The sequence below is a fragment of the Rhodoferax sp. EU05-FHT12H12 genome (assembly GCF_058791215.1).
This window is the reverse complement of sequence record NZ_JBYTDI010000004.1, coordinates 338,484-451,800: the sequence shown is the minus strand read 5'-3', so window position 1 is coordinate 451,800 and position 113,317 is coordinate 338,484. Positions and strand designations below refer to the sequence as shown.

Sequence of the window (113,317 nt, the reverse complement as noted above, 5' to 3'; positions counted from 1 at the left end):
CATCGCGGTGCCGGTGTTCATTGCCACGGGCGGCGTGGCAGCCTGCCTGTTTGCCGACAGCTTTCTCAAGCTGCGCCGCTTCTCGCGCCCGGCGCACTGGGGCGTACTGGGGCTCGCGGGCATCAGTGCCTTGTTATTCGTGGGGGCCTTTGTGCTGCCCTACCCCCTCATCATTCGCGTGACGTCCGCCATGATTCTGGTCGTGTCGGTGGTGGCGCTGGTGTGTGGTTACTGGCGCTGGTGGACCGGCGCGCGTTTTGCACGGTTTTATTGCCTGTCCTGGACCTCGGTCTTCGTCGGAGTGAGCGTATTGACGATCGGCAAGTTCGGCCTACTGCCCGCCAACTTCTGGACCGACAACGCCTCGCAAATCGGCATGTTGCTGCTGGTGCTGCTGCTGTCCTTCACGCTGGCCGACCGCATCAACACCGACCGCAGCCTGCGCATCAACGCCCAGGCCGTGGCACTGGCCCACGCGCACAAGGCCCGCGCCTCACAAAAAGCCTTGATCGATTCCACCGCCCAGGCCAACCGCGAGCTGGAAAGCCGCGTGCTGGAGCGCACCAACGAATTGCACGATGCGCTGGAGAAGCTGCAGACCGTGAATGCACAGTTGCAGCGCCTCTCCAACACCGACGCCCTGACCCAGGTGGGCAACCGCGCCTACTTTGACGAAGCGCTGAAGACCGAGCACAAACGCGCCAGCCGCCAAAAGCAACCTCTGGCCCTGCTGCTATTTGACATCGACCACTTCAAGTCCACCAACGACACCTGGGGCCACCCCGCGGGTGACGCCTGCCTGCGCTACCTGGCCGACTTTCTGCGCAGCAAGGTGTTGCGGGCTGGCGATGTGCTGGCTCGCTACGGTGGCGAGGAGTTTGTGGTGCTGCTGATCAACAGCACCCTGGGCGACGCGCTGGACGTGGCCGAAGAGTTGCGCGCCGAGATCGCAACCCTGGAGATCCCCATCGAGGGCCGCAACCTGCGCATCACCGCCAGCTTTGGCGTGGCCAGCGCCATCCCCGCCAGCCAGACCTCGGCCGCCACGCTGGTGGCCGATGCCGACAAAGCCCTGTACGAGGCCAAACACCACGGCCGCAACTGCGTGCGCGCCGCCGCGCCCCGCATCAGCGCCCCACAGAGCAGTTAAATGCTATTGTTTTAGGAGCTGCTTGCGCAATATCCACGGGGACTAGAGGCCTAAAAGGCGTAAAAATCAGCGCGGCTGCCGCAGATACACCAAAGCGCCCTGCCCGGCCGCCACACCGCTGGCAAAACAGGCCTGCAGCAGGTAGCCGCCCGTGGGGGCCTCCCAATCCAGCATTTCACCCGCGCAAAACACGCCGGGCAACTGCTCCAGCATGAGCTGGGGCGTGAGCACCTCAAACAACACTCCACCGGCAGTGCTGATGGCTTCATCGATCGGGCGCGCGGCCTGCAGGGTGATGGGCAAGGCCTTGATGGCCGCAGCCAGTTGCACCGGGTCATTCATCGCCTCTTTGCTGAGCCGCTCGTGCAAGATGGCGGACTTGATGCCTTCCAGGTGCAGACGGCTCTTCAGGTGGCTGGACAGCGACCGGCTGCCGCGCGGGTGCCGCACTTCGGCCAACACCTTCTCCAGCGGCATGTCGGGCAGCAGGTCCAGCGTGAAGCTGGCGCTGCCACAGCGGATGATCTCGTCGCGCAACAGGCTGGATGCGGCATAGACCAGGCTGCCCTCCACCCCCGTGGCCGTGGCCACGAACTCGCCTTTGCGCTGAAAACTCTGGCCCTGGGCCGTACTGATGCCAATGGCCACGGACTTGAAAGGCTGGCCAGCAAACTTGTCGGCAAAAAACGGGCTCCAGCCGCCCAACACATCAAAGCCACAGTTGGCCGGCAGCAGCGGCGCCACTGCCACGCCACGCTGGGCCAGCAGCGGCACCCAGGCGCCGTTGGAACCCAGGCGCGCCCAGCTCCCCCCCCCCAATGCCAGCACAACCGCGCGGGCCTGCACCTGCTGCAGGCCGGCGGGGGTGTCAAAACACAGCACCGTGCCGTTCGCGCCAGCAGCCACTTCGCCCCAACCGGTCCAGCGGTGGCGCATGTGAAACTGCACGCCCACACCGGGCGCGGCGGGATTGCGCAGGCGCTGCAGCCAGGCGCGCAGCAGCGGCGCGGCCTTCATGTCCTTGGGAAACACCCGGCCCGACGAGCCCACAAAAGTCTCAATCCCCAGCCCCTGGGCCCAGGCGCGCAAGGCCGTGGCATCCAGCCCTTGCAGCAGCGCCTCGATGGCACCCCGGCGCGTGCCATAACGCTCGGCAAAGCGGTCTGCGCTTTCCGAGTGCGTGAGGTTGAGCCCGCCTTTGCCCGCCAGCAGAAATTTGCGGCCAATGCTGGGCATGGCGTCAAACAGGTGTGCGGCCACACCGGCCTCGGCCAGTTGCTGGGCCGCCATCAGTCCGGCCGGGCCGCCGCCCACGATGGCCACGTCCACGGTGCGGACCTCACCGGGGGAAGGCACAGAAGCGGTGGACGGGGAAAGTTCAGAACTCATTCGGGGTCAATTCAATCAGTTGGCCTTGCGGCGTTAAAAAAGCGGCACGTACGGCCTGCCCGGGGTTGGCCAGCGCAACCGCATCGCGGTAGCCGAGCAGCTGGGCACACAAGGCCGCATCCTGCTGCGGCTGTGCGCTCGATTTGTAGTCCAGCACCCACCAAGCGCCGCTGCCTTGCTGCACCAGGCGGTCCATGCGCAGCAGCCGGCCGCGCTGGGTGATGGGCACTTCGTTGGCATGCCAGGCCAGTTGGGCACTGTCCCAAATCCAGGCGCCCTCGCCTTGCAAGACAGCTTGCGCCTTGTCTACGGCGGCCTGGGCCTGCGCGGCATCCAGCACAAACTCCTTGCCGACCCGGGCCAAGGCTGCGGGGGGCCAAGTGTAGGGCCTGTTGGCGTAGCCACCGGGCGCGGGCTGCACCCACTCCAAAAGACGGTGCAAGGCCTGGCCCAGGCGGGACTCCAGGCTCTCGGTCGGTTCGCTGATGTCCTTGGTTGGTAGTCCCGCTATCTTTTCAGGAGCTACTTGCGCAGTATCTACGGGGGCCAGAGCCACTTTTGACACTATTTTCAGGGCATAGGGCGCCAAGGCCTCTTCCACACCCCCGTTGCCCACAGCGTCAGTCGGCGCTGCGGCCGGAGCCTCGGGCGCGTCCTGCGCCTGCCCCTCCAAGCGGCGCCACCAGCTGCCGGCGTTTTCCCGATGCGGGGCCAGGCTGGAGATCACCAGGGTGCGCTGCGTGCGCGTGAGGGCCACGTAGAGTGCATTGAGTTCTTCGCGGCTGCGCTCAGCCTGTTCGTGTGCCAGCGCGGCCACCACGCAGGCGGGTGGGCGGGACTCGCTGGCCAGAAACACAAAGCGCCGGGGGTGCGGGTCTTCGCCGGGCCAATCCACCAGCACACCCATGGTTTCGGTCTTGCCGGCCTCGCCATCGGTGTCCAGCATCAGCACCAACGGCGCCTCCAGCCCCTTGGCACCGTGGATGGTGAGCAGGCGCACCGCCTGGGCGTTGGCGCGCACTGGCGCGGGGTTGCCGCCGGCCCGCAGCGCACGCACCAGGCCATAGGCCGTGGTGTAGCGCCCGCCGTCCACCTGCAGCGCGGCATTCAACAAAGCCCGCACATTGGCCAGCACCCGCTCGCGCTGTGCGGGCGGGCTGGCCGCGGCGTAGCGGGCCAGCACATCGCCGTCGTCATAGATAGCGCTTAGCGCATCGTGTGGAGGCAGTTGCGCCACCCACTGTTGCCAACGCAGCAGCGTGGGGCTCACGTTAGCCAAGGCGGGGGGCAGTTCCTGGCCCGTACTGGCCTGCAGGGTCTGCCACCAGCTCACCACCTCGCCCTTGCCAGCATCGTCTTCGCTTGCCGCCTGCAGCACGCGCTGGCGCAGCACCAGGGCCACCAGGTCGTCGTCCGACGCACCAAACACCGGCGACTTGAGCACCCGGGCCAGCGCCAGGTCATGCCGCGGCGACACCAGCACATCGAGCAGGGCCACCAGGTCCTGCACCTCGGCAAACTCGCCCAGCTCGGCTTTCTCGGGCTGCTGGGCGGGAATGCCCAGCGCGGAGAGCTCCTGCTCCATCAGCGTAAGCCGCTCGCGCTTGCGGGCCAGCACCATGACATCTTTCGCTTGGTAGTGCCCCAACGCCATCTGCGCGGCCAGCCACTGTGCGGCCTGGCGGCATTCCAGCGTCTTGCGGGTGTCTTCGGCCTCATGGCGGGGCATGCTCAGCGAGTCGCGCCACACGGCTTCGGGCGGCAGCGCGTCCTTGTCGGCCTTGGCTTCGCGCTCGATGCGCGGCAGCTTGAACACTTGGCCCGTCTTGTCCGACGCGGTGCTGTGTGCCCGGAAGTCCTGGTAGGCGCCCTCCTCCTGCGCCTGGCCCATGGTCTGGTTCACCAGCGCAATGATTTCGGGCGCATTGCGGCGCGTGTGGTCGCAGCTCAGCTGGTCGCCGCCCAGCCCCTGCGCCACAAAGGCCTTGGCCGCGCGGAACACCTGCGGCTCGGCCCGGCGGAAGCGGTAAATGCTTTGCTTGGGGTCACCCACAATAAACACGCTGGGCGCGTTGCCAGCCCCGGCGTAGGACGACAACCAGCTGTGCAGCGCCTGCCACTGCAGCGGATTGGTGTCCTGGAACTCATCAATCAGCAGGTGCCGCACGCGCGCATCCAGCCGCTCCTGCACCCAGCCACTGAGCTCGGGGTCCGACAGCAAAACCAGCGCGGTGCGCTCCAGATCGCCCATGTCCAGCCAGCCGCGCTCGCGCTTGAGGGCGGCGTAGTCTTGCAACAGGCCACGCGCCAGCCGGGCCATGCGCTGCTGGTGCTGCCAGGCCTGGTCTTGCAGCTGGGCTTGCTGCACCTCTTGCAGCAGCGCCTGGGCGGTTTGCACACTGCCCAGATCCACCAGCTTGTCCGTGAGTTTGCGCGGGCCGCCGGTCTTGGTGAACAGCGCGTCCACCACACCGGGCCAGTGCGCATCGGTCAGCGCCCGCTCCAGTGCACTGGCGGCGGTCAGGCAGGTCTTGCCGCTGCACTGGCCCAGCGCACGCGCGCTGTCCCACAGCAGGGTTTGCACGCTGGCCTGCGCCAGGCGCTCCTGCGGCGCTTGCAGGCCGACAAAGGCCGGAAACTGTGCGGTGAAGTGCTGCACCGAGGCCTCCACCACGCCCTGCGCGTCTGCCAGGTCAAACTCGGTGCGCTTGTTGAGTGCGGCCTCCAGCGCCTTGTGCGTCTGGTGGCGGCCATACAGGCGCACGGCGTCCTGGTAGTCGGCCAACGCCACTGCATCCCCCGCCACGCGGGTCTGAAAGCGCCGCCACACCTGGGCCACGGCCACCGCATCGTTCTCCAGCAGTTCGTACTGCGTGGGCAGGCCCAGCTGGTGCAGCACGCCCAGCGGCGCACTGCCCAGCAGCGCGGCAAACCAGCTGTGGAAGGTGCGGATCTGCACCGGCCGGCCACCGGCCAGCAGCTGCGCATGCAGGCCGCGCAGCGTCTGCAGCTGCGCCGCATCCGCCACCTGCCGCACGCCGCGCATCTGCAGCTCCTGCTGCAAACGGCCATCGTCCAGCTGGGCAAACTCGCGCAGCCACTCCTGCAGGCGCTGGCGCATTTCGCCCGCGGCCTTTTTGGTGAAGGTGATGGCCAGAATCTCGTGCGGCTGCGTGCCCTCCAGCAGCGCGCGCAGCATGCGCGACACCAGCATCCAGGTCTTGCCCGCGCCCGCGCAGGCCTCTACCGCCACGCTACGGCGCGGATCGCAGGCAATCTCGTAAAAACGCTGGGCCTCGACCAGGCGGCCGTTGTGCTCGTAGGCGGCGTGCAAGGTGGGGCTCATGCAGCCGCCCAAAAGTCTTTGCGGCACAGGCCCCGCACCTGGCAGAAGTCACACACCGTGCCCTCCCCCAGCGCCGGCAGTGCGGCGCCCTGGGCAATGCGGGCCATGTCGGTCTGCACCCCGTCAATCAAGGCATCGCGTGCCATCACCACCTCTTGTTGTTCATAGGCCGCGGTACCGTCGCGCTCCCCCACATTCACATAGGCGGCGCGCAGCGTGTCGTGCGGCAGGAGCGCGGCGTAGAAGGCCATCTGTGTGTCTTCCAGCGGGTCCTGGATGCGCGTGCGGGTCTTGCCCACGGGTTCGGTTTTGTAGTCCAGCAGCATGACCGAGCCATCGGGCAAGGTGTCGGTCCGGTCGGTACGACCGATCAGGGTGACGGGGCCGATGCGCTGGCGCTGCGGCATCTCGCCGCTGGCAAACACGGCGCCTTGCGCCTCGTGCTGGGTCAGCCAGGCCAGATACCCATCTCGCACCGCAGGCCATGCGGCCGCAAACGGCAAAAATTCGCCTTCGGGCAAGGCCATGGCGGCGGTGGCCTCGGTGCTGCACCGGTCCAACAAGGCCGTGCGTGCGGCCAACTCCGCCACCGGCTGCTCTGCCAAGGCCGCATGGAAGGCCTGCAGCACCGCGTGCAGCCAGAGGCCAAAGTCGCGTTTGTCCACCTCGGCATCCAGCTCGTCCACGGCGCGCAGGCCCAGCATGCGCTGGGCAAAAAACCGGTAGGGGCAATGGCGCAAGTCTTCGTAGGCACTGGCCGACAGCGTGTGCACCGCCAGCGCGGGGCCAGTGGGCTGGGGCGGTACGCAGGGCTGGGGCGTGATCCAGCGGGTGCCGCGCGGATCAGCCCCTTCTGTCAAACCAGTGTCGGCCAGGCGCAGTTGCTGCACCAGCGCGCTGGGCTGCAGCGCTTCGCCCGTGTCGTCGCTGCTGCGCCAGAGCACATCGCAGGCTGGGCTGGCCAACGCATGGCGCCAGACCTGGCGCAGCTGGCTTTCCAGCGCCTCGCGCGAGGGCAACCCCAGGGCCGCACGCTGTGCCGGCGTCCAGCCGCCTGCGGGTTCGGGCGACGGGTTGAGCCGCACCTCGTCACACCCCGCCATCACCACCGCCGCAAAGGGGCGTCCCAGCATCTGGCTCAGCGGCAGGATCACCACCTGCTCCTGGTCCGGGTAGTCGGGCTGAAAGCTAGCCCCCTCCAGCGCCTGGTTAACCCAGCGTGTGAATTCCATCAGGTCCAGCCGCTGCCCGGCCCACAGCGCCTGGTCCAGCAGTTGGCTCCATTGCGCCGCGTCGGCAGGCGTGAGCCGCAGCACCGCCAGCAGCTTGCCGCCTGCGCCGTCTTCCTGCAGGCGCAGCCACTGGCCCGTACGCTGCAAGGCTTGTTGCAAGGCTGCGAGCCAGCCTGCCAGCGGCTTGCGTCCGGCCAGCAGGCCGCGCAACTGCTCCACCTCGGCACAACTGGCCAGCAACGTGGGGCTTTTCGCCACGGCGGGGCTGCTTGCCACCTGGCGCCAGTCGCGCACCTGGTCACGGCGTACGGCAGCCTCCAGTGCATCAAGCGTATCCAGATAAGCCGGGGCCTGCTTCAAGGCGGCCAGTACCGCATCACTGCTGGCGTTCCACTGCGCCGCACGCAACAGCGCCATCACGCTGGCACCGGCCTGGCTGGTGGAGAGTTTCCAGCCGTTTTCGTCCCGCACCGCCACACCGGCCATGTCCAACAAGGCCCGCACCCGGCGCGTCAGTGCGCGGTCGGCACTCACCAAAGCCACCGGGTAACGCTCTGCCGCAATGTGCTGCATCAGACAAGCCGCCGTGCGCTGGGCTTCGTCTTCGGCATCCTCGCAGGCATGCAAGGCCAGCGCTTCGCTGAGAGAAGGCTGTTCATCTACAAGCGATTCGGCCAGAGGAAGGCTTACCAGCTTGTCACCCCAGATTGGGGCCAGACCGGCCGACAAGGCATCCTGATTCGCGCCCTGCACCAGCACCAGGCAATCCAGCGCCGCGGGCCATTGGGGATCAAACAGGGCGTCACTGGTGTAGGACGACACCGCCGCCCACTCCACCGCGACGCGCGCCACACGCGCCTCCCAGGCCAGTGCCTGGCTGTCCATACCCAGGCCCGCGTGCAGGCGTGCGGTCTGGGCCCAGCCCGCACGCTGTGTGGGCCCGGCCGCCGCGGCCAGGGGTGCCAGCTGGTAGGCGGCTTGCACCAGCAGCGGCGCCAAGGCGTCCTGCCCCTGGGCCCCGCTGCCGGCCAGCAGCGCCTGCGCGGTCAGGGTGTCCACGGCAGGGTCCATGCTGATGTCCTGCGCGTCCAACGCCCGACCGCCGGTAGCAGCCACCCAGTTTTGGGTGGTCTCAAAGCGCGGTGCAAAGCCGTCCGGATAGCGCCGCGCCCAGAGTCGACTGGCCAGCGGCAGCAGTTGGGCGTAGGGCAGCAGCACCAAGGTGCGCGCCGGGTGGGCCTGGCGGGCCTGCAACTGGGCCTGGATACGCGGCAAGAGGCCCGTGGCATCCGCCAACCAGAGGGCCATGGCGGGGTGCGCTGCCCCATAACTGAAGGCCCTGAGACCCGTGGTGCTATCGCTTTTGGCTATGCTCGCCATAGGCGTAGCGGCATGGGGGATGGGCTTGGTTTCTGTCACAATGCCGCAACTTTAGCTCTTATAGCAATCTCCCAAAGGAAACACCATGGCCAGCGAGCTCATCAAACATGTCACCGATGCCACCTTCGAAGCCGATGTACTGGGTGCGGCACAACCCATTCTGGTGGACTACTGGGCTGAGTGGTGCGGTCCCTGCAAGATGATCGCCCCCATCCTGGACGAAGTGTCGGCCACCTACGCCGGCAAACTGCAGATCGCCAAGATGAATGTGGACGAAAACCGCGACATTCCTGCCAAGTTCGGCATCCGCGGTATCCCCACCCTGATGTTGTTCAAGGACGGCCAATTGGCGGCCACCAAAGTCGGCGCCCTGAGCAAGGCCCAATTGACCGCCTTCATTGACCAGCAACTGGCCTGATGGAGTTCCCATCGCCTTGGCAACAAGGCGATGTTTCGCGGGGCCGGTCCAAGTTTTGAACCCCTTGGCGGCCCACCGCGGCACACGCAGCAGCCAGCGTGCATGCAAAAAACAGCACGGCTGCGTTTTCCTGTCATAATAAATCCCGTTCACCCGCCCACCCCAAGGCAGGCGCCGATTCCCGGCACAGAACGCAGAGGCACTTACCCAGTTTTGCCTCTCCCCCATTCCCCCAGATTTTTGTAATTCGCCGAACATCGGTCAACGCCCTCACCGGGACCCACTCCATGCACTTAAACGAACTCAAGGCACTGCACGTGTCTGAAGTCCTCAAGCAAGCCGAAGAACTTGAGATTGAAAACACCGGCCGCATGCGCAAGCAGGAGCTGATGTTCGCCATCATCAAGAAACGGGCCCGCACTGGCGAGCAAATCATTGCCGACGGTGTGCTGGAAATCCTGCCCGACGGCTTTGGTTTTCTGCGCAGCCCCGACACCAGCTACACGGCCAGCACCGACGACATTTACATCAGTCCCAGCCAGGTGCGCCGCTTCAACCTGCACACCGGCGACATGATCGAAGGTGAAGTGCGCACCCCCAAAGATGGCGAGCGCTACTTTGCCCTGAACAAGCTCGACAAGGTCAACGGCGGACCGCCCGAAGGCAACAAACACAAGGTCATGTTCGAAAACTTGACCCCGCTGTTCCCCAAGGAGCAGATGAAGCTGGAGCAGGACATCAAGGGCGAAGAGAACATCACCGGCCGCGTGATCGACATCATTGCCCCCATCGGCAAGGGCCAGCGCGCCCTGATCGTGGCCCAGCCCAAGAGCGGCAAGACGGTGATGATGCAGCACATTGCGCATGCGATCTCTGCCAACTACCCCGACAGCTATTTGATGGTGCTGCTGATCGACGAGCGCCCTGAAGAAGTGACCGAAATGCAGCGCACCGTCAAGGGCGAGGTGATTGCCTCCACCTTCGATGAACCCGCCGCCCGCCACGTGCACGTGGCCGAGATGGTGATCGAACGCGCCAAGCGTTTGGTTGAATTAAAAAAAGACGTGGTCATCCTGCTGGACTCCATCACCCGCCTGGCCCGTGCCTATAACAACGTGGTGCCATCGTCGGGCAAGGTGCTGACCGGTGGTGTGGATGCCAATGCCTTGCAGCGTCCCAAACGTTTCCTCGGTGCAGCCCGCAATGTGGAAGAAGGCGGCAGCCTGACCATCATCGCCACAGCTCTGGTCGATACCGGCAGCCGCATGGACGAAGTGATCTTTGAGGAATTCAAAGGCACCGGCAACTCCGAAATCCACCTGGACCGCCGCCTGTACGAGAAGCGTGTGTTCCCATCCATCCAGCTCAACCGCAGCGGCACCCGCCGCGAAGAACTGCTGCTGCAGCCCGAAATCCTGCAAAAAACCCGCATCCTGCGCCAATTCCTCTACAACATGGACGAAATCGAGTCCATGGAAATGGTGCTCAAACAAATGCGTGCCACGAAGAACAACAGCGAGTTCTTTGACATGATGCGCCGTGGCGGCTAAACGCACCGATACGCTATAATCGATGGTTTCGCGAAAAGTACGCCGGATAGGCTGGCGCGGCTGACGCAACTGATGGAGAAGATATGAAAGAAGGCATTCACCCCAATTACCGCGAAGTTTGCTTCCAGGATATGTCCAATGGATTCAAATTCGTGACACGTTCTTGCGCCAACACCAAGGAAATGATCGACATGGAAGACGGCCGCAAGCTGCCCCTCTTCAAGCTCGACACCACCAGCGAATCGCACCCCTTCTACACTGGCACCCAGAAGTCCGTGGACAACATGGGTGGTCGCGTGGAGCGCTTCCGCAACCGCTTCGGCAAAACTGCCGCCAAGTAATGTGGAATCAGGCTTGCGCCTGAGTTCTATGCAAAAAGGCAGCCCGGCCCACCGAGCTGCTTTTTTTTTGATCTGATTTTTTGCCTTTGAAACACCCTAATCCCGCCATCGTTGCACAGTCGGCCGTACGTCGCCTGCCTCGCTGGGCATTGCTGCTGCTGTGCCTGAGTTATGTGTGTGCGGGCTTTTTGGGCCGTGACGCTTGGCGCAGCGCCGACATCACGGCACTCGGGTTCATGGGTGCATTGGCACAGGGTGCATCGTCCTGGTGGTCGCCCTCCCTCTTGGGTTGGTCACCAGAAAACCCTGCAGTTTTGCCCTACTGGCTGGGGGCTTGGGCCCTGCAACTGGCACCTGCCGCATGGGCCGCAGATTTTGTCGTGCGCATCCCGTTCGGCTTGTTGCTGGGCCTGGCACTGCTGGCCACGTGGTACGGCACCTATTACCTCGCCCGCAACCCCGCTGCCCAGCCTGTGGCATTTGCCTTTGGCGGTGAGGCCCAGCCCACTGACTATGCGCGGGCCATGGCCGATGGCGGTGTCTTGGCCTTTATCGCGTGCCTGGGCCTGGCACAACTTTCCCACGAAACAACGCCGACGCTTGCACAGCTGGGGTTTGGCGCCCTGCTTTTCTATGGCATCGCCGCCTTTCCCTACCGCATCTGGGCACCGCACCTGGCCACCTTCGTGGGTCTGCTGGGCCTGAGCCTGTCCGGTGCGCCCGCTATGGCCCTGCTCTACTTGCTGGGCGGTACTCTGGTGCATTGGCTGGACCGTCAACCAAGCGAGGCCGGGCAAACCGCCCCCTCCGCACGACGCCTAGACCTTTATGCACTGCTAGCCTACGGCACTGTAGCCTGCGCCTGTACCTACTATTTGGATCTGTGGCGCTGGAAGCTGGAGACGCCTGCGCTGTCTTGGCGCACAGTAGATGGCTTTGCGCAACTTCTCATCTGGTTCACCTGGCCCGCTTGGCCGCTGGCCTTATGGACCCTCTGGCGTTGGCGCTGGCAGCTGTGGAGCAAGCGGGTACATCGGCACCTGGCCTGGCCACTGTGGTTTGCGGTGGTCACCGTCATCGCCACGCCGTTTGGCGCCGACTCGGACCGTACCTTGCTACTGGCCCTGCCTGCACTGGCCACCCTGGCTGCGTTTGCCTTGCCCACACTCAAACGCCAGGTGGCCGCCCTGATCGACTGGTTCACGCTGCTGTTTTTCTCGGGCTGCGGGTTCACGATTTGGGTGGTCTGGATTGCCATGCAAACCGGGGTACCCAGTCAACCGGCGGCCAATGTGGCACGCCTGGCCCCAGGGTTCCAAGCCAGCTTCTCCGTGCTCGCCTTCAGCATGGCCATCGTCGCCACACTGGCCTGGGCCTGGCTCGTTAAATGGCGGGTCGGTCGACACCGCGCAGCAATCTGGAAAAGCCTGGTATTGCCCGCCGGGGGCGCTGCATTGTGTTGGCTCTTGTTGATGACGTTGTGGATGCCCCTGCTCAACTACGCGCAAAGCTACCGCAGCCTGGTGCAGCAGGCCACGCCACTGGTAGGGCCCGAAGGCTGTGCAGAAACAGGAAGCCTGCGCGCGGTACACCTGTCCGCCTTCCAGTGGTACAGCACTGTGCGGCTGGTGGCTGCTGATGGCGAGAGCACGTGCGAGTGGCAGCTCAGCGAGCCGGGTGAGAACCTGGAAATCCTCCCTTCGGTCGACACCACCCGCTGGACACCGCACACCCTCTTGCGGCACCCGGTGGACCGGGCCGAGGCGGTCTGGTTGCTGCGCAGGCGCTAAATACTCAGACGGTAACTGGCGTCTGCGCGGTCATGGTCCGCACCCGGCTGGCCGGGAATACCAAGGAGAACACCGAGCCCTTGCCGGGTGCACTGTCAATGCGCAGTTCTGCCCCATGACGCTGGGCAACATGTTTGACAATCGCCAACCCCAGGCCAGTGCCGCCGGTATCGCGTGACCGGCTGCGGTCCACACGGTAAAAACGCTCGGTCAGCCGTGGCACATGCTCTGGGGCAATACCGGGGCCGGTGTCTTCCACCGACAACAGGCAAGCACCATTGCCCAGCGACTGCCAGCGCACATGGATGCTTTTGTCTGCGGGGGTGTAGCGCACGGCATTGCCCACCAGGTTAAACACCGCACTGTAGAGTTCCGGTTGCGATCCGGCCAGTTCGCAAGAGGGCCCTGGCTCAAACACGATATCCTGCGCGCGGCCCCACAACAGGCGTGACAACTCCACAGATTCCGTCTCGCAAGCCCGTAGCACGGCGGGGACAGACACCCAATCGTGCACCGATGGCAGGGGACTGCCCTCCAGCCTTGACAAGGTCAGCAAGTCATTCACCAGGCTTTGCATGCGTTGTGCCTGCTGCGCCATGAGGCCCAGGTAGCGTTGGCGCTCTTCTTCGTCCAAAGGCAAGGCCTGCAAGGTCTCGACAAAGCCGGCCAGCACCGTGAGCGGCGTACGAATCTCATGGGACACATTGGCCACAAAGTCCCGGCGCATGGCTTCCGCCTGCTCCACCGCGGTAATGTCCCGCGACAGCAACAGGCTGCGCCCTTCGCCATAAGGGTGGAGTTGCACCGACAGGCGCACCGGTTTGGCGCTGGTGCTGTCGCGCCCCGGCATCACCACGTCGCGGCTGAAATCGCGGTCAGAAAAATACGCGGCAAATTCGGGATCGCGCACCAGATTGCCAAAGTGCTGCAGCAGGTCACGGCGCACATCAAAACCGAAATGCGCGCCAGCAATCTGGTTGAACCATTCAATGCGTCCCTGGGCATCCAGCAAAACCACCCCATTGGGAGAGGCCTGTAAAGCCGCCAGGAAATCCTGCAGCTTGCCTTCACCCTCGACCACCTGGCGTTCCCGCGCCCGCAGCAGGCGACGCATGCGGTCTGCGGCCTCGCCCCACAGGCCCTGGCCCAAGGCCACCTCGGTGGATTCCCCACGCCGCAGCCAGTTCAGCAAGCGCAAGCCGCGCACCGCATCCAACAATAGCCACAGGTACCCAGCTCCAATCGCTGCCACCAAGGTTGTCCACACACGCGTCCCAGGTGCGACCAGCGCCCACGCCAATGCAGCAGCCGCAGCTTGCAGCCCCACAAAGGACAACAAGCGCCACACCATGCCCGATCCGCCTTGGTTCACGCGCTGGCTTTGTCGGTAGACACCGCAACCGCAGGCTTGGCCGTCAGGCGGTAGCCTGCACCACGCACGGTTTCCACCATCGGGCCGGCCAGCGTCAGCGCCTCGCGCAAACGCTTCACATGCACATCGACCGTTCGCTCTTCAATGTAGACGTGGTCGCCCCAGACTTTGTCGAGCAGTTGGGCCCGGCTGTGCACACGCTCGGCGTGGCCCATGAGGTAGTTCAACAGCTTGAATTCGGTAGGCCCGAGTTTCAGCGCCTGCCCTTCGAAGGTCACCCGGTGGGTGGAAGGGTCCAGGCAGAGGCCCGCAATGGTGATGACCTCACCCGCCTCTTCGGGCGCGCGGCGGCGCAGCACCGCCCGCACACGGGCCAAAAGCTCTTTGGTAGAGAACGGCTTGGCAATGTAGTCATCGGCCCCCGCATCCAGCCCGGCCACCCGGTCGGCTTCGTCGCCGCGTGCCGTGAGCATGATGATGGGGGTGTCCTTGGTGCGAGGGTCGGTGCGCCAACGTTTGGCCAGCGTCAGACCGCTCTCGCCAGGCAACATCCAGTCCAGCAGAATCAGATCAGGCACAGCAGCATCAATCTCGCGCTGGGCGGACTCGCTGTCCATGGCCCAGCGGGGACGAAAACCGTTGTGCCGCAGGTTGACCGCAATCAGCTCTGCAATGGCTGACTCGTCCTCAACCACCAGGACGGCGGGCATGTTTCTCATTTGACGATCGACTCGATTTTTTCCATGGTGGTGTGGCGAACATCTTCGCCTTTGACCACGTAGATGATGAACTCGGCAATGTTCTTGGCATGGTCCCCGATGCGCTCAATCGCTTTGGCCAGGAACAGCAGGTCCAGGCTGGGGGAAATCATGCGCGGGTCTTCCATCATGTAGGTGACCAGCTTGCGCACAAAACCGTCGAACTCGGCGTCAATCAGGTCATCCTCTTTCAAAATGGCCACGGCAGCATTCACGTCCAGGCGGGCAAAAGCGTCCAGTGCCTTGTTCAACAAACCGGAAGCCAGGTCAGCTGCCACACGCAACTCCAACGAAGGCAGGGAACGCGGTGCACCGCTTTGGATGATGGAGCGCACCATGCGGGCGATCTTTTCGGCCTCGTCACCCACACGTTCGAGGTTGGCGGTGGTTTTGGAAATTGCAATCAAGAGGCGCAGGTCGCGCGCGGTCGGCTGGCGGCGCGCAATGATGGAAGACAAGTCGCGATCGATTTCGATTTCCATGGCATTAACGCGAGCCTCACGCGAAGTGACTTCATTCGCCACATCAACGCTGAACTGGGACAGTGCGTAAACCGCCTGGCGAATTTGTGACTCAACCAGCCCGCCCAGCTCCATGACCTGGGTGGAGACCGATGTGAGTTCACTGTCGAATTGGGTAGATAGGTGTTTATCAGACATGGGAGCCTCTGTGTCGATCAGCCGAAACGGCCGGTGATGTAGTCTTCGGTTTCTTTGCGCGTGGGTTTGAAGAACATTTGCTCGGTAGGACCAAACTCCACCAAGTCACCCAGGTACATATAGGCGGTGTAGTCGCTGCAACGCGCAGCCTGCTGCATGTTGTGCGTGACGATCACCACGGTGTAGTCGTTCTTGAGTTCCACGATCAACTCTTCCACCTTGGCGGTGGAAATCGGGTCCAGCGCCGAGCACGGCTCATCAAGCAACAGCACTTCGGGTTTGATGGCAATGCCACGTGCAATGCACAGGCGCTGCTGCTGGCCGCCCGACAGGCTGGAGCCGCTCTGGTGCAGCTTGTCTTTCACTTCCGACCACAGGGCCGATTTGCGCAGCGCCCACTCCACGCGCTCTTCCATGTCGGTGGCGTTGAGGTTTTCAAACAACTTCACGCCGAAGGCGATGTTGTCGTAAATCGACATCGGGAACGGCGTGGGCTTCTGGAACACCATGCCGACCTTGGCGCGCAGCAGCGCCACGTCCTCTTTGCTGGTCAGCAGGTTCTCGCCGTCCAGCAAAATCTGGCCTTCGGCCCGCTGCTCAGGATAGAGCTCGAACATGCGGTTAAAAATGCGCAGCAAGGTGGACTTGCCGCAACCCGAGGGACCGATAAAGGCCGTCACGCGCTTCTCGGGGATTTCGAGGTTGATGCCCTTGAGGGCGTGGAACTTGCCGTAGTAAAAGTTCAGGTCTTTGACCGAAATCTTGGATTTGGTCGGGACGCTAGGGGTGTTCAACATAACGAGGTTTCCGTTCTATGCGGGCCCTGGGGCCTCAGGATTTGTTGCGGGTCAGCACCCGGGCAAGAATATTCAGACCCAACACCGCGATGGTGATCAGGAAGACACCCGCCCAAGCCAGCTGTTGCCAGTTTTCGTAAGGGCTCATGGCGAACTTGAAGATCGTGACCGGCAGGCTGGCCATGGGTTCACCCAGCGACGAGGTCCAGAACTGGTTGCTCAGTGCAGTGAACAACAGTGGTGCGGTTTCACCGGCAATACGGGCCACCGCCAGCAACACACCGGTGATGACACCCGCACGGGCGGCTTTCAACGTGATGCTCAGAATGACTTTCCACTTCGGCGCACCCAATGCATAGGCGGCTTCACGCAAACCAGCGGGCACCAGTTGCAGCATGTTTTCGGTAGTGCGAATGACCACCGGAATCACGATCAAGGACAAGGCCAGAATGCCGGCGTACCCCGAGAAGGACTTGAAGCGCGACACCACCACGGCATACACAAACAGGCCAATCACGATGGACGGTGCAGACAGCAAAATGTCATTCACAAAACGGGTGAGCGAGGCCAACCAGCTCTTGGAGTCGAACTCCGCCAGGTAGATACCGGCCATCACGCCGATGGGGGTGCCCACACACGTGGCCAGGAACACCATCAGAAAAGAACCATAAATGGCGTTGGCCAAGCCACCTTCTTCGTTGGGCGGTGGCGTCATCTGGGTCAAGGTGACCCAGTTCATGCCACCAATGCCCAGGCGGAAGGTTTCCACCAGGATCCAGAACAACCAGAACAGGCCAAACGCCATGGCCGCCAGGGCTAAGCCCGTGGCGATGTAATTGACGCGCTTGCGCTGGGCAAAGCGGGCTGCGCGGACTTGTGACAAGGTGGCGCTCATGTTTTGGTTCCTTCAGCTTTGCGCAAGCGCGACAGCAAGAGCTTGGACAACGAGAGAATCACGAATGTGATGAAGAACAGTACCAAGCCCAGGTACATCAGGGCGGCCTGGTGCAGACCTTCGCCAGCCTCGGCAAACTCATTGGCCAATGCGGAGGTAATGCTATTGGCTGCCTGGAAGAGGCTCAGGGAATCGAGCTGGTTGAAGTTGCCAATCACAAAGGTCACCGCCATGGTCTCGCCAATGGCACGGCCCAGGCCCAGCATGATGCCGCCGATGACGCCGGTCTTGGTGTAGGGCAACACCACCTTGGACACCACTTCCCAGGTGGTGGCGCCCAGGCCGTAGGCCGACTCTTTGAGCAGGGGCGGGGTCACCTCAAACACATCACGCATCACAGACGCGATGAACGGGATGATCATGATGGCCAGGATGATGCCGGCCGACAAGATGCCAATGCCCACGGGAGGACCGGAGAAAAAGGCACCCAGGTAAGGAATGCCGTGGGTCAGGCTTTGCAGCGGTTGCTGCACATAGGTGGCCAGCACCGGGCCGAACACCAGCAGACCCCACATGCCGTACACGATGGACGGCACCGCCGCCAACAGTTCGATGGCCGTGCCCAGCGGACGTTTGAGCCAGGCGGGCGACAGCTCGGTAAGGAACAAGGCGATGCCAAAGCTCACCGGCACCGCAATCAGCAGCGCAATCAACGAGGTAGCCAAAGTGCCATAAATCATGACCAGACCGCCGTACTCGTTTTGCACCGGATCCCAGACAGTACTGGTCAAAAACGAGAGTCCGTATTTGCTAATCGCCGGCCAGGCGCTGATGGTCAGCGAGGTCAGGATGGCCAGCAACAAAGCCAGGGTCAGCAGGGCAGAACCCTTGGCGAGCCAGCCGAAAATACGATCAGCAAGGGGGCCAGAGCGGGCACGCTTGACAGGAGGAGGTTGGGTCATGGCACGGGAAGGCTTGATGGCAGACAAACTGGACGGGGAATCCCCATGCACGAGTGTAGAGGACATGGGGTTGTTCTCCGTCAGTTCAGTGGCAGCTGTCGATTACTTGAAGGCCACGGGCTTGCCAGCACCGTCCTTGATCTCACCCCAGGATTTCTGGATGACGGCGATCACGGAAGGAGGCATGGGCACGTAGTCCAGATCGGCTGCTGCCTTGCCACCGTTGGCATAAGCCCAGTTGAAGAACTTCAAGGTTTCAGTCGCGTTGGCGGGCTTGTCCTGCTTCAGGTGCATCAGGATGAAGGTCGCGCCGCTGATGGGCCATGCATCCTTGCCAGGCTGGTTGGTCAGGATCTGGTAGAAGGACTTGTTCCAATCGGCACCGGCGGCGGCGGCCTTGAACGCTTCGTCATCGGGCTTCACAAAGTTGCCAGCCGAGTTTTGCATCACAGCGTAGTTCAGCTTGTTTTGCTTGACGTAGGAATACTCCACATACCCCATGGAATTCGGCAGGCGGCCCACAAAAGCGGCCACACCTTCGTTGCCCTTGCCACCAGCGCCCACTGGCCAGTTCACGGCTGTGCCCTCGCCCACTTTGGACTTCCACTCTGCGTTCACCTTGCTCAGGTAGTTGGTGAAGATGAAGGTGGTGCCGGAACCGTCAGCACGGCGCACTTGGGCGATGGCGGCATCAGGCAGTGCCAGCGTGGGGTTCAGCGCTTTGATGGCGGGGTCGTTCCACTTGGAAATTTTGCCCAGGTAAATATCGCCCAGCACTTGGCCGGTCAGCTTCAATTGGCCAGGCTCAATACCCTTGACGTTGATCACGGGCACCACACCACCGAGTACCGTGGGGAACTGCATCTGGCCTTTGGACTTCAACACTTCGTCGGTCAAAGGTGCGTCGGACGCACCGAAGTCCACCGTTTTGGAGTCAATTTGTTTGATACCACCACCGGAACCGATGGACTGGTAGTTCACCTTCACGCCGGTAGCCTTGTTGTAGTCAGACGCCCACTTGGAGTAGATGGGAGCGGGAAAGGACGCGCCTGCACCGGTAATTTCTTGGGCGCCAGCAGCACCGGCAAAGCCCACTGCGGCGGTCATTGCAGAGACCAGCAGTGCGCGTTGGAAGGAAATAATCATGAGAAAACCTCAGTCGGTTGGTTGAGAAAACAGCGAACGATGTGAATTTAAGAACCTTTTGTGACAACGGTATGACATCAGGCGGTTTTTCGAAGGCCCCGGACGGCTCGGCGTACGTCATGCGATTTTCAAGCGTCTGTCACATTCCTGTCACGCAGTCTTTCTACGCTTCGCGCTTTCAACCCGGAGCACACCATGACATTCAGCACCCATCTCACCCTTGGCCGCCGTACCTTGTTGGCAGCTGCCCTGCTCGCCGGCATGGTGGGCTGCGCCACCCGCCCCGCTCCGGTCGACCTGGCCCAGACGCTGGCCAACACCCCCTCCTTGAGCACCCTCAACGCCCTGGTGGCCCAAGCCGGCTTGACCGCGACCCTGAAAACCGGCGGCCCCTTCACGGTGTTTGCGCCCAGCGACGACGCCTTCAAGGCGGTGCCCGCCAAAACCATGGACGAACTGGCCAAGAACCCCGAAAAACTCAAAGCCCTGCTGGCCTACCACGTGGTACCCGCCAAGCTGATGGCCGCTGACGTGAAAAACAGCAATGTGAAGTCGGTGCAAGGCAGCATGCTGGCACTGGCCAAGGCAGGCGACTTTGTGACGGTGGAAACCGCAGCCGTCACCCAGGCCGACATCAGCGCCACCAACGGCGTGCTGCACATCGTGGACACCGTGCTGCCCGCCCCCACAGGCAAGTAAAGCACTACCCACCGTGCCAATGGCCCGATCACGGGCCATTTTTCATTCAAATAGGCACCTAGCCCTTATGGAATATGCGCTAGCAGCTCCTATTTTAATAGCAAACTTTTCCGTTGGAACACCCCCCATGGTTGACACCCTTTCCCACCCCCTTCCGCGACGCAGGTTTCTTGGCGCGCTGGCCTGCAGTGCAGGCCTGTTCGGCACTGCGACCAGTTGGGCCCAAGGCCCCCGCACCACAGCGGCGACGCCCAGCGTGCTGCAGGTGGTGGACATGTCGGCCAGCCAGATTGATGTGTCCAAGGACTTTTTGATCGGTGCGCGGGCCGCCTGGCAGGACCTCAACAGCCGCGGCGGCGTGCGGGGCAAGACTGTCAAACACGTGGTCGTGGAAGTGGACGGCAGCCCACAAGCCCTTCGCTCGGCCGTGGACACGCTCAAGGCCATGCCCGAGTGCCTGGCTGTAGTGGGCAGCGCCGGCCACCGGGCGGCCAGCCAGCTGGCTACCCTGCTGCAGCGTGAAGCGGCCGATGTCGCCCACGTAGCACCCTGGTTACACAGCCAGCCGCCCGAAGGACAGGACAGCACCTTTGGCATTTTTGCCACGCGGCAAGAGCAGATCAGCCATGCGGTGAAATCGCTGTCCATCATGGGCGTGACCGAGGTGGGCGCCGTTTTTGCGTCCGCCGCCGAGCGGAACAGCTACCAGGCCGATCTGGAGCAGGCTGCCGCCGGCCTGAAACTCAAGCTCAAGACCTATGTGCCCAGCAGCACCCTGCAGGCCCTGGCCACCGAGCTGCGGCCCGACAGCCCGCGCATCCTGATCTTTCTGGGCGGAACGCCCGAGCTGCTGCAGTTCTCGCAGGGCATCGAAAAGCAGGCGGCACAGCGTTACATCGTGGCCATGTCAGACGTGAACCTGCAAACCCTGCAGCAACTCGGTGTGTCGCGCTTCACCCCCGTCATTGCCACGCAGGCCGTGCCCCCGGTCAATGGCAACCAGCCCATCGTGCGCGGCTACCGCGAGACCCTGAACCGCCTCTACGACGAACCCCCTACCCCGCAAAGCCTGGCCGGCTACCTGTCAGCCCGCTACGCGCAAGAGGTGCTTGGCACCCTGGACGGAACCTTGAACCGCAGCAATGTGCTGCAGGCCTTCGCCCGCCGCCTGCCCATGGACCTGGGGGGCTTTCGCATCAACCCCGACCCCAAGCGCAAAACGCCGGCCTTTGTGACCCAAAGCATGGTGGCCGCCGATGGCCGCTTGGTGGGTTAAGCCACTCCGCCCGGCCCCAGGCCGGTGCTATGCTCTTCGCAGCTTTTAACCCTTACCTGACACAACGTCGATGCAAAACGGAAATCGCCTGGCCGCCGTGGACCTGGGCTCCAACAGCTTCCGCCTGGAAATTGGGCGTGTAGACCACGGTGAATTTCGACGGACCGAATACCTCAAAGAGACCGTACGCCAGGGCGGCGGTCTGGACGAAGACCGCAACCTCACCCCCGCCGCCATGCAGGCAGGCTGGGAATGCCTCGCGCGCTTTGGCGAACGGCTGGCCGGCTTCAAACCCGGTGAAGTGAAGGCCGTGGCCACCCAAACCCTGCGCGAGGCACGCAACCGCGACGCCTTTCTGGAACGCGCCAACGCTGTGTTGGGCTTTCCCATTGACGTGATCTCCGGCCGCGAAGAGGCCCGGCTGATCTACCAGGGCGTGGCCCACATGCTGCCGGCCACCGACGAACGCCGTCTGGTGGTCGACATTGGCGGCCGCTCCACCGAACTGATTTTGGGCACCGGCCTCACACCCACGGTGATGGAGTCCTACCGCGTGGGCAGCATCGCCTGGTCCAAGCGCTACTTTGCCGACGGCCTGTTCAGCAAGAAATCTTTCGAGATGGCCGAGATTGCGGCCAAGGCCGTGCTCGACGAGGCACTGGACGCCTACCCCCCAGACCGCTGGGACACCGCCTATGGCTCTGCCGGCACCGTCGGTGCGATTGGCGACGTGCTGGTGGCTGCGGGCTGGCCATCTGGCGTCGTCTCACAAGACGGGCTGGACTGGTTGCTGGAGCGCCTGATCGCCGCGCAAAGTGCAGACCGCCTGCGCATCGCCGGCATGCGCGAAGACCGCAAGACCATCATTGGCGGCGGCGTGAGTGTGATGCGTGCGGTGTTCAGCCTGCTGGGCATCACCGAAATGCAGCACGCCGCTGGCGGCCTGCGCCATGGCCTGATTTGTGACCTGCTGGGCACCGCCAACACCTATGGTGACCTGCGCGCCAAAAGTGTGCAACGCCTGGCCAGCAAGTTCAATGTAGACACGGCCCACGGCGAGCGTGTGGGCACCGTGGCCACCCACCTGCTGCAGCAGGTGCTGGGCGGCCCGCTGGACGAACACCACCCCGAACATGGCCGCACGCTGCGCAAGCTCAACTGGGCCGCGCAGCTGCACGAAATCGGCAGCCACATCTCTCACAGCGATTACCACAAACACGGCGCCTACATCCTGGACAACGCCGACGCGGCGGGGTTCTCGCTCTCGGAAATGCACCGCCTGAGCCTCTTGGTACTGGGCCACCGCGGCAAGCTGCGCAAGCTGGAGGCCTCGCTGGAGCAGGACGACCTGGTGCTGCAACTCATGTGCCTGCGCCTGGCCGTGATTTTGTGCCACGCACGGCGCGCACCGGACTTGCAGGGCATGGCACTGGCGCGCGGCGAGGACCATACCTTTCGGCTGCGTTGCCGCAATGGCTGGGCTGCTGCGTTTCCACAGAGTGCGCACCTCTTGCAAGAGGAAGTGCAGCTTTGGTTGAAGACGCCGTGGAGTTTGGAGCTGGTCGGGGTTTAGGTTCTCTTGGGCCTGCGCTGAACAAGCCCTTCTGCTTGGCTTTTTGGATTGCCTGCACCGCTTTTTTTAACACCCACTCCCCCAGCCCCTCGCCCCGTCGGCGAGGGGAGCCTTTAACAGCCATATTTGGTGGTTGCGCGCCGACTGCTTGGCGACTGGGGTGACGTTGCCACCGTTACTTCACGCCACGGCCCGTGCCTGCGGCTGTGGGACTTCGGAGAGATCTGGTCGGCACGGCAGGCGGCTGCGCCCGCCAGCGGCTCCGCACCAGCATGTATGCATTCACCACAATAGTTGGCAAAGGCCGTGGCGCACCCACCTGTTGGCAGCGGTACTTGTGTAGCACCGTAGCCGGAGGCAAGGCCACCAAATCGGCTGTTCAAAAGGCTCCCCTCGCCGACGGGGCGAGGGGCTGGGGGAGTGGGTGTTAAAAAAAACGACGCCGCCCACCCAAAAAGCCGATAGCAACAACGCAAGCCGGAACGAGAAAGCGACCCCGCCTTGCGTCAAGACACCAAAGCCTCGCGCTCCCACAACCCCACCCCCGCCTGCTTGGCCGCATGCTTGGCTACCGCCGCCAAGTTAGCCACATCTTCCGCCCGCGAAAACTGGCTGCCGTCAATCGCCACGGCACCAATCGACAAGGTCGTACACGGAAAGAAGCGCTGCACACCATGCCGGTCTTCGGCCTCTATGCCACCACGGGCCCGCGCCGCCTCGTCGAACATCGCCAGTGCACGCTCCGAAAACTCGGCGACCAGGCGCTCGCAACGAACTCGCCAGTCCGGACTCTGGAACAGGATGATGAAATCGTCGCCCCCCACGTGCCCCAAAAAGTCACGCTGCGAGTCGCACTGCTCCATGGCCACGCGTGCCAGCAAGCGAATCATCTCGTCCCCGCGCCAGTAGCCGTAGTAATCGTTAAAGGGCTTGAAGTTGTTCAGATCCGCATAACACGCCACAAACCGCACCTGCTTCTTGAGCAGGCGCTCCATGTGCTGGCTGATGGGGATGTTGCCGGGTAAAAAAGTCAGCGGGTTGGCGTGGCGCGCTGCCTCGATGCGGGTTTCAGTCACTGAGCGCACCAATTGGTCGCCGGTTCCCAGGCCCACATAGCGCCCGTTCTCGGTGGCAATAAAACCGTCGTTCAGGTAGCGCTGGTCTTGCGAGGTCAGAATGCCCACCAACTCGTCCACACTGTGCTCACGCTCGATCAGGCGCGGCGCCAGGTTCGCATGCACATTACAGGGCTTGCGTCCCCACACCTCGCGGTAGTAGAGCTTGCTGTATTCGTTCATGAAGAGCGCACGGTTGATGATGCCCACGGGGCGCTCACCCTCCAGCATGGCCACCGCGTGCAAGTTGGGCTGCTCCAGAAAAATCTCGGCCAGCGTGTCGTTCTGCGTCTCCGGTGTCACCGTGGGGGCACGCAGCAAGGACAGGCTGCGCAAATGCCCACCTTGCGACATGCGCCCCAACTCGGGAAACACCACGACCTGCCGCTCACCCAACACGCGCTGTGGGTCCACGCCCAGGTACTTGAGTGGCTTGCGGTCCGGATGCCCCAGAAAGTAGCCCTGTCCATACTCGATGCCCAGGTCACGCAACACGCGCAAGTCCTCGGCCGTCTCAATGCCTTCTGCCACCAGCGAGCTGCCAAAGATGGTGGCAATCTGCTGCAGCGCCTGGATGGTCTTGAGCTTGTCGCCGTGTGCGCTGATGTTGCGTGTGAAGTACTTGTCGATCTTGACAATCTCGGGCTTGAGCTGGGACCACAGGCGCAGGCTGGAGTGCCCATCACCAAAGTCATCCAGTGCGAGCGAAACCCCCGCCGAACGAATCTCCTGCACCACTTCGGCCAGGCGGTCCATGCTGTCCACACGTTCGTGCTCCGTAATCTCCAGCACCAGGGTGCGCGGCATGACGCGCAAATCCAAGATCCAGCGCAACAGGCCCTCGCGCCCGCGCAAATTGAATACACGCACCAAGGCATTCGCGCTGATGTTCACAAACAGGCGCCCACCACTGCGCAGATGGCCCCAGTGGCGCAGGGTGGCCACCACACAGGCACTTTCAAACTCGTAACGCAAGTCTTCCTGGGCCGCGGCGCGCAGCAGGTTGTCGGGGGTGTGCAGTGCGGTGCCCGCAGGACCGCGGATGAGCGCCTCGTGCGCATGAATGGATGCGTCGGCCAGATTCACAATCGGTTGAAACACCGGATACAGGCTGGCGTTTTTCAACACCTGTTGCAGCGCCCCCTGACCGGCATGGGCGGGCATTTCGCGGGTCACCAATCGCAAAGGCTGTAGCTGCATGGCAGGTTCTCCAGGACACTCGGGGCAGGCGAGTTTATGAAGCGCCGGTGACAGTGTTGTGACAGCGCATTTCAATGCGCTTCACGTCTAAAATAAAACGGTATAAACCGTATATACCGTTTCACTTTTAGAAGGATTTTGCAGATGACTCCCACCGAAAAAATGACCACCCCCACTCCCGCAGCAGCACCCGGAACGACAAGTGCCGCCCCTGCCAAAACAGTAGCTGCAAAAAAACCCGCACGCAAGACAGCCGCCAAGCCTGTGGCCGCCAACAAGGCCGCTGTCGTGGCCAAACCTGCAGCGTCCAAAACCAAGGCCCCTGCCGCCAAAAAACCCAGTGTGGCAGCCACCAAACCCGCGGTGAAACCGGTAGCCAAACCCACCGCAAAACCCGTGGCGGCCAAGGCCCTCAAGGCCAAAAAACCCAAGATGGTGCGGGACAGTTTCACGATCCCCAAGCCCGAATATGACGTATTGGATGTGCTCAAGCTGCGCGCCGCCAAGCTGGGCAACCCGGTCAAGAAGACCGAACTGATCCGTGCTGGTGTCAAGGCGATTGCGGCCCTGTCCGATGCAGCGTTCAAGCAAGCGTTGCTGGCTGTTCCCAGCCTGAAGACTGGCCGCCCCGCCAAGGCCAAGAAGGCCTGAGCGACCTGCGGCGGACCTGCGTTACAGCAGCTCGGGGGATTGCACGGTCACCACCACGGTCTGGCCCACGCCCTCGCGCTCGCGGTAGCGCAGCCACCACACCGCGCCTTTTTTGATGGCGCATTCGCTCTCGCTGAGCCCCAGCAGGCGCGAGATGGTTTGCCCCAGGGTGGGCTGGTGGCCCACCACCACCACGCAGCCCCTGCCGTGAGGCCATTGCACCAACGCCAGCAAGTCGTCCACACTGCCCAGTGGTGCAATGGCGGAATGTTTTTTGTACTTGCGCCCCAGGGCTTGCGCGGTCTGGTCGGCACGGGCCGCCGGGCTGGCCCAGATGCGGGCGCCATCGGGTAACTGCCGGTCCAGCCAGGCGGCCATGCGAGTGGCCTGTTTGTCGCCCTTGCTGGTCAGCGTGCGCAGCATGTCGTCGCCCACCAGATCCAGGTCAATGGCCTCTGCGTGGCGCCAGAGAATCAAGTCCATCGTGGTCCTCCCCAGTTCAATGGCTGTCACTGCGGGCGTAGCGCGCCATCAGTGCGGCCTGAGCCCCGTGCGCGGGAACATGCAGCCTATGCGGCACCCGCTGGTAGCAGCCATCCGCACCCAAGTCCCAGGCATCCACGCCGTCGTGCAAATACGCCACCAGGCACTCATCCACGATGCGCTGGCGCAGCAGCGGGTCCGTCACCGGCCAGGCCAGCTCCACCCGGCGCACCATGTTGCGGTTCATCCAGTCGGCACTCGACAGGTACAGGTCTTCTACCGCGCCCTGGCGAAAATAAAACACCCGGGAGTGCTCCAGAAACCGGCCGATCACCGAACGCACACGGATGTTTTCGGTGCGGCCCGGCACCTGCGCGGGCAGCATGCAGGCGCCGCGCACAATCAGGTCAATCTGCACACCCTGCGCGCCCGCACGCATCAGGCTGCGGATCAGGGCCTCATCGGTCAGCGAGTTCATTTTGGCCACGATGCGGGTGGACTCACCGCGTGCGGCGGCGTCCCCCAGTGCATCGATCTTGGCCACCAGGTTGCGGTGCAAATGAAAGGGCGCCATCCACAACTTGGACAGACGGGGCAGCTTGCTCTGGCTGGCCAGATGCACAAACACATGCTCCATGTCGGTGGTGATGGCGGCATCTGCCGTCAAGTGGCTCAGGTCGGTGTAGAGCTTGGCGGTGCGCGGGTTGTAGTTGCCGGTGGAGAGGTGCCCATAACGCTTGAGCGTCTTGCCCTCACGGCGGGTGATCAACATCATCTTGGCGTGCGTCTTCAGGCCCACCACACCGTAGACCACTTGCGCACCGATCGACTCCAGCATCTCGGCCCAGTTGATATTGGCCTCTTCGTCAAAACGGGCCTTGAGTTCCACCACCACGGTCACCTCTTTGCCGCGGCGCACCGCTTCGCGTAGCAAGTCCATCAGCGCCGAATCAGCCCCGGTGCGATAAATGGTTTGCTTGATGGCCAGGACCTGCGGGTCGTTGACCGCTTCGCGCAAAAAGGCCAGCACGCCATCAAAGCTCTCAAACGGCTGGTGCATCAGGATGTCGCCCTGGCGCAGCTGCGCAAAGAGGGACTGGCCCTGCTGGAGTTGCACGGGGTAGGACGGGCAGTAGGCGGGAAAGCACAGGTCGGGCCGGTTCACCAGGTCGATGAGCTGTGTGAGGCGCGCCAGGTTCACCGGACCATGCACGCGGTACAGCGCCTTGACCGGCAGCGCAAACTGCTTGAGCAAAAAGTCCGCCAGATGCTCGGAGCAACCGGCCGACACCTCCAGCCGCACGGCTTGGCCGTAGTGGCGGTGCACCAGACCCTGGCGCAAGGCGGTGCGCAGGTTTTGCACGTCATCCTCGTCCACCGCCAGGTCTGAGTGGCGCGTGACACGGAACTGCGAAAACTGCCCCACCGTGCGTCCCGGGAACAGGCTGTCCAGGTGCGCGCGGATGATGCTGGACAGCGACACAAACAGTGTGCGTTTGCCAGCCACCTTGTCGGGCATACGAATCAGGCGCGGCAGCACACGTGGCACTTTCACAATCGCAATTTCGTTCTCGCGCCCAAAAGCGTCTTTGCCGCTCAGGCGCACGATGAAGTTGAGTGACTTGTTGGCCACCTGCGGGAACGGGTGTGCCGGGTCCAGTCCCACGGGAATCAGCAGCGGGCGTACCTCACGCTCGAAGTACTGGCGCACCCAGGCACGTTGGGCGGCGCTGCGGTCGCCGTGCGACACGATGCGGATGCCTTCGCGCTCAAATGCCGGCATGAGCTGCTCATTGAAGAGTGTGTACTGACGCGCCACCAGGGTGTGCAGGGCATCGGCCAGACGCTCGAAGGAGCCGACGGTGAACTGGCCTTTGTGGTCATTCGCCTGGCTGGCCGAGAGGTGTGGCTCGGCGCGCACTTCAAAAAATTCATCCAGGTTGCTGGAGACGATGCACAGAAAACGCAGGCGCTCCAGCAAGGGCACGTCATCGCGTTCGGCCCAGTTCAGTACCCGCTCATTAAATGCCAGCAGGCTGTGGTCGCGGTCCAGCAGGTCGGGGGCGGCCAACACGGGTTTGACAAAACGCTTGCGGAGAACGGACAACATGAAAACCCACCCATTTGTGACATAACGGTGAAGAATTGTTGACGTCTAAGATGACAGTCGTGTGACATCTTTCACCAGCACCTGTGCGCTGGCCGGCACGGCGCGTGTCGGCACCAGATGCCCCGCAAACAGCAATGCGGCATAGGCCCAGCCAAAGTGCAGGGCCCGCGCCCGCGCCTCGTGGCGCGGCACCGACAGTGCGCCGTACCAGGCCTGCGTCAGATCCGCATGCAACACGCCCCCTTGCGCCGGTGCACCCACCACCTCGTTGGGTCCTTCCACGGGATAGGCCGCCACGGGTGTGCCGCAAGCCATGGCCTCCAGCATCACCAGGCCAAAGGTCTCGGAGCGGCTGGGCATCACAAACACATCGGCTGCGGCATAGACCCGGGCCAACTCGTCACGCGGCAACACGCCCAGCCAGCGCACATGGGGGTAACGTGCTTTCAAGTCGGCTTCCAGCGGGCCCACGCCGCAGACCACCTTGGTGCCCGGCACATCCATCTGCAAAAAGGCGTCAATGTTCTTCTCGTACGACACCCGCCCCACAAACAGTGACACCGGCCGCGCCAGCAGGCCCAGCGGGGCATACACACGCGGCTCCTCCTGGTAGGGGAACAACTGCACATCCACACCGTGCGTCCAGCTGCGCAGTTGGCGAAACCCCTGTGCGTCCAGCATGCGCAGCACACTGGGCGTGGGCACCATCACGCCCGATGAAGGTTTGTGGAAATGCCGAAACAGGGCATAACCCATCCACAGAGGGATCTTGAGCGCAGCCTGCAGGATCTCGGGAAAGCGCGTGTGGTAGGCGGTGGTGAAGGCCAGTTTGCGCTTGCGGCAATAGCTGCGCGCGGCCCAGCCCAGCGGGCCCTCGGTGGCCAGGTGGATGGCATCGGGCGCGCTGGCGTCCAGCATCTGTGCCAGGGCCTTGCCAGGTCGCACGGCCAAATCAATACCCGCGTAACCCGGGCAAGGCCGGGTCTTGAACAAGCCGGGGTGGATCACCTCCACCACATGACCCAGGCCTTCGAGCTCGCGCACCAGCTCCACCAGGGTGGTGACTACACCGTTGACCTGGGGTTGCCAGGCGTCGGTAATCAGGGCGAGTTTCATGCGTGGGTTTCCTGCAAAGCGGGGGTGGCCACCGCAGTGGCCGGTGGGGTGGGCGTGCCCGCCCAATAAATGAGTTCGAGCTGACCGTCCAGGTGCTCCACCAGCGCGGTGCGGCTTTCCACCCAGTCGCCGTCGTTGCAGTACAACGTGCCGTCGATGGTGCGCATCTCCGCATGGTGGATGTGGCCACAGACCACACCGTCGTGGCCGCGGCGGCGCGCCTCATGGGCCACGGCCGTCTCGAAGTCGGTCACGTAGTTCAGCGCCTTCTTGACCTTGTGCTTCAGATACGCCGAGAGCGACCAGTACGGTAGCCCCATGCGCGCACGCAAGGTGTTGAGGTAGCGGTTGAGCTTGAGGGTGAACTCGTAGGCGTTGTCGCCCAGGTAGGCCAGCCACTTGGCGCACTGGATCACGCCATCAAAGTAGTCGCCATGCGTAACCCAGAGCGTGCGGCCATCGGCCGTGGTGTGCACCGTGTCCTCATGCACCTCGATGCCGCCAAACTGGTGGCCCACAAAGGCGCGGGCAAACTCGTCGTGGTTGCCGGGGATAAAGACCACACGGCAGCCCTTGCGTGCACGGCGCAGCAACTTTTGCACCACGTCGTTGTGCGCCTGCGGCCAGTACCAGCGGCGGCGCAGCTGCCAGCCATCCACAATGTCGCCCACCAGGTAAAGGTGGTCGCTGGGGTGGTGTTTCAAAAAGTCCAGCAGCGGCTTGGCTTGGCAGCCTGCGGTGCCCAGGTGGATGTCGGACACAAACACCGCGCGGTAGCGGCGGTGGCCCACCTCGTCGTCATCGGCTTCGGCGCCGGGCGCCAAACCTTGCCAGTTGGTGCCCAGAGCGTCGAAGGCGGTGCGCATCAGGCCCCCAGAAAGTGCTTGCGGTAGCGGGCTGGCAAATCAGCGATGCGCATCAGCATCGGCAAGTCCGCCGAATTGAAGTCCGGGTCCCAGGCTGGCGCGCCCAGCACCTTGGCGCCCAGACGCAGGTAGCCCTTGATCAGTGCGGGGGGCTCCACATCCAGCGTGCTGTCCAACTGGTCGATGGGCAGCGGCAGACGGGGCCGCACGTGGTACTCAATGGGGGCCAAGTGGGTGGCCTGCACCTGGCGCCAGATGCTGGCCGCTGCGTCGCCGCTCACCAGCCCGTTGTGCAGCATGGGCACGCTGGCGCAGCCGATCATGGTGTCCAACTGGTTGCGCACCATGAACTCGGCCAGTGCGCCCCAGAGCGCCATGATGACGCCACCGTGGCGGTGGTCCGGGTGCACGCAGCTGCGGCCCAGTTCCACCATGCGTTCGCGCATGCTGCGCAGGCGGGTCAGGTCAAATTCGGTGTCGCTGTAGAAACTGCCCACGCGCTTGGCCTGGGTAGGCGTGAGCACGCGGTAGGTGCCCACCACCTGGCCGCTGGCCTGGTCGCGCACGATCAGGTGCTCGCAGTAGTTGTCAAACAGGTCCACGTCGTGGCCGGCAATCGGGGTGTTCAGGCGTGCGCCCATTTCACCGGCAAACACATCAAAGCGCAGGCGCTGGGCGGCGCGCACTTCGTCCTGGTGGCGGGCCCAGGAGACCTGGATGCCGTTGCGCGCAGCGGCGGGGTCTGCAGCGAGCGTGGCTTGCACCGCGATCGGGTTCAGTGTGGGTGAGGCCAGCGTAGGCACGGTGGCGGCAGATGTTGTTGGCATTCTTGTCCCCTTCCTTGAGCGTGATTGCACTGACCAGGGAGTGTGGGGAGCCCCTGTGACCCACACATGGCAGACGCGTGAAGTTTTTGTGACATGGCGCCACCCCAGGTTTTTATTTCAATAATTCAATTATTATTGAAATATGAATGCCACTACCTTCGACGAAACCCAGGCCCTCAAGGCCCTGACCGCCCTGGCCCAGGCCCAGCGCCTGCGCGCCTTCAAGGCGCTGGTGGTAGCCGGCCCCGAGGGCCTGACCCCGGGCACCCTGGCCCAGCAGCTCGACAGCGCACCCAGCGCCCTGTCTTTCCATCTCAAAGAACTGGCCCACAGCGGGCTGGTGGACATTGAGCAGCGCGGACGCAACCTGATCTACCGCGCCAACTTTGCACAGATGAAAGGCCTGCTGGCCTATATGACCATGCACTGCTGCCAGGGCGAAAGCTGCGAGGTCACCGACACGACGGCCAGCTGCAGCGATTGCTAGGCCCCCGTCTTACATGCCAAACAGACCTCTAGCCCTTATGGAATAAGCGCAAGCAGCTACTGAATCCATAGCAACCATCCACCTTCATTCCAGGAACTCCCATGTCCAAATCCCCTTTGAACGTTCTCTTCTTGTGCACCCACAATTCGGCCCGCAGCATCCTGGCCGAGGCCACGCTCAACCACATCGGGGGTGGCCGCTTCCAAGGCTTCTCGGCCGGCAGCAGCCCGCGCGACAACCAGCAACCCAACCCCATCGGCCTGCAAACCCTGCGCAACGCCGGCATCAGCACAGATGGCCTGCGCAGCAAAAGCTGGGACGAATTCGCCCTGCCCGACGCACCACACATGGACCTGATCATCACCGTGTGCGACAACGCCGCCGGCGAGGTCTGCCCCTTCTGGCCCGGCAAACCGGCCACCGCGCACTGGGGTTATGCCGACCCGTCTGCCGGCGAGGGCAGCGATGCGGAAAAGGCCGAGGCCTTCAAGAACACCCTGCACGCCATCCGCCGCCGCCTGGACCTGCTGGTGAACTTGCCAGCCGACAAGCTCGAAGCCATGACCATCCAGCAAACCGCCAAAGACCTCGCAAAAGCATGAGCGAGCAAACGAAGTTGAAAACGGGTCATAGCGCCACCCCAGAAGCCTGGGCGGCAGAGCGTTCTGCGCAGGTCAAGGGGGGGGCCGCGCAGCGGGCGGAGGACACGGAGCAGAACGCGCTGCCGCCCGGGCGCCTCGCACCGCAGCGACTCGTTCAACAGCTACTCGCGGAATTCGTCGGCACCGCCGCCCTGCTCTGCGCCGTCATAGGCTCCGGCATCATGGCCCAGCAATTGAGCGGCGGCAACGATGGCGTCGCCCTGCTGGCCAACACGCTGGCCACCGTGTTCGCGCTGTATGTGCTGATTGAAACCCTGGGTCCGGTGAGTGGTGCGCACTTCAACCCGCTGGTCACCCTCGTTATGTGGTCAAAGCGGCAGCTAGCCCCCGAAAACAGTGCGCAAGCAGCTATGTTTTTCATAGCAGCACAACTCGCGGGTGCGGTGGCGGGTGCCGCCCTGGCCAACGCCATGTTCGAGCTGCCGCTGCTGCACTTCAGCCAGCACCTGCGCGGCGGCTGGGACGGCGCGGGCCAGTTCACCGGCTGGGGCCAGTGGGTGGCCGAGGCCGTGGCCACGGGCGGGCTGCTGTTCACCATCCTGCGCGCGCCCGAAGGCAAGGCCCCTGCTCTGGTGGCCTGCTACATCGGCGCAGCCTACTGGTTCACCGCCAGCACCTCGTTTGCCAACCCCGCAGCCGTCATGGGCCGCATGTTCAGTGACACCTTTGCCGGCATTGCACCGGCCAGTGCCATCGGTTTTGTGCTGGCGCAAAGCGTGGGCGCATTGCTGGGCGTAGGCTTGGCACGCATACTTTCTCCCAAGAAGACTTCTGTATGACCATCACCATCTTTCACAACCCCGCCTGCGGCACCTCGCGCAATACGCTGGCCATGATCCGCAACAGCGGCGTGGAGCCCACAGTCATTGAATACCTCAAGACCCCACCCACCAAGGCCCGCCTGCAAGCGTTGCTGGCCGCCATGGGCACCGGCCCCCGCCCCTTGCTGCGCGAAAAAGGCACACCCTATGCCGAGCTGGATTTGGCCAATGAGAAGTGGACCGACGACGAACTGCTGGACTGCATGCTGGCCCATCCCATTCTCATCAACCGCCCCGTGGTGGAAACACCCCTGGGCACCCGCCTGTGCCGCCCCTCCGAACTGGTGCTGGACCTTCTGCCCCAGGCCCAACAAGCCGCCTTCAGCAAAGAAGACGGCGAAGCGGTGGTGAATGACAAAGGCGAACGTGTCTGATTTGCCAAGCACCTTGCCCCAGCTGGAGGCCGCGCACTTCCGCCGGCCCGATGCAGCCGCGCTGCGCCCGGTGCCCTCCACCCACGCGCCGCGCATGGCACTGCTCTACGGTTCGCTGCGGCCGCGCTCGTTCAGCCGCCTGCTGACCGAAGAAGCCGCCCGCCTGCTGCAAGCCATGGGCGCGGAGACCCGCATCTTCAACCCCAGCGGTCTGCCCCTGCCCGATGACGCGCCCGACACCCACCCCAAGGTGCAGGAGCTGCGTGAACTGACGCAGTGGAGTGAAGGCATGGTCTGGACCTCGCCCGAGCGGCATGGCGCCATGACCGGCATCATGAAAGCGCAGATCGACTGGATTCCACTCAACAGCGGCGCCGTGCGGCCCACCCAGGGCAAGACGTTGGCGGTGATGCAGGTGAGCGGCGGCTCGCAAAGCTTTAACGCCGTGAACCAGATGCGTGTGCTGGGCCGCTGGATGCGCATGCTCACCATCCCCAACCAGAGTTCGGTGGCCAAGGCCTTCCTGGAGTTCGGCGATGACGACCGCATGAAACCATCCGCCTACTTGGACCGCGTGGTCGATGTGATGGAGGAGCTGATGAAGTTCACCCTGCTCACCCGCGACGCCTCGCCCTACCTCGTGGACCGGTATAGCGAACGCAAAGAAAGCGCTGAGCAGCTGATGAAGCGGGTGAATCAGCGTAGTCTGTAGACCGCCTTTGGGAGCCCCCATGTTACGCACAGAACCCACCACCACCCTGGCCGATGCACTGAACCACGGCTGCCACTGCCAGACGCTGGACCCCGCCCAGTTGCTGCATGAACTGGGGCGCGACGTGGGACTGCGCGATGTCGCCAGCACCCTGGCGGTGACCCACCCGCACCTGTTTTCCAACACGGCCGTGTTTGCCTCGCAGGCCACGGTGCAGGCCGTGCAGACGGCGGTGGCGGCGATAGAGCGCACCTTGTCACGGCCCGCCTGGGCGCAGCAGGTGCTGCCCGGTGCCAGTGCGATGGCCCAGGCAGACCATGGCCCGCTGGGCGTATTCATGGGGTATGACTTCCACATCACGCCGCAAGGCCCGCAGCTCATCGAGATCAATACCAACGCGGGCGGCGCCATGCTCAACGCGGTGTTGCTGCGCGCGCAAGCGGTGTGCTGCGGGTTGATGAATCCGGCGCTTAATGCCTACCGCAACATGGCCACGCTGGAAGACGAGTTTGTGGCCATGTTCCAGGCCGAGTGGGACTTGTTCAACCGCGCACGGGGGCAGGCGCTACGCCCCCTGCGCAGCATTGCCATCGTGGACGAAGCGCCGCAGAGCCAATACCTCGCACCCGAGTTCGCCCTGTTTGCCGAACTGTTCCTGCGCCATGGCATCCAGGCCGTCGTAACAGACCCGCGCGGCCTGCAACTGCGCGACGGCGTGCTCTGCAGCGACGCACTGGCACTGGACCTCGTCTACAACCGCCTGACCGACTTTGACCTCTCCGACCCGGCCCATGCGGCTCTGGCACAGGCTTACAGGGAAGATGTCGTGGCGGTGACGCCGCACCCGCGCGCACATGCCTTGCGCGCCAACAAACAACACCTGGTGACGCTGGGCCAGGCGGCAGCGCTGCAGGCCTTGGGCGTCCCGCCAGCGGACCAGCAAACCTTGCTCGCCACGGTGCCTGCTTGCGAACGGGTGAATGCAAACAATGCGGCGACGCTCTGGGAGCAACGCAAACAGCTGTTCTTCAAGCCACTGGACGGTTTTGGCGCCCGCGCGGTGTACCGCGGCGACAAACTTACCAAGAAGGTCTGGGAGCAGATCCAGCAAGGCGACTACATCGCCCAGGCCCTGATCCCGCCACCCCTGCGTGCCATGCAAGTGGGTGACGCAGCCACCGAATTGAAGTTCGACCTGCGCGCCTACACCTACGCCGGGCGTGTGCAATTGCTGGCGGCCCGCACCTACAGCGGGCAGACCACCAATTTCCGCACCGAAGGCGGGGGCTTCGCCCCGGTCATGTGGGTGCCCGACGGGCCCACGCCCACCAACCTGTTGAAACACCTGCCATGCCACACCCCCAGCTGTTAGACCACCCCACGCGCCACCTTTTCTTCACTGGCAAGGGCGGTGTGGGCAAAACCTCGCTCTCCACCGCCTGCGCGATTGCACTGGCCGACACGGGCAAACGTGTGTTGCTGGTCAGCACCGACTCGGCCAGCAACCTGGATGAGATGCTGGGCATCACCCTGGCCAACACCCCCGTGCCAGTGCCCGGAGTGCCCGGCCTGTCGGTCCTGAATATCGACCCCGACAACGCTGCCCAAAGCTACCGCGCCCGCGTGCTGGCGCAAATGGACCCGGCCAGCACCGAGGCGGACCGCAGCCAGGTGCTGGAGCAGCTATCGGGCGCCTGCACCACCGAGATTGCCGCGTTCGACGAGTTCGCCAACCTGCTCAGTGGTGATGCCGCCGGTTTTGACCATGTGGTGTTTGACACCGCCCCCACCGGCCACACCTTGCGCCTCTTGAGCCTGCCCAAGGCGTGGACGGGGTTTCTGGCGGACAACGACCGCGGGGCCTCCTGCCTGGGGCCGCACTCGGGTTTGAAGATGCAAGAAGCCCGCTTTGCCCAGGCCCTGCAGACCCTCAGCGATGCCACCCAAACCACGGTGGTGTTGGTGACCCGGCCCGACACGGGTGCGATGGCCGAGGCGGCCCGCACCTCGCTGGAGCTGCAAGACCTGGGGCTGAACAACCAGCGGCTGGCGATCAACGGCGTGTTCCACGCCAGCGTGCAGGACGATGCCGTAGCCGCGGCGTTTGAAGCCCTGGGCACCCAGGCACTTGCGGCCATGCCGGCCCACTTGCAAGTGTTGCCGCAAGACCAGATTCCGCTGCGCGCCTTTGACACGGTGGGCTTGCCCGCGCTGCGTGCGCTGCTGCAGACAGCCGACAGCACCTCACCCGCAACGCCCTCCACACATCCCCCGCTGGCAGACGCAAGCCGCACACTGGCCGCGCTGACCGACGCACTCGCCGCACCGGGCCGCGGGCTCATCATGGTCATGGGTAAAGGCGGCGTGGGCAAAACCACGGTGGCCGCCGCCATCGCCGCCGGGCTGGTGCAGCGCGGCCATTCGGTGCACCTGAGCACCACCGACCCGGCCGACCACTTGCAAGTGACCGTGGACGGCAACCTGCCCGGCCTCAAGGTGGACCGCATCGACCCCAAGGCCGAGACCGAAAAATACATCGCCAAAGTGATGGCCGCCAAATCGCCGGGCCTGGACGCCGATGGCATTGCGCTGCTGCAAGAAGACCTGCAATCGCCTTGCACCGAAGAGGTGGCGGTATTCCATGCGTTTTCACGCATCGTCTCGGAGGCGCGCAGCGCCTTTGTGGTGCTGGACACCGCGCCCACCGGCCACAGCCTGCTGCTGATGGACGCCACCGGCGCCTACCACCGCCAGATGCTGCGCGAGTATGGCGACGCCAACCCCGGCCGACTGATCACCCCGCTGATGCGCCTGCAAGACCCACAGCACACGCGCATCGTGCTGGTCACGCTGCCCGAGGTCACACCCGTGTCGCAAGCCAGTGCGCTGCAGGACGACCTGCGCCGCGCGAAGATCGAGCCTTTTGCCTGGGTCATCAACAAAAGCATGGCCGCTGCCGGCACCCACGACCCGCTGCTGGCAGCACGGTTGGCAGGTGAGCAGAAACAGATGGACCGGATCGCCGCCGGCCTGTCCGACAACACCTACCTGCTGCCGTGGCTGGCCGAACGGCCGGTTGGCATTGCGGCGTTGCGCAAACTCACTTCGCTATAAAAACAGGAGCTGCTTGCGCAGTATCCATGAGGGCTAGAGGCCAAAAATCCTCTAAAAACAGCCCTTCAGGCCAGCCACTTCTGCATAAACCCGGCCTGCCCCATGGCCGGGTCCAGCTCGTAATAGGCAAAGCCCACGCGCTGGTACAGCTTGACCGCACCGCCGTTGCCCGACAGCACTTCGAGTGTGAGTTTGCAGGCGCCGCGCTCGATGGCAATCTGCTCCACCAGCGCCAGCATCTTCTCGCCAATGCGCTGGCCGCGGTAGCCACTCAGCACTGCCACGTCGTGCACATTCACCAATGGCTTGCAGGCGAAGGTGGAGAAACCCTCGATGCAGTTGATCAGGCCCACGGGCGTGGCATCGTCCTCCGACGCAAACGCCAGCACGCTGAAAGCCTGCGGGCGCGCAGCCAGCGAAGGCACCAGGTTGGCCTTGGCAAAGTCATTCAGGCCTTCGCCGCCTCCCATGGGGTCGCTGGCATAGGCATCGAGCAGCATGACCAAAGCAGCGGCATGCACGGGGTTGGCGTAGTCGGCACGGACTACACGGATCACATGTGTCATCGGGTTCACACTTTCAGGGTATCGGCTATGCGCTGGGCGCAGCTTTGGGCTTGTTCGGCGTCACGCGCCTCCACCATCACGCGCACCAGCGGCTCGGTGCCACTGGCGCGGATCAACACACGGCCGCTGTCGCCCAGCGCGGCTTCGGCCGCCTTGGTTGCTTCAGCCATGCGGGTGTTGTTCTTCCAGTCTTGGCCCGGCGTCAGGCGCACATTGATCAGGGTTTGCGGGAACAGCGTCACACCGCCCAGCAGCTGCGCCATGGTCTTGCCACTGCGCACGCAGGCCTGCAGCACCTGCAGGGCCGACACCAGGCCGTCACCCGTGGTGTGTTTGTCCAGCGCCAGCAGGTGGCCCGAGCCTTCGCCGCCCAGGATCCACTTGTGTTTCTCCAGCTCTTCGAGCACATACCGATCGCCCACCTTGGCGCGCACAAACTGCACGCCGCGGGCTTTGAGCGCAACCTCCACGGCCATGTTGGTCATGAGGGTGCCCACCACACCGGGCACATGCTCGTCGCGGCCCAGGCGGTCGTCGGCCATCAGGTACAACAACTCATCACCGTTGTAGAGGCGGCCATCCGCGTCCACCAACTGCAGGCGGTCGGCATCGCCGTCCAGGGCAACCCCAAAGTCGGCTTTGTGTTCTTTCACGGCCGCGACCAAGGCCTCGGGGTGGGTCGCGCCCACGCCCTTGTTGATGTTCAGGCCATCGGGCGAACAACCAATGGCGATGACCTCGGCGCCCAGTTCGTGGAACACCTTGGGGGCGATGTGGTAGGCCGCACCGTGGGCCGCGTCCACCACAATCTTCAGGCCCTTCAGCGTCAGGTCATTGGCAAACGTACTCTTGCAAAACTCGATGTAGCGCCCCGCCGCATCGTCCAGTCGGCGGCTCTTGCCCAGGCTGGCGGAGTCCACCCACACGGGCGGCTTATGCAGCTCGGCCTCCACGGCCAGCTCCCAAGCGTCGGGCAGCTTGCTACCTTTGGCGCTGAAGAACTTGATGCCGTTGTCCGCAAACGGGTTGTGGCTGGCGCTGATGACCACGCCCAGCGACGCACGTTGCGCGCGGGTGAGGTAGGCCACACCCGGTGTGGGCAGTGGGCCCAGCAGCACGACGTCCACACCGGCGGAGTTGAAGCCGCTCTCCAGCGCACTTTCCAGCATGTAGCCGGAGATACGCGTGTCCTTGCCGATCAGCACCGTGGGGCGCGCCTCGGTTTCCTTGAGCACATGGCCCACGGCGTGTGCCAGGCGCAGCACAAAGTCGGGGGTGATGGGGGCTTGCCCCACGGTACCGCGAATGCCATCGGTGCCGAAATACTGTCGTCCCATGTTTTGAGTTCCTGTTGTGTTGTTGTTTGTGTTGTGGGCTCAGACCTGTGCTTGCATCGCAGCCAGCACCTTGAGGGCACTGACCGTGTCGCGCACATCGTGCACGCGCACCACGTGGGCCCCGTTCTGCACCGCCAGCACCGCCGCGGTGATGCTGGGCGCGCGGCGCTGGTCCACATCCATGCTGGCAGCATTGCTCAGAGAAGTTTGGGTGACTGCGGCCAGCGACGATTTACGCGACCAACCCGCCAGCACCGGGTAACCCGCGGGAACGGCCTGGGCCTGGCGCGCCAGCAGCGCAAAGTTCTGCGCCACCGTCTTGCCAAATCCTATGCCGGGGTCCAGGCAAATCCGGTTCGAATCGACTCCCAGCGCCCGTAAATGCTGCGCAAGCAGCTCTAAAAACGATAGCACCTGGGGTACCACATCGCCCTCCATGGGCGCCACCTGCATGGTCTGAGGGTCGCGGTGCATATGCATGAGGCAAACGCCACAGTTCGGGTGGGCCGCCACCACAGACGCGCCGGTGGGGCCGCCCTGCCCGTCCGTCCAGCGCAGGGCCCAGATGTCGTTGACGATGTCGGCCCCCAGGTCCAGCGCGGCCTGCATCACTGCGGGCTTGTAGGTGTCGACCGAGACCGGCACACCCAAGGTCACCGCATGGCGAATGACGGGCAGCACGCGGGCCAATTCTTCATCCTGGGGAACCGGTGGGGCCCCAGGCCGGGTGGATTCGCCCCCAATGTCCAACAGATGGGCACCGTCCTTGAGCAGACGCTCGCAATGGAGCAAGGCTGCATGGTGCGAGGCGTGCTGGCCACCGTCTGAAAACGAATCGGGCGTGACATTGACGATGCCCATCACCTGGGGGGTGGACAGGTCAATGGCGAAGCGTGAGGTTTGCCAATGCATAACTTGAATTATCGGGGCAGGCGAACCGGCAACGGGGAAGGCGGAACCCTGAAAAGCCACAGGGCCCGAAGGCCCTGTGGAGTTCAGCGCAGCCCGATGTCAGGCGGCAGTGGGTGCGGGGTCTGCCGCTACAGCCGGTGCACCACCGCTACCGCCACCACCGTTGTTCGGGGTTCGAGGGGTCCAGTCTTTGGGAGGACGGGGTTCGCGGCCGGCCATGATGTCTTCCAGCTGCTCGGCATCAATGGTTTCCCAGTCCAGCAGGGCTTTGGCCATGGCGTGCATCTTGTCGCTGTTTTCTTCGATCAGCTTGCGTGCCAGAGCGTACTGCTGGTCAATGATGCGGCGCACTTCCGAATCCACTTTTTGCATGGTCTGTTCGCTCATGCTGGTGGTCTTGGTCACACTGCGGCCCAGAAACACTTCGCCTTCGTTCTCGGCATAGACCATAGGGCCCAGAGCATCGGTCATGCCGTAGCGGGTCACCATGTCGCGGGCGATGGAGGTGGCGCGCTCAAAGTCATTGGAAGCACCCGTGGTCATTTGGTTCATGAACACTTCTTCTGCAATGCGGCCACCAAACAGCATGCTGATCTGGTTCAGCATGAATTCGCTGTCGTAGCTGTAGCGATCTTGTGCGGGCAGGCTCATGGTCACACCCAGGGCGCGGCCGCGGGGAATGATGGTGACCTTGTGCACCGGATCGCACTTGGGCAGCAGCTTGCCGATCAGGGCGTGGCCGGACTCGTGGTAGGCCGTGTTCTTGCGCTCTTCCTCGGGCATGACCATGCTCTTGCGCTCGGGGCCCATGAGGATCTTGTCCTTGGCCTTCTCGAAGTCCTGCATTTCGACCAGGCGCGCATTGCGGCGCGCGGCCATCAGGGCAGCTTCGTTGCACAGGTTGGCGAGGTCGGCGCCGCTCATGCCGGGCGTGCCGCGGGCAATGGTCATGGCGCTCACGTCCTGGCCCAAAGGCACTTTGCGCATGTGCACGTTCAGAATCTGTTCGCGGCCACGGATATCGGGCAGCGTGACATAGACCTGGCGATCGAACCGGCCGGGACGCAGCAAGGCGGCGTCCAGGATGTCAGGGCGGTTGGTGGCAGCCACCACGATCACACCCACGTTGGTTTCGAAACCGTCCATCTCCACCAGCATCTGGTTCAGGGTCTGTTCGCGCTCGTCGTTACCACCGCCCAGGCCAGCACCACGCTGGCGACCGACGGCGTCAATTTCGTCGATGAAGATGATGCAGGGAGCATTCTTCTTGGCGTTCTCGAACATGTCGCGCACCCGGGATGCGCCCACACCGACAAACATTTCGACGAAGTCAGAACCCGAGATGCTGAAGAACGGCACCTTGGCTTCGCCCGCAATCGATTTGGCCAGCAGCGTCTTGCCGGTACCGGGAGGGCCGACCAGCAGCAGGCCGCGGGGAATACGACCGCCGAGTTTCTGGAACTTGCTGGGGTCTTTGAGGAAGTCGACAACTTCCTTCACTTCTTCTTTGGCTTCGTCGCAACCGGCCACATCGGCAAAAGTCACGGTGTTGGTGTTTTCATCCAGCAGGCGGGCCTTGCTCTTGCCGAAGCTGAACGCCCCGCCCTTGCCGCCGCCTTGCATCTGGCGCATGAAGTACACCCATACGCCAATCAACAGCAGCATGGGGCCCCAGCTGACCAACAGGGTCATCAACAGGGAGCCTTCTTCGCGTGGCTTGGTGTCAAATTTGACGTTGTTGTTGCGCAGGTCGCCGACCAGGCCACGGTCCAGGTAGGTCGCATTGGTCTTGATGCGTCGGTCGTCGGTCGTAATCGCCGTAATCTCGCCTCCGCCAGCGCCGTCGGGAATCATCGCGCTCTTGATACTGCCATTGTTGACCATGTCCAAGAACTCGGAATAGCTGACGGTGCCCGATGCTGCAGCACGCGTGTCGAATTGCTTGAACACGGTGAACAGCACCAAGGCCACCACCAACCACACTGCAATTTTTGAAAACCACTGATTATTCAAGCGAAGCTCCAATACTGGCGCAAGTAAACGAACCTTGCGTACTTGGGACCCATTTTAGGCGTTTCAAGCCATGAAAGCTGTTATTTCGGGCCGGACGGCCTCAGAAACAGCATGGGAATTGCGTGGCAGATTCTCAGACGGACTTGAGGCCCAAACCGACCAGAAAGGTTTCGGACGAACGGTCGCGCGAGGCCTTGGGTTTGAGTGGTTTGACCGTGACGAAAGCCGCCTTGAAACGCTGCACCACATCGTTGTAGCTGCCACCGTGGAATACCTTGGCCACCAGCGCCCCTTGCGGCTTCATGTGGTTTTGGGCGAATTCAATCGCCAGCTCCACCAAATATTCAATACGTGCCGCATCTGCCGACGCGATACCCGACAGATTGGGCGCCATGTCGGACACCACCAGATCGGCTTGCTTGCCACCCAGTGCAGTCTCCAGCAACGCCAGCGTGTCGGCCTCGCGGAAATCCCCCTGGATGAAGGTCACGCCTTCGATCGGCTCCATGGGCAACAAATCCAGCCCGATGATGGTGCCGTTCATTTCCCCCACAGCCGCTCCGTTGGGTGACATGCGGCGGCGCAGGTACTGGCTCCAGGCGCCTGGCGTGCAGCCCAAGTCCACCACCAGCTGGCCGGGCTTCACCAGATGCAGGGTTTCATCAATTTCCTTGAGCTTGTAGGCCGCGCGGGCCCGGTAGCCCTCTTTGTTGGCCAGCTTCACATAAGGGTCATTGATGTGGTCATGCAACCAGGCTTTGTTGACCTTTTTGTTGCCGGCTTTGTTATCCGGCTTGCTACTTTTGCTCTGCGTATTCATTGCGTCGATAATACCCACATGCCTCAAATACAACTAACTCCCGCTCAGCGCAAGGATCACCGCGCTGAAGCCCACCACCTGGACCCCGTGGTCATGGTGGGCGGCGATGGCCTGACGGCCAACGTCAAAAAAGAAATCGATGCGGCGCTCAACGCCCATGGCCTGATCAAAGTGCGTGTTTTCTCGGATGACCGCGCCGCCCGCGAAGAGATGTTCAAGACCCTGGCGGACGAACTCAATGCAGCGCCTATTCAGCACATCGGCAAGCTGCTGGTGCTCTGGCGCCCCCAGCCCGAGAAAGAAAAAGTCGTTGACGAGGACCGCAAGCCGGGCCCGCGCGATTTCAAGGTGCTGAAATTTGGCCGCCCCGGCCAGCGCCCCGAAGTCAAAACCCTGCGCGTGCTGGGTAACCAGCGCCTGACGCCTGGTGGCAACGTGAAACGTGCCAAACCGAAGCCAAAAACCAGTCTGAAAAAACGCAGCCAGACCTGAAGTCTGGCGCAATACCACTGACAACCGGAGCCTGGTGCTCCGGTTTTTTTATGCCGACTCGGAACTACCTTGCGGCGCTGTACCTGCTGCCACCAGTTTGCCAAACACGACCAGCGCGCAGATCCACTGGCCGAAGTACATGGCACTGCCCACGCGGTGCCAGAGCGCCAGGTTGTCGCGTGCGACGATGCGTGGTGCCACCGCCAGCTCTACCAGCAGCGCCAGCAACACGCCAGCCACTACAAAAAGTGTAGCTTCTCGCGCAGTATCCACGGGGGTTAGAGGCCGATTTGATCTAAAAGCCATGAGCAGCAACGCACCGCACACCACCGACACCCAGGTCTGCGCAGCAAACAGCTTGGCGGCCATCTGCCCCGCCAGGGCGGGGGTAGGCAGGTGCACAAACAACATGGGCACCACCATAAATCCCAGCACGCTCAGGCTCATGGCCCAAGCCGCTGCCAACCACACGGGGAGTTGGCGCATCAGATGTAGTGAACGGCCACGACCTCGTAGGCGCGCTCGCCACCGGGGGCCTGCACCACCGCAGTGTCACCCTCTACCTTGCCAATCAGGGCACGGGCAATCGGGCTGCTGATGTTGATCAGACCCTGCTTCAGGTCGGCCTCGTCCTCACCCACGATTTGGTACTTCACACGCTGACCGCTGTCTTCATCTTCCAATTCAACCGTGGCGCCAAACACCACGCGGCCGTCGGCCTGGATCGTCGTCGGATCGATGACCTGGGCCGCAGACAACTTGCCCTCCACCTCCTGAATACGGCCTTCGATAAAGCCCTGGCGCTCCTTCGCGGCGTCGTAGTCGGCGTTCTCGCTCAGGTCGCCCTGGGCACGCGCCTCGGCGATGGCCTGGATGACAGAGGGACGCTCCACGGTCTTGAGTTTGTGCAGCTCGGCCTTGAGCATCTCAGCGCCGCGTTTGGTAATGGGATAGGTTGCCATGGTGTCTCTAACTAGGTATTTTGGGGGCCTCAAAGTACAAGGACAGTGCGGCGCTTGCGCGCGGCACTGTCCTATGCAGTTGGCAAGATTATGCCAACTTATCTGTCGATTCAGGCCTGAAGTTCGGCGTGCATTTCCTGCACCGAGATGACACCCAGGCTGTCCAGGTACTTCATGCCTTGCACCGCGGCCTCCGCACCGGCAATCGTGGTGTACGTCGTCACGCGGGCCAGCAGGGCCGAGGTGCGGATCTGGCGCGAATCGGCGATCGCGTTGCGGCGCTCCTCCACGGTGTTGACCACCATGGAGATTTCCTCGTTCTTGATCATGTCCACGATGTGCGGGCGCCCTTCGGCCACCTTGTTCACCACACCACAGGCCACACCAGCCGCGGTGATGGCCGCTGCCGTACCCTTGGTCGCCACGATCTCAAAACCCATGGCGGCCAGGCTGCGCGCCACTTCCACGGCACGCGGCTTGTCGGTCTGCTTGACCGAGATAAAGGCTTTGCCGCCGCGTGGCAGCTTGGCACCGGCGCCCAATTGCGACTTCACAAAGGCTTCGCCGAAGGTCTTGCCCACGCCCATCACCTCGCCCGTGGACTTCATCTCGGGGCCGAGGATGGTGTCCACACCGGGGAACTTGACGAAGGGGAACACGGCTTCTTTCACGCTGAAATACGGCGGAGTCACTTCCTTGCTGATACCCTGGCTGGCCAGCGTCTGACCGGCCATGCAGCGCGCGGCCACCTTGGCCAATTGGATGCCGGTAGCCTTGGAGACAAAGGGCACCGTGCGGCTGGCGCGGGGGTTTACTTCCAGCACGTAGATCACGTCCTTGCCATCCACGTTCTGGATGGCAAATTGCACGTTCATCAGGCCCACCACGTTCAGGGCACCGGCCATGGCCTTGGTCTGGCGTTTGATCTCAGCCACGGTGTCGGCGCCCAAACTGTAGGGTGGCAAGGAGCAGGCAGAGTCGCCACTGTGGACGCCCGCTTGTTCGATGTGTTCCATCACACCACCGATGAAGGTGTCGCCGGTTGCATCGCGAATGCAGTCCACATCACATTCAATGGCGTCGTTCAGGAAGCGGTCCAGCAGCACGGGGCTGTCGTTGCTCACCTTCACGGCTTCGCGCATATAACGCTCCAGGTCGCGCTGTTCATGCACGATTTCCATGGCGCGGCCGCCCAGCACGTAGCTGGGACGCACCACCAGGGGGTAGCCCAGCGCAGCAGCCTTTTCCAGGGCCTCGGGCTCGGTACGTGCGGTGGCGTTGGGTGGCTGGCGCAACTTCAGCTCGTGCAGCAGCTTCTGGAAGCGCTCACGGTCTTCGGCAGCGTCGATCATGTCGGGCGTGGTGCCGATGATGGGCACGCCATTGGCTTCCAGATCCAACGCCAGCTTCAAAGGCGTCTGGCCGCCGTATTGCACGATCACGCCAACCGGCTTTTCCTTGTCGACGATTTCCAGCACGTCTTCCAGCGTCAGCGGCTCGAAGTACAGGCGGTCGGAGGTGTCGTAGTCAGTGGACACGGTTTCGGGGTTGCAGTTGACCATGATGGTCTCGTACCCGTCTTCGCGCATGGCCAATGCGGCGTGCACGCAGCAGTAATCAAACTCGATACCCTGGCCGATGCGGTTGGGACCACCACCCAGCACCATGATTTTCTTTTTGTCCGTCGGCGCGGCTTCGCACTCGGAGCCTTCGGCCTCGTAGGTCGAATACATGTAGGCGGTGTTGGTGGCAAATTCGGCCGCACAGGTGTCCACACGTTTGTAAACAGGGCGCACACCCAGGGCGCGGCGCTTCTCGCGCACAGCCTTGTCGGTGGTTTTGAACTGGCGCGCCAGACGGCGGTCCGAGAAGCCTTTTTGCTTCAAACCACGCAGCGTGGCTGCGTCAATCTTGTCCAGCGCAGAGCCACTGGCAGGCTGGGGCAAGCGCTCAATTTCGAGTTCCAGTTTCACGATCTGCTCAATCTGCACCAGGAACCAGGGGTCGATCTTGGTCAGTGCAAACACTTCGTCCACGCTCATGCCCTGGGCGAAGGCGTCGCCCACGTACCAGATGCGCTCGGGGCCGGGTTCGCCCAGCTCTTTTTCCAGCACTTCGCGGTCCTGGGTCTTCTCGTTCATGCCGTCCACGCCCACTTCCAGGCCACGCAGGGCTTTCTGGAAGGACTCCTGGAAGGTGCGGCCCATGGCCATGACCTCGCCCACCGATTTCATCTGGGTGGTCAGGCGGCTGTCGGCAGCCGGGAATTTCTCAAATGCGAAACGCGGGATCTTGGTCACCACGTAGTCGATGCTGGGCTCGAAGGACGCAGGCGTCGCACCGCCGGTGATGTCGTTGCGCAGCTCGTCCAACGTGAAGCCGACCGCCAGCTTGGCTGCGACCTTGGCGATGGGGAAGCCGGTAGCCTTGGAAGCCAGCGCGGAAGAACGCGACACGCGCGGGTTCATCTCGATGACGACCATGCGGCCATCGACCGGGTTGATAGAGAACTGCACGTTCGATCCACCCGTGTCCACTCCGATTTCGCGCAGCACAGCCAGGGATGCATTGCGCAGGATCTGGTATTCCTTGTCCGTCAACGTTTGCGCTGGGGCCACGGTGATGGAGTCACCGGTGTGCACACCCATGGGGTCCAGATTTTCAATCGAACAAACGATGATGCAGTTGTCCGCCTTGTCGCGCACCACTTCCATCTCGTACTCTTTCCAGCCCAAGAGCGACTCTTCGATGAGCAGCTCGTTGGTCGGCGAGGCTTCCAGGCCGCGCTTGCAGATGGTCTCAAATTCTTCGGAGTTGTAGGCAATGCCGCCGCCGGTACCACCCAGGGTGAAGCTGGGGCGAATAACCGTGGGGAAACCCAGTGTCTTTTGCACCGCCCAGGCTTCGTCCATGCTGTGGGCGATGCCGGAGCGCGCGGAACCGAGACCAATCTTGGTCATCGCATCCTTGAACTTCAGGCGGTCCTCAGCCTTGTCGATGGCCTCAGGGGTGGCGCCAATCAGCTCCACCTTGTACTTGTCCAGCACGCCGTGGTGCCACAGGTCCAGCGCGCAGTTCAGCGCAGTCTGGCCGCCCATGGTGGGCAGGATGGCGTCGGGTTTTTCCTTGGCAATGATCTTCTCCACCGTTTGCCAGGTGATGGGCTCGATGTAGGTGACGTCGGCCGTGGCCGGGTCGGTCATGATCGTGGCGGGGTTGCTGTTGATCAGGATGACCTTGTAGCCCTCTTCACGCAATGCCTTGCACGCTTGCACGCCGGAGTAGTCGAACTCACAGGCCTGGCCGATGATGATGGGGCCGGCGCCGATGATGAGAATGCTTTGGATGTCAGTACGTTTTGGCATGGTGAGACTCGTAGCTTTTGGGGCTCTTTACGTTTTAATTAATTCAGGCTTGCGGTGGCCAGCTTGGCGCCAAACCACACAAACAGGCCGCCCACCGCACTGGACAGGCTGGCGCTCAGGCGCTTGCGGCGGCCAAAACCCTGGGCCAGGCGGGCGCCCGCAAAAATCAGGGCAGACAAATACAACGCGCTGAACACCATGATGATGGCGCTCAGGATCAGGAAAGGCACGGCGGGCGTGGCGTAGCTCGGGTCGATGAACTGCACGAAGAAGGACAGCAGAAACAAAATCGCCTTCGGGTTCAGCAGGCTGATGACCAGGGCACGCTTGAAGGGCTGCTGCAGGTTGGCGGTGGCTTGCGCCACGGCGGCGTCTGCGGACACCTCCGCCGGATCGACACTGCGCCACTTCTTCACCGCGGCAATGAACAGGTTCACACCCACCCAGGTCAGGTAGGCCGCCCCCGCATACTTCACCACCATGAACAGGGCCGGGTAGGTACGCAACAGGCTGGCCGCGCCCAACGCAGTGAGCAACAGCAAAATCGTGTCGCCCACAAACACACCCATGGCGCCCTGGTAACCGGCCTTGACGCCGCGCACGGTGGCCACCGACAGAACAAACAAGGAGTTGGGGCCGGGCAGCAAGATGATGCCCAAAGCGCCTATCACGTAGGTCCAGAGGTCGGTGACACCGTAGAAGCTCATACAGCTCAGCCTGCTTTCTTTTCCATCTCAGCGATGAAGCGATCGAACAGATAGCCGATGTCGTGCGGACCGGGCGATGCTTCAGGGTGGCCCTGGAAGCAGAAGGCCGGCTTGTCAGTGCGCTCCAGCCCTTGCAGCGTGTTGTCAAACAGGCTGATGTGCGTGGGGCGCAGGTTGGCGGGCAGCGATTTTTCGTCCACCGCAAAACCGTGGTTCTGGCTGGTGATCGAGACACGGCCGCTGTCCAGGTCTTTGACCGGATGGTTGGCACCGTGGTGGCCGAACTTCATCTTGAAGGTCTTGGCACCACTGGCCAGCGCCATGATCTGGTGGCCCAGGCAAATGCCAAAGGTAGGTGTGCCGGTTTCGATCAGCTCTTTGGCCGCAGCAATCGCGTAATCGCAAGGCTCCGGGTCGCCGGGGCCGTTGGACAGGAAGATGCCATTCGGGTTGAGCTTGAGCACTTCGGCAGCGGAGGTTTGCGCGGGCACCACGGTGACCTTGCAGCCACGCTCGGCCAGCATGCGCAGGATGTTCTTCTTGACGCCGAAGTCATAGGCCACGACATGGAACTTGGGAGCAGTTTGCTGGCCGTAGCCCTTGCCCAGGGTCCACTCGGACTCGGTCCAGCCGTAGCTCTCGGTGCTGGAGACCACCTTGGCCAGATCCAGGCCAGCCATGCTGGGCGCACCCTTGGCAGCGGCTACCGCTTTCTCGATCGCCTCCTTGGTGACCGCCTCACCGGCCGCGAGAGCCAGGATGCAGCCGTTTTGTGCGCCCTGGGTGCGCAGCTGGCGCGTCAGCTGCCGGGTGTCGATATTGGCAATCGCCACGGTGCCCTCGGCAACCAGGTATTCGGTCAGCGTTTGGGTTTTGCGGAAGTTGCTGGCCACCAGCGGCAGGTCTTTGATGATCAAGCCGGCAGCGAAGACCTTGTGGGACTCCACGTCTTCGGGGTTGACACCGTAGTTGCCGATGTGGGGGTAAGTCAGGGTGACGATCTGCTGGCAATAACTGGGATCGGTGAGGATCTCCTGGTAGCCGGTCATGGAGGTGTTGAACACGACTTCACCGACGGTGGAGCCTGCGGCTCCAATGGAATTGCCAATGTAGACCGTGCCGTCTGCGAGCGCCAGGATGGCGGGTGGGGTGGATCCCTTGAGAGACAAAAGCACTGGTTTCTCCGGATGGGTTACGGGTACGCCCAAACGCGCTCAAGAATGGCTCTTGGCGGGTGCTGCTGTGAGGGGATGTTCAGAGGTGCGCTTGGGACGGCTGTTTTCTGGATAGCCTCTCATTATAGCCGAGGGGCTGACCCCATTCAGTTTCAGGTAAGCGTCAAACTGCTCGCATGCAGGCAAATCGCCGCGGCCGCAGCCACGTTGAGCGACTCCTCGCCCCCCGGCTGGCCAATGCGCGCAAAGATGCTGGCACGCGCCATGAGTTCGGCGGACACCCCCTGCCCCTCGTGGCCCATGGCCCAGGCACAGGGATGGGGCAAAGCCAGCTTCTGCACCAAATCTCCCTGGTGGGAACTGGTCACCACCAGCGGCACCGACAAACCATCCAGGTCGGACAACTCCAGTCCTTCCACCAGGGACAGTCCGAAATGTGCCCCCATGCCGGCACGCAATACCTTGGGACTCCACAGCGCGGCCGTACCCTTGAGCGCCAGCACCTGGCGGAAACCAAACGCCCCCGCACTACGCAAGATGGAACCCACGTTGCCGGCATCCTGCACACGGTCCAGGATCACGGTGGCAGCGTTGGGCTGCACCGCGGTGTCCAGCGGCAAGTCCAGCACAAAGCCCACCTTGGCGGGCGACTCCAAACCGCTCAATTCGCGGAACAAGGCGTCAGGAATTACTATGGTTTTGATAGCTGCTCGCGCATATTCCACGGGGGCTAGAGGCCAAAATGACTCTGAAACCACGAGCGCAGCAGGCTGCAGGCCACGGTGCAGGGCCGCGCTGCACAGGTGGTCGCCCTCGATCCAGAAGCGCCCCGCCTTGCGGTAGGCCGTGTTGTCGGTGCTGAGTTTGCGCAACTCCTTGAGCAGCGCGTTCTCACGGGAGGTGACGAAGACAGGTTCGCTCATGGAAAGGCCTGCAGCACTTGGGTGACGGGCGCAAAGGTTTTGCGGTGCTCCGGGCAGGCGCCATGCGCCTTGAGGGCCGCCAAGTGTTCGGCCGTGCCGTAGCCCTTGTGGCCGGCAAAGCCGTACTGTGGGTACTGCTGGTCCAGCGTGGCGCACCAGCGGTCACGCGTGACCTTGGCGAGGATGGATGCAGCGGAGATGGCGGGCACGGTGGCGTCGCCGCGCACAATGGCTTCGGCCAGCACGTCCAGCACCGGCAGGCGGTTGCCATCCACCAGCACCTTGGCGGGCTTGAGACGCAGACCCTCTACCGCGCGACGCATGGCCAAAAGAGTCGCCTGCAGAATGTTGATCTCGTCGATTTCTTCCACACTGGCCTGTGCAATCGAGCAGCACAGGGCCTTGGCGCGGATTTCATCGAACAGCTTTTCGCGTTTGAGCGCGGTGAGCTTCTTGGAATCGTTGAGGCCAGCGATCGGATTCAGGTCGTCCAGAATCACCGCGGCAGCCACCACCGGGCCGGCCAACGGGCCGCGGCCGGCCTCGTCCACGCCGGCAATCAGTCCGGGCAGGTCCCAGGCAAAGGCGACCTGCTGGGCAGGCTCAGGCTTGGAGGACTTTTTCGATGGCATTGGCGGCAAGGGTGGCGGTGTCGCGCTGCAGCGTGGCATGCAGCGTGGTGAAAGTGGTGTGCAGGGCCGCTATTTTCGCAGGATCGGAGTCACGCGCATCCAGCCAGGCCAACACTTCGTGCGCCAGCGCCTCAGGGGTGGCCGCGTCTTGCAGCAACTCTGGAACCACAAAGCGCTGGCACAGAATATTGGGCAGGCCCACCCAGGGTTGCAGGCGCTTGCGCCGCATGATCTGCCAAGACAGCCACGCCATGTGGTAACCAATAACCATGGGCCGCTTGAACAGTGCGGCCTCCAGCGTGGCGGTGCCACTGGCAATCAGCGTGACGTCACAGGCGGCCAGCGCGGTGTGGGACTGACCGCCCAGCAACTGCATACGCCCGTGCATGCCGCTGTGTTGCGCAAGTTTTTCAATCTCCGGCAGCAGGCCAGGCACGCAAGGCACTATAAATTTAGTAGCTGGTCGCGCAGAATGGATGCGGGCTGCAGCTCGAAAGAAGCGTAAAGCCAGGTGGCGAATCTCCGACTGGCGACTGCCGGGCAGGATGGCTACCACCGCATCGCCATCGGTGAGGCCCAAGGCGCGGCGGGCCGCAGCCCTGTCCGGCTCCATGGGAATGACATTGGCCAACGGATGGCCCACATAGGTGGCAGCAATGCCATGGGCTGCGAGCAGTGCGGGCTCGAAAGGAAAGATGCACAGCACGTGGTCGGAGCTGTGGCGGATTTTCTCCACCCGCTCTGGACGCCAGGCCCAGATGGAGGGACAAACGAAATGCACGGTCTTGACGCCCCGCCCCTTGAGCCGCGCCTCCAGATCGAGGTTGAAGTCGGGGGCGTCTACGCCAATAAACACGTCAGGCTTGTGGGCCAGCAGGCGGTCGCCCAGTTGCCGGCGTATGCCCACGATCTCGCGGTAGCGCGTGAGCAACTCCCAGCCAAAACCGTGCACCGCCAGCTTGTGGTGCGGCCACCACGCCTGAAAACCCTGCTTGGCCATCTGCGGGCCGCCTATGCCCTGCGCCGTTGCAGCGGGCCAGCGCTGGCGCACGCCGCCCAGCAGCAGGCCAGCCAGCAGATCGCCCGAGGCCTCCCCCGCCACCATGGCCACCGTGGGGGCGCCAGCGGGGGCGTGAGACGGATTCATAACGATTCGACGATGTGAGAGGCTTAGCGAACGATGCCGCGCTGGGCAGAGACGGCTCCCAAAAAGCCGTTCATCATGGCCACATCGGGTCCAGTCTCTGGATGTGTTGCTTCCAACTCGGCAATGCGCTGCTTGGCCTGCTCCAGCGTCAGGTCGTCGCGGTACAGGGCCTTGTGCATGGCCTTGACGCCGGAAATACGCTCGGGCGAAAAGCCACGGCGGCGCAGGCCTTCAAAGTTCATGGAACGGGCTGCGGCCGGCTGCCCCTGGCACATCACAAACGGCGGCAGGTCGGCAAACAACAGCGAGCACATGGCCGTCATGCTGTGGGCACCCAGGCGCACAAACTGGTGCACCACGGTAAAGCCACCCAGAATCACCCAATCCCCCACATGCACGTGGCCAGCCAGCTGCGAGTTGTTAGCGAAAATCACGTGGTTGCCGACCAGGCAGTCGTGCGCCAAATGCACATAGGCCATGATCCAGTTGTCATTGCCCAGCACGGTCTTGCCAACGTCGCCGGGCGAGCCGATGTTGAAGGTGCAAAACTCGCGGATGGTGTTGCGGTCGCCAATGATCAGTTCGCAGGGTTCACCGGCGTACTTCTTGTCCTGCGGAATCGCGCCCAGGGAGTTGAACTGGAAGATCCGGTTGTCTTGGCCAATGGTGGTGTGGCCTTCAATCACACAATGTGGGCCCACGGAAGTGCCGGCACCAATGCGCACATGTGGGCCGATGACCGTATAAGGCCCCACCGTCACCGAGCTATCGAGCTCGGCCTTGGGATCGATGAGGGCAGTGGCGTGGATAGCGGACACGCGCAACCTCTTACGCAATCGCGCGCATGGCGCAGGTCAGCTCGGCTTCACAGGCCAGCTCATCACCCACTGTCGCGCTGGCCTTGAACTTGAAGATGCCGGCTTTCATACGCAACATTTCCACATTCAGGATCAACTGGTCACCCGGCTCCACGGGGCGCTTGAAGCGCGCGCCGTCAATACCGGCGAAGTAGTAAACCATCTGATCGTTGGGCGAGGTGTCCAACGCGTCAAAGGCCAGGAGGGCTGCGGCCTGGGCCAGCGCCTCCAGCATCAGCACCCCCGGCATCACGGGACGGTGCGGAAAGTGACCTTCAAAAAACGGCTCGTTGATGGTGACGTTCTTCAAGGCCTTGATGGTCTTGCCCTTGTCCAGCTCCAGTACCCGGTCTACCAGCAGAAAGGGGTAACGGTGGGGCAGTTGCTTCAGGATTTTATGGATGTCCATCATTTGGGTAACTCTTTTTCCAGGGTTTTGATACGGTCGCGCAGGCCGTGCAACTGCTTCAGCGTTGCAGCATTGCGCTCCCACGAGGCGTTCTCGTCAATCGGGAACATGCCGGTGTAATGACCGGGCTTCAAAATCGATTTGCTAACCACCGTGGCGGCCGAAATATGCACATGGGCACCCAGCGTCAGGTGGCCCAGAACAATGGCACCACCGCCAATCGTGCAGTTGGGCCCAATGGTGGCAGAACCCGCCACGCCCACGCAACCGGCCATCGCCGTGTTGCGACCCACACGCACGTTGTGGCCAATCTGGATCAGGTTGTCCAACTTCACACCGTCCTCAATGACCGTGTCATGCAGGGCGCCGCGGTCGATACAGGTATTGGCACCGATCTCCACATCATCGCCAATCTGCACCGCACCAAGCTGTTCAATCTTTTCCCAGCGTTCGCCATCCGGGGCAAAACCAAAACCATCTGCACCAATGACAACGCCTGCGTGCAAGAGGCAGCGCGCACCCACAACACAGTCTTCGCCTATGGTCACACGCGATTTGAGCACCGTGTGGGCGCCAATGCGTGCCCCCGCTTCCACCACACACAGGGGGCCAATGCGGGCGGTGGCATCGACCACAGCGGCCGCATCCACCACCGCACTGGGGTGCACCAAGGGCGCTGCCATGCCGGACACTGCACGTTGCGCGCGATCCCGCTGCTGCTTCCACAACTGGGTGACTTTGGCGAAATACAAATATGGCTGTGCGGTGACGATGCAAGCCCCCCGCGCCAACGCGACCTCACGCATGGCAGGCGCCACAATGACACAGGCGGCCTGGGAGGCCGCCAACTGTTGTTGGTATTTGGGGTTGCTTAAAAAGCTGAGGTCTTGGGAGCTGGCGGTTTCCAACGGAGCCAGCCCCGTGATAACGCATGCTGCATCCCCATGCAGCTCACCGCCCAACACCTGCACAATGGAAGCGAGGTCCATGCCTTCTCCCCGCATGCGGCGATCCAAGGCTTACTTGGCGCCGGAATTGAGAATCTTGAGAACCTTCTCGGTGATGTCATGGCGTGCATTGCTGTACACCACTTCCTGAATCACCAGGTCGTACTTCTCGGCCTCGGCCACTTGCTTGACGGCCTTGTTGGCCTTGTCCAGCACCTGCTGCAACTCTTCGTTGCGGCGGCCGTTCAGGTCTTCCTGAAACTCGCGCTGTTTGCGCTGGAAGTCGCGATTTTGCTCAGCGAATTCTTTCTGGCGGGTCACGCGCTGGGTTTCTGTCAGTGTGGGGGCATCACGCTCAAAGCGGTCACTCATGGTCTTGAGAGCCTGCTGCTGGTCTGCCAACTCTTTCTGACGTTTGGAGAACTCCTGCTCCAGCTTGGTCTGGGCCGCTTTTGCCGGGCCGGACTCGCTGGTGATGCGCTGGGTGTTGATGTAGCCAATCTTGGAATCCTGGGCATGTGCCCCCACGGCGGCGAATGCCAGAACCAGTGCTGCTGCCCACATTGCTTTAACGTGTTTCATTAGAAAGTTGTTCCGATCTGGAATTGAAGACTTTGGATTTTATCGCCTTCAAATTTGGTAATAGGACGGGCGAATGCCAAGCGCAGAGGGCCGACTGGAGAAATCCAGCTGATACCAACGCCAAAGGAAGAACGCATGTCGCCCAGCTGGATGGATTCGTCAGCACCGTAAATGCCGCCCGCATCGACAAAACCGTAGACACGCAGGGTGCGGTCGTTACCGCCACCAGGCAAAGGCGCCAGCAATTCGCCGTTGAAGGTGATGCGCTTGGTTCCACCTGTGGCGGTCAAAGATCCAGCCCGCTGTGCGGCGGTGGTCAGGCTGCCTTGCTCGAAACCACGCACAGAGCCCAAACCGCCGGCGTAGTAGTTCTTGAACACAGGGTAGGTAGTGCTCCCGGTCGCGGCCCCCATCGCAATCTCCGAGTTAAAAGCAGCGGTGACTTTGCGAGAAATGGGGAAAAACTGCTGGTACTGGGCCGTACCGCGTGCATACCGCAAATCGCCACCCACGCTCCATTCCGCACTGGTGCGCATTATCTTGCCGGTACTGGGCACCAAAGCACTGTCACGCGTATCGCGTGACCAACCCAGCGTCAGGGGAAGCGCCGTGCTGCTGTAGCCGAATTCGTTGGCGTAATCCTGGTACACGGTAGGCAACAGCGAACCCGGGATGATGCGGGTGCGGTCGACGCCCACGCCGAGATATACGGTATCCGAATCGGTAAATGGAATCCCAAAACGCACGGCAGCACCCGTGGTTTCAATGGCGTAGGTATCGACGTCATCGTAAGGACGGGAGGTGCGCTGGTACAGGTCGATGGAACGCGACACACCATCCTCCGTGAAGTACGGGTTGGTCGTGCTGAACACCACGGTCCGGTTGGTTTTGCTGGTATTAACTTCCACACCAAGCGAGTTGCCAGAGCCGAATGCATTTTCCTGCTTGAAGCCGAAAGACAAGCCCAAACCGTCTGCGCTGGAAATGCCAGCCCCCAAGCTGATGCTGCCGGTGGGTTTTTCGGCAACGTTCACGGTCAGGTCCACCTGATCCGGAGCTCCGGACACTTCCTGGGTTTCGATACCCACTTCGGTAAAGTAGCCCAAACGGTCCACCCGATTGCGGGATTGGCGAATTTTTTCACCGTCGTACCAAGCAGCCTCCAATTGCCGAAACTCGCGACGAATCACTTCATCGCGCGTGCGGTCATTACCTGCCACATTGATGCGACGCACATATACCCGGCGAGACGGTTCGGCAACCAAGGTGATGGCGACTCGGTTGGTCGCGCGGTCGATGTCTGTGCGTGCTTCGGTGCGCGCGAAGGCATAGCCGAAATTGGCGAAATAATCGGTGAACGCCTTGGTTGTTTGCGTTACTTCGGTGGCGTTGTAGGCCTCCCCTGCCTTGATGGCGATCAGGGATTGAAACTCTTCATCTTTGGCCAGGTAGTTGCCCGCCAGCTTGATACTGGACACCACAAAACGCTCACCTTCTGTCACGTTGACGGTGATGTCGATATCCTGTTTGTTCGGAGAAATGGCGACCTGGGTGGAGTCCACTTTGAACTCCAGGTACCCACGCGACAGGTAGTAAGAGCGCAAGGACTCAATATCGGCGTTGAGCTTGGTGCGCGAGTAACGGTTGGACTTGGTGTACCAGCTCAACCAGTTTCCAGTGTCGGAGTCGAACAAGTCCCGCAATGTGCTTTGCGAAAAAGCCTTGGCACCCACGATTTTGATGTCGTTGATTTTGGCTGTGTCACCTTCAACGACGGCAAAGCTCAGATTGACACGGTTACGCTCAATGGGGGTCACCGTCGTGACGACCTCGGTGGCGTACATGCTCTTGTTGATGTACTGGCGCTTGAGCTCCTGCTCGGCGCGGTCCACCAAAGCCTTGTCAAAGGGACGTCCTTCCGTCAGTCCCGTCTCTCGCAAGGCTTTCTTGAGCACATCCTTGTCAAACTCACGGGTACCCGTGAAGTCCACATCGGCCACCGTAGGGCGCTCCTCCACAATCACCACCAGCACGCCATTGTTCGCCTCGATCCGGACATCTTTGAACAAGCCCAGGCCAAACAAAGCGCGGATGGATGCGGCGGCCTTGTCATCGGTGTAGGTGTCCCCCACACGAACCGGCAAGGAAGCAAAAATGGTTCCTGCTTCAACCCGCTGCAAACCCTCCACCCGGATGTCACGTACGGAAAATGGCTCCAATGCCATGGCTGCCTGCGCCACCAGTCCAAGCGCCAAGGAACATGCGACAGCACGCAAAGAAGATCGTTTGAAATACATAGTTGCCAGTTCTAATAGTGTGGGCTGCACGGCCTGTAGGCACGCGCTCAACTCAATAGTTGGGCCACATCGTTGAATACCGCAATCGACATCATTGCCAAGAGCACACCCAAGCCAGCACGTTGCAGATAGCCCATCCATGCATCAGACACAGGGCGCCCCGTCAACGACTCCCAAAGATAATACATCAGGTGCCCTCCATCGAGGACAGGGATGGGGAGCAAATTGAGAACGCCAAGACTGATGCTGATGAGAGCCAAAAACACCAAGTACTGGGACCAGCCCACGGCGGCCGATTTGCCGGCATAGTCGGCAATCGTCAGAGGGCCACTGAGGTTTTTTAAGGAAGCCTCCCCCACCACCATCCTGCCCATCATTTTCAGCGTCAACAACGAGACCTCCCAGGTCCGCACCAGGGCTCTCTCCAGTCCCGCCCACACGCCATACCTGACGAGCACCATCGCAGGCTTATCACCCACCAAGGCGTTAATACGTCCAATGGACTGCCCGTCCACCGACTCCCGGCGGGGCGTGACCAACAACAGGATGTGTTCGCCGTCACGGTTCAATTGCCACCGCTGGGTCGCAACGGGGTTGGCTGCGCCGGCCACCCGGATCAATTCGCGCAGCTGGGCTGCATCCGCTATCGGGATGCCATCCACATGGGTGACAAGGTCACCCGCTTTCAACCCGGCGTCAGCGGCGGCTCCATCTTGCACAACGTCCCCAATGCGCGCCGCGGACCAAGGCCCCTGCCAGCCAATGGCACGGAACAGACTGGCGTCGGCAAAACGGGTATCCATCGCCCCGAGATTCAGGGTTCGTCTCTGAACCGCCACTGGCATGCCATTGGCGGAAGCAGGTTCACGGTACTCCACCAGTAAGCTGGTTTTTGCCAATGCTGCTTGCGTCAACCACCATCGAAAATCTTCAAACGACTGAACAGGCTCCATCGCGTCAGCGTCTGTGCCCGCAGCCAGAATACGCTCGCCGCCCTCAAACCCGGCTTGGGCGGCAAGGGAGCCCGTGACGGGACGGGACAACACCGCATCCAACTGCATTGAGCCTGACCAATGCACAATGCTGTAGAGCACGACGGCAAGAACAAGATTAGCCAGCGGGCCCGCAGCCACAATAGCGGAACGTGTTCCCAGGCTCTGGGTGTCGAATGCGCGAGATGCCTCTGCCGGGTCCACAGGGCCTTCCCGACCATCGAGCATCTTCACATAGCCGCCAAGAGGCAAAGCACACAGCACGAACTCGGTTCCAGAACGCGCCGACGTCCACCCCCACACCCGTGGGCCAAAACCAATCGAGAAGCGCAGGACCTTGACCCCCGATGCCACCGCCATGCGGTAGTGCCCCCATTCATGCACCGCAATCAAAATGGCAATCGCAATGACAAAGGCAGCCAGGGTTAGCATTGCAATACCTTCAGGCGATCAGTGCGCCAGCTTCTGCGCCACTTGCTCGGCGATGCGTCGGGCCAATCCATCAATGTCCAGCAAGTCCCCAATGGAGCCCGGGGGGACAAATTGCGCTGCGGCCAGCGTCTCCAGGTTCACCTGGTGAATGTGGTCGAAACGAATCTGACGATTCAGGAACGCAGCCACCGCGATTTCGTTGGCCGCATTGAGTACCGCAGTGGTCCCTTGCGGCCCTGCCATCGCATCCCAAGCCAGTTGCAATCCGGGAAAGCGCTCCTGGTGGCCATGGGAATGGATGGCCTCAAAACTTAACCCCGCCAGTTGGGAAAAATCGATGGCAGCCGAACCCGAGACCACACGCTGCGGCCAGGACAGTCCATAGGCAATGGGGCCTCGCATATCAGGTGTGCCCAGCTGCGCCACCACCGAATGGTCGACAAACTGCACCATGGAGTGAATCACGCTCTGTGGATGAATCACCACTTCAATACGCTCGGGCGATACACCGAACAGGTAACGAGCCTCAATGACTTCGAGCGCCTTGTTCATCATCGTGGCAGAGTCCACCGAGATTTTGCGTCCCATGACCCAATTAGGATGGGCACAGGCCTCTTCCGGGGTCACATCACGCAAAGTCGCCGACGCACGTCTGCGAAAAGGGCCGCCTGACGCCGTCAGGATGATTTTGTCTACCGTCGAGGCCCATAACGATCGGCTCTCCGGCAGGGACTGGAAGATGGCAGAGTGCTCACTGTCGATGGGCAGCAAGGTGGCTCCACCGGCCTGCACAACATCCATGAATAGCTGACCACCGACCACCAGTGCTTCCTTGTTGGCCAAGAGCAAACGCTTGCCCGCACGGGCTGCAGCCATGCAGGATGGCAAACCAGCAGCGCCCACAATGGCTGCCATCACAGTATCGGCATCAGGGTGCGCAGCTACCGTGTCAAGGGCTGCCGGACCGCTCAGGACCTGGGTCGGCACATTGGTGGTCTGCAAACGTGCTTGCAATTCCAACGCATGGGCCTCACTCACCATCACGGCAAACTTCGGACGGTGGCGCACACACTGCGCCAGCATCACCTCAACATTGGTGGAAGCCGTCAGCGCAAACGCTTCGAACTGTGCCGGGTGCCGCGCGATAACATCCAGCGTGTTCACCCCAATGGAGCCGGTCGACCCCAATACAGTCACGCGACGCAACAGGGTACTCATAGCGACTGCAACATCATGGCCATGGGAAGCACTGGCAACAGCGCATCCAGGCGATCCAGCACACCACCATGGCCAGGCAATAGGTTGCTGCTGTCTTTGGCACCTGCACTACGTTTTATCAGAGACTCCACCAAATCCCCGACCACGCTCCAAGCAGTCAGCCACACCATGGCAATGGCCATGACCAGCCAGCCCTGTTGTCGCAGCTTGCCGTAAATGCTCACACTGTCCAGCGCCAATCGCTGCTCCAACTGCATCCATAGCAAGGCACACAGTGCGACACCGAACAAACCACCCAACACCCCCTCCCAGGTCTTACCGGGACTGACGGAAGGTGCCAATTTGCGAGAAAACAGCTTGCCACCCATCAGGCGACCTGAAAAATACGCCCCGATATCCGCCACCCAGACCAGTACCATGACCGAGAAAAGGAAATTGATGCCAATGACCCGGGCCTGTGTGACTGCAAGCCAAGCTGCGCAAAGACAGGCCACACCAACCAACAAGCGAACAACTTTAGGTACCGATATCCACGCGGCTGCACCACGGGCCAACAGCCAGCTTCCGCCCAAAATCCAGACGGCCGTGACCGTTAGCCAAAGCCCCCCGACCGGGACAAGCCCATCGAAGCCATACAGCCACGCGACACACACCAGACCACAGGCAATTCCCGTAGCCCAGGCTCCGGTAGAGCTCAACTGGTTCAAGCGTGCCCACTCCCAAGCACCAGCAGCAATCAGTACGGTCGCGACCACACCAAATGCCAGCGGTTGAGGGTAAAACACGGCGGGAAGCAGCACTGCCAGAAGCAGCACCGCTGTGATGACTCGTTGCCGCAGCATGGGCAGTCCTTTTAAATGGGGGAGACGCTGGCTTGCGTCACTTGCGCGGAGGTTTTGCCAAACCTGCGCTCACGCGCATGGTATTCGGCAATCGCTTGGTCCAACGCTTGCTCATCAAAGTCCGGCCAATACGCGGGGCTGAAATACAACTCCGTATATGCAGACTGCCACAGCAGAAAATTGCTCAAGCGGAACTCGCCACCCGTGCGAATCAGCAAATCTGGGTCCGGCCCAGTGCCCAGCGCCATGGCCTGAGACAAGGAAGTCTCGGTGATCGGTTCACCCCGCAGAGCCAACTGGGCGGCAGCCTGCGCGATCTCCCAGCGACCACCATAGTTGAAACACACATTGAGCGTCATCAGGCGGTTGTCCGCTGTGTCCAGCTCCGCACGGGACAGGCCAGCCTGCACGCGCTCCGACAGCCCGGAACGGTCCCCCACAAAGCGCAGGTGCACACCGTCCTGTTTGAGTTGAGACACTTCCCGGGCCAGCGCGCCTGCAAGCAGGTCCATCAACCCCGAAACCTCTTCCTGAGGACGACTCCAGTTTTCAGACGAAAAAGCAAACACGGTCAGGACGGCAATGTGCCGCTGCGCACAAGCACGCACGATGCGCTTGAGGGTGTCAACGCCCTGTTTGTGGCCAGCAAGGCGTGGCAGGAATCGTTTGGAGGCCCAGCGCCCATTGCCATCCATCACGATCGCCACATGGTGTGGCCCGGCATCGGGGTGTGCCATGGAAAGACAGGCCGTCAAACCGCCATGATGTCTTGCTCTTTCGACGCCACGAGCTTGTCCACTTCGGCGATGTGCTTGTCGGTGAGTTTTTGTACGTCTGCTTCCGATCGCTTCTGATCATCTTCAGACGCCAGCTTGTCTTTCACCAGCTTTTTCACGGCCTCGTTGGCATCGCGACGCAGGTTGCGCACCGCGATCTTGGCCGCTTCGCCTTCCGAACGAACCACTTTGGTAAGTTCACGACGTCGCTCTTCCGTCATTGCAGGCATAGGCACCCGAATCAGATCCCCCATGCTCGATGGGTTCAAACCCAGATCGCTTTCACGAATGGCTTTTTCAATCTTCGCACCCATGCCTTTTTCCCAAGGCTGCACACTGATGGTGCGTGCATCGATCAAGGACAGATTGGCAACCTGGCTCAGAGGCAGCATCGAACCGTAATAATCGACTTGCACAGTGTCCAGCAACGCCGGATTGGCGCGTCCCGTACGGACTTTGGTCAAGTTGTTCTTGAAAGCCGCGATGGATTGGTCCATCTTGTTTTCAAGGTTGGTTTTGATATCGGCAAGTGACATGGTGACTTCCTTGGGTACAGGCGAATGAGGCGAGTCGAAGTATCAAACGTGAACCAACGTGCCCTCGTCCTCACCCATCACGACGCGCTTTAGGGCTCCGTGTTTGAAAATAGAGAAGACTTTGATGGGCAATTTTTGGTCGCGGCACAGCGCAAACGCGGCAGCGTCCATGATGCCAAGATTCTGGTTCATGGCCGCATCGAAAGTAATCTTCGAGTAGCGCGTAGCCGCAGGATCTTTTTTGGGATCGGCACTATAGACACCGTCCACCTTGGTCGCCTTGAGCACAATCTCAGCCCCGATTTCGGCACCACGCAGAGCAGCAGCAGTGTCTGTCGTGAAGAAGGGATTGCCAGTACCGGCGGCAAAAATCACAACTTTGCCTTCTTCCAGGTACTGCAGCGCCTTGGGACGCACATAAGGCTCTACGACCTGCTCAATACCGATAGCAGACATGACGCGTGCAATGAGTCCCGCCTTGTTCATGGTGTCACCCAGGGCCAAGGCGTTCATCACCGTTGCCAGCATACCCATGTAATCAGCAGTAGCACGGTCCATGCCGACGGATCCACCGGCAACACCCCTGAAGATATTTCCACCGCCAATCACCACCGCCACCTCGACGCCCAAACGGGTAACTTCGGCAATTTCATCCACCATGCGCACGATGGTGTTGCGATTGATGCCGAACTGGTCATCCCCCATGAGTGCCTCGCCCGACAGCTTCAGCAAAATGCGCTTATAGGCAGGACGGTCTTGGTTCATGGGCGACTCCGAAAGGTAGGTGGTGGTAATTAGCGACGCCTGCAATCAGGCGGCTTGCTTGGCAGCTGCGACTTGTGCAGCCACTTCTGCAGCGAAATCGTCGACCTTCTTCTCGATGCCTTCGCCAACTACGTACAAAGTGAAACCTTTGACGGTGGTGCCGACGGCCTTGAGCATTTGCTCCACGGTCTGCTTGTCATTCTTGACGAAAGGCTGGTTGAACAAGGAAACTTCCTTGAGGAACTTCTGCACACCGCCTTCAATGCGCTTGGCCACGATTTCGGCAGATTGCACAGGTTTGCCAGCAGCAGTAGCTACTGCGGCGTCTTCCGCTGCCTTGGCGGCCGCCACAGAACGCTCACGCTCCACCAACTCGGCGGGCACTTGGTCAGAAGACAAGGACACAGGCTTCATGGCAGCCACGTGCATGGCCACATCCTTGGCAGCAACTTCTTCGCCGTCAAACTCCACTACCACGCCAATGCGCGTACCGTGCAGGTACGAGGCCAGTTTGGTAGAGCCATCGAAATGCTTGAAACGGCGGAAGGTCATGTTCTCGCCAATCTTGCCGATCAGGCCCTTGCGCACGTCTTCCAGCGTGGGACCAAAACCGTCTTGCTCGTAAGCCAGTGCGCTCAAAGCAGCCACATCGGCGGGGTTGTGCTTGGCCACCAGCGACGCAGCGGCATTGGCCAAGGCCAAAAAGCTGTCATTTTTGGTCACAAAGTCAGTTTCGCAGTTCACTTCGATCAACGCACCAGCAGTACCTTGAATGCTGGTAGCGACCACGCCTTCGGCGGTCACGCGAGCAGCCGCTTTGCCAGCCTTGCTGCCCAATTTGACGCGCAACAACTCTTCCGCTTTGACCATATCGCCTTCGGCTTCGGTCAATGCTTTTTTGCACTCCATCATGGGGGCATCGGTCTTGCCACGCAGTTCTGCCACCATGCTTGCTGTAATTGCTGCCATTTGGATTCTCCGTAATTCAGTAGTTTAAGTAAGAGCTAAAAAAAAGGGGCAACAAAGCCCCCTTTTGAAGGGTGACGCAACGCCTTAGGCGGCGACTTCACTCACTTCAACGAATTCGTCTTCACCTTCAGCAGAGACTGCCTTGACCACGTCGTCCACAGCGTTAGCGCGGCCTTCCAAGATCGCGTCCGCAATGCCACGGGCGTACAAAGTCACCGCCTTGGAAGAGTCATCGTTACCAGGAATCACATAGTCGATGCCTTCGGGAGAGTGGTTGGAATCCACCACACCGATCAAAGGAATGCCCAACTTGCGTGCTTCTGCAATGGCGATCTTGTGGTAGCCCACGTCGATCACGAAAATTGCGTCAGGCAAGGTGTTCATGTCTTGGATGCCACCGATGTCTTTTTCCAGCTTTTCCAGCTCACGGGCAAACATCAGCTGCTCTTTCTTGCTCATGCTGTCCAGACCAGCTTCCTGCTGAACCTTCATGTCCTTCAGGCGCTTGATGGATGTCTTGACGGTTTTGAAGTTGGTCAGCATGCCACCCAACCAGCGCTGGTCCACAAAGGGAACACCGGCACGCTGCGCTTCAGCAGCAACGATTTCGCGGGCTTGACGCTTGGTACCCACCATCAGGATGGTGCCGCGCTTGGCGGACAACTGGCGCACGAACTTGGCCGCCTCCTGGAACATCGGCAACGACTTTTCCAGGTTGATGATGTGAATTTTGTTGCGGTGACCGAAGATGAACGGGGCCATCTTGGGATTCCAGAAGCGGGTCTGGTGCCCAAAGTGAACGCCGGCTTCCAGCATTTCGCGCATAGTAACTGCCATGATTAACTCCAAAGGTTAGGTCTTAAATCCGGCCCGCACATCGCCCCCGCATAAAGCAGGCGCAACACCTTGGTGGACCGGTTTGTGATTGCTATTGCGGGGAACGAATGCACCCCCAGCAAAGCCAATCGAGTATATCACGCAGGCAATTCAGGCAAAAGGCCTGACCCAGAGCCTTTTTCATGCGCAAACTGCAGCCAGGCGGAGAATTCTCACCACGCTTGTGAAAAAATAGCTTGCAACGCAAGCGCAAAGTTTGCGACAAAGTATCTGAAAGTAACGATGAAAATTGTAGTAGTGGGCGCCGGCGTGGTTGGCATCGCCACAGCCTATGAGCTGGCAACAGATGGACATACCGTCACAGTTTTTGACAAATCTGCGGCCGCCTGCGAAGAGGCCAGCTTTGCCAACAGTGGCTTGGTCGCGCCCAGCATGTACCTGCCCTACGCGTTCCCCAGTCACAAGGGAAATGCGGTGATGCGCTTCCTGGAGACGGGGCGGCGCCTGACGCGCCGCCCATGGCGCTCGCTACAGGAAATGAAGTCTTTGCGACGTTGGACGCAAGCCCACAGCCCGGAGGCACATGCAAGGCAGCTTGCTGTGGCCCAACAGCTGGGGCGCTACAGCGCAGAGCGTCTGGGGCACATCATCGGGCAGAACCAGCTGGAAATTGAGCGCAGCGAAGGCCAACTGGTGCTAGTGCGCACAGAGCTTGCTCTGCAACGCCTTCAAACAAGCCTGGAAGCACTGAAGGCCCAAGACATTGCCTGCAAGGTACTCACCCCCGAAGAGGCCCGCAAACTGGAGCCCTCCTTGCACAGCGAGGCCCCCTTCCACGCCGCACTGTGGTTGGCGGGCGACCAAGTGGCGAACTGCCGGCAATTTGCCCTGGAACTGAAAACGGTTACCCAAAAAATGGGGGTGAAATACCATTTCGGGACAGACCTGCAGGACCTGAGCCTGCAGCCCCAACCCACACTGACGCTGGCAAGCGCACAAGGCACGGACGTGGTCACCGCTGACCACGTGGTGCTGTGCACCGGACAGTTCCCCCGGCATCTGCTGGCCAAGCAGCCCTTGCACATCCCCTTGGTCGAGCTGCATGGCTACGCTTTGAGTGTTGCAATCCGCGAGCCCCTGAATGCCCCGCGAAGCGCTGTTTACGATCTGCACGACAACCTGGTCATCAACCGTCTGGGTAACCGCATCCGCGTGAGTGCTGGCGCAGAACTGGGACCCCAGCCGGACGTCAAGCATGCGCAGGTGGTCAACGCCATGTACCGGGCGCTGGAGTTGTACTTTCCCGGAGCGGCCAACTATCCGGCAGGCACCCAGGTCTGGCATGGCACACGCCACGCCATCACCGATGGACTGCCCGCCATAGGCCCCAGCGGACTGCCCCAGTTGTCGCTGAACATCGGACATGGCGCCTGCGGCTGGACATGGGCATGTGGCTCGGCTCGGCTGCTGGCTGACCAGATTGCAGGACGCCCCACCGCCATTGCATCCCCCTCCGTGCTGCCGACCCGGTTTTTGCGCTAAAAAACTGTTGTCCATGCCCGTGTGCTGCTGACACAATGGGATGAGGGAGACGCTTTATCCATGAGTCCTGAACTTTCGCAAAAACTGACCGCTGCCGTGGACGGCATGCCGGCATTTCCCAAGAGCGTGCAACGCATTCTGGAGCTGACACGGGATGTCAACAGCACCCCCAAAGACCTCGTAGATGTCATCGACAAGGACCCGGTGGTCACGGTCAAGGTCCTGAAGGTCGTGAACTCGGCCTACTACAGCCTGCCCAAACAAATCACCTCGATTGGTCATGCCGTGGTGTATCTGGGCTTCAACACCATCAAAAACCTGGCCTTGAGCATTGCCGCCATTGGCATGCTGCCCAAGGACAACGCCGCAGACTTTGACGTGCAGCAGTACCTGCTGCACTCCCTGGCTACCGCAGGAATTGCCAAACAACTGGCGCTCAAGGTGGACGACGCCGACCCCATGGATTGCTTTATTGCCGGCTTGTTGCATGACTTTGGCAAGGTGGTGTTCGCCCAATTCATGCCCATGGAATTCCGGGCGGCACTGCACCTCAGCCGGGAAGGGCAGAGTTCCCTGCACGCAGCGCTGCAAACCACCATCGGTGCCGACCATGCCATCGTGGGCGCCATGTTGGTCGAAAAATGGCGCTTTGCCCCCCATTTGATCGATACCATACGGCACCAACGGGTGGAGGACCTGAAGGACACAGACATGATTGCCTGTGTGTTTGCTGCGAACCAGATCAGCAAGAAGCTGCAATACGGCTTTGCTGGCAACTACAAAGTTGAAGAACTTCCGGCCACCATTCAAAAGCGCCTGGGTGGCGATCTGGACGCGGTGATTGCCGCCATGGGGAATCTGGACAACCTGTTTGCAGAAGCACAGGTTTTTGCCAAATTGTAAAAAGGAGACGGCATGAAGGTGAAGTTTTGGGGTGTTCGTGGGTCCATCGCCTCACCTGGCCCCAAGACAGTGCGCTACGGCGGCAACACCACTTGTATTGAAGTCCGTACGGACAACAACGAACTCATCATCCTGGACGCGGGCACCGGCATTTTCCCGCTCTCGCAAACGCTGCTGGCCGAGATGCCCGTCACCGCCAATGTGCTGATCACCCATTCCCATTGGGACCACATCCAGGGCCTGCCTTTCTTCATTCCCAACTTCATTCCCGGCAACACCTTGCGCCTGCATGGCTGCTTCGACCCGGTGTCGGGCAAGGGCATTGAGCAGGTCATGGCGGTGCAATTGCAGTACAGCTACTTCCCGGTACGTGAAGCTGAAATGAAGGCGCGCATTGAATACGTCACCCTGATGCCAGACCAGCCGATCCAGATCGGCTCAGCCACCGTGACCCCCTGTCTGCTGAACCATCCGGTGATCGATTTTGGCTACCGCATTGAATGCAACGGCAAGTCGGTGTTTTTCACAGGGGACCATGAGCCACCCTACAACATCTACGAACCGGGCGACGAAGCCTACGACGAGTACCAGGTGTTTGTGGACGAGAAGGAACGCGCAATCCAGGATGCCATTCGCGGTGTGGATGTCTACATTGCAGACAGCTCCTACACCGATGCCGAATACCCCGCGAAAAAAGGCTGGGGCCACGGCACCTTCAGCACCAGCATTGGCAGCGCGCGCGGCGCTGGCGCCAAGGTGCTGTTCTGCACCCACCACGAACCCACACGCAGTGATGACGCGCTGGAGCTGGCCTTTGCCGAGGCACTGCACAGCAACGCTGCACTGGCACAGGGCATGGATATCCGCCTGGCCCGCGAAGGCGATGTCTACGAATTCTGAATGGGTGCTGGGCCCGCAAGGTCCGTTGCGCCCCATGCCCTACCCTCTGCTAGGCACGCTGGCACTGCGAACCCTGGAAGCCCGCGCCGCAGCCCCCCTCCCCACCCACACCCTGATGCGGCGCGCCGGGCTGGCCCTGGCAAGACTCACACTGGCCTACGCCCCCCACGCGCGCGCAGTGTGGGTGGCCTGTGGCCGGGGCAACAATGGCGGCGACGGAATCGAAGCCGCCCTGCACCTGCAACGCTGGGGCAAAACCGTCTGGCTGTCCTTGCCCGATGCCTCCCATGCACTACCTGCCGATGCAGCAGCCTCACTGCAAAGAGCCCGGTCCGCAGGCATCAGCATCCACCCCGAACCACCGCCGCACTGGGATGTCTGCATCGATGCACTGCTTGGCATCGGGCTGCATACAGCGCCCCGCGACGCGGCGCTGGCCGCCATCCAGGCCATGCGGGCCGGCAACGGCACCATCATTGCGGCGGACATACCAAGCGGCCTGATGGCCGACACCGGTCACACCCCAGGCGCATGCGTGCGGGCGCGGGCCACACTGTCATTTCTAGCCCTCAAACCAGGCCAGTTCACCGCCCAAGGGCGCGACGCCTGCGGTGACATCTGGCTGGACACGCTGGACGTCGCCACACCCCACCCGCCAGATGCCTGGCTGAACACCGTCAGCACCCGCCCCCCGCGCCTGCACGCCACCCACAAGGGCAGCTTCGGCGATGTGACCGTGGTGGGCGGCACCACTGGCATGGTGGGAGCCGCGCTGCTCGCGGGTACTGCAGCCCTGCACGCCGGTGCCGGACGCGTCTACCTGGCCCTGCTGGACGAGGGCGACCACGATGCGGTATTTGCCACCCACCCTGCCCTGATGCAAGGCAACCTTGCCCAGCTCGCCATCGCTGACATGGCCGTGGTGGTGGGTTGCGGGGGTGGGGATGCCGTGGAGGCATGCCTGCCGCAGCTCCTGGCAGACGCCCGGCAACTGGTACTGGATGCAGACGCCCTGAACGCACTGGCCCGCAACCCAGCCTGGCACCCCACACTGACAGCGCGCAAGCCGGGTACCACGGTACTCACGCCGCACCCCCTGGAGGCTGCACGCCTGTTGGGCAGCAGCACCGCGACGGTACAGGCCAACCGCTTGGCCAGCGCACAAGCGTTGGCTGACCAATTCCAGTGCCCTGTGGTACTGAAGGGATCAGGAACCATCATCGCCAGCCCCGGCGAACTTCCGCGCCTCAATCCCACCGGCAATGCGCGACTGGCCATCGCCGGCACGGGCGATGTACTGGCCGGCCTGCTGGGCAGCCTGATGGGACAGGGAGAGGCCGCTTTCGAGGCCGCCTGCCGCGCTTGCTATCGGCACGGCCAAGTGGCGGACCAGTGGGACATGGCATCCACGCTGACGGCCCCCGAGCTGGCTCGCCAAATTTAAGCCAAATAGGCCTATAACCCCTATGGAATATGCGCAAGCAGCTATCTTTTAGATAGCAAATTTAGTGCAATCCGCCAGACGTCCCAGGCACCCGGCGGACCCAGCCGCTCAACGGCGCTGCTTCTTGGCCGCCTTCTTGGAAGCGCCAGAGGCCTTCTCATTCGGGCGGGCGTTGCGCGGGGTTTTGGCACCGGCGCGCTGCCGTGCCTTGCCCTTGAACGCTCCCCCGCCACCATCCGCCTCCGCGCGATCGGCGAACTCCGGGCGCCCCTTGGCTTCGCGCGGCGCCCCTTTGTCCGCCACTGCACGCGGCTGCAAGCTCTGGCCTTCCTGCACCAGACGGAAATCAATCTTGCGTCCGTCCAGGTCTACGCGGCTAACCTGGATACGCACCCGCGTACCAATGGCGTAGCGGATACCGGTGCGCTCACCGCGCAGCTCCTGGCGCGCCTCGTCAAAGCGGAAATACTCACCCCCCAGTTCGGTGATGTGCACCAGACCTTCCACATACATGGCGTCCAGCGTGACGAACAGGCCAAAGGTGGTGGCCGAGCTCACCACACCCGAATACTCCTCACCCAGGTGCTCGCGCATGTACTTGCATTTGAGCCAGGCTTCCACATCCCGGCTGGCTTCATCGGCACGGCGTTCGTTGGCACTGCAGTGCAGACCAGCGGCCTGCCAAGCCGTGCCTTCGGCATTCATTTTTTTAGGCTTGGTGCCGGGCTCCGCCACCCGACCAGCCAGGTTTTTCTCCAAACGGCGTGCCAGCTTGGCATGCGCTTCACCCGGCGTCGGCAGCGCAGGCAACTGGTACTTGGCCTTGGTCAAAATCGCCTTGATGACCCGGTGCACCAGCAAGTCGGGGTAGCGGCGGATCGGGCTGGTGAAGTGGGTGTACGCGTCAAAGGCCAAGCCGAAGTGGCCACTGTTGATGGGCGTGTAAATCGCCTGCGACATGGACCGCAGCAACATCGAGTGAATTTGCTGCGCATCCGGCCGGTCCTTGGTTGCCATCGCAATGGCCTGGAATTCACCGGGCGCAGGCTTGTCACTGATGCTCATGCCAATGCCGCTTGCCTTGAGGTAGTTGCGCAGGGTTTCCTGCTTCTCAGGCGTGGGGCCCTCGTGCACACGGAACAGGCCGGGGTGCTTGTTTTGTGCAATGAAGTCGGCACTGCACACGTTGGCCGCCAGCATGGCTTCTTCGATCAAGCGATGGGCCGTATTGCGGGTGCGCGGCACGATCTTTTCAATGCGACCGTTTTCATCACACACGATCTGCGTCTCTGTGGTTTCAAAATCCACCGCTCCCCGCTTGTGACGCGACTTCAGCAGCGCCTGGTAGACACCATGCAGGTCCAGCAACTGCGGCACCAACTCACGCCGCTTGCTGGCCTCGGGGCCGCGGGTGTTGCCCAAAATGGCGGCCACCTCGGTATAGGTGAAGCGCGCATGGCTCCACATCACCGCGGGGTAGAACTGGTAGGCATCGACCTCTCCCTCGGTGGTCACAAACATGTCGCACACCATGCACAGGCGCTCCACCTCGGGGTTCAACGAGCACAGGCCGTTGGACAACTTCTCGGGGAGCATGGGGATCACACGGCGTGGGAAGTACACACTGGTGGCACGGTCGTAGGCATCCACATCAATGGCAGAGCCTGTCTCTACATAATGACTCACGTCGGCAATGGCCACCAGCAGGCGCCAGCCCTTTTGCGCCGTCTTGCCACGGCCCTTGCTCGCAGGTTCGCAGTACACCGCATCGTCAAAGTCGCGGGCATCCTCACCATCAATGGTGACCAGTGGAATATCTGTCAGGTCAATGCGCTGCAGCTTGTCCTGCGGGCGCACTTTGTCAGGCAGTGTGCGCGCCAGTGCAATGCAGGCGTCCGAAAATTCATGCGGCACACTGTATTTGCGCACGGCAATTTCAATCTCCATGCCTGGGTCGTCCACCTCACCCAGCACCTCTTTGATCCGGCCGACGGGCTGGCCAAATAAAGCTGGGGGCTCCACCAGTTCCACCACCACCACTTGGCCGGGCTTGGCCGCACTGGTCGCGCCTTTGGGGATCAACACATCCTGGCCGTAACGCTTGTCTTCTGGTGCCACCAGCCAGACACCGCTTTCTTGCAAGAGACGGCCAATGATGGGCTGCGTGGAACGCTCCATGATCTCCACCACTCGCCCTTCGGGACGGCCCTTGCGGTCACTGCGCACGATGCGCACCTTGACGCGGTCCTTGTGCAGTACCGCCCGCATCTCATTGGGGGGCAGATAAATGTCAGAGGCACCATCGTCGCGGGACACAAATCCGTGTCCATCGCGATGTCCTTGAACAATTCCTTCAACTTCTTCCAGCAAATTGCTGTTTGGGCTTAAATGTTTGATATACTTCTCTCTTTCCTGAGATGCCCAGATGGCGGAATTGGTAGACGCACTAGTTTCAGGTACTAGCGAGTAACATCGTGGAGGTTCGAGTCCTCTTCTGGGCACCAACAATGGTAATGTAGATATAGAAAAGCCGCTGTGAAAACAGCGGCTTTTTTTTGCCTGTTTGATTCATGCCACTGACCTGTTGTTGTATCGGTCAGTGGCGCTGAATTTAAATGGGCAAGGCTAAGAGATCATGTCCTTGTGCGCTCACAATGCGCGCCTTGGTGAACTCGCCCACCTTGAGGGTTTTACTTATTTTTTCGGGTGGCAACAAACGCACCACACCGTCAATCTCCGGCGCATCCGCGTAGCTCCGCCCCACCCCACCCTTGCGACCCAGTCCCGGCGCGGAATCCACCAGCACCTGCATCACTGAGCCCACGCGACGCTGCAGGCGTGCGGCAGACACTTCTTCCGCCACAGCCATGAACCGTGCACGGCGCTCCTCGCGCAATTCGATAGGCAACATGCCAGGCAAATCATTGGCCGTTGCACCATTCACTGCGCTGTAGGCAAAACAACCCGCACGGTCGATCTGCGCCTCACGGATGAAATCCAGCAAATGCTCGAACTCCGCCTCGGTTTCACCCGGGAAGCCGGCAATGAAAGTGCTGCGCACCACCAGCTCAGGGCAGGCAGCCCGCCATTGCTGCAAACGGTCCAGATTTTTCTCGCCGCTGGCGGGGCGCTTCATGCGGCGCAACACATCGGGGTGGCTGTGTTGCAGCGGCACATCCAAATACGGCAGCACACGGCCGGTCGCCATGAAGGGGACAATCTCATCCACGCTGGGATAGGGATACACATAGTGCAAACGCACCCAGGCACCATAGGGCTCGGCGATGTCGCCCAGGGCCTGAACCAGTTCCAGCATGCGGGTCTTCACCGGCTTGCCGTCCCAGAAACCGGTGCGGTATTTCACATCCACACCGTAGGCAGACGTGTCCTGGCTGATCACCAACAACTCTTTCACGCCACCTTCAAACAACGCGCGCGCCTCGGTCAGCACATCACCAATCGGACGGGACACCAGATCGCCGCGCATGCTGGGGATGATGCAGAAGGTGCAACGGTGGTTGCAGCCTTCACTGATCTTGAGGTACGCATAGTGGCGCGGCGTTAGCTTGACGCCCGCCACACCAAATGACTGCGGCACCAGATCCAAAAACGGATCGTGGGGTTTGGGCAAATTGAGATGTACCGCATCCATCACTTCCTGCGTGGCATGCGGGCCCGTCACCGCCAACACCTTCGGGTGCATCTGGCGCACCATGTTGTCGCCACCGTCGGTGGTCTTGGCCCCCAGGCAACCGGTCACAATCACGCGGCCATTTTCAGCCAGCGCCTCACCAATCGTGTCCAGGCTTTCCTTGACGGCGTCGTCAATAAACCCGCAGGTATTGACGATCACCAGGTCGGCGCCCTGGAAGGTCTTGGAGGTTTGGTAACCCTCAGCGCTGAGTTGCGTGAGGATCAATTCGGAGTCGGTCAAGGCTTTGGGGCAACCCAGGCTGACGAAGCCAACTTTGGGCGCTGCGTGCACGGTTGGGCTAGGGGTCAATACGTCTGTCATATCCATCAATCCATAGAATCACCCCGCCAACCGCCGGGCCTAAAAAGCGCTTAGCGCTTCAGGCCAAAGGTGCCGAGGAACTGTTCGGTTTGTTTCTGCATTTGTTCCTGCATTTGCTGGAACACGTTGTTGCTCATGACACCCTGCACCATGGGTGCCTGCATGTCCATCAGCGCCTGCATATTCTTCTCGAGGTACCCGCCCATCATGCCCTGCATGGCATGGCCATAGAAGCGAATGATGTGCGAGAGCACGGGAGTCGTGAACATGGGCGAACCATTCGCCTCTTCTTCCAGAATGATCTGCAACAGGATGCTGCGTGTGATGTCTTCACCCGACTTGGCATCCAGCACCGAAAACACTTCGCTGTCCATCACCAACTGCTTGATTTCCGCCAGTGTGATGTAGGTGGACGTATCGGTGTCATAGAGACGGCGATTCGGGTATTTTTTGATAACCCGTTGTAACTTCTTGGAATCTTTAGAGGCAGATTTTTGCATTGCGATCGCTCGGCACTACGTGCGGGAGCCAAAATGGTGTTGCACTGCAGCACATTCTAGGGAGTGACCGCCTGGCATTGACCTAGGATTACCCTAGGGGCAGGAGATAGTGGAAACTTTGGTAGGCGCAATTGGACTCGAACCAACGACCCCCACCATGTCAAGGTGGTGCTCTAACCAGCTGAGCTATGCGCCTACAGTATCCGAGAGGCCGAAGTATAGCAGCATAAATGGGCACTCCCGGACTCGCAACGGCAAAAGTTGATCGGAGGCTGCGCCATAATTGACGTTAACGTAAACGTCAATTCATCCATTCACAGGGAGTTCTCTATGGAAATCGCAGGCAAGGTCTTTATCGTCACGGGTGGCGCATCTGGTTTGGGCGAAGGCACAGCACGCATGCTGGCGGCCAAAGGCGGCAAGGTGGTCATTGCCGACATGCAGGCCGAAAAGGGCGAGGCCATTGCCAAAGACATTGGCGGTGCCTTTGTGAAGTGTGATGTGAGCAGCGAGACCGATGGTCAAGCCGTGGTTGCCAAGGCCGTGTCCATGGGGAAACTCATGGGCCTGGTGAATTGCGCCGGCATCGCCCCCGCCGAAAAGACGGTGGGCAAGAACGGTGCGCATGCGTTGGCGTCCTTCAGCAAGACCATCACCGTGAACCTGATTGGCAGCTTCAACATGATCCGCCTGGCCGCAGATGCCATGAGCAAGAACGAACCCGAAGCCACGGGTGAACGCGGCGCCATGATTTCCACTGCATCGGTTGCCGCCTACGACGGCCAAATTGGCCAAGCCGCCTACAGCGCCTCCAAGGGCGGCGTGGTGGGAATGACCCTGCCCATCGCCCGCGACCTGGCACGCAACGGCATTCGCAACATGACGATTGCACCGGGAATTTTTGGCACGCCCATGCTGTTTTCCATGCCGCAAGAAGTGCAGGACGCACTCGCTGCAGGGGTGCCTTTTCCTTCGCGCCTGGGCACGCCGCAGGACTACGCCAAGCTGGCCGTGCATATTTTTGAAAATGACATGCTCAATGGCGAAGTGATTCGCCTGGACGGTGCCATTCGCCTGGCCCCGAAGTAAGTCAAAGACATGCGTGAGGCCCCCCTCTTTTTTTGGGGGGGGCAGCGACCCGCGAAGCGGCGGAGCGTGGGGGTCTTACCGGTGCGCCCGGATGGAGGCCACGATGCCCAGCACGAACACAGCGCTGGCCAGCAGTTGCAACCATTGGGGCCACACGCCGTAGCCCACGAATGCATAGAGCAAGGCGAACAAGGTCTCGCTCACAATCAGCTGGCCGCACAGGCTGGCACTCAGGCGTCGGCTGGCGATGCTCCACAGCACCGTGGCCAGCCACGCCGACCCCACACCGGTTGCTATACAAACCATAGCTGCTTGCGCAATATCCACTTGGGCCAACAGCACTTTTGGCTCTGAACCCAGCACCCACCACAAGGCCACAGCACCCAGACCGGATGCCACACCCAGCCAGTTGGTCCAATCGGTCACATTCACATCGTGGTGGTGTTGGAGCCAGGCCGAATTCATCACGGCAAATGCGGTCCAACACCCCATGGCCAGCAGCGCAAACACAATACCGCGCCAGTAGGCCCAGCCTTGCATAACGCCCTCAGCAGCGCTGCCAGTCTCCGCCCCCATCATCAGCAAGACACCGGTGATGGTGAGACACAAGCCCGGCAACAGGCTGCGCCACAGCAGATGCTGCGGCTTGCCCAGCAACATCACCCAAATGGGAATGGTGCCAATGATCAGCGTGGGCACCTCCACCCCGGCATCGCGGATGGACAACACCAGCAACAGGTAGTAGCCCGAGAAGCCAAGCACGCTCAAAACCAGCGCGGCCCCCAGCTGTCGCCAAGTGGGCCAGCGCCGCTGGCCCCGTGCAAACAGCATGACCAGCAAGGCCGTGAGGCCATAGCTGGCAAAGCGTCCCGCAGCTAGGTCTACCGGGGCCAACCCAGGAGCCAATGCTGGTGCCACAAAGACCAGCCCCCACAGCGCCCCGGCTGCCAGCCCGGCCAGGATGCCAACTAGCAACGGCACCCCCAACCGATCAAACACAGGCCCCTACACACCAAAACCATCGTCCGCAGCAATCACGGCTCCATTGATGAAGTGGCTTTGGTCCGAACACAGCGTGACCAGAATCGCGTCCAGGTCTTGCGGATGGCCAATGCGTTTGCGCGGCAGCATCTGCACCAGCTTCTGCCCAGCGTCGGTCTGCCAGTGGTGGTGGTTGATTTCCGTGTCGATGTAACCCGGGCACAGCGCGTTGACGTTGATTCCGAACTTGCCCCATTCAAGCGCCTGCGCCTTGGTCATCTGGATGATGGCGGCCTTGCTCATGCAGTACACACCTATTTGTGGCAACACACGCAAGCCCGCCATGGAGGCAATGTTCACGATGCGCCCGCCGGTGTAGCTGCCGGGTGCGGCACCTTTGGCGCGCGCCAACATGCGCTTGCCCACCTCTTGCGCCACAAAAAAAGCGCCCTTCACATTGGTGTTGAACATGAAGTCGTAATCGTCAGGCGACACATCCTGCAGGCGCTGCGTGGTGCTCACGCCAGAGTTGTTGACCAGGATGTCGATCGACCCCACCTCCGTCTCCGCGTGGGCCACGGCAGCCTTGATGGAGTCGTGGTCGGTCACGTCCAGCTCCACGACATGGGCATCGCCCCCTTGCCCCGTTATTTCGGCACGCAGATCCTTGAGTTTGTCTACCCGGCGACTGGCCAACACCACCGCCGCCCCAGCGGCGGCCAGGGTTTTGGCAAACTGCGCCCCCAGCCCGCCAGATGCGCCCGTAATAAAAGCGACGCGCCCTGAAAGATCGATGCTGTAAGCCATTTAGAGTGCCTCCTCAAAATAAAAAGAACGGTCGTTCTTTTTTGTGAATTCAGCGAATAAAATCCCACTCCAGTTCGATGCGCCCTTAAGCGGGCGGACCATTCCGAAGACCACCCATTATTAAGCGAGACACCCCATGACAAACCAGGAAATTCTGGCGCAATTCGGCCCCCGTGAATCCATGGAATACGACGTGGTCGTCGTCGGTGGTGGTCCTGGTGGCCTGGCCACAGCGATTCGCCTCAAGCAGTTGGCGGCAGACCAGGGCAAAGACGTTTCTGTGGTGGTACTAGAGAAGGGCTCCGAGCCCGGCGCACACATCTTGTCGGGTGCCATCATGGACCCCAAGGCCCTGACCGAACTGATCCCCAACTGGAAAGAACTGGGCGCACCACTCAACCAGGCGGTGACCGATGACGCCTACATCTTCTTGGGTGAAAAAACCGGCGTGCGCGTGCCCAATATGGTCTTGCCCCCTTTCGCCCACAACGATGGCAACTACATCGTGAGCCTGGGTGCGGTCACCAAGTGGCTGGCCGAGCAAGCAGAAGCACTGGGCGTGGAAATCTTTCCGGGCTTCACCGCGGCCGAAGTGCTCTACAACGACGACGGCTCTGTCAAAGGCGTGGCCACTGGCAATATGGGCGTTGGCAAAGACGGCGAACCCACCGAGAATTTTCAGCTCGGCATGGAGTTGCTGGGCAAATACACCGTGTTTGCCGAAGGTGCCCGCGGCCACCTGGGCAAACAGCTCATTGCCAAATACAAGCTCGACGAAGGGCGTGACCCGCAAAGCTTTGGCATCGGCATCAAGGAACTGTGGGAAATTGACCCCAGCCGCCACAAGCCTGGTTTTGTGATGCACACCGCCGGTTGGCCCATGGAGTCTGACACTTACGGCGGTGCGTTCCTGTACCACCTGGAAGGCAACAAGGTGGCACTGGGCTTCGTCACCGGCCTGGGTTACGCCAATCCCTACCTGAGCCCGTTCGAAGAATTCCAGCGCTGGAAGACACACCCCAACGTGCGCTACTACTTCGAGAACGACAAGGGTGAAATCACCGCCAAACGCCTGTCTTATGGTGCGCGCGCCATCAATGCAAGTGGCATCAACGCGCTGCCCAAAACCGTGTTCCCGGGTGGCTGCCTGGTCGGCTGCAACGCTGGCTACCTGAACGTGGGCCGCATCAAGGGCAGCCACGCTGCCATCAAGACCGGCATGCAAGCTGCTGAAGCCGCTTTTGATGCCGTGGTGGCAGGCCGCCAACACGACGAGTTGAGCGCTTACCCGGAAGCCTTTGAGAAGAGCTGGCTGCACACCGAGCTGAACAAGGACCGTAACTTCAAAAACTGGTTCAAGTACGGCCTGACCGTGGCAACCCTCATGAACGGCTTTGAGCAGTTTGTGCTGCGCGGCCATATTCCCTGGACGCTGCGCCGCGACAAGCCCGACCACGCCTACCTGAAGCCAGCGGCCGAGTGCAAACCCATCGTCTACCCCAAACCCGATGGCAAGCTCACCTTCGACCGCCTTTCCAGTGTGTTCATCAGCAACACCAACCACGAAGAGCAGCAGCCCGCACACCTCACGCTCAAGGATGCGTCGGTGCCCGTGCGCATCAACCTCGCCCAATATGCCGGCCCCGAAGCGCGCTACTGCCCGGCGGGTGTGTACGAGTTTGTAAAGAACGAAGACAACACCGATCGCCTGCAGATCAACGCGCAGAACTGCGTGCACTGCAAGACCTGTGACATCAAGGACCCCACGCAAAACATCGTCTGGGTCACCCCCGAAGGTGGTGGCGGCCCCAACTACGCGGGCATGTAAACCCCGCGTCCACACACATCAAGGGAGGCCCATGGCCTCCCTTTTTTTCTGTCCGGGCCCAAAGTTGCCCACGCTAGACGGAGCGCGCCACCTCGGCGTCCAGCTCTGCCAGGCAGGTCAGCATTTGTTCACGGCAACGCGCCATCAAGGCAGGCATGTCGTCCAGCGTCAGCCCCTGGGTCGGGATGGGTTCCAAGGTCTTGATGACAATACGACCGCTGCGCCAGCGATTGAGGCGCATGGTGCTTTTGTAGTTGCTGCAAACCAGCGGAACAATGGGCACCCCCGCGTTGATGGCCATCTGGAATGCGCCCTTTTTGAAGGGCAACAACCCCTGGCCCAGATTGCGCGTACCCTCCGGAAAGACCCAGATCGAGGTGTCCTGGTGCAGCATCACATCCGTGGTTTTCAACATGGCCTGTTTGGCCTGGATGGCATTGCCACGGTCGATCAGGATGTTACCGGCGAGCCAATAGATCTGCCCAAAAAACGGCACCCATTTCAAGCTCTTTTTGCCCAGAGATACCGTGCGCCGCGGCACCGAGCAACCCAGCACCCACAGGTCCCAGTTGGACTGGTGGTTGGCCACCACCACAAAAGGATTGGGCTGGCGCAGCATTCCTGCCGTATCCAGTTTCATGGTCAGCCCCAGGATGCGCAATGCGGGCACCGAATACACCCAGCCGCACAACCGCGAGTTGTCGGGGTTGAAGGGGCGTGAGAGACAGATCAGGAAATTGACAAGGGCCGCCACAAGGAAGTGGAGCCCGATCAGGACCAGGCGAAGGATTTGGAGCATAGAGAAACCGACAATAGATGGGATGCAGCGCCCACCCGGGAGCGCCATCAACGGCAGGGCAGTGTAGATGAGCACCGCAAGCAAGGCCTTGCGACAAGTCAGACAGAGTGCAATGCCCGATTGCGTCAAAAAATGGAGGCTGCTTGCTGCACCTCGTTTAGAATCCCGTCCTGTCAGGAGAGAGCCTCCCCCGCGGAGGCCGCCGAAGGCGCAGGACGGCTGATTGCAGCGGTCTGAACGCTCAGGCAAAAGGACTGACATCCGTTGGTGGCTTGGCTATCAACGACACCCCACTGGAGAGAGGCTGCAAACTTTGTAGCCCACCGAAGGAGCAACCCGCAGTCTGCGCACCCCTCGTGCATGCAGGCCCGGCGAATCTCTCAGGTAAAGCGGACAGCGGGGGCAGCACCGGGCGGGCGCAGCCATGCACCCACCCCGGGTTTTGACTTGCCCCTACCTGGATTGCCGCCATGTCCACCACCGACACCGCTTTGTTAACCACACCGCTCAATGCCCTGCACATCGAGCTGGGCGCCCGCATGGTGCCGTTTGCCGGCTACTCCATGCCGGTGCAGTACCCCGCTGGCCTGATGGCCGAACACCACCACACCCGCAACGCCGCTGGCCTGTTTGATGTGTCCCACATGGGCCAACTGCGCCTGGTTGGCCCCGATGCGGCGGCCGCGTTCGAGACGCTGATGCCCGTGGACGTGATCGACCTGCCCGTGGGCAAGCAGCGCTACGGCCTGTTGCTGACGGATGAGGGCACCATCATTGACGACCTGATGTTCTTCAACAAGGGCAATGACGAGCTCTTCGTGATCGTCAATGGCGCCTGCAAGGTGGGTGACATTGCCCACATCCAGGCCAAGATCGGCAGCCGCTGCCAGGTTATCCCCCTGCCCGACTACGCGCTGCTGGCGCTGCAGGGCCCGCAGGCAGTGACCGCCCTGGCCCGCCTGGCACCCGGCGTGGACAAGCTGGTGTTCATGACCGGTGGCAATTTCACCGTGGACACGGGTACCCAGAAGATTGACGTGTTTTTGACCCGCAGCGGCTACACCGGGGAAGACGGCTTTGAGATCTCCGTCCACAAGGACCACGCCGACGCCCTGGCCCGCGCCCTGCTGGCCCAGCCCGAAGTGAAGCCGATTGGCCTGGGTGCACGCAACTCGCTGCGCCTGGAAGCCGGCCTGTGCCTCTATGGCAATGACATTGACACGACCACTACGCCGGTCGAAGCCAGCCTGCTGTGGGCCATGCAAAAGGTGCGCCGCGCTGGCGGCGCACGTGAAGGCGGCTTCCCGGGCGCTACAAAAATAGGAGCTGCTCTCGCAGATTCCACGGGTGCTACAGCACCAAAAGGCACTAAAAAGCGGGTGGGACTGATCGCGCTGGAACGCATCCCCGTGCGCGACCACACCGAGCTGCAGGACGGCGCGGGCAACAAGATTGGCGAAGTCACCAGCGGCCTGCTCGGCCCCACGATCGACAAACCCGTGGCCATGGGCTATGTGGACGCCGCCTGGGCGGCGGTGGGCAGCAAAGTGGTGGCCATCGTGCGCGGCAAGCCCGTGCCGATGGAGGTGAGCGCCATGCCCTTTGTGCCCACGCGTTACTACCGCGGCTAACCACCGTGCCGGGGCGGCTAAAGTCTGGCCTGGCAGGTTTGTTTTTATTGTTTGATTCCTTTCCAATCACCCGTTTTTCAGGAGTTCTCCATGTCCATCAAGTACACCCCCGACCACGAATGGCTCAACGTTGAAGGTGGCACTGCCACCGTGGGCATCACCCACCATGCGCAAGACGCGCTGGGCGACGTGGTGTTTGTGGACCTGCCCGAAGTGGGCGCCTCGATTGACGCCAAGGCCGTGGCCGGCGTGGTGGAGTCCGTCAAGGCCGCTGCCGACGTCTACATGCCCGTGACCGGCGAGATCACCGAAGTGAACGAAGCCCTGCGCGCCGACCCCAGCCTGGCCAACACCGACCCGCTGGGCGCCGGCTGGTTCTTCAAGGTCAAGCTGTCCAACCCCGCCGAACTCGACGGCCTGATGGACGAAACCAGCTACACCGCCTTCTCCGCCAGCTGATCTGGCCCCCACGCTCCGCCGCTGCGCGGGTCGCTGCCCCCCAGAGGGGGCTAATTTTCCTAGGGGTGGCCCTGCGGGAAATTGCCCTCTCACTCTCTAACCAACAAGCCTGAACGTCCATGCCAACGACCTCTGCCCCCACTCTCGCCCAGCTGGAAAACGCCAGCGAATTCCACGCACGCCACATCGGCATTGATGCGGCCGACGAAGCACTGATGCTCCAAGCCATCGGCGAGACTTCGCGCCGTGCGCTGATCGACAGCATCGTGCCGCGCTCGATTGCGCGCGCTAGCAAGATGGACATTCCCGCGGCGATCACCGAAGCGGCAGCGCTGGCCGAGATCAAGGCGTTGGCAGGCAAGAACAAGGTGCTCAAGAGCTTCATTGGCCAGGGCTACTACGGCACGCATACGCCGGGCGTGATCCTGCGCAATATTCTGGAAAACCCCGCCTGGTACACCGCCTACACGCCCTACCAGGCCGAGATTTCGCAGGGCCGCATGGAAGCGCTGGTGAACTTCCAGACCATGGTGTGTGACCTGACCGGCATGCCCATGGCCAATGCGTCCATGCTGGACGAAGCCACCGCCGCGGCCGAAGCCATGACACTGGCCAAGCGCAGCGTCAAAAGCAAGAGCCATGTGTTTGTGGTGGCCGGCGACTGCCACCCGCAAACCATCGAAGTGATCCAGACCCGCGCCAAGCCGCTGGGCATCACCGTCACGCTGGCCAATTCCGCCCCCGAGTGGGAAGCCGCGCTGGCCGGTGACTACTTTGCCGTGCTGGCCCAGTACCCCGCCACCAGTGGCCGCATTGACGACCTGCGTGCCGACGTGGCGCTGGTGCACGGCAAACAGGCCGCCTTCATCGTGGCCGCCGACCTGCTGGCGCTCACGCTGCTGACGCCCCCCGGCGAATTTGACGCCGACATTGTGATCGGCACCACCCAGCGCTTTGGCATGCCCCTGTGCAACGGCGGCCCCCACGCTGCCTACATGGCCTGCCGCGACGAATACAAACGCTCCATGCCCGGCCGTCTGGTGGGCGTGAGCATCGACACCCATGGCAACCCCGCCTACCGCCTGGCGCTGCAAACGCGCGAGCAACACATCCGCCGCGAAAAAGCCACCTCCAACATCTGCACCGCGCAGGTGCTGCCGGCCGTCATCGCCAGCATGTACGCCGTGTACCACGGCCCCGAGGGCCTGACCCGCATCGCCCAGCGTGTGGCCAAGTTCACCGCCATTTTGGTCAAGGGTCTGGAGCAACTCGGTGCCCCGGTGCGCGCGCAAGCCACCTTTGACACGGTCACGCTGAAGACCGATGGTGCTACTAATTCGATAGCTGCTCGCGCAGTATCTGCGGGGGCCAACCTGCGAATTTACTTTGAAAACTACCTGTGCATCAGTCTGGACGAAACCACCACGCGTGACGACCTGGCGCTGGTCTGGAGCCTGTTCGCCAAGGAAGGCCAGGCCCTGCCCAGCGTGGAAGCGCTGGAAGGTACCGCCGAATCGCTGATCCCCGCCGCACTGCGCCGCACCAGCAAGTTCCTCACGCACCCGGTGTTCAACACCCACCACTCTGAGACCGGCATGCTGCGCTACATCCGCATGCTGTCTGACAAGGATCTCGCGCTGGACCGCAGCATGATTCCGCTGGGCTCCTGCACCATGAAACTCAACGCCACCAGCGAGATGATCCCCATCACCTGGCCCGAGTTCGCCAACATCCACCCCTTCTGCCCGGCCGACCAACGCCAGGGTTACGCCGAACTGGACGCACAGCTGCGCGCCTGGTTGTGCGCCGCCACGGGCTACGCTGGCATCAGCCTGCAACCCAACGCCGGTAGCCAGGGCGAATACGCGGGTCTGTTGACCATCCAGGCCTACCACGCCAGCAAAGGCCAGGCACACCGCAATATCTGCCTGATCCCCAGCAGCGCCCACGGCACCAACCCCGCCAGCGCGCAGATGGTGGGCCTGCAAGTGGTGGTGACCAAGTGCGACGACAACGGCAACGTGGACATGGCCGACCTGCAAGCCAAGTGTGAACAGCACAGCGCCAACCTGGCCGCGGTGATGATCACCTACCCCAGCACGCACGGCGTGTTTGAAACGTCCGTAAAAGAGCTGTGCGCCTTGGTGCACCAGCACGGCGGCCGTGTGTACGTGGACGGCGCCAACATGAACGCACTGGTAGGCACTGCCGCCCCCGGCGAGTTTGGCGGCGACGTGAGCCACCTGAACCTGCACAAGACCTTCTGCATCCCCCACGGCGGTGGCGGCCCCGGCGTGGGCCCCGTGTGTGTGGTGGCCGATCTGGTGCCCTTCTTGCCCGGCCACGCCACCGGTGGTGTGCCTGGCACCGGTGCCGTGAGCGCTGCGCCCCTGGGCAATGCTGCCGTCCTGCCCATCAGCTGGATGTACTGCCGCATGATGGGCCCGGACGGCCTGCAGCATGCGACCGAAGCCGCCATCCTGGCCGCCAACTACATCAGCGCACGCCTGGCAGACCACTACCCCACGCTGTACGCATCGGCCAACGGACATGTGGCGCACGAGTGCATCCTGGACCTGCGCGGTTTCAAGGACAGCTGCGGCGTGATGGCCGAGGACGTGGCCAAGCGCCTGATGGACTACGGTTTCCACGCGCCCACGCTTTCTTTCCCCGTGCCCAACACGCTGATGGTGGAGCCCACCGAAAGCGAAACCCTGGCCGAGCTGGACCGTTTCATCAACGCCATGATCGCCATCCGTGGCGAGATTGCGCGGGTCGAAAAAGGCGAATGGCCGCAGGACAACAACCCGCTCAAGCATGCCCCGCACACCGCAGCCAGCCTGCTGGGCGGCGAGTGGGACCGTCCGTACAGCCGCGAGGTGGGCGCCTTCCCCGTCGCCAGCCTGAAGGCCGTGAAGTACTGGCCCAGCGTGGGCCGGGTGGACAACGTCTATGGCGACCGCAACCTGTTCTGCAGCTGCGTGCCTTTGAGCGAGTACTGATTGGCCCCCACGCTTGTCGCTGCGCGTACTGCGCTGCCCCCCAGGGGGGCGTAGTCGCCTTGGGGCGGCCCGGCGGCGACTAGCCGAACTGAAAGTAAAAATCAGGGTGGCACTGCATTGCATGCAGCCACCCTGGCCAGGCTGGACCTGGCATCGCAGCGGGAGAGCCTGGCGCCTAAAACGCCAGCGCCGAAGGAGCAACCACCCCGGAAACTCTCAGGCACCCAGGACCGCTTCGATAGGGATGTTGAATCCCAGAGCACTCTGAAGAGCTGCCGTGGACTAGTCCCCACGGCACACCGCAGGAGCAAGCCGCTGGCCCACAAGGCTGGCGGTGAATCTCTCAGGTCTCAAACAGAGGGGGGCGTCACCTGCACATGGTGTGTGGGTTGGCGACTTCTATGTTTGCGACTGTTTTGCGAGAGAGCTCTATGAAACACATTGCCATCATCGGCGGCGGCATCACCGGCGTCACCAGCGCCTACACCCTGGCCAACGCGGGTTACCAGGTCACCCTGATTGAGAAACACCGCTACGCAGGCATGGAAACGTCCTATGCCAACGGCGGGCAGTTGTCGGCGTCGAATGCCGAGGTCTGGACCCACCCCAGCACCATCGTCAAAGGGCTGAAGTGGATGTTCACCAAGGACGCCCCACTCCTGATGAACCCCACGCCCACCTGGCACAAGCTGAGCTGGATGGCCGAGTTTGTGGCCGCCATACCCAAGTACCGCGACAACACCGAAGCCACCACCCGCCTGGCCATTGCCGCGCGCGAGCACCTGTTTGGTTGGGCCGAAAAAGAAGGCATTGATTTCGACCACAAGCGCAAAGGCATCTTGCACATCTACCGCAACAAGGCGGGCTTTGACCATGCCGGCACCGTGTCCAGCATGCTGGCCGCTGGTGGCCTGCCACGCCGTGCAGTTACCCCCGATGAGATGCGCGCGATTGAACCCACGCTGCAGGGCCAGTACTACGGGGGTTACTTCACCGAGAGCGATTCCACGGGCGACATCCACAAATACACCCACGGCCTCTCACAGGCCTGCGCACGCCTGGGCGTGAAATTTCTCTATGGCCACCAGGTGCTGAGCGCGTCGGCGGATGGCCATCGCGCGCAGCTTGCGCTGCAGCACGCGGGTGGCACCGAGACCCACACGTTTGACGGTGTCGTGGTCTGCGCGGGTGTGCATGGCCGGGGCATTGCCGCACAACTGGGCGACCGCCTCAACATCTACCCGGTCAAGGGCTACTCCATCACCGTGCACCTGAGCGACGAGGCCAGCCAGCAGGCTGCGCCGCAGGTGAGCTTGCTGGACGACGAAACCAAACTGGTGACCAGCCGCCTGGGCCAAGACCGTTTCCGCGTAGCGGGCACGGCCGAGTTCAACGGGTTCAACCACGACATCCGCGCCGACCGCATCCGCCCTCTGGTGAACTGGGTGAACCAGTGCTTCCCGGGTGTGAGCACGCGCCGCGCCGAGCCTTGGGCCGGGCTGCGACCCATGATGCCCAACATGCTGCCGCGTGTGGGCCGGGGCCAACGCGCCAACGTGTTCTACAACACCGGCCACGGCCACCTGGGCTGGACGCTGTCGGCCATCACCGCGCACCAACTGGTGGGCCATGTGCAGCAGCACTTGGCAGCCTGACCCAATCGCATCACACTCGCGCAAGGAGTCCACCATGGCAGTCTCTGTATTCGACCTGTTCAAGATCGGCATCGGCCCCAGCAGCTCGCACACCGTGGGCCCCATGCGGGCAGCGCGCCAGTTTGTGGCGCGGCTACAGCACAGCGGTGTGCTGGCGCAGACCGCCACGGTGCGCTGCTGGTTGCACGGCTCGCTGGGTGCGACCGGCAAGGGCCACGCCAGCGATGTGGCCGTGCTGCTGGGCCTGTGCGGCCACGAGCCCGACACGGTGGAAGTGGACGTGATCCCCGCGCTGCTGGCCGAGGTGCGCAGCAGCCAGCAGCTCATACTGGGCGGTACGCACCGCATTGCCTTCCATGAGAAAGACGACCTGCTCTTCATGCGTGCGCCCCTGCCCTTCCACGCCAACGGCATGCGCTTTGTGGCGCTGGATGCGGCGGGCCATGAACTGTCGGAACGCATCTACTACTCGGTGGGCGGCGGTTTTATCGTGAGCGACGAAGTGGCGGCCGATGGCACGCGGCAAAAAGTGATTGCGCCCGACGCCACCGTGCTGCCCCTGCCCTTTACCAGCGGTGACGCGCTGCTGCAACTGGCCGCACAACAGGGCCTGAGCATTGCGCAAATCATGCGGCGCAACGAGCAGCACTGGCGCAGCGATGCCGAGATTGACGCCGGCCTGCTGCGCATCTGGCAGGTGATGCAGGCCTGCGTGCAACGCGGCTGCGCGACCGAGGGCGTGCTGCCCGGCGGTTTCAAGGTCAAACGCCGCGCCAAAGCCCTGCGCGATGCGCTGGTGGCCAAACCCGAAGAGGCCCTGCGCGATCCGCTGCAGGTGCTGGACTGGGTCAACCTGTATGCGCTGGCCGTCAACGAAGAAAACGCCGCCGGTGGCCGCGTGGTCACCGCCCCCACCAATGGCGCGGCCGGCATCATCCCCGCCGTGCTGCACTACTACACGCGCTTTGTGCCAGGAGCCCATGACCAAGGCGTCATCGACTTTTTGCTCACTGCCGCTGCCATCGGCATCCTCTACAAGGAGAACGCCAGCATCAGCGGTGCCGAAGTCGGCTGCCAGGGCGAGGTAGGCGTGGCCTGCAGCATGGCCGCAGCTGCCCTGTGCGCGGTGATGGGTGGCACCCCCGCGCAAGTGGAAAACGCAGCCGAGATTGGCATGGAACACCACCTGGGCCTGACCTGCGACCCCGTAGGCGGGCTGGTGCAGATCCCGTGCATCGAGCGCAATGCGATTGCATCCGTCAAAGCCATCAACGCCGCCCGCATGGCGCTGCGCGGCGATGGCAGCCACTTCGTGAGCCTGGACAAGGTCATCAAGACCATGCGCGAAACCGGCGCGGACATGAAGACCAAGTACAAGGAAACCGCCCGTGGGGGGTTGGCGGTGAATATTGTGGAGTGTTAGAGGCAGGTATTGCTTTGGAGCATGTCGGCAAGGCAATTCATTCCCCGGGTGATCCAGCTCCGTGATAAAGTAATTCATCAATTACTTATTCAATGCGAATGTGCTGACGCGTACCAAACTCAAAACAGAAGACCGTCAGGCAGAACTGGTCCAGGTGGCTTTGGTTTTGGCGGCCCAAAAAAGTCCTGTCGAGATCACAACGGGTGATCTGGCGCAGGCTGTCGGGATCACGCAGGGCGCTGTTTTCCGGCATTTCGAGAGCAAGGAAGCGATCTGGTTGGCGGCGCTCGATTGGGCCCATCAGGCATTGATCGGCAGATTGCAGCAAGCGGCGCAGGCCAAGCAGGCGGATGCCTTGCAGGCATTACGTGCCGTCTTCATGGCGCACATAGACTTTGTGCAGGAATATCCCGGTGTTCCGCGCTTGGTCTTTCAGGAGCTGCAGCATGCCAAGCCGACGCCCCTCAAGGGCAAGGTCCAAGGCCTCATGGCCGACTACAGAACCCTGGTTTCCGGCTTGCTGGCGCAAGCGCACGAGGATGCGCTAACGGCAGCCGACGTGGATCATAAAAGTGCTGTGGTCCTGTTCATGGGGGCGGTTCAAGGGCTTGTCGTGCAGTCGCTGGTGACTGGCAGTCTGAAAGACATGGCAAAGCTGGCACCGGCCGTATTCAACATTTACGAGGCCGGCTTGCTGGCACCGTCCACACCAGAAGCTAGGAAGCGCAAATGACCATCATCCAGTTCAACAAGCGGCAGACCGTGGTCATCGTCGGCATTGCAGCCGTTGTGGCCACTTTGGGATTTGTGGCTTTCCGCATGGGGCCCTTGGCACCGACCAAAGTCACCGTGACCCAAGTCAGCAGCGAAGGTCTGACCCCCTCGGTATTTGGCATTGGCAGTGTGGAAGCCCGTCAGAGCTGGCTCTTGGGGCCTGCGGTGGCGGGGCGTGTGCTGCATGTGCATGTGGATGTCGGGCAGGCGGTCAAGGCGGGGCAGTTGCTGGCCGAGATGGATCCGGTGGATCTGGGGCAACGGCTGCAGGCGCAGGAGGCTGCTTTGTCCAAAGCGGTCAGCATTGAGGCAGCGGCCCATGCCCAAGTCGCCGACGCCAAAGCCCGGCGTGAACTGGTCACGACGACCCTGAACCGACAAAAGGAGCTGGCGCAGCAGAACTTCATCAGCCCCTCCGCCCTGGAAGGCCGGGAGCAGGAACTGCAGTCAGCGGATGCAGTGCTTGCCGTTGCGCAAGCGAACCTGCAAGCAGCCAAGCAGGATGCCCAACGCCAGCGGTCCGAACGCGCGGCGGTATCGCTTCAAAAACAAAACACCCGTTTGATGGCCCCTGCCGATGCGGTGGTGATCAGCCGGGATGCCGAATCCGGCAGCACGGTGGTGGCCGGCCAGCCAGTACTCAGGCTGGTCAATCCCGCCAGCCTCTGGGTCAAGCTGCGTGTGGACCAAGCGCGCTCTACGGGACTGGCCGTCGGTTTGCCGGCACAGATTGTGTTGCGATCCCGCCCTCAGCAGGTGCTGGCTGGAAAAGTGGATCGGGTGGAGCTGCAGGCGGACGCAGTGACTGAGGAACGGATTGCACAAGTGGCGTTCGAGCAGATCCCAGCATCGCTGTCGATTGGTGAGATGGCCGAAGTCACGCTTCAGCTCCAGCCGACCGGGCAGGCACTGGTGGTGCCTCAGGCCAGTGTGCAAACGTACCAGGGCCGCACCGGTGTCTGGCGCCTGAAAGACGGCACCCTGGATTTTGTGCCCGTGCAATGGGGAGCTACCAGCCTGGACGGCCGCGTTCAGGCACTCAGTGGCCTGAGCTCGGGCGACACCGTGGTGGTCTACAACGAAAAGCCCCTGTCGGCAGGGGGCAGCTTCAAGGTGGTCGATGCCCTGGTGAAAAAGGCCCGGCCATGATCAGCCTGGCGGCACGTGACATTCAGCACAGCTGGCCCAAGTTCGTGCTCACAGGGCTAGGCTTGGGCCTGCTCATTGGCGTGACGCTGACCATGGCCGGCGTGTTTCGTGGCATGGTCGACGATGCGCAGGCCTTGCTCAACAACAGCGGCGCGGACCTGTGGGTGGTGCAAAAGGACACGCAAGGGCCGTACGCCGAATCCTCCAGCCTCAAGGACGATGTGGTGCGCAGCGTTGCAGGCATGCCCGGCGTGGCAATGGCCGCCAACATCACGTACTTCACCATGCAGATCAAAGCCGTGGGCGACCAAGAGGCCCGGGCCATGGTGGTCGGGATCGAGCCAGGTGCCGCAGGACTGCCAGGACAGCCGGGCCACTTGCTGGCCGGCCGACACCTCACGCGCAGCCACTACGAGGCGGTGGCCGACATCAAGACCGGACTGTCCTTGGGCGACAAGGTCGAGATCCGGCGTCACACCTACGAGGTAGTAGGCCTGACGCGCCGAATGGTCTCTTCGGGCGGTGACCCGATGGTGTTCATTCCGATCAAGGATGCCCAGGAGGCGCAATTCCTCAAGGACAACGACGCCATCGTGAACGACCGCGTCCGGACCGCCGCCAATCCGGCGTTCAACCGACCTGCGGTGCCGGGCTTGCTCGATGCCGCACAGAACCTGCAGACCAGCAGCCGCAACGTCAATGCAGTGCTGATCCGTATGGCTGAGGGGTGGTCAGCGCAGCAAGTGGCTGAGCCGATCCGGCGCTGGAAACACCTGGCCGTTTTCACCCGGGAGGACATGGAAGACATCCTGGTCGATAAATTGATCGCCACCTCGGCCAAACAGATCGGCATGTTTCTGGCCATTCTGGCCGTGGTGAGTGCGGCGATCGTGGCGTTCATCATCTACACCATGACACTGGGGAAAATCCGCGAAATCGCTGTGCTCAAATTGATTGGCACTCGCAACATCACCATCGCATCGATGATCCTGCAACAAGCACTGGGGCTTGGGATCATTGGCTTCATCGTGGGCAAAGTGGCCGCGACGATCTGGGCACCGGTGTTTCCCAAGTTCGTCCTCTTGCTGACGCAGGATGCTGCGGTGGGTTTTGTCGCCACGATGCTTATCTGCACGCTGGCCAGCACCCTGGCGATCCGTGTGGCTTTGCGGGTTGACCCTGCAGAGGCCATCAGTTGAGGGGCACGACATGAACAGCAAACCCGGCGGCATTCGGATCGAGAACCTGCGCAAGGTCTATGGCCATGGCGACACGGCCGTGGAGGCGCTCAGGAATGTGACCATGCAAGTTGCACCTGGTGAGGTGGTGGGGTTGGTGGGGCCTTCCGGCTCGGGGAAGAGCACATTGCTCAAATGCCTGGGGGCAATCATCGAGCCCACCTCGGGGCGCATGACACTGGGTGACGAAGTTATTTACGACAATGGCTGGAAGACCCCAGACCTGCGCGCCTTGCGCCGCGATCGGATCGGGTTTGTGTTCCAGGCCCCTTACCTCATCCCATTTTTGGATGTCACGGACAACGTGGCCTTGCTGCCCATGCTGGCGGGAGTCCCCAATGTGGACGCCAGGCGACGTGCCATGGAATTGCTCAAGGCCCTGGATGTTGCGCACCGCGCCAAAGCCGAGCCGGCGCAGTTGTCAGGGGGCGAGCAGCAGCGGGTATCGATTGCCCGCGCTTTGGCGAACAAGCCGCCGGTGATTCTGGCCGACGAACCGACAGCCCCTCTGGACAGCGAGCGCGCGTTGGCCGTGGTACGCATCCTCAACACCATGGCGCAGCAGGCGCAGACGGCCATCATTGTGGTGACCCACGACGAAAAAATCATCCCGACCTTCAAGCGCATCTATCACATACGCGATGGCCAAACGGTCGAGGAGCAAGGCGAGGGGCGCGCGCTGGATTGAGCTGGCAACTTCGACGCCAGTCAGAACCCCTCCCCCGTCACCCTACGCCTCTGTCGCATGCGCAGGCCCCGCTCGGCGTTCTTCGATCGCTTCCACCGTGCCGCGGGCCAGGCCCCGATGCAGTACCTGCTGGCCTGGCGCATGGCGCTGGCCAAGAACCTGCTGCGGCGCCAGGTGGGCGGCATGGCCGAGGTGGCGCAGCGCGTGGGCTACAGCTCCGCCAGCACCTTCAGCGTCGCATTCACCCGTTTTGTCGGGCAGGCGCCATCGCAGTACGCGCGCATGCCGGCCGAGTAACGCTCCTGATTTAATAGCTGCTCGCGCAACATCCGCAAGGGCTAGAGCCCTAAATCATGCCAAAGTGCGGGGCACTCAGACCTTGAACTGGTCCACAGCGCTCTGCAGCTCGCGCACGCGCTCGCTCATGGCGGTGGCGGCGGTGGCGGTGTGGCCCACCTGCTCGGTGTTGTGGCGGGTTTCGGCCTGCATGTGCACCACGGCCTGGCTGACTTGCAGCACGCTCTGGCTTTGCTGGGCCGACGCGGCAGAGATTTCGCCCAGCAGGTCGGTCACCTGGCGCACCGCGGTGACGATGTCTTGCATGGTGGCCCCGGCGCGGCCCACCAGTTGCGAGCCTGCATCCACCTGCTCGGCCGAGTGGCTGATGAGTTGGCGGATTTCTTTGGCCGCATCGGCGCTGCGGCCGGCCAGGCTGCGCACCTCGCTGGCCACCACCGCAAAGCCACGGCCCTGCTCGCCCGCGCGGGCGGCTTCCACGGCCGCGTTCAGCGCCAGGATGTTGGTCTGGAAGGAGATGCCTTCAATCACCGCAATGATGTCCACCACCTTGCGCGAGCTGTCGGTGATGGCGTGCATGGTTTGCACCACTTCGCCCACCACCTCGCCGCCGCGCTGGGCTGTGCTGGAAGCACTCACGGCCAGTGCGCTGGCGCTTTGTGCACGCTGGGCGTTTTCTTGCACAGTGGCGGTGAGCTCGGTCATGCTGCTGGTGGTGGCGTTGAGCGCGTCGGCCTGCACCCGGGTGTGTTGCAGCAGGTCGGAGCTGGACTGCACGATGTCCGCGGACGAGGCGGTCAGCGGCTCGGTGCTTTCCTTGATCTGGGTGACCAGGTCGGTCAGCGTGTCTTCCATGGTGCCCATGGCGTCCAGCAAGCGGCCAAACTCGCCGCCGCGGGTGTTTTCAAAATCGTGGCTCAGGTCACCCGCGGCCACGGTCTCGGCAATGTGGATGGCATCGGCCAGCGGCCGCGAGATGCTGCGCACCTGGCTGATGGTGGACACCACGCCCAGCACCAGGGCCAGCACGGCCATCACCAGCATGCTCTGCTGCGCGTCGGCCGCCAAGGCGGCAAACTGCTTGGCTTGAAGCGCCACGCTGCCCAGCGCGCTGTAGCCGGTGTAGAGCACTGCCAGCAGCAGCCCCAGCACCAAGGCGGTGGTGAGTGAGAGCCGGGTGGCGACAGTCATGGAGTTGAAGAGGCGCATACGGGTCCAGTGCTGCTGTGGGGGAGATGGCGAGAAAATCTGCACACCAGTGTATGCCAGGCCCGCTGGCGGCAAACCGCCAATCACCCGCAGAACCACGCCCCTTATTTCAGTGCCACCCGGATCGACCGCCACCACCAGAACGCTCCTGAAACAGGAGCTGCTTGCGCATATTCCACGCGGGCCAGAGGCCCATTTGACCTAAAAAACAGGCATCACTGCAGCGTGAACGCGTCCATGGCCAGCATGCTGTACATCACTTCGCGGCTCAGGTAGTCGGGGCGGGCATCGGGCCCGGCAGCACCCAGTGCGAAGAACAGCGGCAAAAAGTGGTCTTCGCTGGGGTGGGCCCGGCTGGCGTGGGGTGCCTGGGCGCGGTAGGCCAACAGCGCATCCAGATTGCCGCTGCTCAGCGTGTCTTCGATCCAGCGGCTGAACTCGGTCACATAGGGGGCCACGGCGCGTTCACCGCCAAAAAACTCAGCCAGGTTGTGTGTCATGCTGCCCGAGCCCATGACCAACACACCCTGCGCACGCAGGCCCGCCAGGGCTGCGCCCATGGCGTACACCTCGCGCGGGCCATACCCCATGGGCAGGGCCACTTGCACCACCGGCACAGTCGCCTGCGGCAGCAGGTGCATCAGTGGCACCCAGGTGCCGTGGTCCAGCGGGCGGGTGTCGTCCGGCTTGGCAGTGATACCTGCTTCCTGGAGCGCGGCAATCACCTCCAGCCCCAGCGCCGGGCTGCCCGGTGCGGGGTAGTTCAGTGCGTACAGCGCGGGTGGAAAGCCCCCAAAGTCGTGCCAGGTGCTGGGCTGGGGCGTGGTCATCACCGCGGGGCTGCGCGCCATCCAGTGCGGCGACATGATCACAATGCCGCGCAAGTCGGCGGGCAATGTTGCCCCCCAAGCTGTCAATGCAGGGCCGGTGGTACCGGCATCCACCGCAAACAGCGGCGCGCCGTGGGAGACAAACAAGCTGGGCAATGCGGTGGTCATGGCGGGTTCCTTGTGACTGTTCAAAAACGATGGCTTGACTGTAAAAGCCCTTAAACCGAAGATAAATAACCGCACCATTGATTCAATGTCTTTGTTTTGTTGACAATAGAGACATCCCCACCGTTTGGAAAATGCCCGCCATGCAAAAGCACGCTCCCCTCCCCCTTTGGTCCGTGGCCTGGCCCGTAGTGGGCTGGGTATTGCTGGGCGGCAGCCTGTTTGGCGTGGCCGGCGGCTGGTGGGTGGCGCTGTTGGCCGCCGGGCTGGTGGGCACTGTGCTCTCGGCCGTGCACCATGCCGAGGTGGTAGCCCACAAGGTGGGCGAGCCCTACGGCACGCTGGTGCTGGCGCTGGCCATCACGGTCATCGAGGTCGCACTCATCGTCTCCATGATGCTGGCCGGTGGCCCCGAGACCACGGCGCTGGCGCGCGACACGGTGTTTGCCGCGGTGATGCTGATCCTCAACGGCATTGTGGGCATTTGCCTGCTGGCGGGCGGCAGCCGTTACCGCGAGCAGACCTTTGGCCAGCTCGGCGTGAGCGCATCCCTCACCACGCTGGCCGCCATCGCGGTGCTGACGCTGGTGCTGCCCAACTACACCACCAGCGTGGTGGGCCCGGTATACAGCCCCAGCCAACTGGCCTTTGTGGCCATCGTCTCGCTGGTGCTCTACGGCACCTTTGTGCTGGTACAGGCCGTGCGCCACCGCGACTACTTTTTGCCCCCCGAGGCCAGGGCCGACGCCGAAGCCCACGCCAACCCGCCCAATGGGAAACTGGCGGCCATCAGCGCGGGCCTGCTGTTGCTGGGCCTGGTGGCGGTGGTGCTGCTGGCCAAGGCGCTGGCCCCCACTATCGAGACTGCGGTGGCCAGCGCGGGCGCGCCCAAGGCCGTGGTGGGCATCATCATCGCCATGGTGGTGCTCTTGCCCGAAGGCCTGGCGGCCTACCGTGCAGCGCGGGCCAACCGCTTGCAGACCAGCCTGAACCTGGCGCTGGGCTCCGCTTTGGCCAGCATTGGCCTCACCATCCCGGCCGTGGCCATCGTGTCCCTGGCCACGGGCTGGACGCTGACTTTGGGCCTGGACATCAAATCCAGTGTGCTCTTGTTGCTCTCGCTGTTCATCAGCACGCTGTCGCTCAGCACCGGGCGCACCACGGTGCTGCAGGGCACGGTGCACCTGGTGCTGCTGGCCACCTATTTGTTCACCACCATCGTGCCCTAGGGCGCACGCGGCCATGGACCAGTTTCGCCAGATGCAGGCCTTTGTGGCCGTGGTGCAGGCCGGCAGTTTTGTGCAGGCGGCGCAGCGGCTGGACACCTCCAAGGCGGTGGTCTCGCGCCTGGTGCTGGAGCTGGAGGCGGCCCTCAACACCCGCCTGCTGAACCGCACCACGCGCCGCCTCTCGCTCACCGATGCGGGCAACGAGTATGTGGAGCGCTGCCGCCAGATCCTGGAAGACGTGAACGATGCCAATGCAGCAGTGAGCGCGGGTACGGGCGTGGTCAGTGGTCGCCTCAAGCTCAACGCACCCCTCACCTTTGGCAATCTGCATCTGGCGCCGCTGTGGGGCGAATTTTTGAAGCTGCATCCGCAGGTGGAACTCGACATCACGCTGACCGACCGCGTCGTGGACCTGGTGGATGAAGGCTACGACATGGCGGTGCGCATTGCGCTGCTGGCCAGCTCGTCGATGGTGTCGCGCGCGCTGGCGCACGACGAGGTGTTCCTGTGCGCCTCGCCCGCCTACCTGCGCTCGGCGCCCCCCATCACCACGCTGGACGATGTGGCCCGGCACAGCGTGATGGCGTATTCCTTGTGGTCGGGCGGCGATGTGTGGACGCTGACCGACGCCCAGGGCCAGCCCCACAGCGTGACCACCCACCCACGCCTGCGCGCCAACAGCGGAGACACCTGCCGCGCGACGGCCCTGGCCGACCAGGGCCTGATTTACCAGCCTGGTTTTCTGGTGGGCGACGACGTGCGCACCGGCCGCCTGGTGCGCGTCTTGCCAGATTTGCGCGGTCCCACGCTGGGCATCCATGCGGTGTACCCCACACGCAAACATTTGCCGGGCAAGGTGCGCGCCATGGTGGACTTTCTGGCCGACGCCTTCCAGACGCCCGCGTGGAGGCCCTAGTCAGGCCTGCATGCCTGCCAGGCCTGCCACGGCCAGCGCATACCCATTGACCCCAAAACCCGCCATCACCGCCTTGGCGGCGGGCGAGATGTAGGAGTGGTGGCGGAAGGCCTCGCGCGCATGCACATTGCTGATGTGCAACTCGATCAGCGTAATGCCCGTGCCCTTGATGGCATCGTGCAGCGCCACGCTGGTGTGGGTGTAGGCGCCAGCGTTCAGAATCACACCAGCGAGTTGGCCCTTGGCGTGCAACTGGCCGGCCTCGTGCAGCCAGTCCACCAGCGTGCCCTCGTGGTTACTCTGGCGAAAATCCAGCGTGAACCCGTTGGCCAAACATGCGCGCTCACACAGCGCCTGCACATCGGCCAGCGTTTGCGAGCCATAGACCTGGGGCTCGCGGGTGCCCAGCAGGTTGAGGTTGGGGCCATTGAGGATCAGCGCTGTTTTCATGGGGACGTCCTTGAAGAAAAACGGTTACGCGGCAGGCAGCGCCGCAGGGTGGCGCAAGCGCCAGACTTTGTAGGCACAGGCCGTGGCCAACACGGCCATGGTCGAGGTACCCCAGAACACACTGTCCAGCCCCCAGTGCTGGCTCAGCTGGCCGCCCAGCAGCCCACCCAGCACACCGGGAATACCGTAGCCGACGATGATGTAGAGCGCCTGCCCTCGCCCGCGCAGGCTGCCCGGAAAGTGGTGCGACACCAGCGCAATGCAGGCGCTGTGGTGGGCAGCAAACGTGAGCGCGTGCAGGGCTTGTGCCAGCACCAGCACCCACAGCACAGAGGCCAACGAGGCGGTGAGCGCCATGCGAAACACCATCACCACTGCACACAGCACCAGCCAGCCGGTCAGGCTCACCTTGGGCATCCAGCGGCTCTGGGTAAAGAACCAGCCAATCTCCACCGTGACCGACACCGCCCACAGCAGGCCAATCATGGTTTTGCTGTAGCCCAGCGAATCCATGTAGAGCGAGAAGAAGGTGTAGATGCCCATGTGTGAGAGCACATGGAAAAACACCGAGGCAAACAGCCAGCGCACCGCGGGTTGCGCCAGCACCGGCCCCATGGGCAAGGATGTTGCGCCCGCCGTGGCGTAGTGCGCCTCTTTCACATCGGGCATGCGGTAAGCAAACACCACCAGCACCACCAGGCTCACGGTCACGATCAAGGGAAAACTGCGCATGCCCACGTGCTCGAACCACGCCCCTGCCCCCAGCACCGCCAGCATGAAGCCCAGCGACCCCCACAAGCGCACCCGGCCATACAGCTTGGTGTCAAACGTGCCGCCCTGGCTCACCACATGGGCCACGGCGGCTTCGGTCATGGGCATCATGCCGCTGGTCTGGGTGAACATCACCAGCAGCACCACGGCCAGCCACCACACCCCGCCGTTGAACCACAGCCCCGCCGAGGCGACCAAGGCCGTGAGGGCACCCCAGCGCAAGAGCTTGGCGCGTTCACCGGTGCGGTCGCTCAGCGTGCCCCAGGCGTAAGGCGCAAACATGCGCGTGGCCGCCTGCACCGAGGTCAGCACACTGATGAGCACCAGGCTCAGGCCCAGGTCCTTGAGCCACAACGGCAAAAAGGGATTGAAGAAACCCGCGTGGGCACAGTAGGCCGCCGTCAACGCGGCAAACGGCATGATCTGGTGGCGCTGACCAGGCTGCGCCGGGGACGCGGCCACCGTACTCAAACGCTGCCTGCGATGGGCGTGAGCGCGGGCACCACGTCACCACACTGCGCGCGGTGGCGCAGCACATGGTCCATCACCACCAGAGCCAGCATGGCTTCGGCAATCGGTGTGGCGCGAATGCCCACACAAGGGTCATGCCGCCCCTTGGTGATTACCTGGGTGGGGTTGCCCTGCGAATCAATGGAATCACGCGGCGTGATGATGGAGCTGGTGGGCTTGATGGCAATGCTCACCTCCAGGTCTTGCCCGGTGGTGATGCCGCCCAGTACGCCGCCCGCGTTGTTGCTGGCAAAGCCGTTAGGGGTGAGGCTGTCGCCATGGGTGGTGCCACGCTGCGACACGCTGGCAAACCCAGCACCAATTTCCACCCCCTTCACCGCGTTGATGCCCATCATGGCGTAGGCGATGTCGGCATCCATCTTGTCAAACAGCGGCTCGCCCAGGCCCACGGGCACGTTGGTCGCGCTCACACGGATCTTGGCGCCGCAGGAGTCGCCCGCCTTGCGCAGCGCGTCCATATAGTCTTCCAGCGCCTGCACATCGGCCACGGGGGCAAAAAATGGGTTGTGGGGCACGTGGTCCCAGCTCTCAAAGGCAATCGGCAGCTCACCAACCTGCGTCATGCAGCCGCGGAATTCGGTGGCGTACTTTTCCTTGAGCCATTTCTTGGCCACGGCACCCGCCGCCACCATGGGCGCGGTGAGTCGGGCGCTGGAACGGCCACCACCGCGTGGGTCGCGGATGCCGTATTTCTGGAAGTAGCTGTAGTCGGCGTGTCCGGGGCGGAAGGTCTCCAGAATGTTGCCGTAGTCCTTGCTGCGCTGGTCGGTGTTTTGGATCAGCAGCGCAATCGGCGTACCGGTGGTTTTGCCCTGGTAGACACCGCTGAGGATCTGCACTGCATCGGGCTCATTGCGCTGGGTCACGTGGCGGCTGGTGCCAGGGCGGCGGCGGTCCAGGTCAATCTGGATATCAGCCTCGGACAGCTCCATGCCCGGGGGGCAGCCGTCAATGATGCAGCCAATGGCCGGGCCGTGGGATTCACCAAAGTTGGTGACGGTGAAGAGGTGTCCGAAGGTGTTGCCGCTCATAGTGGCCGAATTATCCCAGACCGGGCCACACGGCCCTGCAGGCTGGAACACTTTATGCATCGTGCTGCAGCGCACCATTTCAGTGTTTTCAGCTTGTTTGAACAGGAGTGAGCCATGCTAGACCGCACCAGCACCCAGTTTTCCCACGTCAAGCCCGAAGACACGCAATTTGTGTCGGGCGGACTGCGTGATTTTTTCTTGTACCGCGATCTCGGTGTGGCCGAAGCCACCCACGGCAAGGTGATTGCGCACCTGGTGAAGGCGAACATGGCACCAGAAACAGGCACCGGTTGGCACCGTCATGAGGCAGATTTCCAGATCGTCATCATGACCAAGGGCTGGGCCAAGTTCATGTACGAAGACAAAGAGACCCTGGTGCAGGCTGGCGACGTGGTGCACCAGCGCCCCGGCATCCGCCACTTCCTGTTCGACTATTCGCCCGACATGGAGTACCTGGAAATCGTGTCGCCAGCCGACTTCAAGTCGATTGACGTGGATCCGGTGTGTGCGGTGCCAGCGCCCACGCCCTGGGCGTGAGCGGCAATTCCGCGCCGGGCCGCCCCAAGCGGAATTAGCCCCCTCGAGGGGCAGCGACCCGCGCAGCGGTGGAGCGTGGATGCTTAGAACTCCGCATCCAATTCGTCGATTTCCTCGGGCTCGGCCTTGGCAGCGGCCACCCACTCTTGCATGGCAGGCAGCGCCATGATGCGTTTGCAATAGGCCGCAGCCTCCTTGTCGATGGCCACGTCATAGGTCAAAAAGCGGGTCACCACCGGGGCATACATGGCATCGGCCAGGCAGGGTTGTTTGCCAAACAGGTAGGGCCCGCCGTAGGTCTGAAGGCAGTCTTTCCAGATGGCCAACACCCGGTCGATATCGGCCTGCGCACGCGACCACACCTTGAACTGGGGAAAGTGCGCCTTCAGGTTCATGGGCAGCGAGCCGCGCATGGAAGCAAAGCCCGAGTGCATTTCGCCACACACCGCGCGGCAGTGGGCCCGCGCCTTGATATCGGCCGGCAGCAAGCCGGCCTTGGGTTTGATTTCGTTGAGGTATTCACCAATCGCTAGGGTGTCCCACACATTCACCCCGTTATGCAGCAGCGAGGGCACCAGCATGCTGCTGGAGAGCAGCAGCATCTCCGCCTTCATGGCCGGGTCATCCGGGGAAATCACCGCTTCGGTGAACTCCAAACCCGCCAGCTTGGCCATCAACCAGCCCCGCAATGCCCAAGCGCCGTAGTTTTTGCTGCTGATGGTCAGTACTGCCTTGGCCATGGAAGGGACCTCCTGCGGGAAAGTGATGCCCAAACCGTCGCAAGGCCTGTGCCAACACATTGGCCCACAACTTGCCTGCGGCCAGTGCACCCGGCCACAAGCCGCTTTGACCACAGGACCACCATGCTGTACCAGGCCTACCAAACCCAGTCCGACCTCACCTCCCCCCTGCGCCTGATGGCCCAGGGCCTGGGCGCCTCGCTGTGGATGAACCAGACCGAAGGCAGCATGCTGCGCAAGATGGCGGCGGGCATGGAAGTCTTGTCGCGCCTGCGGCTCACCCACACCCGCCCCGCCTACGGCATTGACAGCGTAAAGGTGGGCGAGCGAGACATTGCGGTGGCAGAGCACGCCGTGCTGACCATGCCCTTTGGCACCTTGCTGCATTTCCAGAAGCAGGAACCCACGGCAGAACCCCAACCCAAGGTGCTGCTGGTGGCGCCACTCTCAGGCCACTTTGCCACGCTGCTGCGCGAAACCGCGCGCACCCTGCTGCAAGACCACGACGTCTATATCACCGACTGGCACAACGCGCGTGACGTGGCATTGCGCCACGGCCCCTTCGGGCTGGATGACTACATCGACCACATGATCCGCTTCACCCAGACCATAGGCCCCGGCACCCATGTGATTGCGGTGTGCCAACCCTGTGTGGCGGCACTGGCAGCCACGGCCCTCATGGCCGAAGACGACGACCCGGCCCAGCCGCGCAGCCTCACCCTGATGGCGGGCCCGGTGGACTGCCGTGTGAACCCTACCGAGGTGAACAAGCTGGCGGTGAGCAAACCGATTGACTGGTTCGAGAAAAACCTGATCAGCCATGTGCCCCTGCCCCACAAGGGTTACATGCGCCGCGTGTACCCGGGTTTTGTGCAGCTCAGCGCGTTTTTGAGCATGAACCTGGACCGGCACAAACAGTCGTTCAAAGACCTGTACCAGCACCTGGTGAACGGCGACCTGGAAAAAGCCAACGTGACCCGGGTGTTCTACGACGAGTACCTGGCGGTGAACGACCTGCCAGCCGAGTTTTACCTGGAGACGGTGGAGAAAGTCTTCCAGACCTACGACCTGCCACTAGGCAAGCTGAGCTACAAAGACCGTATCGTCAACCCTGCCGCCATCCGCCGCACGGCCCTGATGACGGTGGAAGGCGAGCGTGATGACATTTGTGCCGTGGGCCAGACGGTGGCTGCGCAAGACCTGTGCAGCAGCGTGCGCCCGTATAAAAAAACACACCATGTGCAGACCGGGGTCGGGCACTATGGTGTGTTCAGTGGGCGCAAGTGGAACCAGCAGATTTACCCGCGGGTGCGGGACATGATCCACGCCAGTGAAGGCTAAAGAATTGCCCCCACGCTCCGCCGCTGCGCGGGTCGCTGCCCCCCGAGGGGGCTAATTTGCCTTGGGGCGGCCCGGCGGCAAATTGCCCTTCATCCTCATCGGGCCTAGTCTGCGCCGCTGCTCAGGTGTTCTCGGCTTCGGGCTTGGCGTCTTCGCCTTCGGGCCAGTCGCGGATGTAGGCCTTGAGCATCTTGTTCTCGAAGTTCTGGCTGTCCACCACGGCCTTGGCCACGTCGTAGAAGCTGATCACCCCCATGAGCATGCGGTTGTCGATGACGGGCATGTAGCGCGCGTGGCGCTCCAGCATCATGCGGCGCACTTCATCCATCTCGGTTTCCATGGTGCAGGTCAACGGGCCGGGGTCCATGGCGCGGTAGACGCTGGTGGTGCCAAAGGCGCCGCCGTTTTTGACAACCGCCTGAATCACCTCGCGGAAGGTCAGCATGCCCACCACCAGCCCGTGGGAAATCACGACCAGCGAGCCAATGTCTTTTTCGGCCATGAGCTGGGCGGCATCGGCCAGGGTGTCTTCCGGCGTGGTGGTGAAAAGCGTACCGCCTTTAACGCGCAGGATATCGCTGACTTTCATGGGGACTTCCTCGTGACACTGGGATTGAAACTGAGCATCAAATATAGCCCACAATGCCCCAGTTTCATCCCGATTACCAAGTGACTTTCACCGGAGAACCCCATGCCTGGTTACGCTGACCCCGGCTTTGACACACTGGCCCTGCACGCGGGTGCCGCACCCGACCCCACCACGGGCGCCCGCGCCGTGCCCATCCACCTCACCACCTCGTTTGTGTTCGAGTCAAGCGAACACGCGCAGTCGCTGTTCAACCTGGAGCGTGCGGGTCATGTGTACAGCCGCATCAGCAACCCCACCAACGCCGTGTTTGAGCAGCGCATGGCCGCACTCGAAGGTGGCATTGGCGCCATCGCCACGTCCAGCGGCCAGGCCGCCCTGCACCTGGCGGTCGCCACGCTCATGGGCGCAGGCGGCCATATCGTCGCCAGCACCGCGCTCTACGGCGGTTCGCAAAACCTGCTGCACTACACGCTGCGCCGTTTTGGCATCGACACCACCTTTGTGAAACCCGGCGATGTGGACGGCTGGCGTGCCGCCGTGCGGCCCAACACACGCCTGTTTTTTGGCGAAACCGTGGGCAACCCCGGGCTGGACGTGCTGGACACACCGACCATTGCGCAGATTGCGCACGAGGCCGGTGTGCCGCTGCTGGTGGACTCGACCCTCACATCGCCCTGGCTGGTGCAGCCGTTTGCGCAAGGCGCCGACCTGGTCTACCACTCGGCCACCAAGTTCCTCAGCGGCCACGGCACGGTGATTGGCGGCGTGGTGGTGGACGGCGGCAGCTTTGACTGGGCCCGCGCCCATGCGGCCACCGGCCGTTTTGCCGAACTGGCTGTGCCCTACGAGGGCTTCCACCACATGAATTTCAGCGAGGAAAGCACGGTAGGCGCATTCCTGCTGCGCGCACGCCGCGAAGGCCTGCGCGACTTTGGCGCCTGCATGAGCCCGCACACCGCCTGGCTGATTTTGCAGGGCATCGAGACACTGGGCCTGCGCATGGCGCGCCACATCAGCAACACCGAAAAGGTGGTGGAGTTCTTGGCCAGCCAGCCCTTTGTGGGCCGTGTGGGCCACCCGCTGCTGGAGAGCCACCCCAGCCATGCGCTGGCGCAAAAGCTGCTGCCCAAAGGCGCGGGCTCGGTCTTCAGTTTTGACCTGAAAGGCAACCGCGAGCAGGGCAAAAAGTTCATTGAAACACTCAAGGTCTTCAGCCACTTGGCCAATGTGGGCGACTGCCGCAGCCTGGTGATCCACCCCGCCAGCACCACCCACTTCCGCATGAGCGACGAGGCGCTGGCCGCCGGTGGCATCACGCAGGGCACCATCCGCCTGTCCATAGGCCTGGAAGACCCGGACGATTTGATGGACGACCTGAAGCGCGCGCTCAAGGCGGCCGAGAAAGCAGGAGCCTGACCATGGAACTCACTGTCAACGGCGCCGCGGCCTACTGCTACACCGGCGGCAAACCTTTTGATGCCGCCAAACCCACGGTGGTCTTCATCCACGGCGTGCTCAACGACCACAGCGTCTGGATCCTGCAAAGCCGCTACTTGGCCCACCACGGCTACAACGTGCTGGCCGTGGACCTGCCCGGCCACTGCCGCAGCGGCGGCGAGGCGCCTGCCAGCGTGGAAGCCGCAGCAGATTTCATCGTCGCGCTGCTGGATGCGGCAGGTGTGGACAAAGCCGCACTGATCGGTCACAGCTGGGGCTCGCTGATTGCGCTGGAAGCGGCTGCGCGTTTGAAAGAACGCGCCACCCACTTGGTGCTGGTGGGCACGGCCTACCCCATGAAGGTGTCGCCCGCGTTGCTGGAAACATCCCTCAGTGAGCCCATGAAGGCGCTGACCATGGTGAACGTGTTTTCGCGCAGCACGCTGGCCGCACCGCCCTCGGCACTGGGGCCGGGCACCTGGGTATACGGCAGCAGCATGGCGTTGGGCCGCCGCGTGCTGGCCAGCAACACGGCGGTCAATGTGTTCCACCGCGGATTCTCGGCCTGCAACAACTACGCGGGTGGTGAAGAAGCCATGGCACAGGTGCTGTGCCCGGTGCTGTTTGTACTGGGCGAGCAAGACCAGATGACCACACCCAAAGCCGCGCAACTGCTGCTGGCTGCCGCCCGCCAGCGCGCAGCCCGCACCGTGCTGCACATGGTGCCCGTGGGCCACCACCAAATGACCGAAGCCCCGGAGCAAACCCTGTCCGCCATGCGACAGTTTTTGGCCAGCACCTAGGGCAAGTGCGCTTGCCAAGCGCAAGCGCTCTGCCCGACCATGGCGCACTACCAGTCAGGAGAGCGACCATGGACGCCACCCACACCCCCAGCCCCACCGCCGTGGACCCGCGCAGCTTCCACAGCTTTGCGGAGTTCTACCCTTTTTACTTGGGCGAACACAGCAACACCACCTGCCGCCGCCTGCACTTTGTAGGCTCCAGCCTCACGCTGGTGTGCCTGGCCATGCTGCTGGCCACCGGCAAGCCGCAGTACCTGCTGTATGGCTTGTTGTGCGGCTACGGCTTTGCCTGGGTGGGCCACTTTGGCTTTGAGAAAAACAAGCCCGCCAGCTTCAAGCGTCCGCTCTACAGCTTTATGGGGGACTGGTGCATGTACCGCGATATTTGGGTCGGGAAGATCAGGTTCTGAGCAGAAAATTGGCGCGATGGCGCGGGCTATTTGCTATAAATTAAATAGCTGGTCGAGCATACACCATAAGCACCACAGCCCGATTTCGTATATATCGCAAGTAATGGATGGAGACCCGCGAAGCTTGCGATCCACCACGTGGACGCAAGTCGTTAGCGGGATTAATTTCGCTTAGTATCCATGCAGCGAAATTTGTCGGGTGGCACGCGTCGATGGCTCGCTGAATGTCCCATGCTTAGAGTTGGAGGTTGCACGTGAAGCGCTTATTTTTTTGGACCCTTGCCGCATTGACAGGCGGGATTGGCAGTGGCGCCCTGGCTCAGACCGGGTCGGGTGTTGACTGGTCGGGTTTCTATGCTGGCGGCCAAATTGGCGCAATAGACAGCCGCTCGGATGTGAGTATGGTGGTCGGTACAACCAAGTACCTGGACGCAACCGATGCCGCGCAGATTGCCCGCTCCGGAACCCACCAGTTGGGTCAAACGGGCGCGTCTGGCGGTCTGCTCGTTGGCTACGGCAAGCAGTACGGGAATGTGTTCGTCGGGGTAGAGGCAAGCGCCAATAGCCTTTCCCTTCACAAAGAATATGTAACGACCGAGACCTACGAGACGGTACCTACTGCGCAAATGACCCGCAGGAAGACCATCTCCGCAGACTGGATGGCCGGGTTGCGTCTTCGGCTCGGATGGGCACAGCAGAATTGGCTGCCCTATGTGACTGCGGGCATTGCAGCCACGCGGCTGCAGTTGAACTCCACCTTCTCCGACAATGCTTTCAGTGGCTACTCCCGGGCCTCGACATCGGCTTGGGTGACTGGCACCAGCCTCGGCTTTGGTAGCGAATACGCGCTGACCAAAAATTGGGCACTGAGGGGCGAATACCTCTACACAAAGTTTGGCAGTGTCTCGACAGAAACAGAAGTCACGAGCACCAATAACTCCGGCGGAACCTTGGTCCACAAGGCCAATCTGGATACCCAAGGCATTTTCGTGGGAGCCAACTATCGCTTCTGAGGCTGGCTGCGGGCAGCACAGTCCAAAGGCTTAGACGACTCGCTGCCGTTTGGGTTGTGAGCTCGCGAGTGGGCGTCAGGGCATGGGCGCATTTTGCGTTTGCAGAGTGCGGAGTCCACCGCCACCACACCGCTACTATTTTTGTAGCGCCTCGCGCAAGGTAGTTGCGGGCCAGCGGCCAATTCTCCATAAATTCTCGGTCACGGCATCGGGCTTGAGCAGGGCCGCGCGCATCAGCGGCTCCAGCACCGTGCCGTCCAGGTCGGCCAGCAGCACGTAGCGGGCTTGCGCGCCGTCTGCCCCGGCTTCGCTGAGTTGGCCCACCCAGTCCAGCTCCACCAGCATTTGCAGCACCGGCTCCAGCCGCAGCGGGTCTACCTGCAAGGTGGTGCGTAGCTGGGTCAGGGTCAGGCCCTTGTCAGCGCCGGAGCGGGCACGCTCCAGCAATTGCAAGGATTCCAGCGCCAGCTGGAACTGCCAGCCGTGGCCCAGGCGGCGGCGTGGCACGCCGGCGATCAGGCTGGGCAGGTAGGCCGTGAGGGCTGCGCCCAGCAGCACGATGACCCAGGCCACATAAATCCAGATCAACAAAATGGGCACTGTGGCAAAGGCGCCGTAGACCACCGAATACGTGGGCACCTTGCTCAAATACAGGGCCAGCCCCTTGCGTGCCAGTTCCATGCCGGCCGATACAAACAGCCCGCCCATCCACGCGTGGCCCCAGCGCACCTGGGTGTTGGGCACGTAGTGAAACATGGCTGCCATGCCAGACGCCACCAGCACAAACTGCAGGCTGTCCAGCAGCAGGCTCACGCCACCCGGCAGCCCGCCCACCAGCCCCTTGGACGCCGACACGGCGTACGAGGTGAGCGACAAGCTGGCCCCCAGCAACAAGGGCCCGAGCGTGATGGCAGCCCAGTAGATCAGCACACGCTGGCCCAGGGCGCGGCGCTTGCGCACGCGCCAGATGCTGTTGAGCGTGCGGTCGATGGTGAAAATGAGCGCCAGCGCCGTGCCCAGCAAAATGGCCAGACCGGCCACGCCCAGGCGGCTGGCCTTGCCGGCAAACTGGTTCAGGTAGCCCAGCACCTGGCGGGCAATGTTGTCGGGCACCAGGCTCTCAATCAGCCATTTCTGCAACACATCCTGAAACTTGGCAAACATGGGGAAGGCGGTGAACACCGCCAGCGCCACGGTAATAAACGGCACCAGCGCAATGGTGGTGGTGAAGGTCAGGCTGCTGGCGGTCAGGCCCAGGCGGTCTTCGCGGAAGCGCTCGCGCAGCGTGAAGGCGGCGTCTCGCCAAGGGATGCTGGCCACGTCGCGCAGCCAGGGTTTCAGACGTTCGATCAGTTGCATCCCGCTATGATGCCACCAGCCACCGCAGGGGCTGCGGCTAACGCTCCGCCAGAGTGGGCTGCGCCTTCCATTTCTGGAAGCTCTTGCGGATCAACTCCTCCAGCACCCCGGTCTTTTTCAGCAGCGCCAGGCGGGCGTCGATCTGCTCCAGCTTGTCGGCACATTTGCCGTTGCGGGTGAGCACCAGGTAGTTTGGGGTGTCGGTCAAAAACGGGGTTTTCACCACAAAACGCTCTTCATCGCCCCGCTTGAGCAGCAGCGCCATGCCGGTGTAGTAGCCGGTGATGAAGTAATCCAGACGCCCCAGCGCGAGTTTGTCGAAGTTGCTTTCCGGGCTGTTGGACTCCTGGATGTTCAGGCGCTCGCGCAGGTACTCGTCCACCCCGCCGCCAAACACATTGCCCCGGGTAATGCCGCCTCGCAGGCCCACCAGGTCCACACGGTCCTTGAACTCAAACGGATGCTCGCGAAACCCGAACACCGCCACCGGGTTGGACAGCGCGGGCGTCTTGGGGTAGAGCAAAAAGGCCTCGCGCTCGGGTGTTTTCTTGAGCGTGGCCACCATGTCCACTTCGCCGCGCTCGGCCAGGGTCATGATGCGCGGGAACGGCCCCTGGTAGCGCACCTCGTAGGCAATGCCCAGGTCGGTCAACACGTGCTTGGCAATCTCGATGCTGGCGCCCTGCAGGGTCTCCCCGTCGTACCAGTGCATAGGCGGGTAAGCCGGGTCGGCCGTAACCACCATGCGGCTGCACTGCGCCTGCGCGCCTGCCCACACACCCAGCCACAGACCACCGAATGCCATCCACCGCAGAAGGTTTGCTGCCATAGCCCGACTCCTAGCGCCCACAGGACAGGTCCAGCCTATTCCTATCGCTGCCCGCCAGCAAGAGGGGAAAACCGCCCCCCCGCCGGGGAATGGGGCCCGCGGGGCCGCCCGGCACCGGCATTTGTTTTAAGCTACGCGGCTTACCTATGCAAGCAACCCTCCTCCCCCCTTCCTCGTCCCACACCGTGCAGCTCAGTCGCCGCGTGGCAGTGGCCAGCACCCTGGGCCTGATCCTGCTGGGCCTGCTGTGGGAGCTGTGGCTGGCACCCACCGGCAGCGGCACACTGGCCATCAAGGTGTTGCCCCTGTGTATTCCGCTGGCGGGCCTGCTCAAGAACCGCATGTACACCTACCGCTGGGTCAGCCTGATGGTGTGGCTGTATTTCACCGAAGGCGTGGTGCGCGCCTGGAGCGACAAGGCGCCCGGCAACTGGCTGGCCCTGCTGGAGGTGCTGCTGTGCATCGTGCTCTTTGTGGCATGCACCGCCCATATCCGCCTGCGCCTCAAACACGCCAAGCTGGCCGCAGCCCCCGACGAACAGACCACCCGCCCTGCCCCATGACCGATACCGAAACTTTGCGCGCCACGCTGCGCACCCTGGTGGGCGACGCCCATGTACTCACCGACGGCGACCTGACCGCCTACGAGCAAGACTGGCGCAAACGCGAACGCGGCCATGCGCTGGCCGTGGTGCGCCCCGGCAGCACCGACGAAGTGGCCGCCGTGGTGAAAGCCTGTGCGGCCGCTGGCGTGAGCCTGGTGCCCCAGGGTGGCAACACCGGCATGGTGGTGGGCTCCATCCCCGACGCCACGGGCACCCAGGTGCTGCTAAGCCTGCAGCGCCTGAACCGCATCCGCGCCATCGACGCGGCCAACCTGACCGTGACGGTAGAGGCCGGCTGCGTGCTGCAAACGCTGCAAGAGGCGTGTGAGAAAGAAGGCTTTTTGTTCCCCCTGAGCCTGGCCGCCGAAGGCAGCTGCACCATTGGCGGCAACCTGGCCACCAATGCGGGCGGCACGCAGGTGGTGCGCTACGGCAACACGCGCGAGCTGTGCGTGGGCCTGGAAGTGGTGACGGCACAGGGCGAAGTCTGGAGCGGCCTGACCGGCCTGCGCAAAGACAACACCGGCTACGACCTGCGCCACCTGTTCATCGGCTCCGAAGGCACGCTGGGCGTGATCACCGCGGCCACCTTGCGCATGTACCCCTTGCCCGCCGCCCAGCTGACCGCCTTTGCCGCCGTTCCCTCGCTGGACGCGGCGGTGCAGCTGCTGGGCCTGGCGCACAAACACCTGAACGCCGGCCTGACCGGGTTTGAAGTGATGGGCGACTTTGCGCTGAGCCTGGTGCGCAAACACTTCCCGCAACAGAACGTGCCGTTTGGCGGCTTGTCGCCCTACTGCGTGGTGCTGGAAAACTCCGACCATGAGTCGGAGAGCCATGCCCGCGCGCAGTTCGAACGCCTGCTGGAAGCCGCGCTGGAGCAAGGCTGCGTGCTCGACGCCGTGGTGGCCGAGAACATTGCCCAGGCCCGCGCGCTGTGGCACATCCGCGAGAGCATTCCGCTGGCGCAGGCCCAAGAGGGCCTGAACATCAAGCACGACATTTCCATCGCCGTGTCACGCATACCCGCCTTTGTGACCGAGGTGGACGCCCTGCTGGCGCAGCACTTCCCCGGCGTGCGCCTGGTGAACTACGGCCACCTGGGCGACGGCAACCTGCACTACAACGTGCAAGCCCCCGAGGGTGCCGATGCCGAAGCGTTTTTGCGCGACCAGGAAGGCCCGATCAACGCGCTGGTGTACGAGGTGGTAGACCGCTACAACGGATCGATTTCTGCGGAGCACGGCATTGGCAGCCTCAAGCGCGAGAAGCTGGCACACCACAAATCGCCGGTCGCGCTGAGCGCCATGCGTGCCATCAAGGGCGCGCTAGATCCGAAAAATCTGATGAATCCAGGCAGAGTGCTATCAATAGAGTAGCTGCTCGCGCAATTACCACGTGGTCTAGGGCCATATTTGGCATAAAAATAGCCCTTCCCATCAACCCCGCATTCAGGAGCCCACTGTGGCGCACCTCATTCTTTTGGGCATTGTGTATGTGTCCTTCATCAGCCTGGGGCTGCCCGACGGCATTTTGGGCGTGGCCTGGCCCGCCATCCGCGCCGACATGGGCCAACCGCTGGCGGCGGTGGGCGCCATCACCATCGCCATGACCATCAGCTCGGCCACGGCCAGCTTCTTTGCCGGGGCCATTGCCAAGCGCATAGGCACCGGTGCAGTGGTGGCCGCCAGCTGCCTGATGACGGCACTGGCGCTGCTGGGCTTTGCGGTCGCGCCATCATTTGGCTGGCTGGTGGCGCTGGGTGTGCCACTGGGCCTGGGCGCCGGTGCGGTAGATGCCAGCCTGAACCACTTTGTGGCCGCACACTACTCGTCGCGCCACATGAACTGGCTGCACGGCTTCTGGGGCGTGGGCGCCACCACCGGCCCGCTGATCATGGGCCTGGCGCTGGCCAGCAGTGGTGGCTGGGCGCTGGGTGTGCGCAGCATAGGCCTGATGCAGCTGACACTGGCCGTGGTGCTGTTTGCCACCCTGTCGCTCTGGGCCAAAGAACACTCCAAGCCGCCAGCCAACGAAGAGGCCCACGGTGCGGTAGCCTTCAAACCGGTGCGCCCGCTGGCGCTGTGGCTGGCGCCCACGCTGTTTTTGTTTTATGTGGCAGCCGAGATGGGCACCGGCCTGTGGGCCGCCAGCATTCTGGTCACCGACCGCGGCCTCACACAGGCGCAAGCGGGCATCTGGGTGTCGGTGTACTTTGGCTCCATCACCGCCGGGCGCTTTGCCGTGGGCCTGGTGGCCAACCGGCTGGGCAACCGCCGGCTGGTGCGGCTGGGCATTGCGGTGGCCACGGCGGGCGCTTTGGTGTTTGCCTTGCCAGCCGTGTTTGGCAGTGCGGCCAGTTTGGGCCTGGTGCTGATGGGTCTGGGTTGTGCGCCGGTATTTCCGTCGCTGATGCATGAAACGGCACGCCGTTTTCCGGACGACGTGGCCCGCACCGTCATTGGCCGGCAAATGACCTTTGCCTACGCCGGGGGCTCGGTCATTCCGGCCGCCTTTGGGTTGCTGGCCACCTGGGCCGGGCTGGGTGCGGTCATGCCGGTGGTGGTGCTCATTCTGCTGGGGCTGTTGGCGCTGGCCGTCGCCTTGGACCGCATGACCTGACACCCGCCCCCACACAGACCACTAAAATTCTTCCCATGACCAGCACCACCTCACCCCGCCCCGTGCGCAGCCAATACGAAGACTTCATGCGCCATGTGCACACCACGGGTGTGTTCAAGGCCGACCGCACCGGCACCGGTACCAAGAGCGTGTTTGGCTACCAGATGCGCTTCGATTTGAACGAAGGCTTTCCGCTGGTCACCACCAAGAAGGTGCACCTGCGCTCCATCATCCAGGAGCTGCTGTGGTTCCTGACCGGCTCTGCCAACAACAACTGGCTCAAAGAGCGCGGCGTGAGCATCTGGGACGAATGGGCCAACCCCGAGACCGGCGACCTGGGCCCGGTGTACGGTGTGCAGTGGCGCAGCTGGCCCACACCGGACGGCGGCCACATCGACCAGATTGCCGACGTCATCAAAACCCTCAAGAGCAATCCCGACAGCCGCCGCATCATCGTGAGCGCCTGGAACGTGGCGGAGCTGAACAAGATGGCCCTGATGCCCTGCCACGCCTTCTTCCAGTTTTATGTGGCCCCGGCACAGACCGAGGGTGGGCGCGGCAAACTCAGTTGCCAGCTGTACCAGCGCAGTGCCGACATCTTTTTGGGCGTGCCCTTCAACATTGCCAGCTATGCGCTGCTCACCCACATGGTGGCCCAGCAGTGCGACCTGGACGTGGGCGACTTCATCTGGACCGGCGGCGACTGCCACATCTACAGCAACCACACCGAGCAGGTGGAACTGCAACTGAGCCGCGCGCCCAGGGCCTACCCCACGCTGCGCATCAAGCGCAAGCCCGAGAGCATCTTCGACTACCAGTTTGAAGACTTTGAGGTGCAGGGCTACGAGTGCCACCCCGCCATCAAGGCACCGGTGGCGGTGTGAGCATGGCGCAAACCACGGGCCCACGCCTGCACCTGATCTATGCCCGCGCCGCCAATGGCGTGATCGGCATCAACGGCACCCTGCCCTGGCACCTGCCCGAGGACCTGGCGCACTTCAAGCGCACCACGCTGGGCTGCCCGGTGATCATGGGGCGCAAGACCTGGGATTCGTTGCCGCCCAAATTTCGCCCACTGCCCGGGCGCACCAACATTGTGGTGACACGCCAGCCAGATTGGAATGAAATAGGGGCTCAGCCCGCACAGAACCTGCGCGAAGCGCTACAACTTTGTGAGCAATCTGCAGACGTATGGGTGATCGGTGGTGCCCAGCTCTACGCGCTGGCCGAGCCGCTGGCCCGCACGGCCGTGGTGACCGAGATTGAACACAATTTTGCGGGCGATGCCTTCGCCCCCACGCTGGGCCCGGCCTGGCAAGAGACCGCCCGCGAGCGCCAGGTAGCGGCCAGCGGGCTGGCGTTCAGCTTTGTGACGTACACACGCGCCTGAGTTACTTTTTGGTGGCCTGGTGGCCGATGACGCCACCCGCGGCCGCACCGGCGGCCGTACCCAGCACGCTACCGCCCCCGATGATGTTGCCCGCCACACCGCCGATGGCGGCGCCCACGGCGGTGTTCTTTTCGCGGGTGGTCATGCCGGCGCAGCCGCTCAGGACCAGCAGGGCCAGCACAAGCCCGGTGCTGCGCAGGGAAATGGATGTATGTTTCATGGAACGACCTTGTTATGGAACATCAGCAAAATCTGATGCCTGCAGTATCTGCAGACCGCGGCCACCGGCCTAGCGGACGGCGCCGCAGATGGCTGTAGGTCCTGTCCTACACACAGGCGGGTTGGTGCCCCATGGCCGAGGCCATGGTTTGCAGGCACACTGGGCAGCCTCACCGCCACCAAACGCCACGCCCGTGCTCACCACGTTTCTCGTCGAAGACAGCCCGGTCATCCAGCAAAGCCTGATTGCCACGCTGCAAGAACTCACCCCTGTCACTGTGGTGGGGGTGGCCGCAGACGAGCCGGCCGCGCTGCAGTGGCTGTCCGACCCCACGCATGAGGCCAGTCTGGTGATCGTGGATATCTTCCTGCGCAGTGGCTCTGGC

The 113,317-nt window shown here is 62.4% G+C and carries 104 protein-coding genes, 2 tRNA genes, 1 pseudogene and 4 riboswitches (2 of these 111 only partly in view); of the genes and pseudogenes, 48 read left to right on the top strand and 59 right to left on the bottom strand.

The features are described from left to right. On the top strand, positions 1-1,150 hold the 3' portion of the coding sequence (locus tag AC3WS7_RS14370) for a sensor domain-containing diguanylate cyclase (protein WP_492656823.1). 773 nt of this gene lie to the left of the window's left edge; 1,150 of the gene's 1,923 nt are visible here — the last part of the coding sequence; its start codon lies beyond the left edge, outside the window; its stop codon occupies positions 1,148-1,150. Between the two features lie 66 nt (positions 1,151-1,216). Here AC3WS7_RS14370 and AC3WS7_RS14365 read toward each other — a convergent pair whose 3' ends face one another. Genes AC3WS7_RS14365 through AC3WS7_RS14355 form a run of 3 tightly spaced genes read right to left on the bottom strand, consistent with a single transcriptional unit; the run spans position 1,217 to position 8,425 of the window. Continuing rightward, positions 1,217-2,539 (bottom strand): TIGR03862 family flavoprotein, encoded by a 1,323-nt coding sequence (locus AC3WS7_RS14365; RefSeq protein WP_492656822.1) that lies wholly within the window; start codon positions 2,537-2,539, stop codon positions 1,217-1,219. Then, positions 2,529-5,885, bottom strand: coding sequence for a UvrD-helicase domain-containing protein (locus AC3WS7_RS14360; RefSeq protein WP_492656821.1), 3,357 nt, complete (start codon positions 5,883-5,885; stop codon positions 2,529-2,531). The genes AC3WS7_RS14365 and AC3WS7_RS14360 overlap by 11 nt, the downstream gene beginning before the upstream one ends. Beyond that, positions 5,882-8,425: a PD-(D/E)XK nuclease family protein gene (locus AC3WS7_RS14355; protein WP_492656820.1), complete on the bottom strand. Its 2,544-nt coding sequence runs from the start codon at positions 8,423-8,425 to the stop codon at positions 5,882-5,884. Before AC3WS7_RS14355 ends, AC3WS7_RS14360 begins: the two co-directional genes overlap by 4 nt. Positions 8,426-8,582: 157 nt before the next feature. Between AC3WS7_RS14355 and trxA the strand changes: the two genes are divergently transcribed. The 4 genes from trxA (at position 8,583) to AC3WS7_RS14335 (ending at position 12,596) form a co-directional block, all read left to right on the top strand. Further along, on the top strand, positions 8,583-8,915 hold the full coding sequence (gene trxA, locus AC3WS7_RS14350) for a thioredoxin TrxA (protein ID WP_315849675.1): 333 nt from the start codon (positions 8,583-8,585) through the stop codon (positions 8,913-8,915). A 287-nt stretch (positions 8,916-9,202) separates the two neighbouring features. After that, a complete protein-coding gene (rho, locus tag AC3WS7_RS14345) occupies positions 9,203-10,465 on the top strand; it encodes a transcription termination factor Rho (protein WP_296465607.1) in 1,263 nt (420 codons plus the stop codon). Positions 10,466-10,548: 83 nt separating this feature from the next. Continuing rightward, a complete protein-coding gene (locus AC3WS7_RS14340) occupies positions 10,549-10,806 on the top strand; it encodes a type B 50S ribosomal protein L31 (RefSeq protein ID WP_105259666.1) in 258 nt (85 codons plus the stop codon). Positions 10,807-10,892: 86 nt separating this feature from the next. Beyond that, on the top strand, positions 10,893-12,596 hold the full coding sequence (locus AC3WS7_RS14335; protein ID WP_492656819.1) for a hypothetical protein: 1,704 nt from the start codon (positions 10,893-10,895) through the stop codon (positions 12,594-12,596). Between the two features lie 4 nt (positions 12,597-12,600). On the opposite strand, the gene phoR is transcribed toward AC3WS7_RS14335, so the two are convergent. Genes phoR through pstS form a run of 7 tightly spaced genes read right to left on the bottom strand, consistent with a single transcriptional unit; the run spans position 12,601 to position 19,185 of the window. Beyond that, positions 12,601-13,947 (bottom strand): phosphate regulon sensor histidine kinase PhoR, encoded by a 1,347-nt coding sequence (gene phoR / locus AC3WS7_RS14330; RefSeq protein ID WP_492656848.1) that lies wholly within the window; start codon positions 13,945-13,947, stop codon positions 12,601-12,603. Positions 13,948-13,964: 17 nt separating this feature from the next. Further along, entirely contained in the window at positions 13,965-14,687 is a 723-nt protein-coding gene (gene phoB / locus AC3WS7_RS14325; RefSeq protein ID WP_296465589.1) for a phosphate regulon transcriptional regulator PhoB, read from the bottom strand. Then, on the bottom strand, positions 14,684-15,385 hold the full coding sequence (phoU, locus tag AC3WS7_RS14320; protein ID WP_296465586.1) for a phosphate signaling complex protein PhoU: 702 nt from the start codon (positions 15,383-15,385) through the stop codon (positions 14,684-14,686). Before phoU ends, phoB begins: the two co-directional genes overlap by 4 nt. A 17-nt stretch (positions 15,386-15,402) precedes the next feature. Next, entirely contained in the window at positions 15,403-16,182 is a 780-nt protein-coding gene (gene pstB / locus AC3WS7_RS14315) for a phosphate ABC transporter ATP-binding protein PstB (protein WP_492656818.1), read from the bottom strand. A 34-nt stretch (positions 16,183-16,216) separates the two neighbouring features. Beyond that, on the bottom strand, positions 16,217-17,077 hold the full coding sequence (gene pstA / locus AC3WS7_RS14310; RefSeq protein WP_296465584.1) for a phosphate ABC transporter permease PstA: 861 nt from the start codon (positions 17,075-17,077) through the stop codon (positions 16,217-16,219). Next, positions 17,074-18,105, bottom strand: a complete 1,032-nt coding sequence (pstC, locus tag AC3WS7_RS14305; RefSeq protein ID WP_492656817.1) for a phosphate ABC transporter permease subunit PstC — start codon at positions 18,103-18,105, stop codon at positions 17,074-17,076. The genes pstA and pstC overlap by 4 nt, the downstream gene beginning before the upstream one ends. A 36-nt stretch (positions 18,106-18,141) precedes the next feature. Continuing rightward, positions 18,142-19,185, bottom strand: a complete 1,044-nt coding sequence (gene pstS / locus AC3WS7_RS14300) for a phosphate ABC transporter substrate-binding protein PstS (RefSeq protein ID WP_492656816.1) — start codon at positions 19,183-19,185, stop codon at positions 18,142-18,144. Positions 19,186-19,380: 195 nt separating this feature from the next. Here pstS and AC3WS7_RS14295 point away from each other — a divergent pair, with 195 nt between their 5' ends. The 3 genes from AC3WS7_RS14295 (at position 19,381) to AC3WS7_RS14285 (ending at position 22,733) form a co-directional block, all read left to right on the top strand. Then, positions 19,381-19,884 (top strand): fasciclin domain-containing protein, encoded by a 504-nt coding sequence (locus AC3WS7_RS14295; protein WP_492656815.1) that lies wholly within the window; start codon positions 19,381-19,383, stop codon positions 19,882-19,884. A gap of 127 nt (positions 19,885-20,011) precedes the next feature. Continuing rightward, positions 20,012-21,160, top strand: coding sequence for an ABC transporter substrate-binding protein (locus AC3WS7_RS14290; RefSeq protein ID WP_492656814.1), 1,149 nt, complete (start codon positions 20,012-20,014; stop codon positions 21,158-21,160). 70 nt (positions 21,161-21,230) lie between these two features. Continuing rightward, positions 21,231-22,733, top strand: a complete 1,503-nt coding sequence (locus AC3WS7_RS14285) for a Ppx/GppA phosphatase family protein (RefSeq protein WP_492656813.1) — start codon at positions 21,231-21,233, stop codon at positions 22,731-22,733. Positions 22,734-23,239: 506 nt separating this feature from the next. Here the strand turns inward: AC3WS7_RS14285 and AC3WS7_RS14280 are convergent. After that, positions 23,240-25,048: an EAL domain-containing protein gene (locus AC3WS7_RS14280; RefSeq protein WP_296465571.1), complete on the bottom strand. Its 1,809-nt coding sequence runs from the start codon at positions 25,046-25,048 to the stop codon at positions 23,240-23,242. Positions 25,049-25,192: 144 nt separating this feature from the next. Between AC3WS7_RS14280 and AC3WS7_RS14275 the strand changes: the two genes are divergently transcribed. Next, on the top strand, positions 25,193-25,699 hold the full coding sequence (locus AC3WS7_RS14275; protein ID WP_492656812.1) for a hypothetical protein: 507 nt from the start codon (positions 25,193-25,195) through the stop codon (positions 25,697-25,699). A gap of 21 nt (positions 25,700-25,720) precedes the next feature. Here the strand turns inward: AC3WS7_RS14275 and AC3WS7_RS14270 are convergent, their stop codons facing one another. From AC3WS7_RS14270 to AC3WS7_RS14250, 5 genes are read right to left on the bottom strand one after another with little or no spacing between them, the layout of a single operon-like run. Next, positions 25,721-26,182: a SixA phosphatase family protein gene (locus AC3WS7_RS14270; protein WP_492656811.1), complete on the bottom strand. Its 462-nt coding sequence runs from the start codon at positions 26,180-26,182 to the stop codon at positions 25,721-25,723. A 16-nt stretch (positions 26,183-26,198) separates the two neighbouring features. Further along, positions 26,199-28,292 (bottom strand): polyphosphate kinase 1, encoded by a 2,094-nt coding sequence (gene ppk1, locus AC3WS7_RS14265; RefSeq protein WP_492656810.1) that lies wholly within the window; start codon positions 28,290-28,292, stop codon positions 26,199-26,201. A 45-nt stretch (positions 28,293-28,337) separates the two neighbouring features. Beyond that, a complete protein-coding gene (locus AC3WS7_RS14260; RefSeq protein ID WP_492656809.1) occupies positions 28,338-29,408 on the bottom strand; it encodes a glycosyltransferase family 4 protein in 1,071 nt (356 codons plus the stop codon). Continuing rightward, a complete protein-coding gene (locus AC3WS7_RS14255; protein WP_296465558.1) occupies positions 29,405-30,274 on the bottom strand; it encodes a UDP-2,3-diacylglucosamine diphosphatase in 870 nt (289 codons plus the stop codon). Before AC3WS7_RS14255 ends, AC3WS7_RS14260 begins: the two co-directional genes overlap by 4 nt. Beyond that, entirely contained in the window at positions 30,274-31,101 is an 828-nt protein-coding gene (locus tag AC3WS7_RS14250) for a GNAT family N-acetyltransferase (RefSeq protein ID WP_492656808.1), read from the bottom strand. Before AC3WS7_RS14250 ends, AC3WS7_RS14255 begins: the two co-directional genes overlap by 1 nt. Positions 31,102-31,243: 142 nt before the next feature. Between AC3WS7_RS14250 and AC3WS7_RS14245 the strand changes: the two genes are divergently transcribed. The 7 genes from AC3WS7_RS14245 (at position 31,244) to arsA (ending at position 37,271) form a co-directional block, all read left to right on the top strand. Next, a complete protein-coding gene (locus AC3WS7_RS14245) occupies positions 31,244-31,588 on the top strand; it encodes an ArsR/SmtB family transcription factor (protein WP_492656807.1) in 345 nt (114 codons plus the stop codon). Positions 31,589-31,689: 101 nt separating this feature from the next. Beyond that, the gene (locus AC3WS7_RS14240) at positions 31,690-32,190 is read left to right on the top strand and encodes an arsenate reductase ArsC (RefSeq protein ID WP_492656806.1); all 501 of its coding nucleotides are present in this window, start codon (positions 31,690-31,692) and stop codon (positions 32,188-32,190) included. Next, a complete protein-coding gene (locus AC3WS7_RS14235; protein ID WP_492656805.1) occupies positions 32,187-33,029 on the top strand; it encodes an aquaporin in 843 nt (280 codons plus the stop codon). The genes AC3WS7_RS14240 and AC3WS7_RS14235 overlap by 4 nt, the downstream gene beginning before the upstream one ends. After that, complete coding sequence (arsC, locus tag AC3WS7_RS14230) at positions 33,026-33,445, top strand: arsenate reductase (glutaredoxin) (protein WP_492656804.1); 420 nt, start codon at positions 33,026-33,028, stop codon at positions 33,443-33,445. The genes AC3WS7_RS14235 and arsC overlap by 4 nt, the downstream gene beginning before the upstream one ends. After that, on the top strand, positions 33,423-34,157 hold the full coding sequence (gene arsH, locus AC3WS7_RS14225; RefSeq protein ID WP_492656803.1) for an arsenical resistance protein ArsH: 735 nt from the start codon (positions 33,423-33,425) through the stop codon (positions 34,155-34,157). The genes arsC and arsH overlap by 23 nt, the downstream gene beginning before the upstream one ends. A gap of 19 nt (positions 34,158-34,176) precedes the next feature. Then, a complete protein-coding gene (locus AC3WS7_RS14220; protein WP_492656802.1) occupies positions 34,177-35,529 on the top strand; it encodes an ATP-grasp domain-containing protein in 1,353 nt (450 codons plus the stop codon). Then, positions 35,508-37,271 (top strand): arsenical pump-driving ATPase, encoded by a 1,764-nt coding sequence (gene arsA / locus AC3WS7_RS14215; protein WP_492656801.1) that lies wholly within the window; start codon positions 35,508-35,510, stop codon positions 37,269-37,271. Before AC3WS7_RS14220 ends, arsA begins: the two co-directional genes overlap by 22 nt. A gap of 65 nt (positions 37,272-37,336) precedes the next feature. Here arsA and AC3WS7_RS14210 read toward each other — a convergent pair whose 3' ends face one another. The 5 genes from AC3WS7_RS14210 to AC3WS7_RS14190 form a co-directional block, all read right to left on the bottom strand. After that, positions 37,337-37,837 carry a GNAT family N-acetyltransferase gene (locus tag AC3WS7_RS14210; protein WP_492656800.1) on the bottom strand — a complete coding sequence of 167 codons (501 nt, stop codon included), beginning with the start codon at positions 37,835-37,837 and terminating at the stop codon, positions 37,337-37,339. A 5-nt stretch (positions 37,838-37,842) separates the two neighbouring features. Next, positions 37,843-39,174, bottom strand: a complete 1,332-nt coding sequence (glmM, locus tag AC3WS7_RS14205; protein WP_492656799.1) for a phosphoglucosamine mutase — start codon at positions 39,172-39,174, stop codon at positions 37,843-37,845. Positions 39,175-39,213: 39 nt separating this feature from the next. Further along, positions 39,214-40,086: a dihydropteroate synthase gene (gene folP / locus AC3WS7_RS14200; protein WP_296465532.1), complete on the bottom strand. Its 873-nt coding sequence runs from the start codon at positions 40,084-40,086 to the stop codon at positions 39,214-39,216. Between the two features lie 99 nt (positions 40,087-40,185). Then, on the bottom strand, positions 40,186-42,099 hold the full coding sequence (gene ftsH, locus AC3WS7_RS14195) for an ATP-dependent zinc metalloprotease FtsH (RefSeq protein ID WP_492656798.1): 1,914 nt from the start codon (positions 42,097-42,099) through the stop codon (positions 40,186-40,188). A gap of 133 nt (positions 42,100-42,232) precedes the next feature. After that, positions 42,233-42,919 carry an RlmE family RNA methyltransferase gene (locus AC3WS7_RS14190; protein WP_296465526.1) on the bottom strand — a complete coding sequence of 229 codons (687 nt, stop codon included), beginning with the start codon at positions 42,917-42,919 and terminating at the stop codon, positions 42,233-42,235. An 18-nt stretch (positions 42,920-42,937) separates the two neighbouring features. On the opposite strand from AC3WS7_RS14190, the gene AC3WS7_RS14185 reads away from it, so the two are divergent. Continuing rightward, positions 42,938-43,411: a YhbY family RNA-binding protein gene (locus tag AC3WS7_RS14185; protein WP_296465521.1), complete on the top strand. Its 474-nt coding sequence runs from the start codon at positions 42,938-42,940 to the stop codon at positions 43,409-43,411. Between the two features lie 48 nt (positions 43,412-43,459). On the opposite strand, the gene AC3WS7_RS14180 is transcribed toward AC3WS7_RS14185, so the two are convergent. The 21 genes from AC3WS7_RS14180 to rpsB form a co-directional block, all read right to left on the bottom strand. Further along, on the bottom strand, positions 43,460-43,897 hold the full coding sequence (locus tag AC3WS7_RS14180) for a DUF4149 domain-containing protein (RefSeq protein WP_296465519.1): 438 nt from the start codon (positions 43,895-43,897) through the stop codon (positions 43,460-43,462). Next, positions 43,897-44,373, bottom strand: a complete 477-nt coding sequence (gene greA, locus AC3WS7_RS14175) for a transcription elongation factor GreA (RefSeq protein ID WP_296465516.1) — start codon at positions 44,371-44,373, stop codon at positions 43,897-43,899. The genes AC3WS7_RS14180 and greA overlap by 1 nt, the downstream gene beginning before the upstream one ends. Positions 44,374-44,483: 110 nt before the next feature. Continuing rightward, positions 44,484-47,738 (bottom strand): carbamoyl-phosphate synthase large subunit, encoded by a 3,255-nt coding sequence (gene carB, locus AC3WS7_RS14170; protein WP_492656797.1) that lies wholly within the window; start codon positions 47,736-47,738, stop codon positions 44,484-44,486. Between the two features lie 38 nt (positions 47,739-47,776). Continuing rightward, positions 47,777-48,445: a leucine efflux protein LeuE gene (gene leuE, locus AC3WS7_RS14165; RefSeq protein WP_296469981.1), complete on the bottom strand. Its 669-nt coding sequence runs from the start codon at positions 48,443-48,445 to the stop codon at positions 47,777-47,779. A 5-nt stretch (positions 48,446-48,450) separates the two neighbouring features. Continuing rightward, positions 48,451-49,620 (bottom strand): glutamine-hydrolyzing carbamoyl-phosphate synthase small subunit, encoded by a 1,170-nt coding sequence (gene carA / locus AC3WS7_RS14160; protein ID WP_492656796.1) that lies wholly within the window; start codon positions 49,618-49,620, stop codon positions 48,451-48,453. A gap of 152 nt (positions 49,621-49,772) precedes the next feature. Continuing rightward, on the bottom strand, positions 49,773-50,543 hold the full coding sequence (locus AC3WS7_RS14155; protein ID WP_492656795.1) for a TrmH family RNA methyltransferase: 771 nt from the start codon (positions 50,541-50,543) through the stop codon (positions 49,773-49,775). Further along, on the bottom strand, positions 50,540-51,175 hold the full coding sequence (gene rnhB, locus AC3WS7_RS14150; protein WP_296469987.1) for a ribonuclease HII: 636 nt from the start codon (positions 51,173-51,175) through the stop codon (positions 50,540-50,542). Before rnhB ends, AC3WS7_RS14155 begins: the two co-directional genes overlap by 4 nt. Then, positions 51,147-52,322 (bottom strand): lipid-A-disaccharide synthase, encoded by a 1,176-nt coding sequence (gene lpxB, locus AC3WS7_RS14145; protein ID WP_492656794.1) that lies wholly within the window; start codon positions 52,320-52,322, stop codon positions 51,147-51,149. The genes rnhB and lpxB overlap by 29 nt, the downstream gene beginning before the upstream one ends. A 23-nt stretch (positions 52,323-52,345) precedes the next feature. After that, the gene (lpxA, locus tag AC3WS7_RS14140) at positions 52,346-53,140 is read right to left on the bottom strand and encodes an acyl-ACP--UDP-N-acetylglucosamine O-acyltransferase (RefSeq protein ID WP_296469994.1); all 795 of its coding nucleotides are present in this window, start codon (positions 53,138-53,140) and stop codon (positions 52,346-52,348) included. 10 nt (positions 53,141-53,150) lie between these two features. Continuing rightward, a complete protein-coding gene (gene fabZ / locus AC3WS7_RS14135; RefSeq protein WP_492656793.1) occupies positions 53,151-53,591 on the bottom strand; it encodes a 3-hydroxyacyl-ACP dehydratase FabZ in 441 nt (146 codons plus the stop codon). Continuing rightward, on the bottom strand, positions 53,588-54,577 hold the full coding sequence (gene lpxD / locus AC3WS7_RS14130) for a UDP-3-O-(3-hydroxymyristoyl)glucosamine N-acyltransferase (protein ID WP_296469999.1): 990 nt from the start codon (positions 54,575-54,577) through the stop codon (positions 53,588-53,590). Before lpxD ends, fabZ begins: the two co-directional genes overlap by 4 nt. 30 nt (positions 54,578-54,607) lie before the next feature. Next, entirely contained in the window at positions 54,608-55,117 is a 510-nt protein-coding gene (locus AC3WS7_RS14125) for an OmpH/Skp family outer membrane protein (protein WP_492656792.1), read from the bottom strand. After that, positions 55,117-57,414, bottom strand: coding sequence for an outer membrane protein assembly factor BamA (gene bamA, locus AC3WS7_RS14120; protein ID WP_492656791.1), 2,298 nt, complete (start codon positions 57,412-57,414; stop codon positions 55,117-55,119). Before bamA ends, AC3WS7_RS14125 begins: the two co-directional genes overlap by 1 nt. A gap of 47 nt (positions 57,415-57,461) precedes the next feature. Then, positions 57,462-58,838, bottom strand: a complete 1,377-nt coding sequence (rseP, locus tag AC3WS7_RS14115) for an RIP metalloprotease RseP (protein ID WP_492656790.1) — start codon at positions 58,836-58,838, stop codon at positions 57,462-57,464. Between the two features lie 18 nt (positions 58,839-58,856). Next, a complete protein-coding gene (gene ispC, locus AC3WS7_RS14110; protein ID WP_492656789.1) occupies positions 58,857-60,056 on the bottom strand; it encodes a 1-deoxy-D-xylulose-5-phosphate reductoisomerase in 1,200 nt (399 codons plus the stop codon). Next, positions 60,053-60,898 carry a phosphatidate cytidylyltransferase gene (locus tag AC3WS7_RS14105; protein ID WP_492656788.1) on the bottom strand — a complete coding sequence of 282 codons (846 nt, stop codon included), beginning with the start codon at positions 60,896-60,898 and terminating at the stop codon, positions 60,053-60,055. The genes ispC and AC3WS7_RS14105 overlap by 4 nt, the downstream gene beginning before the upstream one ends. Positions 60,899-60,909: 11 nt before the next feature. Beyond that, on the bottom strand, positions 60,910-61,635 hold the full coding sequence (gene uppS, locus AC3WS7_RS14100) for a polyprenyl diphosphate synthase (RefSeq protein ID WP_492656787.1): 726 nt from the start codon (positions 61,633-61,635) through the stop codon (positions 60,910-60,912). A 14-nt stretch (positions 61,636-61,649) separates the two neighbouring features. After that, the gene (gene frr / locus AC3WS7_RS14095; RefSeq protein WP_296470021.1) at positions 61,650-62,210 is read right to left on the bottom strand and encodes a ribosome recycling factor; all 561 of its coding nucleotides are present in this window, start codon (positions 62,208-62,210) and stop codon (positions 61,650-61,652) included. Between the two features lie 42 nt (positions 62,211-62,252). Beyond that, positions 62,253-62,975, bottom strand: a complete 723-nt coding sequence (gene pyrH, locus AC3WS7_RS14090) for a UMP kinase (RefSeq protein WP_296470022.1) — start codon at positions 62,973-62,975, stop codon at positions 62,253-62,255. 45 nt (positions 62,976-63,020) lie between these two features. Further along, entirely contained in the window at positions 63,021-63,944 is a 924-nt protein-coding gene (tsf, locus tag AC3WS7_RS14085; RefSeq protein ID WP_296470025.1) for a translation elongation factor Ts, read from the bottom strand. 84 nt (positions 63,945-64,028) lie between these two features. Further along, positions 64,029-64,781 (bottom strand): 30S ribosomal protein S2, encoded by a 753-nt coding sequence (rpsB, locus tag AC3WS7_RS14080; protein ID WP_296470028.1) that lies wholly within the window; start codon positions 64,779-64,781, stop codon positions 64,029-64,031. 282 nt (positions 64,782-65,063) lie between these two features. Here rpsB and AC3WS7_RS14075 point away from each other — a divergent pair, with 282 nt between their 5' ends. From AC3WS7_RS14075 to AC3WS7_RS14060, 4 genes are read left to right on the top strand one after another with little or no spacing between them, the layout of a single operon-like run. Then, positions 65,064-66,323 (top strand): FAD-dependent oxidoreductase, encoded by a 1,260-nt coding sequence (locus AC3WS7_RS14075; protein WP_492656786.1) that lies wholly within the window; start codon positions 65,064-65,066, stop codon positions 66,321-66,323. Between the two features lie 60 nt (positions 66,324-66,383). Next, positions 66,384-67,226, top strand: coding sequence for an HDOD domain-containing protein (locus tag AC3WS7_RS14070; RefSeq protein WP_296470034.1), 843 nt, complete (start codon positions 66,384-66,386; stop codon positions 67,224-67,226). Positions 67,227-67,238: 12 nt separating this feature from the next. Further along, on the top strand, positions 67,239-68,126 hold the full coding sequence (locus AC3WS7_RS14065; protein ID WP_296470035.1) for an MBL fold metallo-hydrolase: 888 nt from the start codon (positions 67,239-67,241) through the stop codon (positions 68,124-68,126). Next, entirely contained in the window at positions 68,110-69,570 is a 1,461-nt protein-coding gene (locus AC3WS7_RS14060) for an NAD(P)H-hydrate dehydratase (protein ID WP_492656785.1), read from the top strand. Before AC3WS7_RS14065 ends, AC3WS7_RS14060 begins: the two co-directional genes overlap by 17 nt. A 108-nt stretch (positions 69,571-69,678) precedes the next feature. Here the strand turns inward: AC3WS7_RS14060 and rnr are convergent, their stop codons facing one another. Continuing rightward, on the bottom strand, positions 69,679-71,940 hold the full coding sequence (gene rnr / locus AC3WS7_RS14055) for a ribonuclease R (RefSeq protein WP_492656784.1): 2,262 nt from the start codon (positions 71,938-71,940) through the stop codon (positions 69,679-69,681). A gap of 49 nt (positions 71,941-71,989) precedes the next feature. Between rnr and AC3WS7_RS14050 the strand changes: the two genes are divergently transcribed. Beyond that, positions 71,990-72,074 (top strand) — tRNA-Leu (locus AC3WS7_RS14050). 107 nt (positions 72,075-72,181) lie between these two features. On the opposite strand, the gene rimO is transcribed toward AC3WS7_RS14050, so the two are convergent. The 3 genes from rimO to AC3WS7_RS14035 form a co-directional block, all read right to left on the bottom strand. After that, positions 72,182-73,585: a 30S ribosomal protein S12 methylthiotransferase RimO gene (gene rimO, locus AC3WS7_RS14045; protein WP_296470041.1), complete on the bottom strand. Its 1,404-nt coding sequence runs from the start codon at positions 73,583-73,585 to the stop codon at positions 72,182-72,184. Between the two features lie 50 nt (positions 73,586-73,635). Next, positions 73,636-74,085 (bottom strand): polyhydroxyalkanoate synthesis repressor PhaR, encoded by a 450-nt coding sequence (phaR, locus tag AC3WS7_RS14040; protein WP_492656783.1) that lies wholly within the window; start codon positions 74,083-74,085, stop codon positions 73,636-73,638. A gap of 119 nt (positions 74,086-74,204) precedes the next feature. Continuing rightward, positions 74,205-74,281 (bottom strand) — tRNA-Val (locus tag AC3WS7_RS14035). A 134-nt stretch (positions 74,282-74,415) separates the two neighbouring features. Between AC3WS7_RS14035 and AC3WS7_RS14030 the strand changes: the two genes are divergently transcribed. Further along, a complete protein-coding gene (locus AC3WS7_RS14030) occupies positions 74,416-75,174 on the top strand; it encodes a 3-hydroxyacyl-CoA dehydrogenase (RefSeq protein ID WP_492656782.1) in 759 nt (252 codons plus the stop codon). 75 nt (positions 75,175-75,249) lie between these two features. On the opposite strand, the gene AC3WS7_RS14025 is transcribed toward AC3WS7_RS14030, so the two are convergent. Together AC3WS7_RS14025 and AC3WS7_RS14020 are read right to left on the bottom strand one after the other, a co-directional pair. After that, positions 75,250-76,155, bottom strand: a complete 906-nt coding sequence (locus AC3WS7_RS14025; RefSeq protein ID WP_492656781.1) for a DMT family transporter — start codon at positions 76,153-76,155, stop codon at positions 75,250-75,252. Positions 76,156-76,179: 24 nt separating this feature from the next. After that, a complete protein-coding gene (locus AC3WS7_RS14020) occupies positions 76,180-76,962 on the bottom strand; it encodes an SDR family oxidoreductase (RefSeq protein WP_296470051.1) in 783 nt (260 codons plus the stop codon). A gap of 136 nt (positions 76,963-77,098) precedes the next feature. Here AC3WS7_RS14020 and AC3WS7_RS14015 point away from each other — a divergent pair, with 136 nt between their 5' ends. Further along, positions 77,099-78,790, top strand: coding sequence for an electron transfer flavoprotein-ubiquinone oxidoreductase (locus tag AC3WS7_RS14015; protein ID WP_492656780.1), 1,692 nt, complete (start codon positions 77,099-77,101; stop codon positions 78,788-78,790). 73 nt (positions 78,791-78,863) lie between these two features. Here the strand turns inward: AC3WS7_RS14015 and AC3WS7_RS14010 are convergent, their stop codons facing one another. Continuing rightward, positions 78,864-79,589 (bottom strand): lysophospholipid acyltransferase family protein, encoded by a 726-nt coding sequence (locus AC3WS7_RS14010; protein ID WP_492656779.1) that lies wholly within the window; start codon positions 79,587-79,589, stop codon positions 78,864-78,866. 164 nt (positions 79,590-79,753) lie between these two features. After that, positions 79,754-79,856, top strand: a riboswitch (glycine riboswitch). 16 nt (positions 79,857-79,872) lie between these two features. Continuing rightward, a riboswitch (glycine riboswitch) is annotated at positions 79,873-79,996 on the top strand. Positions 79,997-80,059: 63 nt separating this feature from the next. On the opposite strand from AC3WS7_RS14010, the gene gcvT reads away from it, so the two are divergent. From gcvT to AC3WS7_RS13960, 10 genes and pseudogenes are all read left to right on the top strand, one after another. Beyond that, a complete protein-coding gene (gcvT, locus tag AC3WS7_RS14005; protein WP_492656778.1) occupies positions 80,060-81,220 on the top strand; it encodes a glycine cleavage system aminomethyltransferase GcvT in 1,161 nt (386 codons plus the stop codon). Between the two features lie 90 nt (positions 81,221-81,310). Further along, positions 81,311-81,679: a glycine cleavage system protein GcvH gene (gcvH, locus tag AC3WS7_RS14000; RefSeq protein ID WP_296470061.1), complete on the top strand. Its 369-nt coding sequence runs from the start codon at positions 81,311-81,313 to the stop codon at positions 81,677-81,679. A gap of 119 nt (positions 81,680-81,798) precedes the next feature. Next, positions 81,799-84,681 carry an aminomethyl-transferring glycine dehydrogenase gene (gcvP, locus tag AC3WS7_RS13995; RefSeq protein WP_492656777.1) on the top strand — a complete coding sequence of 961 codons (2,883 nt, stop codon included), beginning with the start codon at positions 81,799-81,801 and terminating at the stop codon, positions 84,679-84,681. A 149-nt stretch (positions 84,682-84,830) separates the two neighbouring features. Beyond that, positions 84,831-84,924, top strand: a riboswitch (glycine riboswitch). 11 nt (positions 84,925-84,935) lie between these two features. After that, a riboswitch (glycine riboswitch) is annotated at positions 84,936-85,049 on the top strand. A 63-nt stretch (positions 85,050-85,112) separates the two neighbouring features. After that, the gene (locus AC3WS7_RS13990) at positions 85,113-86,336 is read left to right on the top strand and encodes a D-amino acid dehydrogenase (protein WP_492656776.1); all 1,224 of its coding nucleotides are present in this window, start codon (positions 85,113-85,115) and stop codon (positions 86,334-86,336) included. Between the two features lie 34 nt (positions 86,337-86,370). Beyond that, positions 86,371-87,759: an L-serine ammonia-lyase gene (locus AC3WS7_RS13985; protein ID WP_492656775.1), complete on the top strand. Its 1,389-nt coding sequence runs from the start codon at positions 86,371-86,373 to the stop codon at positions 87,757-87,759. Positions 87,760-87,859: 100 nt separating this feature from the next. Continuing rightward, positions 87,860-88,492, top strand: coding sequence for a TetR/AcrR family transcriptional regulator (locus tag AC3WS7_RS13980; RefSeq protein WP_296470073.1), 633 nt, complete (start codon positions 87,860-87,862; stop codon positions 88,490-88,492). Continuing rightward, positions 88,489-89,682: an efflux RND transporter periplasmic adaptor subunit gene (locus AC3WS7_RS13975; protein WP_296470076.1), complete on the top strand. Its 1,194-nt coding sequence runs from the start codon at positions 88,489-88,491 to the stop codon at positions 89,680-89,682. Before AC3WS7_RS13980 ends, AC3WS7_RS13975 begins: the two co-directional genes overlap by 4 nt. Continuing rightward, positions 89,679-90,881 carry an ABC transporter permease gene (locus AC3WS7_RS13970; protein ID WP_492656774.1) on the top strand — a complete coding sequence of 401 codons (1,203 nt, stop codon included), beginning with the start codon at positions 89,679-89,681 and terminating at the stop codon, positions 90,879-90,881. The genes AC3WS7_RS13975 and AC3WS7_RS13970 overlap by 4 nt, the downstream gene beginning before the upstream one ends. A gap of 10 nt (positions 90,882-90,891) precedes the next feature. Next, complete coding sequence (locus AC3WS7_RS13965) at positions 90,892-91,608, top strand: ABC transporter ATP-binding protein (RefSeq protein WP_492656773.1); 717 nt, start codon at positions 90,892-90,894, stop codon at positions 91,606-91,608. A 69-nt stretch (positions 91,609-91,677) separates the two neighbouring features. Continuing rightward, positions 91,678-91,905: pseudogene (locus AC3WS7_RS13960) on the top strand (helix-turn-helix transcriptional regulator); the annotation flags it as partial. Between the two features lie 75 nt (positions 91,906-91,980). On the opposite strand, the gene AC3WS7_RS13955 reads toward AC3WS7_RS13960, so the two are convergent. Then, entirely contained in the window at positions 91,981-93,114 is a 1,134-nt protein-coding gene (locus AC3WS7_RS13955) for a methyl-accepting chemotaxis protein (RefSeq protein ID WP_492656772.1), read from the bottom strand. Positions 93,115-93,329: 215 nt separating this feature from the next. Further along, positions 93,330-94,112, bottom strand: a complete 783-nt coding sequence (locus AC3WS7_RS13950; protein WP_492656771.1) for a DODA-type extradiol aromatic ring-opening family dioxygenase — start codon at positions 94,110-94,112, stop codon at positions 93,330-93,332. A 140-nt stretch (positions 94,113-94,252) separates the two neighbouring features. Between AC3WS7_RS13950 and AC3WS7_RS13945 the strand changes: the two genes are divergently transcribed. Continuing rightward, complete coding sequence (locus AC3WS7_RS13945) at positions 94,253-95,338, top strand: calcium:cation antiporter (RefSeq protein WP_492656770.1); 1,086 nt, start codon at positions 94,253-94,255, stop codon at positions 95,336-95,338. A gap of 13 nt (positions 95,339-95,351) precedes the next feature. Then, positions 95,352-96,254, top strand: a complete 903-nt coding sequence (locus AC3WS7_RS13940) for a LysR family transcriptional regulator (protein ID WP_492656769.1) — start codon at positions 95,352-95,354, stop codon at positions 96,252-96,254. Here the strand turns inward: AC3WS7_RS13940 and aroQ are convergent, their stop codons facing one another. Genes aroQ through aroC form a run of 3 tightly spaced genes read right to left on the bottom strand, consistent with a single transcriptional unit; the run spans position 96,255 to position 99,037 of the window. Beyond that, positions 96,255-96,704, bottom strand: a complete 450-nt coding sequence (gene aroQ / locus AC3WS7_RS13935) for a type II 3-dehydroquinate dehydratase (RefSeq protein WP_296470092.1) — start codon at positions 96,702-96,704, stop codon at positions 96,255-96,257. It lies immediately after the preceding gene. A gap of 24 nt (positions 96,705-96,728) precedes the next feature. Then, positions 96,729-97,937, bottom strand: coding sequence for an MFS transporter (locus tag AC3WS7_RS13930; RefSeq protein WP_492656847.1), 1,209 nt, complete (start codon positions 97,935-97,937; stop codon positions 96,729-96,731). A 5-nt stretch (positions 97,938-97,942) separates the two neighbouring features. Then, positions 97,943-99,037 (bottom strand): chorismate synthase, encoded by a 1,095-nt coding sequence (gene aroC / locus AC3WS7_RS13925; protein ID WP_492656768.1) that lies wholly within the window; start codon positions 99,035-99,037, stop codon positions 97,943-97,945. 114 nt (positions 99,038-99,151) lie between these two features. Between aroC and AC3WS7_RS13920 the strand changes: the two genes are divergently transcribed. Next, positions 99,152-99,574, top strand: a complete 423-nt coding sequence (locus AC3WS7_RS13920) for a cupin domain-containing protein (RefSeq protein WP_492656767.1) — start codon at positions 99,152-99,154, stop codon at positions 99,572-99,574. A gap of 83 nt (positions 99,575-99,657) precedes the next feature. Here AC3WS7_RS13920 and AC3WS7_RS13915 read toward each other — a convergent pair whose 3' ends face one another. Then, a complete protein-coding gene (locus AC3WS7_RS13915) occupies positions 99,658-100,314 on the bottom strand; it encodes a glutathione S-transferase (protein ID WP_296470102.1) in 657 nt (218 codons plus the stop codon). A 123-nt stretch (positions 100,315-100,437) separates the two neighbouring features. Between AC3WS7_RS13915 and AC3WS7_RS13910 the strand changes: the two genes are divergently transcribed. Continuing rightward, positions 100,438-101,655 (top strand): polyhydroxyalkanoate depolymerase, encoded by a 1,218-nt coding sequence (locus AC3WS7_RS13910; protein ID WP_296470516.1) that lies wholly within the window; start codon positions 100,438-100,440, stop codon positions 101,653-101,655. Between the two features lie 121 nt (positions 101,656-101,776). Here the strand turns inward: AC3WS7_RS13910 and AC3WS7_RS13905 are convergent, their stop codons facing one another. Then, positions 101,777-102,244 (bottom strand): CBS domain-containing protein, encoded by a 468-nt coding sequence (locus AC3WS7_RS13905; RefSeq protein ID WP_296470144.1) that lies wholly within the window; start codon positions 102,242-102,244, stop codon positions 101,777-101,779. Between the two features lie 102 nt (positions 102,245-102,346). On the opposite strand from AC3WS7_RS13905, the gene AC3WS7_RS13900 reads away from it, so the two are divergent. The 4 genes from AC3WS7_RS13900 (at position 102,347) to AC3WS7_RS13885 (ending at position 105,907) form a co-directional block, all read left to right on the top strand. After that, on the top strand, positions 102,347-103,660 hold the full coding sequence (locus AC3WS7_RS13900) for an O-acetylhomoserine aminocarboxypropyltransferase (RefSeq protein WP_492656766.1): 1,314 nt from the start codon (positions 102,347-102,349) through the stop codon (positions 103,658-103,660). 2 nt (positions 103,661-103,662) lie between these two features. Next, positions 103,663-104,484 (top strand): alpha/beta fold hydrolase, encoded by an 822-nt coding sequence (locus AC3WS7_RS13895; RefSeq protein ID WP_492656765.1) that lies wholly within the window; start codon positions 103,663-103,665, stop codon positions 104,482-104,484. A gap of 68 nt (positions 104,485-104,552) precedes the next feature. Further along, positions 104,553-104,894: an Mpo1-like protein gene (locus AC3WS7_RS13890; RefSeq protein WP_296470153.1), complete on the top strand. Its 342-nt coding sequence runs from the start codon at positions 104,553-104,555 to the stop codon at positions 104,892-104,894. A 254-nt stretch (positions 104,895-105,148) separates the two neighbouring features. After that, positions 105,149-105,907, top strand: a complete 759-nt coding sequence (locus AC3WS7_RS13885) for an outer membrane protein (protein ID WP_492656764.1) — start codon at positions 105,149-105,151, stop codon at positions 105,905-105,907. A 135-nt stretch (positions 105,908-106,042) separates the two neighbouring features. On the opposite strand, the gene AC3WS7_RS13880 is transcribed toward AC3WS7_RS13885, so the two are convergent. Together AC3WS7_RS13880 and AC3WS7_RS13875 are read right to left on the bottom strand one after the other, a co-directional pair. Further along, a complete protein-coding gene (locus AC3WS7_RS13880; RefSeq protein ID WP_492656763.1) occupies positions 106,043-107,266 on the bottom strand; it encodes a YihY family inner membrane protein in 1,224 nt (407 codons plus the stop codon). 37 nt (positions 107,267-107,303) lie between these two features. Beyond that, positions 107,304-108,095, bottom strand: a complete 792-nt coding sequence (locus tag AC3WS7_RS13875; protein WP_296470161.1) for a substrate-binding periplasmic protein — start codon at positions 108,093-108,095, stop codon at positions 107,304-107,306. Between the two features lie 146 nt (positions 108,096-108,241). Here AC3WS7_RS13875 and AC3WS7_RS13870 point away from each other — a divergent pair, with 146 nt between their 5' ends. The 5 genes from AC3WS7_RS13870 to AC3WS7_RS13850 all read left to right on the top strand — a co-directional run bounded on the left by AC3WS7_RS13870 (position 108,242) and on the right by AC3WS7_RS13850 (position 112,712). Then, positions 108,242-108,658 (top strand): DUF2069 domain-containing protein, encoded by a 417-nt coding sequence (locus AC3WS7_RS13870; protein ID WP_492656762.1) that lies wholly within the window; start codon positions 108,242-108,244, stop codon positions 108,656-108,658. Continuing rightward, entirely contained in the window at positions 108,655-110,079 is a 1,425-nt protein-coding gene (locus AC3WS7_RS13865; RefSeq protein WP_492656761.1) for an FAD-binding oxidoreductase, read from the top strand. Before AC3WS7_RS13870 ends, AC3WS7_RS13865 begins: the two co-directional genes overlap by 4 nt. 85 nt (positions 110,080-110,164) lie before the next feature. After that, a complete protein-coding gene (locus tag AC3WS7_RS13860) occupies positions 110,165-111,322 on the top strand; it encodes an MFS transporter (protein WP_492656760.1) in 1,158 nt (385 codons plus the stop codon). A 35-nt stretch (positions 111,323-111,357) separates the two neighbouring features. After that, positions 111,358-112,206, top strand: a complete 849-nt coding sequence (locus tag AC3WS7_RS13855) for a thymidylate synthase (RefSeq protein WP_492656759.1) — start codon at positions 111,358-111,360, stop codon at positions 112,204-112,206. A 2-nt stretch (positions 112,207-112,208) separates the two neighbouring features. Beyond that, positions 112,209-112,712: a dihydrofolate reductase gene (locus AC3WS7_RS13850; RefSeq protein ID WP_492656758.1), complete on the top strand. Its 504-nt coding sequence runs from the start codon at positions 112,209-112,211 to the stop codon at positions 112,710-112,712. Between the two features lies 1 nt (position 112,713). Here the strand turns inward: AC3WS7_RS13850 and AC3WS7_RS13845 are convergent, their stop codons facing one another. Further along, positions 112,714-112,932, bottom strand: coding sequence for a YMGG-like glycine zipper-containing protein (locus AC3WS7_RS13845; RefSeq protein WP_296470176.1), 219 nt, complete (start codon positions 112,930-112,932; stop codon positions 112,714-112,716). Positions 112,933-113,125: 193 nt separating this feature from the next. Here AC3WS7_RS13845 and AC3WS7_RS13840 point away from each other — a divergent pair, with 193 nt between their 5' ends. Next, positions 113,126-113,317: the beginning of a response regulator gene (locus AC3WS7_RS13840; protein WP_296470180.1), read on the top strand. The gene runs 204 nt beyond the window's last position; the window shows 192 of its 396 coding nt (coding positions 1-192); it begins with the start codon at positions 113,126-113,128; the stop codon falls past the right edge of the window.

Excerpts from the sequence above, each read along its gene's own strand:
- AC3WS7_RS13850 (WP_492656758.1), top strand. The coding sequence starts at position 112,209 with ATGGCGCAAACCACGGGCCCACGCCTGCACCTGATCTATGCCCGCGCC.
- AC3WS7_RS13950 (WP_492656771.1), bottom strand. The coding sequence starts at position 94,112 with ATGACCACCGCATTGCCCAGCTTGTTTGTCTCCCACGGCGCGCCGCTG.
- AC3WS7_RS14070 (WP_296470034.1), top strand. The coding sequence starts at position 66,384 with ATGAGTCCTGAACTTTCGCAAAAACTGACCGCTGCCGTGGACGGCATG.
- AC3WS7_RS13975 (WP_296470076.1), top strand. The coding sequence starts at position 88,489 with ATGACCATCATCCAGTTCAACAAGCGGCAGACCGTGGTCATCGTCGGC.
- fabZ (WP_492656793.1), bottom strand. The coding sequence starts at position 53,591 with ATGATGGACATCCATAAAATCCTGAAGCAACTGCCCCACCGTTACCCC.
- phoR (WP_492656848.1), bottom strand. The coding sequence starts at position 13,947 with ATGGTGTGGCGCTTGTTGTCCTTTGTGGGGCTGCAAGCTGCGGCTGCT.
- AC3WS7_RS14360 (WP_492656821.1), bottom strand. The coding sequence starts at position 5,885 with ATGAGCCCCACCTTGCACGCCGCCTACGAGCACAACGGCCGCCTGGTC.
- phoB (WP_296465589.1), bottom strand. The coding sequence starts at position 14,687 with ATGAGAAACATGCCCGCCGTCCTGGTGGTTGAGGACGAGTCAGCCATT.
- trxA (WP_315849675.1), top strand. The coding sequence starts at position 8,583 with ATGGCCAGCGAGCTCATCAAACATGTCACCGATGCCACCTTCGAAGCC.
- aroC (WP_492656768.1), bottom strand. The coding sequence starts at position 99,037 with ATGAGCGGCAACACCTTCGGACACCTCTTCACCGTCACCAACTTTGGT.
- AC3WS7_RS14105 (WP_492656788.1), bottom strand. The coding sequence starts at position 60,898 with ATGCTGCGGCAACGAGTCATCACAGCGGTGCTGCTTCTGGCAGTGCTG.
- lpxB (WP_492656794.1), bottom strand. The coding sequence starts at position 52,322 with ATGAATCCGTCTCACGCCCCCGCTGGCGCCCCCACGGTGGCCATGGTG.
- AC3WS7_RS14235 (WP_492656805.1), top strand. The coding sequence starts at position 32,187 with ATGAGCGAGCAAACGAAGTTGAAAACGGGTCATAGCGCCACCCCAGAA.
- gcvH (WP_296470061.1), top strand. The coding sequence starts at position 81,311 with ATGTCCATCAAGTACACCCCCGACCACGAATGGCTCAACGTTGAAGGT.
- AC3WS7_RS13900 (WP_492656766.1), top strand. The coding sequence starts at position 102,347 with ATGCCTGGTTACGCTGACCCCGGCTTTGACACACTGGCCCTGCACGCG.
- arsH (WP_492656803.1), top strand. The coding sequence starts at position 33,423 with ATGACAAAGGCGAACGTGTCTGATTTGCCAAGCACCTTGCCCCAGCTG.
- bamA (WP_492656791.1), bottom strand. The coding sequence starts at position 57,414 with ATGTATTTCAAACGATCTTCTTTGCGTGCTGTCGCATGTTCCTTGGCG.
- AC3WS7_RS13915 (WP_296470102.1), bottom strand. The coding sequence starts at position 100,314 with ATGGCCAAGGCAGTACTGACCATCAGCAGCAAAAACTACGGCGCTTGG.
- pstB (WP_492656818.1), bottom strand. The coding sequence starts at position 16,182 with ATGTTGAACACCCCTAGCGTCCCGACCAAATCCAAGATTTCGGTCAAA.
- AC3WS7_RS13985 (WP_492656775.1), top strand. The coding sequence starts at position 86,371 with ATGGCAGTCTCTGTATTCGACCTGTTCAAGATCGGCATCGGCCCCAGC.
- AC3WS7_RS13875 (WP_296470161.1), bottom strand. The coding sequence starts at position 108,095 with ATGGCAGCAAACCTTCTGCGGTGGATGGCATTCGGTGGTCTGTGGCTG.
- rseP (WP_492656790.1), bottom strand. The coding sequence starts at position 58,838 with ATGCTAACCCTGGCTGCCTTTGTCATTGCGATTGCCATTTTGATTGCG.
- rho (WP_296465607.1), top strand. The coding sequence starts at position 9,203 with ATGCACTTAAACGAACTCAAGGCACTGCACGTGTCTGAAGTCCTCAAG.
- leuE (WP_296469981.1), bottom strand. The coding sequence starts at position 48,445 with ATGAGCTTCTACGGTGTCACCGACCTCTGGACCTACGTGATAGGCGCT.
- frr (WP_296470021.1), bottom strand. The coding sequence starts at position 62,210 with ATGTCACTTGCCGATATCAAAACCAACCTTGAAAACAAGATGGACCAA.
- AC3WS7_RS13855 (WP_492656759.1), top strand. The coding sequence starts at position 111,358 with ATGACCAGCACCACCTCACCCCGCCCCGTGCGCAGCCAATACGAAGAC.
- AC3WS7_RS13880 (WP_492656763.1), bottom strand. The coding sequence starts at position 107,266 with ATGCAACTGATCGAACGTCTGAAACCCTGGCTGCGCGACGTGGCCAGC.
- AC3WS7_RS14340 (WP_105259666.1), top strand. The coding sequence starts at position 10,549 with ATGAAAGAAGGCATTCACCCCAATTACCGCGAAGTTTGCTTCCAGGAT.
- gcvP (WP_492656777.1), top strand. The coding sequence starts at position 81,799 with ATGCCAACGACCTCTGCCCCCACTCTCGCCCAGCTGGAAAACGCCAGC.
- AC3WS7_RS14190 (WP_296465526.1), bottom strand. The coding sequence starts at position 42,919 with ATGAATACGCAGAGCAAAAGTAGCAAGCCGGATAACAAAGCCGGCAAC.
- AC3WS7_RS14180 (WP_296465519.1), bottom strand. The coding sequence starts at position 43,897 with ATGCGCCAACTCCCCGTGTGGTTGGCAGCGGCTTGGGCCATGAGCCTG.
- AC3WS7_RS14270 (WP_492656811.1), bottom strand. The coding sequence starts at position 26,182 with ATGGACTTGATTCTCTGGCGCCACGCAGAGGCCATTGACCTGGATCTG.
- AC3WS7_RS14125 (WP_492656792.1), bottom strand. The coding sequence starts at position 55,117 with ATGAAACACGTTAAAGCAATGTGGGCAGCAGCACTGGTTCTGGCATTC.
- AC3WS7_RS13910 (WP_296470516.1), top strand. The coding sequence starts at position 100,438 with ATGCTGTACCAGGCCTACCAAACCCAGTCCGACCTCACCTCCCCCCTG.
- AC3WS7_RS13970 (WP_492656774.1), top strand. The coding sequence starts at position 89,679 with ATGATCAGCCTGGCGGCACGTGACATTCAGCACAGCTGGCCCAAGTTC.
- phaR (WP_492656783.1), bottom strand. The coding sequence starts at position 74,085 with ATGCAAAAATCTGCCTCTAAAGATTCCAAGAAGTTACAACGGGTTATC.
- AC3WS7_RS14245 (WP_492656807.1), top strand. The coding sequence starts at position 31,244 with ATGAATGCCACTACCTTCGACGAAACCCAGGCCCTCAAGGCCCTGACC.
- AC3WS7_RS13845 (WP_296470176.1), bottom strand. The coding sequence starts at position 112,932 with ATGAAACATACATCCATTTCCCTGCGCAGCACCGGGCTTGTGCTGGCC.
- carB (WP_492656797.1), bottom strand. The coding sequence starts at position 47,738 with ATGCCAAAACGTACTGACATCCAAAGCATTCTCATCATCGGCGCCGGC.
- AC3WS7_RS13865 (WP_492656761.1), top strand. The coding sequence starts at position 108,655 with ATGACCGATACCGAAACTTTGCGCGCCACGCTGCGCACCCTGGTGGGC.
- AC3WS7_RS14010 (WP_492656779.1), bottom strand. The coding sequence starts at position 79,589 with ATGCTCCAAATCCTTCGCCTGGTCCTGATCGGGCTCCACTTCCTTGTG.
- glmM (WP_492656799.1), bottom strand. The coding sequence starts at position 39,174 with ATGGGACGACAGTATTTCGGCACCGATGGCATTCGCGGTACCGTGGGG.
- AC3WS7_RS13905 (WP_296470144.1), bottom strand. The coding sequence starts at position 102,244 with ATGAAAGTCAGCGATATCCTGCGCGTTAAAGGCGGTACGCTTTTCACC.
- AC3WS7_RS14365 (WP_492656822.1), bottom strand. The coding sequence starts at position 2,539 with ATGAGTTCTGAACTTTCCCCGTCCACCGCTTCTGTGCCTTCCCCCGGT.
- rpsB (WP_296470028.1), bottom strand. The coding sequence starts at position 64,781 with ATGGCAGTTACTATGCGCGAAATGCTGGAAGCCGGCGTTCACTTTGGG.
- AC3WS7_RS13945 (WP_492656770.1), top strand. The coding sequence starts at position 94,253 with ATGCAAAAGCACGCTCCCCTCCCCCTTTGGTCCGTGGCCTGGCCCGTA.
- AC3WS7_RS14240 (WP_492656806.1), top strand. The coding sequence starts at position 31,690 with ATGTCCAAATCCCCTTTGAACGTTCTCTTCTTGTGCACCCACAATTCG.
- AC3WS7_RS14020 (WP_296470051.1), bottom strand. The coding sequence starts at position 76,962 with ATGGCTTACAGCATCGATCTTTCAGGGCGCGTCGCTTTTATTACGGGC.
- folP (WP_296465532.1), bottom strand. The coding sequence starts at position 40,086 with ATGCATTGGCAAACCTCACGCTTCGCCATTGACCTGTCCACCCCCCAG.
- AC3WS7_RS14185 (WP_296465521.1), top strand. The coding sequence starts at position 42,938 with ATGCCTCAAATACAACTAACTCCCGCTCAGCGCAAGGATCACCGCGCT.
- AC3WS7_RS13990 (WP_492656776.1), top strand. The coding sequence starts at position 85,113 with ATGAAACACATTGCCATCATCGGCGGCGGCATCACCGGCGTCACCAGC.
- AC3WS7_RS14030 (WP_492656782.1), top strand. The coding sequence starts at position 74,416 with ATGGAAATCGCAGGCAAGGTCTTTATCGTCACGGGTGGCGCATCTGGT.
- uppS (WP_492656787.1), bottom strand. The coding sequence starts at position 61,635 with ATGGCACACCCCGATGCCGGGCCACACCATGTGGCGATCGTGATGGAT.
- ispC (WP_492656789.1), bottom strand. The coding sequence starts at position 60,056 with ATGAGTACCCTGTTGCGTCGCGTGACTGTATTGGGGTCGACCGGCTCC.
- greA (WP_296465516.1), bottom strand. The coding sequence starts at position 44,373 with ATGGCAACCTATCCCATTACCAAACGCGGCGCTGAGATGCTCAAGGCC.
- pyrH (WP_296470022.1), bottom strand. The coding sequence starts at position 62,975 with ATGAACCAAGACCGTCCTGCCTATAAGCGCATTTTGCTGAAGCTGTCG.
- gcvT (WP_492656778.1), top strand. The coding sequence starts at position 80,060 with ATGTCCACCACCGACACCGCTTTGTTAACCACACCGCTCAATGCCCTG.
- AC3WS7_RS14355 (WP_492656820.1), bottom strand. The coding sequence starts at position 8,425 with ATGGCCCTCTGGTTGGCGGATGCCACGGGCCTCTTGCCGCGTATCCAG.
- AC3WS7_RS14285 (WP_492656813.1), top strand. The coding sequence starts at position 21,231 with ATGCAAAACGGAAATCGCCTGGCCGCCGTGGACCTGGGCTCCAACAGC.
- arsC (WP_492656804.1), top strand. The coding sequence starts at position 33,026 with ATGACCATCACCATCTTTCACAACCCCGCCTGCGGCACCTCGCGCAAT.
- AC3WS7_RS14220 (WP_492656802.1), top strand. The coding sequence starts at position 34,177 with ATGTTACGCACAGAACCCACCACCACCCTGGCCGATGCACTGAACCAC.
- pstA (WP_296465584.1), bottom strand. The coding sequence starts at position 17,077 with ATGAGCGCCACCTTGTCACAAGTCCGCGCAGCCCGCTTTGCCCAGCGC.
- rnhB (WP_296469987.1), bottom strand. The coding sequence starts at position 51,175 with ATGCCATCGAAAAAGTCCTCCAAGCCTGAGCCTGCCCAGCAGGTCGCC.
- AC3WS7_RS14255 (WP_296465558.1), bottom strand. The coding sequence starts at position 30,274 with ATGCGCACCGCCTTCGACGCTCTGGGCACCAACTGGCAAGGTTTGGCG.
- AC3WS7_RS13890 (WP_296470153.1), top strand. The coding sequence starts at position 104,553 with ATGGACGCCACCCACACCCCCAGCCCCACCGCCGTGGACCCGCGCAGC.
- AC3WS7_RS14290 (WP_492656814.1), top strand. The coding sequence starts at position 20,012 with ATGGTTGACACCCTTTCCCACCCCCTTCCGCGACGCAGGTTTCTTGGC.
- AC3WS7_RS13920 (WP_492656767.1), top strand. The coding sequence starts at position 99,152 with ATGCTAGACCGCACCAGCACCCAGTTTTCCCACGTCAAGCCCGAAGAC.
- AC3WS7_RS14060 (WP_492656785.1), top strand. The coding sequence starts at position 68,110 with ATGTCTACGAATTCTGAATGGGTGCTGGGCCCGCAAGGTCCGTTGCGC.
- AC3WS7_RS14250 (WP_492656808.1), bottom strand. The coding sequence starts at position 31,101 with ATGCCAACAACATCTGCCGCCACCGTGCCTACGCTGGCCTCACCCACA.
- lpxD (WP_296469999.1), bottom strand. The coding sequence starts at position 54,577 with ATGGACCTCGCTTCCATTGTGCAGGTGTTGGGCGGTGAGCTGCATGGG.
- AC3WS7_RS13965 (WP_492656773.1), top strand. The coding sequence starts at position 90,892 with ATGAACAGCAAACCCGGCGGCATTCGGATCGAGAACCTGCGCAAGGTC.
- phoU (WP_296465586.1), bottom strand. The coding sequence starts at position 15,385 with ATGTCTGATAAACACCTATCTACCCAATTCGACAGTGAACTCACATCG.
- AC3WS7_RS14210 (WP_492656800.1), bottom strand. The coding sequence starts at position 37,837 with ATGACACATGTGATCCGTGTAGTCCGTGCCGACTACGCCAACCCCGTG.
- AC3WS7_RS14280 (WP_296465571.1), bottom strand. The coding sequence starts at position 25,048 with ATGCAGCTACAGCCTTTGCGATTGGTGACCCGCGAAATGCCCGCCCAT.
- AC3WS7_RS13895 (WP_492656765.1), top strand. The coding sequence starts at position 103,663 with ATGGAACTCACTGTCAACGGCGCCGCGGCCTACTGCTACACCGGCGGC.
- AC3WS7_RS14065 (WP_296470035.1), top strand. The coding sequence starts at position 67,239 with ATGAAGGTGAAGTTTTGGGGTGTTCGTGGGTCCATCGCCTCACCTGGC.
- AC3WS7_RS14295 (WP_492656815.1), top strand. The coding sequence starts at position 19,381 with ATGACATTCAGCACCCATCTCACCCTTGGCCGCCGTACCTTGTTGGCA.
- AC3WS7_RS14260 (WP_492656809.1), bottom strand. The coding sequence starts at position 29,408 with ATGAAACTCGCCCTGATTACCGACGCCTGGCAACCCCAGGTCAACGGT.
- AC3WS7_RS14015 (WP_492656780.1), top strand. The coding sequence starts at position 77,099 with ATGACAAACCAGGAAATTCTGGCGCAATTCGGCCCCCGTGAATCCATG.
- AC3WS7_RS13870 (WP_492656762.1), top strand. The coding sequence starts at position 108,242 with ATGCAAGCAACCCTCCTCCCCCCTTCCTCGTCCCACACCGTGCAGCTC.
- AC3WS7_RS13955 (WP_492656772.1), bottom strand. The coding sequence starts at position 93,114 with ATGCGCCTCTTCAACTCCATGACTGTCGCCACCCGGCTCTCACTCACC.
- pstC (WP_492656817.1), bottom strand. The coding sequence starts at position 18,105 with ATGTCCTCTACACTCGTGCATGGGGATTCCCCGTCCAGTTTGTCTGCC.
- AC3WS7_RS14275 (WP_492656812.1), top strand. The coding sequence starts at position 25,193 with ATGACTCCCACCGAAAAAATGACCACCCCCACTCCCGCAGCAGCACCC.
- aroQ (WP_296470092.1), bottom strand. The coding sequence starts at position 96,704 with ATGAAAACAGCGCTGATCCTCAATGGCCCCAACCTCAACCTGCTGGGC.
- pstS (WP_492656816.1), bottom strand. The coding sequence starts at position 19,185 with ATGATTATTTCCTTCCAACGCGCACTGCTGGTCTCTGCAATGACCGCC.
- arsA (WP_492656801.1), top strand. The coding sequence starts at position 35,508 with ATGCCACACCCCCAGCTGTTAGACCACCCCACGCGCCACCTTTTCTTC.
- AC3WS7_RS13940 (WP_492656769.1), top strand. The coding sequence starts at position 95,352 with ATGGACCAGTTTCGCCAGATGCAGGCCTTTGTGGCCGTGGTGCAGGCC.
- ppk1 (WP_492656810.1), bottom strand. The coding sequence starts at position 28,292 with ATGTTGTCCGTTCTCCGCAAGCGTTTTGTCAAACCCGTGTTGGCCGCC.
- rimO (WP_296470041.1), bottom strand. The coding sequence starts at position 73,585 with ATGACAGACGTATTGACCCCTAGCCCAACCGTGCACGCAGCGCCCAAA.
- tsf (WP_296470025.1), bottom strand. The coding sequence starts at position 63,944 with ATGGCAGCAATTACAGCAAGCATGGTGGCAGAACTGCGTGGCAAGACC.
- AC3WS7_RS14155 (WP_492656795.1), bottom strand. The coding sequence starts at position 50,543 with ATGAGCGAACCTGTCTTCGTCACCTCCCGTGAGAACGCGCTGCTCAAG.
- AC3WS7_RS14075 (WP_492656786.1), top strand. The coding sequence starts at position 65,064 with ATGAAAATTGTAGTAGTGGGCGCCGGCGTGGTTGGCATCGCCACAGCC.